A 113816-nucleotide genomic window follows, 5' to 3' on the forward strand; every position below is an offset into this window, starting at 1 on the left:
CTGGCCTCGGTGACGACGTCGAAGACGATCGCCTCCTACGCCCTGCAGGGCTCGGCGTTCCGCTATGTCGCCTATCAGGAGCTGCTCCAGGCTGAATCGGGCATCACCTACAACGAGCCCGACCAGATCGCCCTGCAGCAGGCGATCGAGAAGGCCGTGTACGCCCTCGTCATGGAGGGCGTGGAATTGAAGCTGTGGGACTTCGCCGATCCGATCGGCGGCCTCATCCAGCTCGACCGCTATCGCAAGGAACGCGCAGGCGTCCTGACCGCCGAACAGGTGGAGAAGCTCAACAAGAAGGATCGCCGCGAGCGTCCTCAGGGCCAACCCCAGTCGTCGCGATCGGCCTCCAAGAGCCTTGCGAGCACACGCTCCGGAGCGCCGCAGGGGGCGGCCGCCTATGGAGCTGAACAGGCCCGCGACACGACGTTGCGAGGTCAACCTGCCAACTCGGCAACGCCGAACGCGCAATCTGGGAGAACACGGGGATGAAGCGCAGCATCCTGGCGGGGGCTTCGGCCCTTGCATTGCTGAGCGCCGCTAGCGGCGCGTGGGCCGGCAACACGTCGACCATCACGCAGAACAGCGCCGACTCGTCGGCGGTGGTGATGCAGGCCGCCGGCGTCAACGAGACGTCCGACATCACGCAGGACGGTCACACCAACTCCGCGGACGTCACCCAATCTGGAAACGGCAACAAGGCGAACGTTTACCAGAAGGGCGACAACGTTCCGGCCTCGAACAACCTGGTCTCCAGCCAGGCGGGCGTGGACGGCGTGCTCAACGTCGACCAGCGCGGCGACAATGACGCCGACCTGACGCAAACGGGCGCGGCCGACCAGGAAACGGTCAACCTCACCCAAAAGGGCAAGAACAGCGCCACGACGCTGCAGTCCGGCCTGCTCGACATCGCCAACATCGACCAACACGGCGACGGCAACGACGCCTCGGCGACCCAGTCCGGCTCGGCCAACCTGGCGAACATCGACCAGACCGGCGAGAACAACAGCGCCACCACCAGCCAGGCGGCGAACAACGGCCGGATCGACATCCAGCAGGGCCCGTCGCTGTTCACGTCGGAAGGCAACACCGCCAGCGCCACGCAGACGGCTACCGCCGACAACGCCAAGTCGCGCATCCGCCAGTTCGGCGACAACAACGACGCCACGACCAAGCAGTCGGGGGCGAATGCGATTTCCGACATCCTGCAGATCGGTGACGACAACAGCGCCGATGTGAAGCAGGCGGCGGCCGCCACGTCCGACATCACCCAGACCGGCGCGCACAACATCGCCACGGTCAACCAGAAGGCGGGCGCGGACGGGGCCAAGTCGCTGATCATCCAGACCGGCGACGCCAACGACGCGGCCGTGGTCCAGAAGGGCACGGGCGACGATTCCAAGATCTTCCAGACCGGGGCGAACAACTCCGGCGACGTGAAGCAGGACGGCTCGAACAGCTCGCTGCTGACCCAGCTCGGCGACCATAACAGCGCCAAGGTCCGCCAGACCGGCGACGGCAACTCGTCCGACATCACCCAAGGCGGCGCGCCGCCCCTCTGGGATCCGGGCGATTCCTACAACACCGCCAACGTCAAGCAGAACGGGACCGACAACGTCTCGACGATCAAGCAGGTCGCCGACAACGGCAAGGCCAAGGTCGACCAGGACGGCACGTCCAACAGCTCGACGATCAACCAGGGCTGGGCCAAGACGCCGTCGATCCCGGTCATCGGCGACGAATGGGCCGACTACGCCACGGCGTCGGTCACCCAGAAGGGCCTGCAGAACACCTCGCAGGTGGACCAGCACGCCGACTACGGCAAGGCCAAGGTCTATCAGGACGGCGAACTGAACGACTCCACCATCCTGCAGAACCCGCAGGCCTCGAGCCCGGGCGCGCCCGGCGCGGTGGCGGACGTCTCGCAGGTCGGCGGCAGCAACCTGTCGACGGTGACCCAGTCGTCGGCGTCGCGCGCCTACGTCGACCAGATCGGCGACGACAACAACTCCGACGTCGTGCAGCTCGCCTTCGCCGGAGACTCGGTCGCCAACGTCCTGCAGCAGGGCAACACCAACCTGTCCACCGTCTCGCAAGGCGGCTCTGGCGGCCACAAGGCCGACATCAACCAGACGAGCGACGACAACATCTCCCACCTGATCCAGACCGGCTCGGACAACACGGCCATCCTGAACCAGGTCTCGGGGAACAACCTGTCCAACATCAATCAGAGCGGCGCGGGCAACGTCGCCAACATCACCCAGTAGGCCTCGAAGGCTTCATCGCTTGATGGTGGCGGAGCCAATCCAGTTCAAGAAGGGAAAGTCTCGATGAAAAAGCTCATCCTCGCCTCGGTCTCGGCGGCCGCCATGCTGGCGGCGGGCGCGGCCTTCGCGGCCGACAACACGTCCACGCTGAACCAGCCCGGCAACAGCAACAGCGCCACGGTGGACCAGTCGGGCGGCAGCTACGGCGACTCGCTGATCAACCAGAACGGCGACGACAACAAGGCCAACGTCACCCAGTCCGGCAACGACGGTAAGTCGACGGTCACGCAGGACGGGACGAACGGCAAGGTGACGGTCATCCAGAACCGTAACCAGGACCTGTTCTTCCCGGCCGCCGGCACCGGCGACAGCAACGTCTCGACGGTCACGCAGGCGGTCGGCACGGACGGCGCCAAGGCTAGCGTCAGCCAGCTCGGCGAACTGAACACGTCCGACGTTCAACAAAACGCCAGCAACGTGAAGGCCAGCGTCGACCAGACGGGCATCTACAACCACTCCTACGTCAACCAGGACGCCACCGGCGGCACGGTCGACGTGACCCAGGTCGGCGACCCGGCCACGGGCGGCCCCGGCGTGGGTGAAGGCGACAACCTGTCGACCGTCAACCAATACTCCGGCGCCGACGGCTCCAAGGCCACGGTGATGCAGACGTCGACCGGGACGAACGGCTATCCGTCGAACACCTCGCTGATCGACCAGTACGCGCCGGATTCCGTCGCCGACGTCACCCAATCGGGCGACGAAAACGTCTCCAACGTGCTGCAACAAGGCTCGAACGGCGGCAAGGCGGTGGTCGACCAGGACGGCTACAACAACCTGTCCAACATCACCCAAACGGGCAATGGCGCTTCCCAGAACAAGGCGAACGTGAAGCAGTCCGGCCAGAACCAGGACTCCGAAGTCGTCCAGACCGGCAGCGGCCTGACCGCCAAGGTCGACCAGCAGAACGACACCAACTACTCGAACGTCCTGCAGACGGCGACGGACTCGTCCGCCTACGTCACGCAGATCGGCGTCACCAACGACTCGTATGTGACGCAGACCGGCGCCGGCAACAGCGCCAAGGTCACCCAGGGCAACGCGACTGACCCCAACTCGACGGTCAGCAACCTGTCGACGGTCGACCAGAACGGCTACAACGGCAAGGTGGTCGTCGCCCAAGGCACTGACGGCGCCTATTCGGAGAACTGGGGCAACACCTCCGACGTCAACCAGGACGGCGACGGCAACTCCGCCAAGGTGACCCAGAAGAACCACGAGAACGTCTCGACGGTGAATCAAAACGTCGGCTACACCGCTGGCGTCACCAACAACAAGGCGACCGTGGCGCAATCGGGCGACTACAACACGTCGCTGGTCAACCAGGGCAGCGTCGAACTCGCGGCTGCGAACAACACCGCCAGCGTCGACCAACAAGCCAGCTACAGCTACTCCGAGATCAACCAGGAAGGCGACGGCAACACCGCCAGCGTGGTCCAGATCGGGTCGCTGCAAAACTCGACGATCAACCAGCTGGGCGACAGCAACATCGCCAGCGTGTCGCAGTCCGGCAGCGGCAACGTCTCGCTGGTCAACCAACTGGGCAACGGCAACGTCGCCTCGGTGACCCAGTAAACTGCGTAGGGCCGGCGCTCCGCGCCGGCCCGCCGTCTCGCCTCAAGCCCGGCGCGCCGGGCTTGGGCGCGGGGCTCCTGTCACCGAGCGGTCCGTCGACCGCAGCTTTTTCCAGCAGCCGGCGCGCGTCATATGCGTTTTAGGCTCTGGTCAGGATGAAGCGAATGAAGCCGCTGACCTCCGTTTCGACCGCCGCGCTGCTGCTCAGCGCCAGTCTGGCCGCGACCGCGGCCCAGGCTCAGTCGGTCTACATCAAACAGGTGGGAGCCGATAACGTGGCCAAGGTCGAACAATCCGGTCCCGGCAACGGGGAAGGTCCGCTGGGCGGCCAGATCCGCCAGTCCGCCGACAACGCGATGGCGTCGATCAGCCAGGCCGGCTCGGACAACGACTTCAACATCGACCAGTCGGGCGACGGCGCGCACGAGGCGACGATCGACCAGACCGGCGAAGCCAACCTCGCCAGCATCTCGCAGGACGGCGCCGGCGCGAACGTCGCCGAGATCGTCCAGGGCGGCTACGGCAACCACGCCAGCATCACCCAGTCGAGCCTGCTCCTGGGGCACACCGCCTCGATCATGCAGAACGGCTCGGAGAACGGTGCCTCCATCACCCAGACCGGCGACGGCAATTCCGCCACTCTGACGCAGGACGGCGACGGCAATACCGCCAACTTCGTGCAGAACGGCAACGGCAACAACATGGCCGGCGTGCAGACCGGCTCCAACAACAACCTGTCGCTGACCCAGAACGGCGACAATCTCGGCACGCCGACGGTGACCCAGACGGGCGGATCGACGCTGTCGGTCACCCAGACCGGGCTCGCCCCGCTCTTCCCCGGAACATGAGCGCCACGCTGCTGCCGCTGATCCTGGCGCTCGCCGCCGGCCCGACCGACGTCGATCAGGTCGGCTTGGAGCAGATCGGCACACCCGATACGCCCGGAGCGGCGGTGCGCGAGGTCGACGCGCTGCAGCTTGGCGAACGCAAGGCGGTGATCGCGCCGGCGCCGCCGTCCTCGCCGCCCACGCCCTTCGACCAGGTCAACAAGGAGGCGCGCACCGCCGCCGCGCCCGCCGGCCAGCCGGACTCGATTCCCTATCGCAGCCCCGAACAGCTCAACACCTCGCCCAAGACCGCCGAGGCGCCGAGCGGACCGGCCGTGCCCTGGCCGCGCAGCACGACCATGGAGCCGGTGTTCGGCCAGGACGCCTGCGACCCGCAGGATCCGAAGTCGCGCGACAATCCGGCCTGCGCCCGGACCCTGGAGATGCGCGCGAGCGAGTTCGCCCAGCCGGCCGCCCCGACGACCTCGGCCGAGGAGCGGCTGATGAGCGACACCCACGAGCGCGGGCAGGACGCGGACGCCTCCGCCCGGCGCCTGGCCACGGGCGACGTGCAAAACAGCAGCGCGGCCCAGGCCTATGTGTTCACCCAGGACACGGCGGCGGCCGCGGCGCAAAGCACGGCCACGACGGCCGTTTCGGCCGAGACGCAAAAGGCGATCGACGCGGCCACCCAGTTGCTCGGCAGCCTGCCCGCCAACGCGGTGATCACGCCGCACTGAGCTGGAGCGGCCGCGACAAGGCCGGCCGGCCGGGCCCTGCGCGCCCCTAGTGGGCGGCCTGCCTGACGAAGCAGTCCTGCGAGCCCGCCTTCAGGGTCTGGCAAAACGCCTTGGCGCTGTCGACCGAGGCGAACCCGCCCAGACGCGCGCGATAGAAGCGCTTGCCGTCGAGATCCACCGTCTGGACGTCGTCGGTCAGGCCCATCCCCTCGCCGAACCGGGCCTTGACCCGGCTCAGCGCGGCCAGCGCCTGGTCCCGGCTGGGCGCGGCGGCGACCTGCACGACGACCCCGCTCGCCGGGGCGGACCTGGCCGCCGGCGCGATCGCCGAGGCCGGTTCGGCCTTCTCCGCGACGGTGACCGCGGCGGCCGGCCGCGGCGGCGGAGAGGCGGCAGCCACCTTGAGGCCGGCGAACGGGCGCACATAGTCCGCGTCGCACGCCGCGCGGGTGAGATTGTAGAGCTGGCTGCCCGCCGGGGGCGTCAGCCAGTCGTCGGTGACGGCCGCCGGGCGGCTCTGGCCCCTGAGGTTGCGCTCGGAATAGTTCGTCACCTCGACGACCTTGACCGCGGGCTTGGCGCAATTGACGTCGATGACGGCGGTCCAGGACCGGTAGCCCTCGTCCTGGGCGATCTTGGCGCTCAGCACCTCCGAGCGGAAGGTCACCCGCAGCACCCCGTCGGTCAGGGTCTGCGGCCGCTCGACGGACGACAGCGCGATCACGTCGGTGGCGCCCACCGAGACCACGTCGCGCAGGGACATGTTGGTCTCCGCCTGCACCCAGGCGGCCAGCGCGGGACGGTCGAAATTCGTGGGGAACGGCTCCTGCGCCGCCATGGCCGGCGCGCAGGCGAGCGCGGCGACCGCAATCGCCGGCGCAATGGTTCGGATGGACGTTCGGCTTGGTTTAACCATGAACAGCTCTTGCGTCCGTGCTAGCGCAACAAAGTCAATCGAACCAGTGTGATTCCCTCCTCGGGAGAGCTGGCGCGCGCCTTCACCCGACTGGCACGCGATCAGGCTGTCCCACGTGCCTCAGTCGTTCAGCTCGGGTTCACACGCCCTTGATTAGACGCGGTTTCCCTGGCGCAGGTCGAGGCGGCGCCCTTCTTGCTTCGACCAGGCCGTCACGCCAAAATCGCCCCGTCGGGGGACGTGTCCGAAATCAAGTCATCAGTCGTGGGCCGGCTGAATGTCGATTGGAGGTAGCCAATGTCGTCCCGCCTTGCGCGCCGTTTCGCAGCTTCGCTCGGGTTCATCGCGCTGCTGGTCTGCACGTCGACCGCCATGGCCCAGAGCGCCGCGGCGCCGGTCGCGGCGATCGCGCCGGCCAGCCAGGCCCAGCCGGTCTCGTCCCAATCCGACACATCGAACCTGCCGACCTACGCCGGCTCGGAGTACCGGCTTGGTCCAGGCGACAAGGTTCGCGTGATCGTCTTCGGCGAGGAATCGCTGACGGGCGAGTTCGTGGTCGCCGGCAACGGCAAGGTCGCCTTCCCGCTGGTGGGCGACGTCCAGGCCGCCAACCTGACCATCCCGCAATTCCAGGACAACCTCGTCGCGGCCCTGCGCAACGGCTACCTGAAGGAGCCCCGCGTCAGCGCCGAGGTGCTGACCTATCGGCCCTACTACATCCTGGGCGAGGTCAATAAGCCCGGCGAATACCCCTATTCCAACGGCCTCACGGTGCTGAACGCGGTGGCCACCGCGGGCGGATTCACCTACCGCGCCCAGACCAAGCGCGTGTTCATCCGCCGACTCAACGAGACCAGCGAGACCGCCTACGAGCTGCGAAGCGAGACCCCCGTGGCGCCTGGCGACACGATCCGCATCGGAGAGCGCTTCTTTTGACCTGCAGGCGCCCGACGCCTGGGGGATTTGTGAAGTTTTATCGCGTCCTGCGTGCAGGCTCTGACACTTGGCGCCTGGCTTGATGTAAAGTGATTTTAATATTCTAGCCCGAAGGATCGCTCAAATGCGCGCTTCACACCTGATCGCCTCCGTCTCGGCTCTCGCCGGCGCCCTGGTCGTCTGCACGGCGGCCAACGCCGCCGAAATTTCGCCGCTCGGCCACAGCGTCGCCGCGACGGCGACGAGCGCCGAAACCACCGCCGACAAGCCGATGGCCGTGCGGGTGGCCGTGCGCGGCGCGGTCAAGCAACTGCTCGTCACCACCGGCCCGAAGCCGGATGAAGTGGTCAAGGCCATCGACGCCGTGTTCAAGGCCTGCAAGCCGGCCGACGGGTCGCCGAAGGCCGAGGGCTGGAGCTGCCCGGCGAAGGAAGACACCTATTCGGCTCTGCTGGACGTGCGGGGCGTCATCGTCGCGCTTCTGGAGAGCCCCGAGCCCGCCGAGACCGGCACGGGCACCGCGGCCATCAGCTCTTTCCCGGTGACGACCTCCGGTGGTTCCTACTATACAAACCTCGATAACTAACAGCGCCTCACTCCCCGGTTGCGTGGTGAGGCGAAACAAACAGCCGCAAGGGGGCCTTCTTGCGTAACCGTCTTTTCTGCCTCTCACTCCTCGCCGGTGTGGCGAGCGCCGCCGTCGCTCACGCTCAATCGCTTGAAAGCAACAGCTCTTTCTCGCGCGATAAGAACGTGAGCGTCACGCAGCGCCCGCGCCCCGGCTACCAGGCGCTCGGCATCCATGCCGGCAGCTTCTTCATCTATCCGAAGCTCACCGCGGACGTGGCTCACGAAGACAACATCTTCTACGAGAACACGAACGAGAAATCGGACACGATCTACAGTCTCCGCCCGTCGGTCGAGCTGCAGTCGAACTGGTCGCGCCACATGGTGCACGCGTTCGCCCAGGCCGACATCTACAAGTTCGACAAGTACTCCGACCAGGACAACACGACGTGGGAGGTCGGCGCCAGCAGCCGGATCGACGTCGTGCGCGGCGCCTACATCCGCCTGTCCGGCGGCTACCAGGATCTCGTCGAGGCCCGCTACTCGCCGACGGTGCAGCAGTATTCCTCCAATCCGCTGGAATATAAGCGCACCTACGGCACGATCGGCGGCTCGCGCGAGGTCAACCGCCTGCGGATGAGCGGCGAGCTCACCTACAGCGACTACAACTACAACGACACCAGCGTCGGCCTCACCCAGATCGACCTGGGCTACCGCGACCGGCAGACCACCGACGTCAACATGCGCGTCGACTACGCGGTCAGCCCGGCGCTCGCCGTCTACGTCTACGGCGCCTACAACAAGCGCGACTACGCCCACACCACGCTGATCAACGACGTGGACCGCACCTCGGACGGCTGGGAAGGCGCGGTCGGCGCCGACTTCGAGGTCACCGACCTCACCCGCGGCCAGCTGCAGGTCGGCTATCTCAGCGAGAAGTACGACGACCCGCGCGTCAACGACGTCACCGGCCTGGCCCTGCGCGGCCGCCTGGAGTGGTTCCCCACCCAGCTCACGACGGTCACGTTCACCGCGGAGCGCTCGATCGAAGACACCGGCGTGCTCGGCGCGGCCGGCACCTTGACCTCCAAGGCGTCGGCGCAGATCGACCACGAGCTCCTGCGCAACCTGATCCTGACCGGCCGGTTGAACTGGCAGCGGGACGAGTATCGGGGGCTGGACCGCGACGACGATTATTCAGCGGCCATGCTTGGCGTTAACTATTTGCTCAACCGCAAAGTCGGCGTATTCGCGCAATACAACTACCAAACACGCGATTCCTCCGGCCTGCAGCGCGGTGTTGAGTACAACGCCAATCGCATTCAGGTCGGGGTCGTCCTGCAGTACTGATTGATGGCTCAGAGCGCCCGGGCGTATGAAAGACGCCCGGCGCTATAAGGGTTCCCCCATGACTGACCAACGGGATGGCGCGCTCCCCCCGCCGACCGAGGCGAGCTTTGACCTGCGCGCACTGTACGTGCGCTTCCGCCGACGCCTGCCGATCTTCCTCGGCGTGGTCGGCGCGATCATGGCCGCCGTGCTGGTCTACACCTTCACTCAGCCGAAGGGCTACACGGCCACGGCCAACGTGCTGATCGAGCCGCGGCAGCTCAACGTCCTGTCGCAGGCCGACGTGGTCGCCGGCCTTCCCACCGATTCGGCCTCGATCGACACCCAGGTGCAGGTCATCAGCTCGCGCGCCATCGCCGAGCACGTCGTCGAACGCCTGGAGCTGGACAAGGACCGCCATTTCAGTTGGGCGCTCGATACGGCGGCCAACAAGTCCGGCGGGGTGAAGGGCTTCCTGAAGTCGCTCTTCCGGGCGGCCGCCCCGCAGACCAGCGCCGGTTCGAGCACGCTGGACGCGAAGGCCAAGCGCCTGGAGCCGATCATCGACGTCGTCCAGGGCCAGACCCGCGTGCGGCGCTCGGGCCTGACCTATGTGATCGAGGTCTCCTACACGGCCGGCGATCCCGTGTTCGCCGCCAAGATGGCCAACGCCGTGGCCGAGCAATACCTGATCGACCAGGTGGAGGCGAAGCTCAACGCCACCCGCGGCGCCAACGACTGGCTCACCAGCCGCCTGAACACGCTGCAGGTCCAGGTCGAGAGGGACGAGGCCGCGGTCCAGCGCTACAAGATCGCGCACAACCTGCTCAGCTCCAACGGCGCGACCATGGCCGAGCAGGAAGTCTCCACCCTCAACCAGCAGATCGCCAGCGCCAAGGCCGACCTGGCCGAGAAGGAAGCGCGTCTGAGCGCGGCCCAGAGCCAGCTCAGCCAGGGCGGCGGCGGCGGCGACATCGCCGCCGTGCTCGGCTCGGACGTCATTCGCGACCTGCGCTCGCAGAAGGCCGCCGTCACGCGGCGCCAGGCCGAACTGCTGACGCGCTACGGCCCGCGCCACCCCGACGTTCAGAAGGTGCAGCAGGAACTGGCCGACCTGGACCAGAGCATCAACCAGGAGATCGCCCGCCAGATCTCCAACCTCAAGGCCGAGGTCGACATCGCCCGTCAGCGGACCTCCTCGCTGGAAGCGAGCCGCTCGCACGCGCAGGGCGCGCTGGCGTCCAACAATTCCTCCGAAGTCGACCTGATGGAGCTGGAGCGCAAGGCCGAAGCCAGCCGCGCGGTGTATGAGGCCTTCCTCAACCGGTCCAAGGAGACGTCGGCGGCCGAGGGCACCCAGACGCCCGACGCCCAGCTCTCCTCGCCCGCCACGCCGCCGGACGCGCCGAGCAAGCCGAACATCAAGATCAACCTGGCCCTGGGCCTGGTGCTCTCGCTGGTGGCCGGCCTGGGCGTGGTCATCCTGGTCGAGAACCTGGACTCGGGCCTGCGCACCTCCAGCGAGGTCGAGACCCTTCTCAACGTGCCGAGCGTCGGCGCGGTGCCGCTGATCCCGGCCAACGAGAAGGTGGCCAACAAGTTCGACTACATCCTGAACAAGCCCTTCTCGGCGTTCTCCGAGGCGTTCCGCAACCTCAAGGCCTCGCTGCTGTTCTCGCGCAGCGACCGGCCGATCCGGGTGATCTCGATCTCGTCGGCCCTGCCGGGCGAAGGCAAGACGCTGACCACCCTGTCGCTTGGCCGGTCGATGGCCTCGAGCGGCTCCAAGGTGGTGATCATCGACGGCGACCTTCGCCGCCACATGCTCACCGCGGCGATGAACGTGGCCCCGCCCAAGGGCTTCGTCGAGCTGCTCCAAGGCGAGGCCAGCCTCGACGAGGTGCTGTTCCTCGACGAGGCCAGCGGCGCGTCCTTCATCTTCTGCAGCAGCGCCGACACCCCGATCGCCGACGTCATCGGCGGCGGGCGCCTGGCCGAGGTCTTCGAGGAGCTGAAGTCGCGGTTCGACTACGTGCTGGTGGACACCGCCCCGGTGCTGGCCGTGGCCGACACGCGCGTGCTGGCCGCGAACTCGGACGTCGTCCTGTTCCTGACCAAGTGGGCCAAGACGCCGCGGCAGGCGGTGATGGCCTCGATCGACCTGCTGCTGAACGCCGGCGCCTATCTGGGCGGGGTCTGCCTGACGCAGATCGACCTGGCCCAGCAATCCCGGCTCGGCTACGGCGACAAGCTCTACTACTATCAGGCGTACAAGAAGTACTACAGCGAATAGAAGAGGTAGGGCTTGGATCAGGGCCTCGCATCGCCGCGACGACGCAAAGAGGCTGATCTTGGGCTGAGGCTGGCGCGCATCAGGATGATGGGGGGCGGCCTCACCGCCATCGCCATCGTCACGCTGGTCTTCATCGAACTGGCCCTGTTCGGCGGCGATCGACTGCAGATCGCCCTGTTCATCGCCGGCGTGGAGCTCATCGCCCTCGGCCTTCTGATCGCGGGCAGCGCCTGGTTCCGCAGCGCCCTCACCCGCAGCTCGTACCTGGCCGCGCCGGCGCTTTTGCTGCTGCTGGTCATGCTCTGGGGCTATCTGCAGGCGCTGGCCCTGCCCTGGCCCGAGGCCATGCGCACCTGGCCCGCGCAGAGCTGGGCCTACACGCCGGGCCGGCTGCCGATCTCCATCGACACGTACCGCACCATCACCGAGGTGGTGAAGCTGGGCGGGATCGCGAGCCTGGCGCTGATCGGCGCCGCGATCGGCAAGGACGACGACCGCGCCCACCTGACCTGGAACACGATCGGCGTGCTGGGCGGAATCTACGTGGCCTTCGCGCTGATCGCCTACGCCCATCCGATCGAGGGCGTCGGCCGCGTGGACGGGCGGCTGAGCGCCACCCTCGGCGGCCCCAACCCGGCGGCCACCGTCCTTTCGATCTTCGTGGTCATGTCGTGGACCGCGCTGCTGCGGGCCGCGGCCTCGCTGACCCACCAGGACTTCTCGGGCCAGCGGCTCGGCGTGCTGCTCTGGAACGCCGCGCCCTGGGTGCTGCTCTTGGTGCTGTCCTTCGGCGCGCTGTCGCTGACGGGCTCACGCGGCGGCGCCGGGGCGTGCTTCGTCGGCCTCCTGGCCAGCACCATCGTCATGACCTGGGGCGAGATGCGCAATCGCCGGGCGCTCGGCGTCATCGCCATCTCCAGCCTGGTCGTCCTGGCCTGCTTCACGGTGCTGGTCATGTCGTCCGGCTCGCTGGCGGTGCGCCTGTCGATGGTGGACGACGCCCTGGCCAACCGCCGCGAGATCATCTCCGTCTACCTGGCCGAACTGGCGCACACGCCCTGGACCGGCATGGGCCTGGGCACGTTCCACCGCTTCAACCAACTGCTGATCGGGCCCGGCCACAACGAGGTGCTCTGGAACCTCGGCGCCCTGCACAACGTGTTCCTGCAATGGATCTTCGAGGCTGGCTTCCTCGGCGCGGCGGCCATGTTCAGCGCGGTCGGGATCCTCTTCGTCCTCACGCTCGGCGGGCTCAGGCGCCGCCGCTTCGGACGCACCTGGATCGCCGGATCCACCGCCATCTCCACGGTGGTCCTATCGCATGGGCTGATCGACTTCGGCCTTCAGGTGCCGGCGATCGCCGCGCTCTGGGCGCTGGTGCTGGGCGTGGGCGTCTCGGTCTCGCGGCCGTCCTCGTCGTCGCGGGACTGAATGAGCAGCCAATAGGCGAAGGCGCCTTCGTCGCTCCGGATGCGGCGCGCCAGGGCCTTCAGACGCGGCCGGTTCTCCCAGGCGCCCAACAGCACCTCGACCTCGCCGCTCGCCGCTGCGCGCGTCTGGGGCGGAAGCTCCGCCCAATGATCGAACGCCAGCGGGATACGCCACTGGGCGACGGTCGCGTCGACGGGAGCGGCCTTGTAGGACTGGGCGAGAGCCTCCTGCGCCGAAGGCGTCATGCGCCCGCCGCCGACCTTGATCTCCAGCAGCACGACGCGCAGCCAGGCCGAGGCGTCAAAGGGGCTGTAGTCGAGCTGGCGCATGGCGGCCTGGCGGGCCGGGCGATACTTGGCGAACGCCTCGTCGCCCTCGGCCAGCAGCGCGTCCTGGATCGTGGCGTCGTAGCAGGACGGCCCGCACAGCGGCGAACGCGTCAGGCCGATCAGGTCGCTCCACATCAGCAGGCTCAGCGCGCCCAGCTCCAGGCTCAGGCCGGCCGCCAGCAGGACCCACAGGGGCACGCGGACCCTCGGAATCCAGCGGCTGGCGCTGCGGATGCGGCCCGTACTCACTTCAGGATGCCCATCACCGGCTGGGTCGCGAAGTAGACGACGCCCCAGCTCGCGCCGACCAGGAGGGCGATGAGAATGGCGATCTCGAACCAGAACCGCACCCGCTCGCTCTTGGCCCGGCGGTCGAGATTGCGCCAGTAGGCGGCCTCCTTGGCGTAGCGGCCCTGCGGGCGCTTGCCGTTCGACGTCCCGCCGACGGCTTCGGCCAGGAGTTGCACGGAAGAGACGGTGTTGGCGGCGTCGTCAGGCTTGTCCGCGGCAGCGGGCGCCGCCTCCGCTTCCGCTTTTGGCGGACCCGCGTGCGTCACCTCGCTCAGCGCCGCCCGCTCCGGCTGCGGCTTCGGCGTCGCCGCCGGGGGCTCGGGTTCCGGGGCCGGCTGCATGACGGCGACGTCGGCTTGCAGCGTCAGGGCCTCGTCTGCGGCGGCGGCCTGCTCCGCCGCGGGCTCGGGCGCCGCGGGCTGATCCGGCTCCTTCGGCGCGAACAGGTCTTCGCTGTCGGCCGGATCGATCCAGAAGAACGGGCGCCGTGGACCTTGGTCCGGTTCGCCGGCGCCGGCCGGCGCCGAAGGATCGCCGGCGGCGGGCGCAGGCGGTGCGTCGCTCTCGGCCGACGAGGCGTCGTCCTTCGCCGCGCCGCCGTCGGAGTCACCAAGAGCCGCCTTCAGCGCCGACCATTGGCCGCCCGCCCCGCGCGCGCCGCGGCGCGAAATCTGTAACTCCTTGAGTCCGTGGCCGAATAGCCCGCCGCCGACCCACGCAAGAGCCACGAGAACAAGAACCTGCCAAAGCGTCATATGTCTATTTGGCTCATCCGATGGCCACGTTACGGAAGACGACACCCGACCCAGCCACGGCCGACTATAGCATCGGGCGCCTATTTCCCCATTTTAGTAAGACCAGATTGTGCCCTCAAAGAATGGACATTGGGCAAACGCGTGGCGTTCACGCTCTGCACTGGCGCCGGCGCTCGTCCACGGCCGAATTAGACAATCGTCCGACTAGTGAGCGGCATCCGCATCTCCGACGCGCCGCAGCCGCCGCCGGGCTCCCTCGACAGCGCCGTCGAGCTTGTCGCGCAAGACATTCACCACGATGGCGGGCGCGTCGGCCGGACGCCGGGCCAGCCATGTCAGGGCCCGCAGCCGTCCGTCGCTGGCCTTGACGTCGAGCACGCGCCGAAGCGCGAGCTTGCGCTGCACGTTGACCGCCTGCGCCTTGAGCGCGCTCTTCTCTTCCGGCGACAGGCCGGGCAAGGACCTGAGGGCCGCGCACGCCGCGCTGAAATCGGCGAGCACCTCGGTCTTGTGCGTTCCGCTCAGGGAGTCGGCCTTCCGTACGGCGATATAACCCTTGGCGGGCGTGATGATGAACTCCGCGCCCAGGGCCAGGGCGGTGGCGTAGAACACGTAGTCCTCGCCCAGGCGCAGCTCCTTCGGGTAGCGCAACCCGTGGCGCTCGAGGAAGCTGCGGCGGATGAGCGGCTTCAGGAAGCCGAGCTCCCGCCGCTGGCGCGAGCGCCGCGACACGTTCCCCCGAGCGAAACGTTCCAGACTGAGACGGCTGGTCTGCGACCAGCCGGCCAGGCGGCCCTGCACCTGCAAGGGCGCGCTTTCAAGCGTGAAGGCCAGGTCGTCGGCGACGAAGTCGGCGCCGCCAAGCTCGTGCAGCAGAGCGCCAAGGCGGCCGGGCAGCATCAGGTCGTCGGCGTCGAGAATGGCGATGAAGCCGCCGCGCGCCTCGTCGAGCGCGCGGTTGCGCGCCGCGGCCGGACCTTCGTTGACGGCCAGCGGAATGACGCGGACCTTGGCCGGATCGCGCGCCACGGCGATCGCCGCGGTCTGGTCGCTCGAAGCGTCGCTGACGACGATCACTTCCAGCGTCTCGGGCTGGGCCAGGGCGGAATCGACGGCCCGCGCGATGGTTTCCTCGGCGTTGTAGGCGGCGATGACCACCGACACCTGGGGCAGAGGCGTGGGCGCGGGAAGCTGCGCGGCGGCGGGAGCGCCCGCGTCAGCGGCCTCCTCGGAACTCGCCAGGGATTGGGTCATCGACCAGTGGGCCCCTGCAAGGCGGCGCGCGGCGGCTGGCTTTTCGACCTTGGCGAACGCACGTCCTCATACCTCCAACAGGGCGCCGACGCCCCGCAGGCCGTCAGCCGCCGACGATGCATCCCAGGGGCCGGCGGCGCGGGGCATATCATCGTTCGTGCAAACTTGGCGCCATGGGTCGGCTACAATCCAAGTCCTACACCTAAGAGGCGGATATTTCCTGACTCTCACCCAGGATTCTCCTTTCAGGAGAATCCGCGTCGCGTCTTCGGCGCGCCTATCATCAAGCGACGGAAAGCGGCGAGGTAGAACTGGTCTGTTTTCGGCAAGGCGGGCAATCATAGCCGGATGCTTCGCCAGTCCAATCTTCTACGCGTGACGGCCCGCCAGGCTCTCGTCCTTTGCCTGGCCGTGGCGGGGGCGCTGTCCGCCGCGCCGGCCGCGCTCGCGGCGGCGAAGGACGAAGACCCGCGGGCCGGCAGGACGCTGACCTTCTCCGACGACTTCAACAGCCTCAGCCTCTTCAAGGACGGCCGGGGCGTCTGGACGCCGCGCTTCCGGTACGCCGGGCCCAACGAGCTGGGCAGCCGCACCCTGCCCGCCAACGGCGAAAAGCAGGTCTACGTGGACCCCGACCTGGCCGGCCAGGCCAAGGCCCCGCTGGGGCTCAACCCTTTCCGGATCGAGGACGGAAAGCTCATCATCCGCGCCCAGAAGACCCCTCGCGGCATGGCGCGCTACCTCTGGCGGTTCCGCTACACCTCCGGGCTGCTGACCAGCCTGGACAGCTTTCACCAGAAGTACGGCTACTTCGAGATCAGGGCGCGCCTGCCGAAGGGCGCCGGGCTCTGGCCCGCCTTCTGGCTCCTGCCGGTCAGCGGCGCCTGGCCGCCGGAAATCGACGTCTTCGAGGTGCTCGGCCAGGACCCGACGACGGTCCACCAGACGGTGCACTGGACGCAGGACCAGGAGCACAAGAGCCAACACGCCGCCGTGCAGGTCGCCGACACGTCCGACGGCTTCCACACCTTCGGCGTCGATTGGAACAGCCGCACCATCCGCTGGTACGTGGACGGCCATCAGACCGCCGAAGCCCCGACCCCGAGCGACCTGGACGAGCCGGTCTACCTGCTGATCAACCTCGCCGTCGGCGGCTATTGGCCGGGCAAGGTCGCGCGGGGCGCGCTGCCGGCCGAAATGGCGATCGACTATGTGCGGGTCTACAGCCCCAAGAACTAGGACGCCGGAAGACCTAGGACGCCAGACGCCCTAGGCGGCCGGTCCCGCGTCGAGGCCCGCGCGCCAGCTCATCGGATCGCCCATGCGTTCGCGGGAGATGATCTTGTAGGAGGTGCGCGACAGCTTCAGCACCCGCGAGTCCAGGTTGTCGAGCACCAGGACGCCGTGATCGGTGTTCAAGAGCAGGACCGCGTGGGTCTGGCGCCGGGGCGTCTCGACCAGAGCGATCGACATCATCTTCAGGCTGAAGCCCGACTTCCGCAGCTCGCTGCGCTTTTGCAGGACGAAGTCCTCGCAGTCGCCCTCGCCGCCGCCGCCCGGCGCCAGGGGCAGCGTCCAGCGATCGGGAACGCCGAACGCCTCCAGGTCGGTGGCCGGCCGAATCCGCCAGTTGACGTCGCGGTTGACGCGCTTGATTTCCTGGAAGGCCGAGGAGCTGAGCTGCGTCGGCGCGGCTTCAGCCTCGATGGCTTCCTCTTCGCGAAGGTTCCGCGCCGAGCGGGCCATGTCGGGCCGCTGCAGGGCGCTCGGCGCCCGCAGGCTGGCCGACGGCCGCGAGAAGACCCCTTCCCAATAGGCCGCGAGCACCGGCCGCTGGAGGATGCGCCCGTAGCCGACCCGCAGCGGCTGGTCGCCGCACTCTTCCGGATAGTCGACGCAGAAGCCGAGGAAACCGGGCGGCGCGGGCGCCTCCTCGGCGTCCAGCGGCCCCAGCAGCTCCACCTGCGGCGCATGCGTCAGCGCCTCCTGCGGATCGGGAACGACCACGCTGGAGCTCGCGACAATCAGCTGAAGGGCTGCGAGGAGGGCTGACATCGATTCAGACCCTGCCGCTCGGATGTTTCACTATGTTTAATGCGGTGCGGCGGACGCCCGCCAAAGCCCAAGATTGCGCCGACGCGCCCTCGCGCGCCGCCGACGCCCCGGCCCCACGGCGCAACTCAGACCTCTGTTCCGCCCAGGGCGAACACATCTGCGATCAACCATGACACCAGGTGGCCTGACCGTCCCGCACGGCTGGCTCTGTGAATCACTCTAGCGGCGATATGCGACGTGGTTAATTCAAAATGCCGACGTCGCTGAAAAGCCTGGCCGGCGCCTGACTTTTGCTCGCTCCCGACGCCGGCGCCGAGGCGCGGGCGAGCGGCGGGCGCGGCGGGCCGGGCTGGCAGCGTTCTTGCTGCCTTCACCGCGACGCCCTATCGCCTGTGTCGAACAGACGCCCAGGCCAACCCGCGTCTGCAGCTCAAGGACGCCGGCCAGCGCGATGAAGGACATGACCGTTTCCGCTTCAGCCAAGCGCCCGGCCCTGTCGGTGATCATGGCCAACTACAACGGCGCCGCCTATCTGGCGGCGGCCGCGCGCTCGGTGCTCGCCCAGACGATGGCCGACCTGGAGCTGATCATCTCCGACGACGCGTCCGGCGACGACAGCCTGAAGATCGCCGGGGAACTGGCCAGGCGGGACCCTCGCGTGCGGGTGATCTCGACGGCGGTCAACCGGGGCCCGGCCGGCGCGCGCAACGCCGCCCTGCAGGTCGCGACCGGCGAATGGATCGCCATCGTCGACAGCGACGACCTGATCCATCCCGAGCGCTTCGAGCGCCTGATCGCGCTCGCCGAATCCGCTGAGGCGGAGATCGTCGCCGACGACCTGCTGATCTTCCAGGACGACGGCCTGAAGCCGCCAACGACGCTGCTGAACGGCGCGTGGGCCGAGCGCGACCGCTGGACGCCGCTGGAGACCTACATCGAGCAGAACAGGCTCTATGGCCGCGGGCCGACCCTGGGCTACCTCAAGCCGGTCATCCGACGCCGGGCCATCGAGCACGCCGGGGCGGCCTACAACCCCGACCTGCGCATCGCCGAGGACTACGACTTCATCCTGCGCCTGATGCTTGGCGGCGCGCGGATGCTGCTGACGCCGCAACTTCTCTATCACTATCGGAAGTACCCCTCGTCGATCTCGCACCGCCTGTCCGAGGCGATCCTGCAGCAGATGCTGCAGGCCGACGACGCGCTCGCCGACAAGACGCGCAAGCTCGGGCCGGGGCCGCAGCGGGCCGTCGCGCGCCGGCGCGCCAGCATCGTCCGGGCGCTGGAGTTCGAGCGGCTGGTCGCCGCCATCAAGGGCCGGTCGCCAGCGAAGGCCGCCCGCGCGGTCGCGGCGCGGCCGAGCATCCTGGCGCTCCTGGCGCGCGCCGCCAGCGAGCGGATGATGCGCGGCTTCGCGCGCAAACGCGCGGCGAGCGCGGATCCGGCGCAGGTGGTCTTCCTGTCGCGCCAACGGATCACCGACGCGGCGTCGGGCAGCTCGGCCTATCTCCTGGCCGCCGCCCAGGCCTTCAAGAGCCAGGGCAAGACCCTGAAGTTCGTGGGCGTCTCTTCGGCCGCCTTCGGCCGCACGCCCTGGATGCGCCTCGGTCCGGCCACGGACGTCTTCGATTCCGTCGCGGTGAACGGCTCCGTCGCCCTTGGCCGCTGGCGGATCACCACCAGGGCGCAGGTCTATCTGGGCGCGGCGATCGGCATGATCGACCGCGTCGCCCGGCGAACGGGGCTGATCAAGCGGTCATTCGCCAAGCCCGCGCCCTACTCCGTGTCGGCGCCCTTCACGCGGAACGACCAGCTCTTCGTCGCCAGGCGGACGGGCGGCGCGGAGGTCCTGGTCGCCGACTACTGCTACCTGACCGAAACCTTGCCGTTCGCGCTCAGCCCCGGCGCCCGGTCGGCCGTGCTGGTCCACGACGTCTTTTCCACGCGCACCGCGCAGTTCGAGAAGCTCAAGACGTCGGATTCCGTCGACGCCCTCTCGGCGGCCGAGGAAGATCGGATGCTGGCCCGCGCCGACGTCGTCGCCGCCATCCAGAAGGACGAAGCCGCGCTCCTGAAGTCACGCCTCGGCGACAAGCCGGTCGTGACGGCGCCCTTCCCCGCCGCCCTGGTCGCCGAAGCCCAGCCCGGCGAGGACGGCGCGCTGCTCTTCATCGGCTCGGCCGCGGCCCCGAACGTCGACGGTCTGAAGTGGTTCCTCGACGAATGCTGGCCGGACCTGATCGCATCGCGGCCCGGACTGAAGCTCGACGTGGTCGGCGCGGTCTGCGACCAGATCCAGTCGCCGCCGCAGGGCGTGATCCTGCACGGCCGCGCGCCGGACCTGGCCGGCTACTACGCCCGCGCCGGGGTCGTGATCTCGCCGCTGCGGGCGGGATCGGGCCTGAAGATCAAGCTGATCGAGGCGATGGGCCGCGGCAAGGCGATGGTCTGCACCTCGACCACGCGGCAGGGCGTCGCCGACGAGACCGCCGGCTGCGTCGTCGAAGCCGACGCGGCCGGGGACTTCAGCAAGGCGGTGCTGCGACTGGCCGATGCGCGCGAGGCGCGGCGGGATCTCGGCGCCAAGGCCCTCGAAGCGGCTCGCGATCATTTCTCGGCCGAGGCCTGCTTCGGCGACATGGCGGCCGCGCTGGGCGTCGCCCCCGGGGCCGAGCGACGGCGGGCGGGCGAGGCGGCCGTGCTCGCCGGCTAGGCCGGAACACTTTTCTCCCCTCTCCTCAGGCGAACCCGCTTCCTGCGCCGTTAACGATTGTTATGGTCCGCCCGGCTGGTGATTTTCCGGGGGCGCCGACGTGCGCAGCGTCGCCATTGTGATGAGCATCCTCCCGGGCCAGCCAGGCACCGGCAAGGACGTCGTCTTTGACGCCGTGATCAGCGATCTTTCGGCCGCCCTGGGCCTGACGGACGGCGTGCTGATCGTGCTCGGCCAGACCAAGCCGAAGCCGGAATGGGTCTTCCAGCGCGGGGCGCGATGGCGGGTGATCGAGCTGAAGGCGCCCTCGCCCCTAGCCGCCTTCGGATTCGTCCTGTGGCGGCTGCTGACCGGCAAGCCGGCGACGCTCTCCCAGACGCTGTTCCTGTCGCCGGGCGTCGTGCGCCGCATCAACCGGATCCTGAGCGACGCCGCCGTCGAACTGACTGTCTTCGACACGATCCGCACCTTCGACGAGGCGATAGCCCCCGACCGCCGCCGGGTGGTGTTCCTGGACGATCTCTTCAGCGAGCGCTTCGCCGAGCGCGCCGGCCAGCCGCGGCTCCGCGGCGAGAAGGTGCTGGGCAGGTACGCGGACGCGGCGCGGTTCTGGAGCCGGCTGCTTTCGCCGGCCTGGGCGGCCCGGACGGCCATGCGCGTGGAAGCCAGGCTCTGCCGCCTGAAGGAGCGCGCCGTCGCCAAGGTCGCCTCGGCCTGCGTTCTGCTCAATGAAAACGAACAGGCCGAACTGGCCCGCCGGGCGGGCGTGTCGGTCCACAGCTACATCCCGCGGCTGTCCGCCTACGCCGGCGGCTCCGCCAGCGCCGGCGTCGACGGCAAGTGGCTGTTCGTCGGCGCGCTGGACTATGCGCCCAACGCCGAGGCGATGATCTGGTTCATCGACAACGTCCTGCCGCACTACCGGCGGGCGGGGGGCCTGCGGCCCCTGCGCGTGATCGGCCGCAACTGCGCGCCGGAGCTGGCCAGCCGCCTGGCGGTGGCGGGGGTGGAGCACGTGGGCTTCGTCGAGGACCTGGCCAAGGAGTACGCCGGCGCCGCGGGCGTGCTCATCCCGATCCAGAGCGGCTCGGGCGTGAAGATCAAGGCGCTGGAGGCGATGTCGACCGGCCGTTGGACCGTCGGCACGCCGCGCGCCTACGACGGCCTGGGCGCCCTGCCGCCGAACGCGCTGTCGGCGGAGGAGCCCGCCGCGTTCGCCAGGGCGATGCTGGACGTGGAGACCCTGGATCCCGCCGCCGAAGCGGAGACCTCCAGCGGCTGGTTCGAGGCCCGGTTCGGCCCCGAGCGGCTGGACAGGCTGCGCACGATCGTGGCCGACGACGGCCAGGTCGGCGCCTAGGCCGCCGCCCTAGACCTCGGTGCGCACCGGCTGGCCGGCGGGGTCCGGCGCCAGCCCCTTCAGGACGTCAGGCCGCCGGGTCAGGACCTGGACCTGGAAGCCCAGTCCCCAGGCCAGGTGCATCACCACCAGCGCCGCCGCCGAGGACATCGCGCAGACGCTGCGCCGGCGAACGCCGATCGAAAGCCCGATCAGGGCGCAGGCGGTCAGCCACACCGCCGCGGGCAAGGCGGCCAGCGGGAACCACGGCGCGGCCAGGGCCATCAGCACCGCCACCGGCACCAGCAGCGGCAGCATCTGGCGCACGCGCAGCGGGGCCCGGTGACGCATCACCGTGCGCGCGCGTCCCCGCCCATAGGCGAAATACTGCTTGAACAGAGCCCCCAGGTCCCTGCGCGGGATGTAGCTGATCTGCAGGTCGCCCTGGAGCCAGATCTTCGCGCCCGCCTTGACCAGCCGATGATCGAGCTCGGCGTCTTCGTTGTGGGTGTAGGTGGCGTCATAGCCGCCGACCTGGCGGAACTTGGTCAGGTCGAACAGGGCGTGGTGGCCGTGCTCGACCCAGCGGCTGCGGCCGGGGTGGCGGTGCGCCGCCCCGCCCGTGCCGAAGCGGGAATTCTGCGCCGCGGCGATGCCGAGCTGCAGGCAGCCCGAGCCGACCGTCGCCATGGGCACCACCACGCTGTCGGCGCCGCGCTCCAGCGCCGCGCGGATGAGGCGGGAGATGTAGTTCTTCGGATAGACCGAGTGGGCGTCGAGCCGCACCAGCCAGCGGAAGTCCTCGCCGAAGCGCTCGACGGCGATGTTCGTCGCCGCGCTCTGGTAGCGGCCGGGATTGTCCAGCAGGGCGACGCGTCCGGGCCATTGCTCCTCGTAGCGGCGCACGATCGGTCGGGTCAGGTCGGCGCTGCCGCCGTCGGAGACCACGACGAAGCAGCGCTCCTCCTGGTCGTCGCTGAGGAGCCTGTCCAACACGCCGGCGATCGTGCGCTCCTCATTGAGGCACGGAATGACCACCAGGACGTCTTTTCCTTCAAATCTCATGGCGTCTCGCATCCTGCATTGATCTGGCCGAGCGCTTCAACAAGTCCGTCGGCGTCGGCCTGGCCGGCGACCAGTTGATCGCGCGGAATGGCCTGAAGCGCCGCCGTCTGACGCACGTATGCATCCGGCGTGAGCTCGGCGAAAAAGGTCTTCAGGGCGGGCAGGACATCATCGGGAAGAAGCACGCCCGCCCCCCGCTTTTCAAGCCAGCGCCCGGTCTCGACCGAGGCCAGCGCCAGCGGCGGCGCGCCGAAGGCGCCGCCCTCGTAGAGCCTGTTCGGCAACAGCCAGGAAGAGTTCAGCCCTTCCTCGAAGAAGTCGATCGCCCAGGTGAAATGGACCTGGCCGTAGAGCCGGCCGAGGTCCTCCGGCCCATAGGGCCCGACGAATGTGACGCCCGGGTGCGCGGCGAGCACGCCCTGCATGTCCGCGATCTCGGTCTCGGCGACGCGGCCGGCGATGAGCACCTCGACCCGCGGGCCGAGCGCGTCGGCAAGCTCGCACAGAATCCGAAGGCTCCTGGCGCAGCGGATCATGCCGAACCAGCCGATCCGCCAAGGGGGCCCGGCGGGCGGGCGCGGCGGCGGCGGCTCCGCGGGCGCGAGCGGCTTGTTCTCGACGAGCAGGTGCGGCGCGCTCAGGCCCTGGCGCGCGGCGAGGTATTGGCTGACGAAGGCCGGCGAAGTGGTGATGACCAGGTCGCTGCGCTTCAGCAAGAAGCGCTCCCAGGCGCGCAGGACGCGTCCGGCCAGCCCGTCCGAGAGCAGCAGCCGGTGAATGTCCACGCACTCGTAGACGAGCGCCCGGCGGCCGCCCAGGGCGACCTTGGCCGCCCAGGCGAGGGTGAGCAGCTCCAGGCTGCGGGCGACGAAGACCTCGTCGTTCTTGAAGCGCCTGGCCCAGATCGGCGCCGTCAGCGCGCGCCAGACCACCAGGCCGGCGCGCTTGGCCAGGGCCGCGTCGGCCGTGCGCCCAAGATCCAGCACCGGCGCTCCGTCTACCTGGCCGCGGACCTGCGCGCGCCGGCGGAACCCCGCCACGTCGACCCGCGCGCCGCCAGCGAGGAGCATGTGCACGCGCTTGGCGACGGAGGCGTCCCAGACATCATGCACGAAATAGGCGACGGACAGGGGCGACATTGAACGTTCGGCTCCGGGACGCACGATGCTGGCGCATGCAACGGGCGGGCCAGCGGCCGCCGATCCTGCCGGAGCCGCCACGCCGATGTCTCGCCTTAAGGCAGGCGCCCCGTGCCGTCGCGGCGGCGCACCCCGCCGCAACGCAAGGGCCACGCCTAGGCCAGAACTCTACCGCAGCGCAGCATTGCAGCCCCTATAAGGTGCAAACATACACCCAGACACGCATATCGTGCATTCGACGCTCATACGCGTCCCAGACCGGGCCTTCGCGGCGGCGACCACCCTGGGTCGCCCGCGATGCATGCGCTCGCCTGCGTAGCGATCGACCGAGACCGCGAATCAGCGTTATGCCACACTATGTTGATTCCATGCGCCTTTGGCCCTCAGCAATGCTTCAGCTTGCATCGCCGCCCGTTCGGTCAATGCGACTTTTTGCTCGCCGATGACGCGAAAATGGTGGCTGGCCCGAAACTCGCAGGGTAAACCAAGCGCTAACGAACGGGGCTGAATCGTGTACTTATACGACACGAAGAACATCATCAGCGATGGTGCTGCAACGCAGCACGCCAAGCTCGAAAATGTGACAGCTTCGACGGCCCGCCTGTCCCAGCCGCCCTTCTCGGTTTCGCGGGTTCTCGACATCGTAATCGCCCTGGTCGTGCTGGTGTTCATGGCCCCGGCGATGCTGCTGATCGCGCTTCTGGTGAAGATCCAGGACGGCGGCCCGGCGGTGTTTCGCCAGACCCGCATCGGCTACGGCGGCCGCAGCTTCAAGTGCCTGAAGTTCCGCACCATGGTGGTCGACGCCGAGGCCAGACTGCAGGCGCTGCTCGAGAGCGACCCCAGGGCCCGGCGCGAATGGGCCTGCGACCAGAAGCTGCGCAGCGATCCGCGCATCACCGCGCTCGGCAGCTTCCTGCGCAAGTCGAGCCTGGACGAGCTGCCGCAGTTGTTCAACGTGCTGCGCGGCGAAATGAGCCTGGTCGGCCCCCGTCCGATCGTGACGGACGAGGCGGCCAAGTACGGACGCTGGTTCGGCCGCTACTGCGCGGTCCGGCCGGGCGTGACCGGCCTTTGGCAGATCAGCGGCCGCAATGATGTCAGCTATCGCCAGCGCGTGGCCTATGACGTGGCCTTCACGCGCCTGCAGTCGACACAGCTCTATCTGCGCATCCTCGTCGCCACGATCCCGGCGGTCTTTGTGAGACACGGCTCCTACTAGGCACCGGGTCGAGCGATGCAGAGCTTGACCACGCCAGGGCTGAAGGGCGGTTCGCCGCGGGCCCGTTCCTGACCGCCCTTGCTCGATCTGGGCGTTGATCGCCACGCCGCCCGGTGTCGGAGCGCGCCCCGCGTTAGTCGCGAACCGGGCCCCGGGCTCGCTCCACGACGCCGTAAGTTCTTGCTTTTACTCGTTTCCAAGCGGGGCTATGACCCGCCCTGAGCCAATGAAGCGATCTGAACACTCTTCCAAGCGCCACCGGCTGCTGGGCGGCGAGGTCGACGCGGTCACGCCCGCCGAAGTGCTGAGCTTCACCGCCCGGCGGATCGAAGGCGCCCAGGGCGCGATCGTCGCCAATCACAACCTCCACAGCCTGGCGCTGATGAAGCTCAATCCGCGCATGCGGGACTTCTACGCGCGCGCGGATCTGATCGAGATCGACTCGCGCCCGTTGATCGCCTGGGGGCGCCTGTTGGGACGCGACCTCGGCGCCCGGCACCGCTGCACCTATCTGGACTGGCGCGACGCCTTCTGGACAATGGCGCAGGACCGCGGGTGGCGGGTCTTCTACCTGGGCGGCGAGCCCGGCGTCGCCGAGCGGGCCGCAGAGAAGATCCAGGCGCGAAGCCCCGGCCTCGCGCTGGCGACCCACCACGGCTATTTCGACCACCGGCCGGGCTCGGCCGGGACCGCGCGGGTGCTGCAGGCGATCCGGGCGTTCGCGCCGGACGTCATCTTCGTCGGCATGGGCATGCCGATCCAGGAACAGTGGATCGAGGAGAACCAGGCGTCGCTCCGGGGCGTGATCTTCCCGGTCGGCGCGGCGTTCGACTATGAGGCCGGGGCGCAGAGCGCGTGCCCGCGCTGGCTGGGCCGGGCGGGGCTCGAATGGCTGTATCGTTTCGCGACCCAGCCGAGGCGCCTGTTCCACCGCTACTTCGTCGAGCCCTGGAGCCTGGCGCCCGAGGCGTTGGGGGACCTGCGCGATCGCCTGATCGGCGCGGAACGGCCGCGCGAGCTGTGGCGCCGGCGCGGCCGGCACGCGGCGCTGCTGGCGCGCCGGGTGCTGCACTAGCCTCCGCCCCGGCTAGACGAACTTGCCGTCGCTCTCGGCGGCCCAGGCGCGGAGCGCCGTCTCGAGATTGGACGAGAACCTGTAGTTCCGGCTCAGGAGCCATTGCGGGACGATGCGGGTCGACTGGACCAGCTTGATCACCCGGTCCCGATGGATGGGATTGGAGAGCCCCAGGGCGTTGGCCGCCTCGAACATCATGGCCGCGGCGTAGAGCAGCGGGGCCGGCACCGTGGCCGGCTGCGCCGGCGTGCCGCTGACCCGGGCGAAGGTTCTGACGATCTCCTCGGTCGTCGCCTCGTCCGGATAGGCGAAGTTGTAGAGCACGAAGGTTTCGGGATCGGCCAGGGCGAAGGCGATCGTATCGAGCAGTTCGTCGACGTAGCCGCCGCTCTTCACCGTGTCTCGCCGGCCGGGATAGAGGAACAGGCCCCTGCGCAGGGCCCGCGCCAGGTGGGTGTAGTTGCCGCGCTCGCCCGGCCCGAACACCACGCCGGGACGCACCACGACGAGCTTTCGGCCGTCGCGCTCCTCCAGCCATCGCTGGTGGACCAGCTCGGCCATGTGCTTGGAGCGCCCATAGTCGGAGATCGGCCTGAGCGGCGAGGCCTCGGTGATGCGCTTTTCGCAGGGGCCGTAGACGGAAATCGAGCTGGTGAACACGATCGTGCCCACCCCGGCCTCGTCGGCGAGCCTGGCCGCATGCAGCGCGCCGGGGACGTTGGTGTCGTAATATTCGTGAGGCTCGTGGCCCGGCGTGCGGTGCACGGCCGCCAGGTTGTAGATGACCGACGCGCCGGCCGCGTCGATCCCGTCCAGCGGCTCGCGCACGTCGGCCTCGACATAATCCACGCCCGCCACCCGGTCGCGCGGAGGGACGACGTCGACGGCGACGACCCGCCGTCCCGCCTGGGACAGGCGCGCGACCAGACGGGTGCCGATAAACCCGCTCGCCCCCAACACGACATCCTTGGGCGTCGTCGGCATGGCCGATCGCCCGGATGCGCCCGCCGTCAAACAAGCCGTCATGCTCTCCAGCCTGGATTGGACGCAATCGCGACTCGCGCCCGCGCGAAACAGCAACGCCACACGCGCCAAACGAAAAATGCACGCAAAAAATGAATATTGATGCTCAGAACGTCACTTACCCGCGCGGCGAAGCCGGCGCGTGTTCAAGCATAACTTCACTGCCACAGTATAGTCTCTATTCGTATATTTGACTATCAGGGCGTGTCGGTGGGCCGCCGCTGCCGAGCCGGCCGGGGCTTGCTTTGACGAAGATTCCGCCGCGGGCGCGCCGAGGGGCCGACGCCCTGCTGGGTGAGGCCGGCTTCCGGGCGGAACTGGACGAAGTCCTTTCGCCGCTCCTCGGCCGTCGCCGCCGGAGTCACGCGCTGCTGCACCAGTCCGCGGCTCACCCTCTGGCGCGTCAGGCCCGCCTTTGTCCGCGCGGACGCCCGAGCCAGCACCGGCCCGGTCTCGTTGCCGTAGAGCGCGCCGCACACGGTCAGGAACAACAGGGTCGCCAGGATGCTGAACTGGGTCAGCATCACGCTTTCCACCGGCGTTCGCACGAGCAGGGCCATGTAGACGCCCGCGATGAAGGGCAGTTCGCTGCTCTGGGTGCGCAGCAGCCTGACGCCCAGGGCCGCGAGCGTGGCCAGGTTCATCAGCACGAACGTGATGATGCCCGCATAGCCGAGATCGACGCCGGCCTCGAGATACTGGTTGTGGAAGTTGAAGCCGGAGCGGCCGGGAATGCCGTACATCCGCCAAAGCCCTTCGGCCTCGAGCGAACCCTGCCGCCAGAAGGCGCCGTACCCATGCCCGGCGATCGGCTTCTCGGCGATGTACTGGCCGGCGCGCTGCCACAGATAGGTCCGGCCGGTCAGGGTGGAGTCCTTGCCCAGCACGTCCTCGCTGAACTCGCTGGCCTCGGAGGCCAGGATCGACTGGGCCATCAGCCCGACGGGAACCAGGAGAAGCGCGCCAGCGAGCACCACCACCCGCACGGACCGCGGCGCGCTCTGGTAGAAGCGCACGGCGATCATCGCGATCCCGCCCAGGAACGTGCCGATATAGGCGCCCGCCGATTGGGCGAGGAACAGGACCAGGACGCCGAACGCGATGCCGCCGATCGCGGCCGGCTTGAAGATCCGCGGGAAGGCGCTGTCGAGGGTGATCGCAAGGCTCGACAGGACAAGAACGCTGGCGATGAAGGCCATCATGTTCTTGCTTTCCGCCACCCCGGCCAGGGCGTGGCCGGCGGCGATGCCCTGGGCGCCCAGGATCACGCCGACGCCGCAGGCCATGAACGCGGCGGCGAACAGCGCGCTGATGAACGTGCGAAGCGGGACGGTTCTATAGATCACGACGGCGAGGCCGGCCGTCAGCAGGAACTGCAGGGAAAGCCTGAAGGTGATGGCCGGAGCCTCGGACCAGAGCGTCGAGGCCAGGGCCAGGATCGGATAGGCGAGCACGGGCGTCGCCTTGGCCACCCGCAGCATCAGCGATTGCGGCAGCGACAAGAAATAAGCCGCGCCGGCCGCCAGCATGATCAAGGCGCCGATCGTCTGCAGCATCGCGATGAACAGCAGCGACGTGCAGATGGCGAACATGATCAGCCACTGCGCCTGGCGCGTGCGCATGAAGCTGAAGCCGCTCCAGTGCAGGGACTCGTCGGGAGTGTGGGTCATGAACCGCTTGGGGCGTTGCTAGGCCGGGCTTGAGGGCACAATAGGACCGGCGTTCGGGCTTCACCAGCGCCCGCCGTCCGGCGTCCGCCGATCAATAGGCGCCGTGGCGCAGGAAGACCGCCGGGATCGTCTTCCAGATGATCTTCAGGTCCAGGCGGATGCAGCGGTAGCGCACATAGGCCACGTCCATGACCACGCGCTCGCGATAGGTGACCGCGTTGCGCCCGCCGACCTGCCAGAGGCCGGTCAGGCCCGGCCGGGCCTCGCAGTAGCGTTTGAAGTGGCGGCCGTAGCGCACGATCTCGGCTTCGACGATCGGGCGCGGACCGACCAGGGCCATCTCGCCCTTGATGATGTTGATGAGTTGCGGCAGTTCGTCGAGGCTCGACTTGCGCAGGAAGCGGCCGATGGCGGTGATGCGCGGGTCCTCGCGCAGCTTGTGGTCGCGCTCCCACTCGGCCCTGGCCACCGGATCGCGGGCCAGGAGCTTGCGAAGCTGCTCTTCGGCGTCCACGGCCATGGTGCGGAACTTCAGGCACTTGAACGGCCGCCCGCCCTGCCCCACGCGCGTCTGCGCGAAGAACACGGGGCCGCCGTCGGACAGCTTCACCAAGAGGGCGATCAGGATGAAGACCGGCGCAAAGAAGATCAGCCCGCCCACCGATGCGGCGAGGTCGATCGCCCGGGTCACCCGGTCCTGAAGTGCACTCGCTGGCCGTCTCATAACGCCTCCATCCCACGGCCGCCCCAATTCTGGACGGCTGGCCGATCGTGGAAGCGTCAATGCAGGTTGCGCGCCACGCGGGCGCGGAGCGGTCGCGGCGCTGGCTGGAGGAGATCGAACCTAGAAGACGGCGCGGCCGACCGAGACGATCGCGGCCCAGGTGGCGGCGCTGGCGCCGATGGCCGCCAGCAGGCCCCAGTTGAAGCTGACCGGCTGGCGCTGAGCCTTGCGCCTGGATCGGCTGCGGATCTGGAGGTCGGCGTAGGCCACGAAGGATTCTCCTGGGACTTGCGAATTCGCCGCCGGGACGGCGATCGCCCGGTCAGTCTCGCGCTCGCAGTGGAAAGGAACCCTTGCCAAACATGCTTAACGGCGCCCGGCGCCGCGCGGCGGCCCCTGGACGGGACAGCCGGCCGATCAGCAAAGGTGGTGAGGCCGCGCCCGGTTCAGGCGACCAACAGCCAGTCGCCCGTGAGGCTGGACATGGACACGCCGGCCAGCACCACTTCGGACGCGCCGCCGGCCAGGTAGATGATGGTGTCCGAGCCGCTCTGCTCGACGCTGTAGGAGACGCCCGCGTCGATCACCACGCGGTCGCCTTCGGCGCGGGAGAAGTCGGTGATGTAGTCGATGCCCGAGTCAGCGGAGGCGTGGAAGGTGTCCGCGCCCGCCCCGCCGGAAATGGTGTCGTTCCCACGGTCGCCGGACAGCCAGTCGTCGCCGCGATCGCCGGAGATGCTGTCGTTGTCCTTGCCGCCGCGGATCGTGTCGTTCCCGCTGCCGCCGCCCAAGGTGTCCGCGCCGAGGTTGCCGAGCACCACGTCGGAGCCGCTGTCGCCGTAGAGCAGGTCGTTGTCCTTGCCCCCGACGACCCAGTCGTCGCCGGCCTCGCCGTGCACGGTGTCGGCGCCGGCGTTGCCGTTGATGTCGTCGAAGCCGTCGCCGCCGTTGATCACGTCGGCGCCGTCTCCGCCGCGCAGATGGTCGTTCATCGACCCGCCGGTGATGGTGTCGTCGCCCCCGGCGCCGTCGATGCTGTTGGCCGCCACGCTCGCGCCGGTCAGGACGTCGTCGCCCTCGGTTCCCGCCTCGGGCGAGGCCGAGCCGGTTCCGCCCGTGGAGCCGGAGCTGGAGCTGGAGCCGGACGATCCTCCGCCGGCGTAGACGTGGACGTAGTCCACCTGCAGCGTGGCGGGAAACTGGGTCGAGGCGTTCGGGCTTCCCGGCCAGTAGCCGCCGACGGCCAGGTTGATGATCATGTACATCGGCGAATGCATGTCCGCCGGCGTGGCGATCTGCCCGATCTTCGAGCCGTCGAAGTAGAAGGTGATGTAGTCGGATTCCCAGTCCACGCCGTAGGTGTGGAAGCTGGTCGACAGGTTCGAAGTCTGGACCGGGATCGTCTCGGAGGTGTGCGAGCCGGTCTCTTCAGTGTGGACGCTGGCGTAGTACTTGGTGACGTCCTGGCCCAGGTTCTCCATGACGTCGATTTCCGGCGGCCAGGAACCGTCCTCGGGCAGCAGCCAGAACGCCGGCCACAGGCCCTGCCCCGCCGGCAGCTTCGCGCTGATCTCGAAATAGCCGTAGAGCTGCGAGAAGCTGTGCCAAGTGTTGAGCATACCAGAGGTGTACTGGTAGCCATTGATGATCGACGAGATATCGCTGGAGGCGTGATCCGCCTGGATCGACAGGATGCCGTTGTTGACCGACCAGGGATTTACCGAAGAGGTCGGGGCGTAGTTGTCATTGATGTACCATTCCTGCTCGCCGTTGCTGTCCAGCGTGCCGCCCTTGCTGGTCGGATAAAGACCCCACTCGTCGTTGTACCACCAGTTGGTGGACCAGGTTCCCGACGAGCCGTTCCAGATGCTGAGCTGGTTGAACTCGTCGCTGAAGGTGAGTTGTGCAGTTCCCGCAAGGTTGTTTGGATCAATCGCCACGTCGCAGCTCCGGCCAAGCGCCCCCGAGGCCCGCGCGCCGCGCCCTCCCGCCGAGGCCGCCGACACATGCGTTAATATTGCAGAAACCATGTCTTCAGCGACATGATCACCGCAACACCGACCCTCATGAAATACTGTGGTCGAAAGATGTCCCAAATATGATCAATAAAGTACTACGAATCGCGGCCAACCTGGACCGTAGCGGCGTCTTCGCGGGTCTCGAATGCAGCAAAATTATGGTTTATGGCGCATTAATACATTGAGCCGGGTAGAGTCATAAGGTCGCAACCGCCGCCCGCGCACACGGCGGCCAAGCGCCAGGCGGCCGGAACAGGCCGGGCTCGGCAAGAACAAACATGCGAACGCACATGCGATTTACATGCAAATTAAAGCATAGGAGGAGACTACTTCTCCAGTTCGCGCGGCTGAACTAGAACTATTCCGCTCGCGCTGGGCGGTCTGGGAACAAAGCATGCGCAATCAAGGCTCCGCATCGCCGGGCCCCGTTTACCATTACCCGCTCGACGCCATACGTCTTGCTTCGGCCCTCTTGGTCGCGGGGTTCCACCTCGGCTTCTATTCCTGGGCGAGCGAATATTCTTCGACGGCCCGGGCGTTGCGAGGCGCCGCGGCCTTTCCCTGGGCCCTGCCCTGGACATGGTTCGGCTTCGTCGGCGTGGAGATCTTCTTCGTGATCTCGGGCTTCGTCATCGCCAACTCTGCACGCGGGGCCAGCCCTGGCCGTTTCGTCGAGGGACGGGCGCTGCGGCTTCTGCCGGCCGCCTGGATCTGCGCGACGATCACCCTGCTTGCGCGCGCCGGCCTGGGCGGCGACGCCCTGGGCGGCCTCGCCGCGCCCTACGCCCGGTCGATGACGCTCTGGCTGAGCGGGCCATGGATCGACGGCGTCTATTGGTCGCTCGCCGTGGAGATCGTCTTCTACGCGCTGGTCGCGCTGCTCCTGATCCTGGGGCGCTTCGCGCTGCTGCCGAAGGTGGCCTGGGCCCTGACGGGCGCCGCCGGCGCGTTCATTCTTCTGGACCGCGCGCCGCAGCTCCACGCCCATGCGGTCTGGCGCGCGATCGAAGCGCACGCCGATGTTCTGCTGCTGGAGCACGGCGCCTTCTTCGCGATCGGCATATGGCTCTGGCTCTAGAGCGAGCGGCGGCTGAAGCCCAGGGACGGCTTGGGACTGGCGCTCGCGCTCTGCATCGGCGCGCGTGAGATCCTGAACCGCGGCGGGGATCTGGTGCGCCTCGAGGCGCCCGCCGCCGCCGGGCAGCCGATATGGGCGCCGCTGCTGATCTGGCTGGCCGTCGTGGCGGCCCTGTTCCTCTTCACCCGGCGCCCGGCCGCCTTCACCCCCGGCGCGCCCTGGGTGCGCACGACCCTTCGCCGGCTGGGGATGGCCACCTATCCGCTCTACCTCGTGCACGACATCGTCGGCGCGCTGACCATTCGCCGGCTCGTCGAGGCGGGCGTGGCGCCTTGGCTGGCGCTGAGCCTGGCGCTCGCCCTCGTCGTCGGCCTGAGCTTCGTGGTGGCGCTGCTCGTCGAGCCGGCCGTGCGGCGCGGCCTCAGGTTCGCCCTGGAGCGCGCGGCCAGGGCGGTGTCGAAGGCGGGCGTCCGGCGCCTGGACCGCAGCGGGCCGACCTAGCGCCCGATCAGCAGGGCCCGTCCGAGCACCGCGCGCCTCGATGCAGGCTGGCTTCGCGCCGTTCCTGCATGATCCGCTCGCGCTCGAGCGGCGAAGACCGCGCGTAGGTGTCCTCGTCCTCGGGCGTCACCTGCAGCGCCATCACCCGGAGGTTGGCGTCGCCGAGGCTCGGCGAGGGCGCCGGCGACGTCAGCTCCAGGCGAACGCCGGAGACCATCGAAATGGACACCAGGGTGAGAATCGCGAAGCTTGTGGTCATCACCACGATGACGATGCCCTGGCGGTGATGGTGCAGCCAACGTCGTGTCTGGCGCCAACTGAGAATCATCATCCGTCCCGCAACCTGAGCCATGACGGCTCGCCCCCCGCCGCGCACCGCGCGGCGATGATTATGGTTAACAACACGTAACGATTATGACGGGCGATTCATGCGCAATCGCCCCGCGGGCGATCAACCTAAAGCAGCGGTTGCGCGACCCACAATCAGCCGGCGCGGTTCGGCGGCCGCCGTCCGGGGCGTTCAGCCCCGTGTCTGGCCGCGGGGATCACTGGCGCTGCAACTGCGCCCACGCCGCGACGATGTGATAGAGCGAGCTGGCCGGCGCGCTCTCCTGGGTGAAGGCGCCGTCGGCGGTCAGGGTGTCGTACCAGGCGCCCAGGGCCGGCGTATCCAGGTAGCGGTGCAGCGCCTGGGCCGCGGCCACCACGTGCATTTCGCCCGCGCCGAGCAGCAGCGTGGCCTTCAGATACTCCGTCTGCGGCCAGAGGCGCGCATTGGGGTCGCGCACGCTGAAATCGTCCCACAGCGCGTTCACCGCCACGCCGAGATCCGGGTCGACGCCACGCAGGCCGGCGGCCAGCAGCCGCCGCGCGGCGGCCGCGGCTCGCGGCACGCCCAGCCGGCCGCATCGCTCCAGGAGCCAGGCCCACTCGAACTGATGGCCCGGCTCGATGAAGCGGCCCTCGTCGCCGCCGGCGGGCGTCCAGTCCTCATTGAAGGCCTCGCGGATGAAGCCGGCCTTGCGGTCGATGAACCGGTCGAGCGCGAGTTCGACGATCTCGGCGGCGAGGGTCTCCCACTCCCGGCCGCCGCCTGCCTCGATCCAGGCCAGCGAGGCTTCCAGCAGATGCATGTGCGCGTTGGCCTGGAAGGGCCTGGCGCCGGTTTCGCGGAAGCCGCCGGCCGGATGGCGCAGCGCCTCGAGCGCCTTGCGCAGCGCCTCGGCCTCGCCCGCCAGGTCGCGCCCTTCCGGATCGGCGCGCTTGAGCGTGGCCATCGCCAGCAGGGCGAAGGCCTGGTCGTAGAGCGCCGCGGTCTCGTCCAGCGGCTCACCGCCGGCCGACACCAGGGTGCGGAAGAGCCCGTCCGGCCGGCGATAGCGCTCCAGGAAATAGTCCATCCCGTGCCAGGCGGCCTGCCGCCAGGGGCCGACCCAGCCCATCATCCCCGCGGTGGCGAAGACGAAGGCCTGGCGGGTCTGCACCCGCGCGCGCCGCGGCGCCGACACCGGCTCGCCGCTCAGGGTCAGGGCCTCGCGGAATCCGCCGTGTTCGTGGTCGGCGCCCAGGCTCCACCACAGCGGCAGGGCGTTGGTCTTGATCCAGTGATCGAACCAGCCGGCCGCGCCGGCCACGTCCTTGAAGGGCGAGCGGGGCGCCAGGGTTTCGCGCCGCTCGGCCCGCAGGCGGTCGACGAGCGTCTTCACGCTCTGACTGGAGGCCATGTCGCAGACCAGCACATGCTCGCCCTCGGCGATCACGGCGATGTCGCGCGCCCCGACGACCTCGATCTGCAGCCCCTCGGGCGCGCGGGCCAGACAGTTGCGGGCCTCGACGAAGACGGCCTCGCCGCGCGCGGCGTTGCCCTGCATGTCCTTCAGGCTGGCGGCCCAGACCGCGTCCCAGGCGCCCAGGTCCGACCAGGCGAAGCCGGCCCGCAGCACCGCGGCCCGGTCGGTCTTTTCCATGACCGCGTAGTCGATGGAGATCTTCGGCGCCGCCCTGAAGGCTTCGCCCAGGATCAGCGAGCCGTTGGCGTGGGCCTCGGCGACGCCGGCGCAGGCGGCCCGCGCGACGTCGGGCGCCAGCCGCTCGAGCTCTTCGAGCAGCGTCGCCGCGCGCACGACGAAGTTGCCGCTGTTCCACAGGTAGCCCTCGGCGATGTAGCGCTGGGCGGTGACCGCGTCCGGCTTCTCGACGAAGGCCTTCACCTTGGAGACCGCGCCCAGCGCCTCGCCCGGCGCGATGTAGCCGTAGGCGGTCGAGGGTTCGCGCGGCGCCACGCCCAGGGTGACGATCAGGCCGTCGCGCGCACTCTCGGCGGCCAGTTCGACCGCCGAGCGGAACGCCCGCGCGTCGGGCACATGGTGGTCGGCCGAGACGACGACGGCGACGCCCTGCGGGTCGCGCGCGGCTATGAAGGCGCAGGCCGCCGCCATCGCCGGCGCCGAATCCCGCGGCTCCGGCTCCAGCAGGATATCGGCCTTCACGCCGATCTCGGCGAGCTGGCTGGCGATCACCTCGCCGTGGGCGACGCCGGCCACGACGACGATGCGCGCCGCGTCCTTCAGGTCGCGGATGCGAAGCACGGTTTCCTGGAAGGTCGAGCGTTCGCCGGCCAGGGGGATGAACTGCTTGGGCTTGGCCGCTCGCGACGCGGGCCAAAGGCGCGTGCCCGATCCGCCGCACATGATCACCGGGAAGACCGCCATGCCCAACTCTTCTCCCCTTCCGCGCCTGCATCGCCCGACAGCGGGCGCGCCAACGGCGAAAATGCAGCCCTACGCGCGCCATGCTAGCTGCGCCAGAGCAGGATCGCCCAGGCGCCGTTCGCCTCGGCCTGCAAGTTTCGGCCCAACGCCGCACTCAGGCCGCCCGCGCCCGCCCCGTGAATAGCAGACCGGTTGCGACCCTTCTTTAGCGCCGGACGCAGGTCCGTCGCCGCCCGCGTTCCGGCGGCCCGCCGGCGAAGCCGCGACCGCTCCCGCGCGGATGACTCCATCCCCCCGAGCCCCTAGAAGCGGTGCGGGCGCACCGAGCGCCGGGGCCGCGATCAGGTGCGCTGGGAGATGGACGAGGTCGATTGCGTGGTCATCGGCGCCGGGGTGGTGGGCCTGGCCGTCGCCCGAGCGCTCAGCCTGATGGGCTACGAGACCATCGTCGCCGAGGCCGAGGAGCAGTTCGGAACCGGGATCAGCGCGCGCAACAGCGAGGTGATCCACGCCGGCATCTATTATCCGCAGGGCTCGCTGAAAGCGCGCTACTGCGTGGCCGGGCGCGCGGCGCTCTACGCCTTCTGCGAAAGCCGGGGGGTGGCGCACCGGCGCTGCGGCAAGCTGATCGTCGCCACCGGCGAGGAGCAGGTTCCGGCGCTCGAGGCCCTGGCCGAGGCCGGCCGCCGCAACGGCGTGGACGACCTGCGCCCGCTCACCGCCGCCGAGGCCCGCGCCCTGGAGCCGGAGCTGGCCTGCGTGGCCGCCGTTCTCTCGCCGTCCACGGGGCTGATCGATTCCCACGGCCTGATGTCCGCCCTGCTGGGCGAGGCCGAGGACCATGGCGCGGTGCTGGCCCGCGGCGCGGCCTTCACCGGCGGCGAGGCGATGGCCGGCGGCGGCCTTTCCCTGCGCTTCGCCCAAGAGGACTTCGCGCTGCGCGCGCGGCTGGTGGTCAACGCCGCGGGGCTCGGGGCGCCGGACGTGGCCCGCCGGATCGACGGCCTTGCGCCGGAACACGCGCCGAAGGCGTACTACGCCAAGGGCTCCTACTTCTCGCTGGCCAGCCGCTCGCCGTTCTCGCGCCTGGTCTATCCCATTCCCGAGCCCGGGGGCCTGGGCGTGCACCTGACCCTGGACCTGGGCGGCGCGGCCCGGTTCGGCCCGGACGTGCAGTGGATCGAGGCGCCCGACTATGCGGTCGAGCCGCGCAGGGCCGACCACTTCTACGGCGAGATCCGCCGCTACTGGCCGGGCCTGGCCGACGGCGCCCTGGTTCCCGCCTACGCCGGCGTCAGGCCCAAGATCACCGGACCGGGCGAGCCCGCCGCCGATTTCCGCATCGATGGGCCGCAGGCGCACGGGGTGGCCGGCCTGATCAACCTGTTCGGCATCGAATCCCCCGGCCTGACCTCGAGCCTGGCCATCGCCGGAGCGGTCGCCGGCCTGGCCCGCGACGCCCTGGGCTGACGCCCCGGAGCGCCTACTTCGTCCGGCTGCGCGCCAAGGTCGTCGTCACGCGCCTCACCGGACCAAGGCCGCGCCAACGCGCCGACAGGGCGTAGCCCCGATCCCGCCCAGGCTCCTCGATGAAGGCGTAGGTCAGCGCGGCGACGATGATGATCAAGCCGAGCATGCAGACCAGGTAGAGGTCTCCCTGGACGACGTCGGCGCCCCAGAAGCGGGCGTCCGGCGCCGCGCCGACGCGCGGGCCCGTCAGCGCCCAGCCCGTCCTGGCCTGCAGCGACAGGACGCAGCGGTCCACCAGGAAGATCAGCACCACGTGGACCATGTAGATCGAGTAGGACAGCTTGCCCAAGGCCAGGAACGGCCGCGCCCGCAGGAGGCGGGAGACGAGCCCGGCCTCCAGGGCGAAGACGTAGACGATCAGGGCGAAGAGGATCGAGGCGACCCAGCGCGCCTCGTGCGCCGTCCAGATGAAGGCCGCGCAGGCGAGGACCGCGCCGATCTCCAGCGCCGTCGCCGAGGCCGGGTTTCGCGCAAGGCGCTGGCGCAGCGCGCCCGCGCCGGCGAAGGCCTGGCGGACCAGCACGCCGATCCCGAAGCCGAAGACGCAGCGCAGGAACATGAACACCGGCGGCGAGTTCGCCGACATCGCGAAGATCGCGCCGATCGCCACGACAAGGGCCAGGGTGACGACCAGCGCCCGCCGGGCGGCGAAGGCCCAGATCAGCGCGAACAGCAGGTAGGTGTAGAACTCCGCGCTGATCGACCAGCTCGGGAAGTTCCAGGTGAAGTGGTCCTCGAAGCCGATCCCCTGCAGCAGCAGCAGGTTGGTGAAGATCGCCGAGAAATCGTAGATGTCGCCGTCGAACACGGCCCGCGGATCGAACTGCGAAAGCGGCAGGAGCACGCGGCTCACCGCCAGCGCCATCATCGCGGCCAGCGTCGCCAGGTGCAGCGGATAGATCCGGAACAGCCGGCGGATCGCGAACTTGACGACGCTGAAGCCCGCCGTCAGCCGGTCCTCATAGACCGTGGCGATGACGAAGCCGCTCAGGACGAAGAAGAAGTCCACGAACAGGTCAAAATTCAACACAGCCCTGGCGTCGGCCAGGCTCCAGTTCAGCGTCTGGTTCAGGTGGAAGACGGCCACCAGCAGCGCGCAAACGCCGCGCCACGAGTCCAGAACCTCGAACCGCTGGCCCACGACCGGATGCGCGGGCGCCCCAGGATGGGACGATCTGTGAAGCATGGCTGCTCCGTTTCTGGTTTGCGGCGCGCCCTGATCCGCCAAGCGTTGCGGGGCCTTTCGCCGTGCGATGCGACCGATTTCGCTCCTCGCACGTGCAATCGCCGTGCCTGGACTCCCCCAGCGCGAGCCCGCGACGGCTGCGGCCATCGCCGGGCGAGCGGTCGGACGCCGATCAGCCCCTGGGCGGCGGCATGGCCTGAGGCTTGCAGGAACCCGCCCGTTCCACGGCGCTTCGCATCTCGGCGAAGGCGGGCCATGCTTAGGAGGGGTGATGGCCAAAGACATTTCTGCGCGCCTGCGCCCGGCGTCCTGGGCGGCGCTCGTGATCGGCCTGCTCGCCGCGGCCGTCGGCGTGTGGCGCGTGTGGCGTCAGCTCAGCGGCGACGCGGCCTGGCCCGAAAACCATGACTTCGGCCTCTATCTGAAGGCCGCCCAGGCGCTATGGCAGGGACAGAACCCCTACGCCGCCGGGCTCTACGGGCTCGATCCCTACGCCTATCCGCCGCTGATCGCCGACATCGTCGCGGCGCTGGCCAAGGTCTTCGGCGCCGGCGCCCTGAAGGTCGTCTGGACCGCGCTGTGCGGCGGCGCGCTGGCCGCCTCGATCGCCCTGCTCCTGCGCGGCTTCGGCGCGCGCCTGGACTGGCGCTGGGTGATCCTGGCGCTGGGCGTGGCCCTGCTCGGCCGCACCGCGCGCAGCGACCTCTACCACGGCCAGGTCAACTTCTTCATTCTGCTCTTCCTCGTCTCGGGCCTGTGGCTGAGGGACAAGGGCCTGTGGCTCGCCGCCGCGCTGAGCTGGGCCGTGATGGCCGACTTCAAGCCCTTCATGGGCGTCGTCGTGCTGCTCAGCCTGGGCCGCAGGGAATGGAAGCTGGCCGCCGCCACCTTCGTCCTCAGCGGCCTGATCTTCGCCGCGTCCTTCCTGCCCGCGATCGCGGTGCTGAAGGAGACCTTCCTGGGCTGGATGGCGTCGTCCCGCTACTACACGGCCTTCGACTTCTCGGTGCAGCCGAACCACCAGTCGCTCTGGTCGCTGTTCCTGCGCATGTTCAATGAGAACCGCTACGGCGGCCACTGGCTCGACGCCGCGTGGCTGACGCCCGCGCTCATCGTCCCGATCACCGCCCTCCTGGTCTGGCTGCTGGCGCAGGCCCTGCCGCGCCGCGCGCCGACGGCCTCCGCCGCCGAGGCCGGCGGCCTGTCGCTGCTGGAGGCGGGCATGGTGCTGGCTGCCTGGATGTGCGTCGCCCCGACCACCGAAGGCGACCACATCCTGCTCGTCGTCCCCGGGCTGGTGGGCGCCGCCATGCTCGCCAAGAGCCGCCTCGCCGACCGCACGCCCAGCGCGCCGCTCTGGGCCGCCGCCCTGGCGAGCTGGGCCCTGGTGACGATGAAGCTCGCCCTGCCGTTCCAGTCGCCCACGGCGTTTCTCACCGAAAGCTCCTGGGCCCTGCTCAAGGGGCCTGGCGTCCTGCTGAGCGGCTATGACGGCTTCTGCCTGTTCGCGGCCGTCCTGTTCGCGGCCCTGGCCCTGCGCGCCGAGCGCAGGAGCCTGCCCGCCGCAGCCGGCCAATCAACGACGCCCGCCGCCATCCCGGCCGACAGCGCCGGCGCGGCGAAGCAAACAGGCGAACGCGCATGACATACGCTGCTGACCCGCGAAACGACGCGCCGGCCAAGCCCCCGCTCGCGGTCGACCTGGACGGGACCCTGTTCAAGGGCGACCTCTTCACCGAGGCGCTGGCGCGCTTCCTGGCGTCCGAACCGCTCGGCGTGTTCCGGCTCGTCGGCTGGCTCATGCGCGGGCGGGCCTACGCCAAGGCCAAGCTCGCCGAACATGCGCCCTGCGATCCCGAGCACCTGCCCTACAACGCCGAGTTCCTGGACTGGCTCACGGCCGAGCGCGCCGCGGGCCGGCGCGTGAGCCTGGCCACGGCCGCCGACCGCAAGGAGGCCGAGGCCGTCGCGACGCACCTGGGCCTGTTCGAAGAGGTCTTCGCCTCGGACGGACAGCGCAATCTGAAGGCCCGGAGCAAGGCCGAGCGCCTGCGCGAAGCCTATCCGGAAGGCTTCGCCTACGCGGGCAACGAGGCGGCGGATTTCCACGTGTGGCGGGCGGCGGTCAGCGCCGTCGTCGTCAACGCGCCAGCCGACGTCGCCCGCCGCGCCCAGCGCCAGTTCGACGTCGAGCAGGTCCACCCCCGGACCGGCCGCCAGGGCCTCTCCGCGCTGATCAAGGCGATCAGGCCGCACCAATGGGCCAAGAACGCGCTGGTGTTCGTGCCGATGGTGGTGGGCCAGGGCTGGCTGCAGATGGACGCCTGGATCCACGCGGGTCTGGCGTTCTTCGCGATCAGCTGCGTCGCCTCGAGCGTCTATCTGATCAACGACGCCTCCGACATCGACGCCGACCGCCGCCACCACCGCAAGCGCACGCGCCCGTTCGCCAGCGGCGCGCTCTCGCTGTGGGCGGGCGCGCCGGCGAGCCTCCTGCTGGCCGGCGCCGGCTTCGCGCTCGGCGTCGCCGCCGGCGCCTGGCCGCTGGTCGCCCTCTATCTGGCGATGAACCTGCTCTACACCTTCTGGCTGAAGACCAAGCGCATCGCCGACGTCTTCATGCTCACGGGCATGTACATCCTGCGCGTCATCCTGGGCGGCGTCGCCACCGGCTTCCTGGCCTCGTCGTGGCTGCTGGCGTTCTGCGGCTTCTTCTTCAGCCTGGCCGTGTGCAAGCGCGTGATCGAGGTGGAGACGGCCGCCGCCGGCGGCGGAGACGGGCTCGAACGGCGGGGCTACATCGCCTCCGACGGCCTGATCCTGAAGATGCTGGGCGTCGGCGCCGGACTGGTCTCGTGCCTCGTCCTGGCCCTCTACATCCAGAGCGACATCGCCACGTCCGGACACTATCGCTGGCCCCTGGCGCTGTGGGTTCTGCCCGCGAGCGTCATGTTCTGGTTCTGCCACGTCTGGATGAAGGCCGAGCGCGGCGACCTGCACGACGACCCGCTGGTCTTCGCCTTCCGCGACCGTGTCTCCTGGATGGTGGCGCTGATCGCCGCGATCGGCCTCGGCGCGGCGATGCTCGTGCCCGCGCCGGGTCTCGCCCTCTAGGACATAACCGCAAGCTCACGCCCCAGGGCGCGCCGCGCCTGGCCGGCCGGGATCCCCGCCCGGCCGTGCGGTCATGCGGCTCCACCGCCCGTCAAAGGCGGGGCGGCGGCGGTTCTGTGCGCCCCACGCGCGCCAAGCCGCAAGATCCTGGACGGGCTCGGCGGGCGCGCCGCGGGGTGCGCAAGGCCGAGGCGACGCGGGTGCGCTGCGGCCCCTCGGCCGGGCGATGTCGCCGCCCCCCGCCGGCGCCGCAGCGGCATCCGCTCAAGATATGGATATACGTCGACGACAGCGGCGAACGGCCAGCTCGGCGTGCGCCGCCCGTGGCGATCGGCGGCTAGCGATCGGCGGCTGGGGCGCGGACTATTCCGCGGGTTCCGGCGAGAGCCTGCTCAGCCGCGACCGGGCGAAGTCGACCCCGGCCTTCAGCCGCAGGCGCGCGGCAGGTTCGAGATAGCGGGCGATGAGCCAGCCCAGCACGATCACGGCGAGCATCGGCGCGAGCGGGTTGATCCAATGGACCCAGGCCGCGTGGACGTGGCCGAGCTTCACGATCAGGGCGATCATGATGTTCTCGTGGATCAGGTAGAGCGGATAGCTGGCGAAGCCGAGCATCAGCAGCGGCCGGATCGACAGCGCGTTCTGCAGCGGACGCCAGGCGAGCGTGGCGAAGAAGAACAGGACGAGCGCGACGGCCGTACCCTCGGCGTGTTTGACGAAGCCGGAGATGGAGGCCGTGGTGAGATAGACGGTGAAGGCGGCGATCACGCCGACCGCCAGGCCCAGCGCCGCCCACTGCGCCTTCCTCGTCGTGAAGTAGAGGTAGCCGAACACGCCGGCGGCGAACCAGCCGTAGTAGAGCGCGCCCGTGAGATCGAGCGCCTTGACGGCGAGGGCCGCGCCATGAGCGCCGATGAGGCCCGCCAGCCAGCTGTTGTCGAGATTGAGCGCGACGGCCAGGGCGAACATCGCCAGCAGCACGCCGATCGATTTCAGGCGCCCGAGGTAGAGGTACGCCAGGCCGATCACCGCATAGAACGCCACCTCGACATAGAGGCTCCAGAAGACGCCCTCCAACGGCCTGACGTGCAGGCCCAGGGCGTCGTAGACCTCGGGACTGATGAAGGTGAGCCCGGGCAGCAGCGATGCGAGGGTGGGCGCCCCGTGCGGCCGCTCAGGGAAAAGCGGCGCGGTCGCGAAGATGATGACCGAGCAGACCAGCATCGCCGGGAACAGGCGCAGCCATCGCTTGATCGCGAAATCCTTGAGGCTGTCCGCCTTTTCCAGGCTCATGAAGATCACGAAGCCCGAGATCAGGAAGAACAGCTCCACCGAGAGCCAGCCGTTCTTGATCACGAAGATGTCGGCGTAGGCGCGCCCATACGGGACCAGATGCGGCCAGCCGTCGAACGCGTGGTGGATCACGACCGTCAGAATCGACAGGCCGCGCAACGCGTCCAGGAATTGAATTCGACGTCCGCCGCCCATGAGCCCCACCCTTCAGCTTTGAAACATTCGCGGCCTTGTTCGACGGGGGCAGCAACAAAGGCGCCACGGCGCGCGGCTTCAACTGACGGGTGTAAAATCAACAACATGCCGGGCGCCCCCTGCGCACGAGTCGGGCGCAGCGAAGCCGGCCAGGCCGTCGCGCGGGGTGGATCGGCGATGCCGTCCTCAGGCGCTCAGGTCACCAGCGAGGGCTGCGAACGTCCCGTGCGCGCCTCGATCTCGGCGATCTCGAGCGCCAGGGCGGCGAGGCCGGCCAGGACCTCGGCCGTGGGCAGGGCGTGACGCGCCGGATCGGGCTCGTAGCGCTCCAGATAGACCCGAAGCGTCGCCCCCTCCGTGCCCGTGCCGGACAGGCGGTAGACGATGCGGGCCCGCTCGCCGAAGACGATGCGCACGCCCTGGCGGCGGGTGACGCCGCCGTCGACGGGATCGGTATAGGCGAAGTCGTCGCTCTCGCTCACGGTCAGGCCGCCGAACGTCTGGCCGGCCAGCCCCGCCGTCTTGGCGCGCAGGGCGTCCATCAGCGCCTCGGCCGCGGCGGTCTCCAGCCCTTCGTAGTCGTGACGCGAATAGTAGTGGCGGCCGAAGCGCGCCCAGTGGGCGGTGACCACCTCCTCCACGCGCTTGCCGCTGGCGGCGACGATGTTGAGCCAGAAGAGCACGGCCCACAGGCCGTCCTTCTCGCGCACGTGGTTGGAGCCCGCGCCGAAGCTTTCCTCGCCGCAGAAGGTGATGCGGCCGTCGTCCAGGAGGTTGCCGAAGAACTTCCAGCCCGTCGGCGTCTCGTAGCAGGAAAAGCCCAGCTCGGCGGCCACCTTGTCGGCCGCACGGCTGGTGGGCATGGAGCGCGCCACCCCCGCCACGCCTCCGGCGTAGCCGGGCGCCAGCGCCGCGTTGGCCGCCATCACCGCCAGGCTGTCGCCGGGGGAGACGAAGAAGCCCGCGCCGAGCACCATGTTGCGGTCGCCGTCGCCGTCGGAAGCCGCGCCCATGTCCGGCGCGTTCGGCCCGTAGAGCTCCTCGACCAGCTCGTGGGCGTAGACCAGGTTCGGGTCCGGGTGGCCGCCGCCAAAGTCCGGCAGCGGCGTGCCGTTGATCACCGTGCCCTTGGGCGCGCCGAGCCGGCCTTCCAGGATCTCGTGGGCGTAGGGGCCGGTCACCGCGTGCATGGCGTCGAAGCGCATGCGGAAGCTCCCCGAGGCGAACAGCCTTTCGATCGCGGGGAAGTCGAAGAGGCTCTCCATCAGCTCCGCGTAATCGGCGACCGGGTCGATCACCTCGACCGTCATGGCGCCCAGCCGGCGCTCGCCCAGGCTGTCGAGGTCCACGTCCGCCGCGTCGAGGATCAGGTAGCGGTCGATCGCCTTGGAGAGGGCGAAGATTGTCTCGGTCAGGGCCTCCGGCGCCGGCCCGCCGTTGGCGGCGTTGAACTTGATCCCGAAGTCGCCGTCCGGTCCGCCGGGATTGTGGCTAGCCGACAAGACGATCCCGCCGCAGGCGCCGGACTTGCGGATCACGCAGGAAGCCGCCGGGGTCGACAGGATGGCGCCCCGCCCCACCCGCACGCGGGCAAAGCCGTTGGCTGCGGCCATCTTCAGGATCGTCTGCACCGCCGCGCGGTTGTGGAAGCGGCCGTCGCCGCCGACGATCAGGATCTGGCCCTCGCAAGCCTCCAGGCTGTCGAAGATCGCCTGGACGAAGTTCTCCAGATAGTTCGGGGTCTGGAAGACCTTCACCTTCTTGCGCAGGCCCGAGGTGCCCGGCCGCTGGTCCTGGAAGGGCGTCGTCGCAATGGTTCTGATCGTGTCGCCGCTCATGGCTCCCCGCTGAAGACGATTGTCGCTAGTCCCCTGACGGGTCAGCAGATACGCGGCAGTTGCTCGCCGCTCAACATGTCGATGGCCCGCGCCACGCCCAGCGGTCCGCGGCAGGACACCTTGCCCGCCGGACTTTCGGCCACGGCGCCGACCACGCCCGCGCCCGCGCTCACCTCGCACCCGCGCAGCACCTGCAGCGCCCGCCCGGCGTCCTGCCGCGCCACGAAGGCGATGAAGCGGCCCTCGTTGGCCACGTGCAGCGGGTCCAGGCCCAGGAGCTCGCAGGCGGCGGCCACGTCGCGCCGCACCGGGATCGCGGGCTCCTCCAGGGCAATGGAGAGGCCGGAGGCCTCGGCGATCTCCACCGCCGCGCTCGCCAGGCCGCCTCTCGTCAGGTCGCGCAGGCAATGGACCTCGATCCCGGCCTCCAGCAGCGCCAGCACGGGCTCGGCGAGCGGCGCGCAATCGCTCTGAACCGCCATCTCCAGGCCCAGGTTCTCGCGCGCGGCCATCACCGCGATGCCGTGGCGGCCGATGTCGCCGCTGATCAGCACCGCGTCGCCGGGACGCACGGCCGCCGGCCCGATCGGCGCGGCCGAGACCACCTGGCCCACCCCGGCGGTGTTGATGAAGATCCCGTCGGCCTTGCCCCGGTCCACCACCTTGGTGTCGCCGGTCACCAGCCTCACGCCGGCGGCGTCGGCCGCCGCGCGCATGGAGCCGAGCACGCGCTTCAGGAGGTCGAAGGACAGCCCCTCTTCCAGGATCAGGCCGACGCTCATGTAGAGGGGCCTGGCCCCGCACATGGCCAGGTCGTTGACCGTGCCGTTGACCGCCAGGGCGCCGATGTCGCCGCCCGGAAACTCCAGCGGCCGGATCACGTAGGAATCGGTGGTGAAGGCCGCCTGACCCTCAAGCTCGAAGAGCGCGCCGTCGTGGCCGCGGGCGAGTTCGGCATCGCCGAAGATCGGCAAGATCACCTCGGCGATCAGGCGAGCCATGGCCCGGCCGCCGCCGCCATGGGCCATCTGCACGGTCTCGCCTGACCTCACGCCGCGCCCCGGTAGCGGTGGTAGGCCGCGCAGGCGCCCTCGGAGGAGACCATGGTCACGCCCAGCGGATGCTCCGGCGTGCAGCGCGTCCCGAAGGCCGGGCAGTCCGTCGGCCGCTTCTCGCCGCGCAGCACAAGGCCGGCGATGCATTCGCCCGCCGCTTCTTCACAGGCGATCACCGCCCCGAAGCGGCGCTCGGCGTCGAAGGCGGCGTAGGCGGGCGCCAGGCCAAGGCCGCTGTCGGCGATCTCGCCCAGCCCCCGCCAGCGGCGCGGGATCACTTCGAACACCTCGGCCATCAGCGCCTGGGCCGCGCGGTTGCCCTCGGCGCGCACCGAGCGGCTGTACTGGTTCTCCACCTCGGCGCGGCCGGCCTCGAGTTGGCGCACGCACCAGAGAACGCCCTCCAGGATGTCCAGCGGCTCGAAGCCGGTGGCGACGATCGGCACGCCGAAGCGGCGGGCGATCGGCGCGTACTCGGAAAGGCCCATGATGGTGCAGACGTGGCCGGCCGCCAGGAAGCCGTCGATGCGCCCGCCCGGCCCCTCCAGCACCGCGCGCATGGCCGGCGGGACCAGCACGTGGGAGACCAGCATGGAGAAGTTGGAGAGCCCCTCGGCCCTGGCGGCGTAGGCGGCCATGGCGTTGGCCGGGACGGTGGTCTCGAAGCCGACGGCGAAGAACACCACCTGCCGGTCCGGCTCGGCCCGGGCGATCGCCACCGCGTCCATCGGCGAATAGACCACCCGCACGTCCGCCCCGCGCGACTTGGCCGCCAGAAGATCGCCGTCCGTGCCCGGCGTGCGCAGCATGTCGCCGAACGAGCAGAGGATCACCCCCGGCCGCCCGGCGATGGCGATGGCCGCGTCCACATATTCCACCGGGGTCACGCAGACCGGACAGCCCGGCCCGTGCACCAGGGTGATCTCGTCCGGCAAGAGGGCGTCGATGCCGAAGCGGACGATGGCGTGGGTCTGGCCGCCGCAGACCTCCATCAGGGTCCAGGGCCGGGTGACCGTACGCGCGACGGCGTCGGCCAGGCGCCGCGCGGCGGCGGCGTCGCGGTATTCGTCGCGATGCTTCACGGGGCGGCGGCCTCGTCGTCCAGCTCGCCGATCCGATCCAGATGCTCGAAGATGCGCCGGGCCTCGGCCTCGTCGATCACGGCGATGGCGAAGCCGACGTGGACCAGCACGTAGTCGCCGACGCCCGCTTCCGGCGCGAAGGCCAGGTTGATCTCCTTGACCACCCCGCCGAAGTCCACCCGGCCGGTGCGCATCAAGGGATCGCCCTCGCCGATCTCCAGCACCTTTCCCGGCACGGCTAGGCACATGGCTCGCCCTCCGCCGGATGCGTCCAGGCGGCCCACACCGCCTGGCCGAGGGCCAGCCCCCCGTCGTTGGGCGGAACCTGGCGATGCCACAGCGGCTCGATCCCCGCCGCGCGCAGGGCGTCCACGGTCAGCCGGGTCAGACGCGCGTTCTGGAAGCAGCCGCCGGTCAGCGCGACCCGCGGCGCGGCGAGCCGGCGGGCGACCTCGACGACGGCGCCCGCCAGGCCGGCGTGCAGCTTCGCCGAAACCTCGCCCGGCTCGGCGCCGGCGCGCACGTCGGCGATGATCGCCGCCAGCGCCGGAGCCCAGTCGAGCACCAGCGCGCCGCCGTCGCCGGCGTCCCGCACCGGGAAGTCATAGCCGTCGTCTACCTCGCGCTCGCCGGCCGCCTCTTCCAGCCGGGTCGCCGCCTGGCCCTCGAAGCTCGTGCGCTGGGCGAGGCCGGCCAGGGCGGCGACGGCGTCGAACAGACGTCCCGCCGAGGTGCAGGCGAAGGTGTTCACCCCGCGCGCCAGCATCACCGCCAGGGTGCGCCGCTCGGCCGGCGTGAAGCTCGCCACCGGCGCAAGGTCGTCCATCGAGAGCGCCGCCTCGCCGAACGCCGCGTAGAGCAGGCCAAGCGCCGCGCGCCGGGGCTCGCGCACGGCCGCGTCGCCGCCGGGCAGCGGGAAAGCCTGCAGGTGCGCCGCGCGCCGCCAACTCCCGCGCGCCACCGCCAGGAACTCGCCGCCCCAGATCGTCCCGTCGGGGCCATAGCCGACCCCGTCCCAGGCGACGCCCAGCACCGGCTCGGCCAGGCCGTTGTCGGCCATGCAGGCGGCCACGTGCGCCAGGTGGTGCTGCACCTGGACGACGGGCGCGGCGAAGCCGTTCGCCTCGCGGCTCGTGGCGTAGTCCGGATGCAGGTCGCAGGCGATCAGCCGCGGCGCGACGTCGTGCAGCCGGGCGATGTCGTGCGCCGCCCGCTCGTGCGCCGCCCGCGCCTCCAGCGTCTCCAGGTCGCCGATGTGCGGCCAGACGACGGCTTCCCCCGCCCGGCTCAGCGCGACCGTCGTCTTCAGGTGGCCGCCGAGGGCCAGCACGCCCTGCGCCAGGCCCTCGGCCGCCACTGCCGCCGGCGCGTAGCCCCGCGCGCGGCGCAGGATCAGCGGCCGGTCGCAGACGATGCGCGCCACCGAATCCTCCACCGGCCGCACGATCGGCCGATCATGCGCGAGGAAGAGGTCGGCGACGCCCTCCAGCCGTTCCAGGGCCTCGGCCTCGCCGGTGGCGATCGGCTCGTCGGAGAGGTTGGCGCTGGTCGCCACGACCGGAAAGCCGAGATCGGCCGCGATCAGGTGGTGCTGCGGCGAATAGGGCAGGATCGCTCCCAGCAGCGCCGAGCCGGGCGCGACGGCCGGAGCGATCTCGCCGCCGCCCCGCCGCAGAAGCACGATCGGCCGCTCAGGCGAGATGAGCAGCGCAGCCTCCTCGGCGGAAACGCGGCACGCGCGCCTCACCGCGTCCAGGTCGGGGAACATCACCGCGAAGGGCTTGTCAGGCCGGCGCTTGCCCGCCCGCAGGCGGCGCACGGCCGCCTCGCCGCGCGCATCGGCCATCAGGTGGTAGCCGCCGATCCCCTTGACCGCGACGATCCCGCCGCGGGCGATCGCCCTCTCCGCCAGCGACAGAGCCTCGTCGCGCGCGGCGATCCGGCGGCCGGCGGCGTCCAACAGCGACAGGGACGGCCCGCAGTCCGGGCAGGCGATCGGCTCGGCGTGGAAGCGCCGGCTCGCCGGGTCCTCATAATCTGCGCGGCACGCCTCGCACATGGGAAAGCCGCGCATGGAGGTGCGCGAGCGGTCGTAGGGCATATCCTCGATCAGGCTGAGGCGCGGCCCGCAGTCGGTGCAGCTGATGAACGGATGGCGATGGCGCCGGTCGGCCGGATCGAACAGCTCGGCGAGGCACGCCTCGCACACCGCCACGTCCGGCGGCGTCTGGGCGGTGCGCGCGCCCTCAAGGGCGCTCGGGCGGATGGCGAAGGCCGTCTCGCCCAGGAGGGCCGCCTCGGCCACCTCCACTTCGCCCACGGACGCCAGCGGCGGCGGCGAGGCGTGGATCGCGGCCAGCAGGGCGTCCAGGCCCTCGCGCGCGCCCTCGGCCTCGATCACCACTCCGTCGGCGGCGTTGGCCACCCAGCCGGCCAGGCCCAGCCGGCTCGCCTGGCGATGGACGAACGGGCGAAAGCCCACGCCCTGCACGCGGCCGTGCACGCGGATCACCCGGCGCACGCGCCCGGCGGTCTCCAAGGTCGGCGTGGCCAGCGGCGCGCTCATCGGCCTTTCAGGTCTCCACCTCGATGCTCCGGAGCATCACGTCCTGGGCGTTGGGATCGGAGATGTCGTCGGAGAGGGTGGCCTCGAGCCGCGCGCCCTCGGCGATGGTGCCGGCCGACGCCTCCTCGAAGTGCTCGGCGAAGTGGTCCACCGAAAAGTGGCTGAGCGCCCCCAGCCAGACCGACACGCCGGTCACCCGCCGCGCATCCTGGGCGGCGGCGATTTCCTCGATGCGACGCATCAGGCCCTTCATCAGGCTCGCCTCATGCATGACCCGGCTCCCTAACGCTCCATCCGCCCGCAAGCTCCGCGCGCACCCGCAGCGCGACCTCCTCGGCCGCGGCCGCCACCGCTTCGGACAGGGGCGCGCCCGTCTCGAAGCGCTCGCCCTCGATGGCGTAGACCACGCACCGGCGCGGCAGGCATCCCAGCGCGCGGCCGAGCTCGATGGCCTCGTGCAGGCCGAAGCCATGGGTGGAGACGCCGAACACGCCGGAGGGCAGGCCCTCCACGCTCACGTCGAAGCGATGGACCGTCCCGGCCGCGCCGCCGGTGGCGCAGGCGTCGATGAGGATCGCCGACGCCGCGTCCTCCAGGTGCTCCAGGATGTCGGTGGCCTCGCCCCCGCTTTCGGCCACCTCCACATGCGCCGGCGCGTCGGCCGCCAACAGGCGCGCGGCCATGCGCCCGACGCCGTCGTCGCCCCGATCGGGATTGCCGATCCCCAGCACCAAGACCTCGCCCGGCTCAGCCACGATCCAACTCCAGCCGCAGGAAGTGGGTCGCGCAGGAGATGCAGGGATCGTAGTTGCGGATCGACTGCTCGCAGCGATGGCGCACGTCCTCGTCCGGCAGGTCCAGCCAGCCGCCGACGAAGCTCGCCAGGTCCGCCTCGATGCTCGCCTGGTTCTGCGAGGTGGGCGGCGTGATGCGCGCCTCGGCGATCGCCCCGTCCGGCTCCAGGCGGTAGCGGTGATAGAGCAGCCCCCGCGGCGCCTCGGTGGCCGCGCAGCCGACCCCGGCGCGGGCCTGAACGGGCTCGGCCGGCCGCTCCGGCGGGCGGTAGGCTTCGATGATCCGCAGCGCCTCGTCGCAGGCGTAGAGCACCTCGACCGCGCGCACGATGATGCTGCGGTGCGGGCTCAGGCACAGGCGTCCAAGGCCCGCCTCCAGCGCCGCCTCCTTGGCCAGCGGGCTCAGCCGCTCGAAGTTCAGGCCATAGCGGGCGAGCGGGCCGACCAGATAGGCGCCCCGCGCCTTCAGCCGCGCCTGCAGGGCGGTGGAGCGCTCGACGTGGATCTCCTCGAAGTGCTCGTCGTAGTCGGCCGCGTCGATGTCGAGCCCGCGATTGGAGACGATGCGTCCTTCGTTCAGGGCGTACTCGTCCGGATGGCTGAGAGCGACCAGCTCATAGTCGCGCTCGCCGTCGGGGAAGTCGAAGCCGGCCGCCCAGCGCACGGTCTCGAGCGCTGCGTCCCTGGCCCACTTCAGGCGCTCGGCGAGCGGCTCGAACTCGCGCCGCGTGGGCGTGCGGTAGAAGCCGCCGACACGCACGTTGATCGGATGGATTTCGCGCCCGCCGAGGAGTTGCAGGATCTCGTTGCCGACCTTCTTCAGCTCCAGGCCGCGGCGCACGATGTCGCCGTGATCCTTGGCCATCTCGATGGCGCTGGCGTAGCCCAGGAAATCGGGGGCGTGCAGCATGTAGACGTGCAGGGTGTGGCTCTCGATCCACTCGCCGCAATAGAGCAGCCGGCGCAGCTCGCGCAGCGGCCCGTCCACCGTCACGCCCAGGGCCCGCTCCATCGCGTGCACCGCGCTCATCTGGTAGGCCACCGGGCAGATGCCGCAAATCCGCGCGGTGATGTCCGGCGCCTCGGAATAGTCGCGCCCGCGCAGGAACGCCTCGAAGAAGCGCGGCGGCTCGAAGATGGACAGCTCGGCGTGCTGCACCGCGCCGTCGCGCACGACCACCTTGAAGGCGCCCTCGCCCTCCACCCGGGCCAGGTAGTCGACCTTGATGGTCTTAGTCGCCATGGCGCCTGCTCTCCTTGGCGAAGGCGGGGGCCGCGGCGTTGAAGGTGCGGTAGAGCCGGACGATGGCCCGCGCGTCCAGGCCGAGCTCGGCCAGGCGCGCGCTCAGGGCCGGGGCGTTGGGCCCCTCCATCGGCCCGTAGCAGCCGTAGCAGCCACGATTGTAGGACGGACAGATCGCCCCGCAGCCGGCGTGGGTGGCCGGCCCCAGGCAGGGCGTTCCGTGCGCCACCATCACGCAAACATTGCCCTTCATCTTGCAGTCGATGCAGACGCTGTGCGGCGGCGTCACGGGCTTGCGGCCGGCGAGGAAGGCCGAGATCACCTCCACGAGCTGATGCTTGCTGATCGGACAACCGCGCAGTTCGAAGTCCACCGGCACATGTTCGGAGATCGGCGTGGAGGTCGCCAGGGTGCGGATGTAGTCGGGGCGCGCATAGACGACGGATGCGAACTCGCGCACGTCGGCGAAATTGCGCAGGGCCTGCACCCCGCCGGTGGTGGCGCAGGCGCCGATGGTGACCAGGAAGCGCGAGCGGCGGCGGATGTCCTGGATGCGCTCGGCGTCGTGCGGCGTGGTGATCGAGCCCTCCACCAGCGACAGGTCGTAGCGGCCCCTGTCCTGGCTGCGCCGCGCCTCGGGGAAGTAGGCGATCTCCAGCGCCTCGGCCACGGCCAGCAGCTCGTCCTCGCAGTCCAGAAGGGTGAGCTGGCAGCCGTCGCAGGAGGCGAACTTCCACACCGCCAGCCTTGGTCTGCGCGCGGCGGCCACCTCAGATCTCCTTGTGCTTCAGCATGGCCGCCACCCGGTCGTAGCCGAACACCGGCCCGTCGCGGCAGACGAACACTGGCCCGAACTGGCAGTGGCCGCAAAGGCCGACCGCGCACTTCATGTTGCGCTCCATGGAGAGCCGGATCGCCGCGTCCGCCACGCCGGCGTCGCGCAAGGCGCCGACGGCGAAGCGCATCATCACCTCGGGCCCGCAGACGAAGGCGCTGGTCTTTTCCGGATCGAAGGAGGCCTGGCGGAGGAGGCCCGTCACCACGCCCACGTGGCCGCGCCAGTCCGCCTCGGCGTGGTCGACGCTCACCTCCAGCTCGACGTCGAGCCGCCGGCGCCAGGCCTGCAACTGGCGGCGGAAGAGGATGTCGCGGGGATGGCGGGCTCCATAGAGCACCGACACCTGGCTGTAGCGCTCGCGCTCGGCCAGGAGCTGCAGGATCAGCGGACGCAGGGGAGCCAGGCCCAGGCCGCCGGCGATCACCACCACGTCGCGGCCCGCCGCGCCCTCGAGGCCCCAACCCTCGCCGAACGGTCCGCGCAGGCCGACCGGCTCTCCGGGCTTGAGGGCCGCCAGCGCGCGCGAGACCGCGCCCACGCTGCGGATCGTGTGGATCAGCCTGCCGCCGTTCGCCGGATCGCCGCTCAGGCTGATCGGCGCCTCGCCGACGCCGAAGGCGGTCAGCATGTTGAATTGACCAGGCCGCGCCGGCGCCAGCCCCTCGACCTCGATCTCCAGCGTCCAGACGCCCGGCGCCTCGCGCCGGCGCGCGGCCACGCGGCCGACCCTCGGCGCCATCGCCTCGGCGCCGGATGAATGCGGGGCGCTAGGCGTGCTCGCCATACACATCGAGGATCTGCATGCGGGTGGCCTGCAGCCGCTGGATCAGCACAGGCATGAAACGGGTCATCAGCTCGTAGCCAAGGTCGTGGTCGGCGTCGCACTTGCCGCGCAGGCAGGCCGCGTCCATGGCGATCACGCGGGTGTAGTCGGCCGCCTTGGCGTCGTAGCTCCAGCGATAGGGCGCCACCAGCCAGGAGACGCCGACGATCTCGCCCGGGCCCAGGGTCTGGAAGGTGGTCGCGCCGCGGCCGGGCGCGCGCACCTCCAGGCTCACCCGCCCCTCGCGGATCAGGAAGAACTGGTCGGCCGGATCGCCCTCGTGGAACAGGTATTCGCCCGCCTGGAAGTGGGCGTTGCGCGCGCAGCCGCTCACCAGCCGGCCGAACGCCGGATCGAGATCGGCGAAGAACGGGTGCGCGCGCACCGTCGCCTCGATGTCCTTCACCGCGCCGGTCATGACCCGGCCTCCACGGCGTCGGCGCGGCTCGCGCGAATGGCGGCCGCCTCCTCGGTGATGTCGATGCCGACCGGACACCAGCTTATGCAGCGCCCGCAACCGACACAGCCGGACGAGCCGAACTGGTCGACCCAGGTGGCCAGCTTGTGGGTCATCCACTGGCGATAGCGCGAGCGGGCGCTGGCCCGCACCGAGCCACCGCCCATGTGGCTGAAGTCCAGGGTGAAGCAGGAGTCCCAGCGCTGCGTGCGCGAGGACTCCGCGCCGGCCAGGTCGCTGGCGTCCTCCGCCGAGGTGCAGAAGCAGGTGGGGCAGACCATGGTGCAGTTGGCGCAAGTCAGGCAGCGGTCGGCCACCTCGTCCCAGCGCGGATGCTCCAGGTTGCCGAGCAACAGGTCGTGCAGGTCGTCAGAGCGCATCTGGCGGCCCATGGACGCGGCGGTGCGCGCGATCACCGTCTCGGCCGCGGCCACGTCGGCTTCGGCGGCCGGACGGGTCGACAGCCCGGCCAGCACCTCGCGCCCCGCCGCGCTGCCCGCCTCCACGAGGAAGCGGTGCTCGCCGTCCAGGAGCTCGGTGAGCGCCAGGTCGAAGCCCGCCTCGACCCTCGGCCCGGCGTCCATGGACACGCAGAAGCACGTCCCGCCGGCCTGGCCGCAGTTGACCGCGACGATGAAGGCGCCCTCGCGCCGCGCCTGGTAGTAGGGGTCCACATGGGCCCCGCCCAGGAACACCCGGTCCTGGATGGCGATGGCCTTCAGCTCGCAGGCCCTCACGCCGATGAAGGCGAAGCGCTCGGCGGCGGGCGGCTCGGCCTCCACGGTGACGGCGTCGCCTCGCCTGCGCGCGGTCCACAGGCGCTGCACGGACGGGTGCAGATGCGCCTTCCACGATTGCGGCCCCACCGCATAGCCGAACAGGGCCTCGTCGTCGCGGCGCGCCAGTCGGTAGCGCCCGGCCTCCTGCACATCGCCCCAGCCGCGCGGCAGCTCGTCCGCGCCGTCGATGTCGCCGTAGACGATGGCCTGGTCGCGCACGGTGGGCGCCACCACGCGATAGCCGCGCCCCTTGAGGGCCTCGACCAAGCCCTCGAAAGCTGCCGCGGGGAGGATGGATCGCTGAGGAAGGTCCATTGAAGGCGGTCTCCGTCAGCCGGCCTCGGCGCGGCGAGCTTGGGCCCCGACGCCGCGCAAGTCCACCTGCGCGGCGCGGGCCTCGCCTATTTTCCGCCGACCCAGGTGTCGATGCGAAGCTTCAGGTTGAACCAGTCTTCCTTCAGCCACTGCATCAGGGTCTCGGCCTGTTCCGGATGAGCGTCGATCTCTTTCAGGCGCTCCTCCAGCATCTCCTTCTGGTGACGCAGGAAGGCCAGTTCGCCGGCCGCGTTCACCTTCTGCGTGAGAGCGCCTTTCTCGTGCTTCTTCTCGGCGTCGGCGATCTTCTCGTCCACCTCTTGCAGGAACGAGGCGACCTCTTGCCGGATGAAGGGCATGGACATGGACGTGCGGCCTTTCGAGCTTACGGAACACTGGATGGGCGCCGACGGCCGCGCCGATCGCGCAAGCCTCCGGACGACTCCCGTCGGGAGATGTAGGGGCCATACATAACAGAAAGGCGTTGAGGCAGATCAAGCCGCCTTCGCCGTCCGCCTTGACGGTGGTCAAGGCGCGCCCTTCCGCCCTCGTCGATGTTCGCCCCGCATCGGGAACGCAGGCAGTAGGAAGGAAGCTGGCATGAGCCGGGTTGCGGTGGTTACGGGCGGGACGCGAGGGATCGGCCACGCCATATCGGCGCGGTTGAAGGCTGACGGCATGCGCGTGGCCGCGCTCTACAGCGGCAACGACGAGGCCGCCATGCACACCCGCGAGGAGCTGGAGATCATCGTCCTGAAGTGCGACGTCGCCGAGAGCCTGGAGTGCCGCTCCGTCCTCGCCGAGATCGAGAGCCTGCTCGGCCCAGTGGACGTGCTGGTCAACAACGCCGGCATCACCCGCGACGCCACCCTGCACAAGATGAACGACAACGACTGGGACCGGGTGATCCGCGTCGACCTGAACGGCCTCTACAACATGACCCGCCCGGTGATCGAAGGCATGCGCGCCCGCGGCTTCGGCCGGATCATCAACATCTCCTCGATCAACGGCCAGAAGGGTCAGTTCGGCCAAACCAACTATTCGGCGGCCAAGGCCGGGGTGATCGGCTTCACCAAGGCGCTGGCCCTGGAGAACGCGCGCAAGGGGATCACGGTCAACGCCATCGCCCCCGGCTACATCGACACCGACATGGTCGCCCACGTGCCGCACGACGTGCTCGAGCAGATCAAGGCGGGCATTCCGGTGGGCCGCCTGGGCCGCCCCGAGGAGGTCGCCGCCTGCGTCTCGTTCCTGGCGGCCGAGGAGCAGGCCTTCATCACCGGCTCCACGCTCACCGTGAACGGCGGCCAGTACCTGGCCTGAGGCCCGTACCGGACGAAGTCACGCCCGAGGGGGCTCGCGCCGGCGCGAGCTCCCGAAGAACCAGCGCTTGCCAAGCTCGGTCGCCGCCACATAGCCCAGGGTGATCAGGCCGAGCGCGCCGAGGTCGCCAAGCCCCAGCGGCGCGAACCCGAACGCCGCCGACAAGTCCCCAAGGTACGGCGCGGCAAGGCCGGCGACGGCCACCACGGCCGTGGCCGCGAGCAGCGTGCGGCTCGGCCGACTTCGCCACGCCGGCCCCTGGGTGCGCAGGATCAGCACCACCATGAGCTCGGTCATGAGCGAGAGCACGAACCAGGAAGTCTGGAAAATCGGCTTGGACGCGCCCAGCACGCGCAGCAGCACGACGAAGGTCAACAGGTCGAACAGGCTGCTGATCAGGCCGAAAGCGACCATGAACCGCTCGATGTCCTTCACGCCCAGCCGCTGCGGCGTGGCGATCCGCTCCGGGTCGACGCGGTCCGAAGCGAGCGCGATCGCCGGCAGGTCCGACAGGAAGTTGTTCAGGAGCACCTGCTTGGCCGCCATGGGCAGGAACGGCAGCAGCGGCGCGGCCAGCGCCATGCTGACCATATTGCCGAAATTGGCGCTGATGGTGATCGAGATGTACTTGAGCGTATTGGCGAAGGTGCGCCGCCCGCCCTCGATGCCCAACCGCAGCACGTCCAGGTCGCGCCGCAGCAGCACCACGTCGGCGCTCTCGCGGGCCACGTCCACCGCCTGGTCCACGGAGACGCCCACGTCGGCGGCGTAGAGCGCCGGCGCGTCGTTGATCCCGTCGCCCAGGAAGCCCACCGCGTGGCCGGCCCGCTGCAGGGCGCGCACGATGCGTTCCTTCTGTTGGGGGTCGACCTCGGCGAACAGGGTGGTGCGCGGCGCGAGGTTCCACAGCGCCTCGTCCTTCAGCTTGGCCAACTCCTCACCGGTCAGCATGGCGCCGGCGTCCAGGCCGAGCGCCGCGGCCACGTGGCCCACCACGTGGCGGTTGTCACCGCTGACGATCTTCACCTCCACGCCCAGCTCGGCCAGGCTGCGGATCGTTTCGGCCGCCTCGGCCTTCGGCGGGTCGACGAACACCAGGAAGCCTTCCAGGCGCATGGCGGTCTCGTCACTGGCGCCGTAGTCGGGCTTGGGCGGCGGGCGGCTCGAGGCGAGCGCAAGCACGCGCAGGCCGGCCTCGCCCTGGCTTCGGCAATAGGCCTCGATCCGCTCGCGCGCCGCCGCGTCGATCACCGCCTCGCCGTCCATGACGCGTGCGGTAGCGCAGGCTTCCAGGACATTGGCGACGGCGCCCTTGGTGACCATCAGCCGCCCGCCGCCCGGTTCGTCGAGCACGACGGTCAGCCGCTTGCGCGTGAAGTCGTAAGGGATTTCGTCGACCTTGACGTACCCGGCCGCGCTCAGCCCGCGCTTGCGCCCGGAAGCCAGGATCGCCTGGTCGAGCGGGTTCTCGATGCCCGTCTCGAAGCCGGCGTTGAGGAAGCCAAGGCGGGCGGCCTCCTCGCTCGCCCGACCGAACGGATCCACCGCCGCCTCCAGTTCGATGGCGGCCTCGGTCAGGGTGCCGGTCTTGTCGGTGCAAAACACGGTCATCGCGCCGAGGTTCTCGATCGCCTCAAGCTGGCGCACCACCACGCCGCGCGCCGCCATGCGTCGGGCTCCGGCGGCGAGCGTGATGCTGATGATCGCCGGCAGGAGCTCCGGCGACATGCCCACGCCCAGCGCCACGGCGAACAGCAGGGAGTCGATGAACGGCCGGCCCAGGAGCTGGTTGACCGTGAGTACGAAGAGCACCACGCCGGTCATCACCCGGATCAGCATGGCGCCGAAGCGGCGCATCCCCCGGGCGAATTCGGTTTCGGTGGGCCGCGACTTCAGCCGCTCGGCCACCGCGCCGAACTGCGTCCGCCGCCCCGTCGCCACCACCACGGCTTCAGCCGTCCCGCTACGCACCGAGGCGCCCATGAAGACCGTGTTGATCCGCCCGACGGGCGAGGTGTCCGCGGCGAGCGGACCCGGCCGCTTCTCAACCGGGAAGGACTCGCCCGTCAGCACCGCTTGGCTGACCATCAGGTCCTGGGCCTGAACGACCACGGCGTCGGCGGGAACCACCGCGCCGGCAGCCAGGATCACCACGTCGCCCTCGACGAGCTCCCGAACGGGAATCGCGCGCACCGCGCCCTCGCGGCGGACCTTCGTCGTCAGCTCCAGTCGACGCCGCAGCTCGGCCAGGGCGGCCGAGGCGCGATACTCCTGCGAGAAGCCAAGCAGGGTGCTGCCGAGCACGATGGCCAGGATGATCGAGGCCTCCACCCACTCGCCCAGTCCAGCCGCGATCAGCGCGGCGAAGATCAGGATCAGCACCAGCGGGCTTCGCACCTGGCGCAGCAGGAGGATCGGGATCGAGGCCGAGCGCTCTTCCCGGATCTGGTTGGGGCCCTTGCGGCGCAGACGCTCAGCCGCCACCGGCTCCGCGAGGCCGTCGCGCGTGGAGCCCAGCCGGGCGAACAGCTCGTCGATGGGAAGCGCCCAATAGGGCGGCGCACGGCTGGCGGGCGCCGCCCGCGGCCGTTCTATGGCGTCGAGTCCGGCCTCAGGCATCGGCGGGTGAATCCGTGGCGACCCAATCATCTGGACGCACCCGCGCCGGAAGGAAAGAGGGGCCGCGCGAACGCCGCCGCTGAACGCCTTCGCTGTTGATGAAGGTCAACGCGGCGCGCGCGCGATCTCGGTCAACTGACGCCACCAGCCGCCGAGATTTCTCATGCCCGCCAGATCAGACCGCAAGCCCCGCGCCGCCGCCCTCGCCCTTGGCCTCATGCTCGCCGCCGCGCCGGCGCTGGCGCAGGAGAGCGCGGCCACCGTCGAGATGCCGCTGGACCAGCCCACGACCATCGACGGGATCGAGGCGGCCTGCACCGGCATCGGCCAGACCCGCGAGGACCCGGCCTGGAAGAGCTATGGGGTGCGCATCGAGTTCTCCAACGCCAAGAACGAGTATCTCGGCGCGGGCGCGATCCGGCTGAAGGACCGCGCGGGCAAGGTGCTGCTCGACGCGAGCTGCGACGCGCCCTGGATCCTGCTGCGCCTGCCGCCCGGCGCCTACAGCGTCGAAGGCTGGCTTCCGGGGGCGTCGCTGCCCGCCCGCAGCGCGCCGATCAGCCCGCCCAAGGAAGGCCAGACCCGCTTCGTCCTGCAATTCCCGGATGCGCCATGATGCGCAACGGTTGCAGCCCGGCGCATTCAAGCTGAGCCATTGCGGCGAATTTGATCCAGGTCAAAGACGCCCGCCCTGACACGCCTGCATCGAACCCCTTCGCGAGCCGAGATCGCGCAGGGAGGCGGCGCTGCTCAAGACCTACATCTTGCAAGGACACCGCGCGAGCGACGGCGAGGCGGTGATCGAACCGCTGCTGTGCTCGAGCGACGCCCAGGCCCTGTCCAAGGCGCGCGAATGGCTGGCGGCGCATCCGGAATGCGACGCCGTGGGCGTGCTCTTCGGGGCTGACGAACTGTTCCACGTCGCCCAGCCGGCCTAGGCCGCGGGCGCGGTCCTACCGAACGGGCCGGCCCGTCACTTCGACTCCGGAACCTCCCAACCGATCGCCTGCAGGGCGTCGCGCGCCAGGTCCACGGCCTGCATGTCCTCGATCGTCGGCGGAATCTTGGGCTCCTCGCCCGCGGTGATCGAGCGGATCACGTTGCGCAGGATCTTGCCCGAGCGGGTCTTGGGCAGCTTCTCGGTGACCGCGACCACCTTGAACGCCGCCACCGGGCCGAGCTCGTCGCGCACCATCTGCACGAGCTCCTTCGAGAGCTCGGCGCCGGCCAGTTGCTGGCCGGCCTTGGGCACCACCAGGGCCACCGGCGCCTGGCCCTTCAGGGCGTCGGGCGCACCGACCACGGCGCACTCGGCGATCGCCGGGTGGGCGGCGATGATCTGCTCGATCCCGCCGGTCGACAGCCGGTGCCCGGCCACGTTGATGATGTCGTCGATCCGGGACATCACGTGCACGAAGCCGTCGTCGTCGATGAACCCGGCGTCGCCGGCCGTGTAGTAGCCGGGATGGCGCGACAGGTAGGCCCGGTCGTAGCCGGCCTGGTCGTTCCACAGCGTCGTGGCGCAGCCGGGCGGCAGCGGCAGGTTGATGACGAGATCGCCCATCTCCCCGGCCGGCAGCACCTCGTGGTCTTCGTGCAGCACGGCGAAGCGGTAGCCGGGCGTCGGCCGGCCGGCCGCGCCGATGCGCACGTCGGCGTCGCCGAGGCCGAAGCAGACCGCCAGCGCCGGCCAGCCCAGCTCGGTCTGCCACCAGTGGTCGATGACGGGGCGGTCCAGATTCCTCTGCGACCAGGTGACGGTCTCCGGATCGGCGCGCTCGCCGGCCAGGAACAGGGCGCGCAGGTCGCCGACGCCGCCGTCCTTGATGTAGAGGGCGTCCGGGTCCTCCCGGCGGATCGCCCGGATGGCCGTCGGCGCGGTGAAGAACACCGAGACCTTCTCCTTGCGGATGATCCGCCAGAAGGCGCCCGCGTCCGGCGTGCCCACCGGCTTGCCCTCGTAGAGGATGGTCGTGCAGCCGTGCAGCAGCGGGCCGTAGACGATGTAGCTGTGTCCCACGACCCAGCCGATGTCCGAGGCGGCCCAGAACACCTCGCCGGGCTCCACGCCATAGATGTTGCGCATCGACCAGGCGAGCGCCACCGCATGGCCGCCGTTGTCGCGCACCACGCCCTTGGGCAGGCCCGTGGTGCCGGAGGTGTAGAGCACGTAGAGCGGATCGTTCGCGCCGACGGGCACGCAGGCGTGCGGGCTCGCCCCGGCGAGGGCCTCGCTCCAGTCGCGGTCGCGCGCCGGGTCCATCTCGGCCGCAAGCTGCGGACGTTGCAGGATCAGGCAGCGGTCCACCTTGTGCGCGGAGAGCTCCAGGGCGTGATCCAGGAGCGGCTTGTAGGCGACGAGGCGCTGCGGCTCGATCCCGCACGAGGCCGAGAGCACCATCTTGGGCTTGGCGTCGTCGATGCGCTTGGCGAGCTCGGCGGCGGCGAACCCGCCGAACACCACCGAATGTACCGCCCCCAGCCGCGCGCAGGCGAGCATGCCGATCACCGCCTCGGGCACCATCGGCATGTAGATCACCACGCGGTCGCCGACGCCCACGCCCTCGGCCGCCAGCACGCCGGCCAGCCGCGCGGTCTCGGCCTGCAGCTCGGCGAAGGTGAAGCGGCGCGAGGAGCCGGTGACCGGGCTTTCCCAGATGAGCGCGGCCCGCTCGCCCGCGCCCGCCGCCACGTGGCGGTCCACGGCGTTGAAGCAGGTGTTGAGCTTGCCGTCGGCGAACCAGGCCTCGCCGTTCCAGGCCTTGGTCGGGGCGCGATCCCAGTCGATGGCCGCCGCGGCCGCCATCCAGAACGCCTCGGGATGCTCCACGCTCTCCCGATAGACCTTGTCCGCCTCAGCTCGCGCCACGTTTCCTCACCCTTGTCCGGCCGCCAGTTCGTCGATCATGACGTCATCGAGGACCGAGGAGACCGAACCGGCGTCCGGGCACGTCGTCGTCTCGCGGGCGTCCCCGAGCGGCCCATATCCGTAGCACCTCGCAAGCGCCGCGCCCATCCGATACTCCGTCCGCCCCACGCGACGCGGCGCGGATTGGCGCCTAGCTGTAGCGGGCTTCCAGGAGGTCGATCTCGCGCACGAGGCGGCGGGCTTCCTCGTCCTCGAGTTCGCGCGCCCTGGCCCTGCGGAAGATCTCAGCGCGCTCGGCGGCCAGGCCCGCCAGGCGCAGCTTCCGTTCGATCTGGTCGATCTGCTGATCGAGGGCGAGCGCTTCGGGGCCGCGCGCCCGCGCGTCGATGCGCTGGCGATAGAGTTGCATCACCCGCGCCGCGGCGCCGGCGTAGAGGTCGGCGTCGGCTCGCCCCTCGGCCAGGGCGTGCTGGGCGCCCTCGATCGCCTGGATCGCCGCCTGGGCGGCGGCCACGCGAGCCTCGTCGATCTCCACCTGCCGCGACGGTTCCGGCGGGATCTTGAGCCCTTCAAGCACCCTCGGGAGACCGACGCTGGCGACGACGAGCGACACCAGGATCACGCCGCCAGCCAGGAAGATCGCCAGGTTCCTTGCGGGAAAGGCCGTTCCATCGTGCAGATGAAGCGGCAAAGTGAGCACGCCCGCCAAGGTGATGGCGCCGCGTACGCCCGCGAGCGTCATGGCCGCGATAAGTCGCCAGTCGGCCGTTTGGGAAACCGCGTCGCGCCGGCGCGCGCGGAACAGCGTCCAGCGAAACGACATCCAGACCCAGGCGAACCGCATGGCGCCCAGCGCCGCGACGATGGCCAGCACGTAGATCGCCAGCCACCAGGCTTCGGCGTGGCCGGTCGTCTTGACGGTCTTGGCCGCCTTCGACAGCAGCGCCGGCATCTGTTCGCCGAGCAGCACGAAGATGACGCCGTTGGCCGTGAACTGGACGGTGTCCCAGACCGCGGTGCGGCGCACCCGGGTCGCCGCCAGCGCGAGGCCCGTCTGTTCGGTGAAGCTCATGGTGACGCCGGCCGCCACCGCCGCCAGGATCGCCGAACAGTGCAAGCGCTCGGCCGCCAGATAGGCGGCGAACGGCATGAGCAGGCTGACCAGCACCTGCGCGCCGGTGTCCTCGCCCAGACGGTCGCTGACCCACTGCTTGGCCCGCGAAACGCCCAGGGTGACGCCCACGCCCACCGCGACGCCGCCCAACGCCAGCCAGAGGAACGACAGCACCGCCTGCTGGACCGAAAAGCCGCCGGTGAGCATGGCCGCGACGGCCAGGCGCATGCAGACGAGCCCGGAGGCGTCGTTGAGCAGCGCCTCGCCCTCGAGGATGTGCATCATCCGCTTGGGGATCGGCGCGCGCGCGGAGATCGCCGAAACGGCGATGGGGTCGGTGGGCGAGATGATCGCCGCCAGGGCGAAGGCCACCGCCAGCGGCACGGCGGGGATCATCCAGTGGATGAACCAGCCCAGCCCGAGGACCGTCAGCACGACCAGGCCGATGGCGAGCGCCAGCACGGCGGCCCGGTCGCGCAGCAGGTCCCCCTTGGGGATGCGCCAGCCGTCCAGGAACAGGAGCGGCGGCAGGAACAGGAGGAAGAAGAGCTCCGGGCGCAGCTCGACGGCCTGGATCTCCAGCAGGGCGATCGCCGCGCCCAGCCCGATCTGCACCAACGGCAGCGGCAGGCGCGTCACCCTGGCGAGAATGCCGCTGATCACCACCGCCAGCAGGAAGAACAGGCTGGTGATGACCGGGTCCAGGGGCGCCATCGCGTCGAAGTCCTCTCGCGCCCCCTCCAGGTCAGCTGCTTGGGGACTTGGGCGCGTTCTCACGCCTTAGCTGAAAAGAAGCCAGAGCATAGTGCGCTATCGCCCAGGCGAGGATCAGCACGGTCGACAACAGCCCGATGCGCGTGGCCGACGTGAGCGTCGCATGGCAAGCCGCGACCATCGACTGCGGCGCCCCGTCCAGCGCCTCGCCGCCGGGACAGGCCACGGCGAAATCGCCCAGTCCCAAGCTGGTGAAGAGCCCGCGCCCCGCCGCGTCGATCACCAGCCCGGCCACATATGGACCGGCGCCCAGCCCCAGGAAGTTCTGGAACAGCAGCACCAGGGCCATGCCCGTGGCCACCATCCGCAAGCCCAGGAGCTTATGCAGCGCGCTGAGCGTGGGAATGATGAACCAGTTCATGAAGAAGCTGGCGAGGAAGGTGCAGGCGACGGCCATGCGCCAGTCGCCGACCGTGTAGGCCGCCAGCGTCGCCGGCATCGCGCACCCCAAGCCGATGATCGGCAGCCACGCGTGCCAGCGGTCGTTGCGCGCCGTGACCATGTCGGTCAGGCGGCCGCTGACGATCAGGCACGCCGCGCTCGCCAAGCCGCCCGACAGGCCGAATATCAGCCCGATCTGCGCATAGCTCAGGCCGAAGGCCCGGATGAAGTAGGGTTGGGTGAAGGCGCTGATCGCGCCGAAGGCGAACGAGGCCAGGGTGAAGCCGAGGACCAGGTTGACGAGAGCCGCGGAGGTCACGAGCCGCCTGAGCACTTCGCCCATCCTGGCCGCCGGCCTTTGCGCCGCGCCGCCCGGCCGCCCGTGCCCCGGATCCTTCATGGTCAGCTTCATCGCGAGCGCGACCAAGATCCCCGGAGCGCCGACCACCAGGAAGGCGATCCGCCATCCGTAGCGCTCGGCCACGACGCCGGCCGACATCGCCCCGACCATCGTCCCCACCGTCGCGCCCAATTGGTAGATCGACAGGGCGCGCGAACGTTCGCCGGGCTCGAACGCGTCGGCGATCATGGAGTGGGAGCACGGATTGCAGCCGGCTTCGCCCACGCCGACGCCCACTCGAAACAGGGCGAGTTGCACGAAGTTCTGGGCGAGACCGCAAGCCATCGTCATGCCGGACCAGACGACCAGGCAGACGGATATGATGTTGATCCGGTTGCGCCGGTCGGCCAGCCAGGCGAGCGGCAGGCCGGCCAGGCAGTAGAGCACCACGAAGGCGAAGCCCTGCAGGAGGCCCAACTGCGTGTCGCTCAGGCGCAGGTCGATCTTGATCGCCTGGGCCAGCGTGCCGATCACGCTGCGGTCCATGAAGTTGCAGGCGTAGGCCAGCGAGAGCATCCAGAGCAGCGGCCGTCCGTAGACGGCCGCCCTCTCCTCTCCGGACGCTCCTGCGGCCGCTGAAGCGGAACGCACGCCGAGGGCTTCCGACTAGAAGCCTCCGAACTTCTTCCAGATCTGGATCCCGAACATCCGCGGCGCCGCATAGTTGGCGACGGAGAAGCCGAGGGTCTGCAACTGCGGCGTCTTGCCCGCGGCGTAGAGTTCGTCGGTCGCGTTGTTGACGAACGCGGCCACGTTCCAGCCGGACTGGTTCACGTCGGTCCATTCGGCCCGCAGGTTGAGGGTCACGTAGCCCTTCTGCGAAATGCCGTCGAGGCCGCTGGGCAGGAGCTGTAGGTCGCGCGCCGCGGTCGCCTCGAAGTACTCCCGCGACTGGGCGTAAGCCGTCGCCATCAGGGCCACCGTGCCGCGCTTGGCGTCGACCGGCGGATAGTAGGTCACCGTCACGTGCCCCTGGTCCGCGGGCATGTAGGGGAAGGGGTTGTTGGTCAGGTCCAGGTAGCAGAGGCCGGCGGGCGAGTCCGCGACGCAGATCGCGTCTCCGGGCTTGGCGATGTTGAACGGGTCCGAGCCGGTCCACGTCGTGTACTTGGCGTCGTTGTGCGCGTAAGTGAACCCGATGTTCCATTGCGGGCTCGGGATGACCGTCCCCGCCATCTCGAAGCCGCGGAGCTTCGCGCCGGCGATGTTGGCCAGATATCGCACGCTGGTCGTGCCGATGAGGCCGGTCAGCTGCTCGGTGATGTTCTCGAAGTCGTTGTTGTAGATGTCGGCGTTGATGCGGGCGACGACGCCGCCGATCTCGAAGTCCGCCTTCATGCCGATTTCCTGGGCCTTCACCGTTTCGGCGTCGTAGGTCGGCTTGAAGTTCGGCAGCGACTCCGCGGCCTGGCCGAGCGCGTTCACGCCGCCGGGGACGTAGGCGCGGGAGGCGGTCACGTAGACCATGAACCGGTCGGTGAACTGCTCCGACGCCGAGAAGGTGTAGTTGTAGCCCTTGCTCTTGATGCCGGTCCTGGAAGGCGTCGTGCCGGGCGTATAGACGCCGGAGGGATTGTTGATCACGGCGGGCAGCGTCGTCTGGCTGGTGTCGTCCCAGCTATAGCGGTAGCCCGCGGTGAGGCTCAGGCCATGGACGCCCCACTTGGAGACGTCCAGCGTGCCTTGGCCATAGACGGCCTTTTCCTCGCTCGTGGACTTCACGATGAAGCCCACGGCGTTGTTGTAGCCGAGGTTCGGGTTCAGGACGCCGCTGAACAGCTTGTAGACGTTGGTCGTGCCTTCGAAGTTGTTCTCCGGCGCCTTCTGATATTGGTAGAAGCCGCCGACGGTCGCCTTGAGGAGGCCGTCCGCCACGTCGGCGTGAATCTGGAACTCCTCGGTGTAGGTCTTCAGAGGACGGCCCAGCTTGGGCGTCAGTCTGTTGCCCTGCTCGTTGTTCACGCCGAAGTTGCTGTAGAAGGCGTTGGCGAAGGCGCCCTCCTCCGCCGCCCCGCCGATCCCGTCGTAGGTGCCGCTCACGTCGGAGACGAAGGCGTCGTAGGAGAAGATGTTCTTCAGGTCGATCCGCACGGGACCGGCGTTGTCGAGGTGGTATTCGCTGACGTTGACCGCGCTGGCGTGGCGCAGCTTGCTGAAGTCGATCTGGCTGTCGTAGCTGCCCGGCGTCGAACGCGCGGCGGAGTCGCCGGAGTCCTGGCGCGCCTGTTCGTCGATCAGTTGCTGCTTGATGCTCTGCACCGTGCTGACGCGCTGGGCGACGCAGGTGTTGACGTCGGTGGCGTAGCCCTGGGCGACCGCCGTCGCGCACACGCCGCCGAACACGGCCTGACCGCTCGCCGCGGTGACGTTGTAGATGCCGATGTTCGGGTTGTAGGCGGCCAGCACGAGGCTCGTCGCCGCCTGGTCGACGCTCAGGTAGTTCACCGCGAGATAGTTCTCGAAGTTGCCCGCCTTGAACTCCACGCCCAGCCTGTACTGCTGGTTCTGCACGTCGTCGTACTTGTGCGAGGTGTTGAGGACCTTCGTGTAGCCGTCGACGTGGTTGCTGTTGACGGCGAAACGGACCGCCAGATGGTCTTCGATGAGCGGAACGTTGACGACCCCGGTGAACTGCGCACGGCCATAGTTGCCGACGGTCACGTCGATGGAGCCGCCGTATTCGTTGAGCACCGGCCTTTGCGGATAGATCAGGACCGCGCCGGCGGCGCTCGAACGGCCGAAGAGCGTGCCTTGCGGGCCGTTGAGCACCTGGGTGGACGCGATATCCATGAAGGGGGAGCTGGCGATGCCGCCGCAACAGGGCGCATCGGAGAAATAGGTGGTCACCCCTGCGGTCAGGCCGCGAACGGCGAAGCGCGCGTTCATCGAGTTGAAGTAGGAGGCGATGCTGAGGGACGGGGTGACCGTCGCCAGATCCGACACCGCGACGATGTTCTGCTTGCGAAGCTGGTCGGCGCTCACGGCGGTCACGGTCGCCGGCACGGACTGCAGGTTCTCCTCGACCCTGCGCGCGGTCACCACGACCGTCTCCAGCGTGGGGCCGTCCTTGGCGGCTTCAGCCTCGTCGCTGGCGTCCGCGGCCATCGCGGAGCCCGCCGACGCCATCAGCACGGTGGCGACAGACGACAATAGAAGCGTCCTGGAAAGCATCGTTCTCCCCCTTGCGCGGTGGCTTGCTCGGGGCAGCCTTCCGACGCTGTGTTTGTTTCGTTTTTGGGCTCGACCGACCTGGTCCGGAAGCGCTTGGAAGCCGCCTCAGGGCCCGCTCGATCGATTTTGGTAACCTGCTACCAATGAATTGGATAACTGGTTACTGGACAATGTCAACCGCCGTTCGGATGGCGGATCGGGCCCAGTCCAGCGCAGCGAGGCCAGCGCATCGAGGCCAGCGCATCGAGGCCAGCGCATCGAGGCCGGCGGGCCGGACCGCCTAGTAGCCCTGCGGGCCGTGCACTAGGCGATAGGTGTTCTGCAGGCGCACGGGATCGACGCCGCCGCTGTGCTCGGTGGTGCTGCCGAACAAAAGGCGCCGGCCAAGCAGATCGGCCATCTGCGGCGGCTGGTCCGCCAGCCAGGCGTCGTCCAGATGGCGGTAGTCTTCGACCGGCTCGAAGCCGATCCGGGTGTAGGTCATGTGCAGCACGACGCGCTCGCCGGGGATCTGGCGCGAATAATTGCCGTGCCATACCGAGCCGTCCCAAAGGCAGAGCGAGCCCTTCGGCGCGATGATCGGCTGGGCGTTGGGAAGGTTCTTGCGCACGTCGCGGGGCGGATGACGCCGCTCCTTGTGCGTGCCGGGCGCGATCAGGGTCGCGCCGGATTCGGCGGTGAATTCGTCGGTCACCCAGCACGCCGTGCACATGATGTTCCAGGCGGGGAACGGCTCGGGAAACCAGCTGTTGTCGGCGTGCAGCGCCAGCGGCGCGCCGTCCTGGCGGCGGACCGAGCCGACAAGCTGGCTGAGGCGAAAGCCCCGCCCCAGAAGGTATTCCGCCATGGCCATGAGGCGCGGCACGCGGACCGCCTCGGCGAACACCGGGTCGCGGCCCAGGAGCAGGCCCGCGCCGCGCGCCTGCAGCGGCCCGGCCTCCGTCGCCTCGGACAGTCGAAGGATCGCCTCGCGCACCCGGTCGGTGAGCGCGTGCGCCGCCGGGTCCTGCAGGATCGTGAAGCCGTTGTCGACCATCTCGCGGACGTTGGCGCGAAGGTCCAGTTCGTCGATCCGCGCGGCGAGATCGTCCGGGACGGCGTAGGGGTCAACTTGGGCGTCTGGGGCCATGGTCGCGGTTCCATCCTGCATCGGGTTGAACGGATCACGCCCGGACGGTCGGCCCGCCGCGCGCGCGATCCCCGTGTCGCGGCCGCTGGCGGTCGAAGGTTCCGCCGCGGGCGCTAAATCATTTGCGGCAAACTGGTAACTTGTTATCATTCGCCTCGCAAGACCCGCGCTTTCGGTCGGGATCTGCGTTGCAGCGGAGCGAAAGTCTCCGCGCGAGGGAGGAGCCGTGACAAACCAAACCGCATCCAACGCCTCGCCTCTGGCGGGCCTTCGCGTCGTCGAGGCCGCATCGGATCCAGGCGCGCGCTACTGCGGCCGACTGTTCAGCGTGCTCGGCGCCCGCGTCGTGCGCGTGACGGGGAGTTCCCGTCCGGTCGCTGGCGCGGCGGCCTTCGAAGCCTGGCTGGACCAGGGCAAGGACGAAGCGGCCAGCCTTGAAGCGGCGCTTGAGGCCGTCGGCGCCCCGGACGTCGTCATCGCCGGCCAGGACCGGGCGCTGATCGCCGATGTCGACGCCGTCATCGCGCGCAGGGGCCTGGATACGCTCCGGCTCGGCCTCACGTGGTTCGGCGAGACCGGACCCTACGCCGACTGGCAGGGCGACGACGCGCTGATCCACGCCCTGACGGGAATCGCCGGCGGCTTCGGGAGCGCCGACGGCCTGCCGATGATGCCGCAGGGGCGCGCGCCCCAGATCACGGCCGGCGCGACGCTCTTCTCGACCGGCCTGGCCGTGCTTTGGGGGCGGCGGCGCGGCCGCGCCGATCGGCGGGTCGACATCAACGTGCTGGAGGCGGCCGTCGCCTTCACCGAAACCTCGCCGCCAATGTTCGAGAACAGCGGGGTCGCCGCGCCGCGCACCGGCGTCAACCGCTTCCCGGCCAACCACCCCACCACGGTCTACCCGACCCGCGACGGCTGGCTGGGCGTGACCACCCTGACGCCCGCCCAGTGGTCCAGCCTGGCCGTCCTCGTCGGCAGGCCGGAATGGGCCGAAGACCCCCGCTTCTCCACGTCCGCGGCCCGGGTGCTCAACGCCGACATCGTCGATGCGGAGCTGAGCCGGGTGCTGCCGTCGCGCACCACGGCCGAGTGGCTGATCGCGGGGCAGAAGGCGCGAATCCCGCTGGCGCCGGTCCCCAGTCCGGCGGAGTTGATCGAGACGGACCATTGGGTCGAGCGCGGCGCCTTTGAGGCGCTCCCGGGGGTCGCCGGCGTCAAGGCGCCTCGCCTGCCCTTCCGCATGGCGTTCGACGGCCGCCCCAGGCCCGTGCCGAAGCGACCGGGCGATGCGCCCCTGGCGGGCTTGCGCGTGGTCGATTTCTCCATGGGCTGGGCCGGGCCGCTCTGCACCCGCCAACTGGCCGATCTCGGCGCCGACATCATCAAGATCGAATCCGACACGCACTACGACTGGTGGCGCGGGTGGGAGCCGCCCGGCGCGTCCGACCCGCCGCAGTACGAGTTGTCAGCGGTCTTCAACATCATGAACCGCGGCAAGCGGGGAATCTGCCTCGACCTGACGACGCCGCAGGGCGCGGCTCGGGCCCTGGAGCTCGTCGCCGAGGCCGATATGGTGATCGAGAACTACGCGCCGGGCGTGATGGCCAAGCTGGGCCTGGACGCGGCGACGCTGCAGGCGACCCGACCGGGCCTGGTCATGGTGTCCATGGGCGCCTTCGGCGCGACCGGCCCCTGGAGCTTCTTCCGCGCCTACGGCTCGACCGTCGAGCACGCCTCGGGCATGCCTCACATCAATGGCCAAGCCGACTGGCCGCCGTGCTTGCAGCACGGCGCCTACGGCGATCCCGTCGCGGGCCTCTACGCCGCCGTCGCCGCGCTCGCCTGCCTCCACGGACGCGATCGTCTTGGCGGCGCCTGGGTGGACCTGGCTCAGGTGGAATGCCTGTTCCAGCTCGCCGCCGACGGGATCATCGCCGCGCAGGTCGACGGCCCGCCGCCGCGGCTGGGCAACCGAAACCTGCATCTGGCGCCGCGGACGGTCGTGCGCACGGCCGATCCGGAGCAGGCGCTGGCGATCGTGGTGACGACCCCGGCGGCCTGGACCGCGCTCTGCGACGTGCTCGGACGCGGCGATTGGGCCGCGGACGCGACGATGGCGACGGCGGCCGGCCGCAACGCGAGGGCCCAGGAGATCGACGAGGCCATCGCCGCCTGGGCGCTGACGCGTCCCGCCGGCGCCGCGGCCCACGTGCTCCAGGCCGCCGGCGTTCCCGCCGCGCCGGTCGTCGCCGCCCACCACCTGCCCGAGGAGCCGCATCTGGCCGCCACCGGCGCGTGGATGCGCATCGACCGGCGCCACGTCGGCGCCCATTTGATGGCCTCGCCGCCGTACCACGTTGACGGCGCGCGCCCGAAAATCACCCGCCCGGCGCCGTTGCTGGGCGAACACACCGCCGAACTGCTCGGCGCCTCGCCGTCCGCATAAGGGAGCTTCGACATGGCAGCTGACAGTGGATTCGACGTCACGGCCCAAGACCGCGCCATCGGCGCGACGCCCGACGTCAGCCTGATCAAGACCCTCATCGAACGGGCCGCGAGCCAGCCGGACGACGTCTATGTCGTCGACATCGAGGACCGCAGCCTGACCTACGCCGAGACGCTCGAGCAGATCCGCATCTGGGCGCAGGCCTACCGGCGTCTCGGGGTCCGGCCCGGCGACCACGTCGTGACGATGCAGCACAACTCCATCGAAGCGCTCGTGGCCTGGCTTGGCCTGGCCTGGCTCGGCGCGATCGAGGCGCCGATCAACAACGACTATCGCGGCCCGCTCCTCAGCCACGCGCTCAACCTGACCCGCGCCGAGGTCATGCTGGTCAAGGCGCAGTTCCTGGATCGCGTCGTCGAGGCGGCGGCGGACCTCGAACACCTGAAGACGATCATCGTCCTCGACGACGGCCCGGCGCCGGCCGGCGCGCCCTTCCGCCTGGTTCCGGCGGCCGAATTCCTGGCCGGCGCCGCTCCGGCCCAGGACCTCGAAACGCCGAAGCCCTGGGACATCATGGCGGTGCTCTTCACCTCCGGCACGACCGGCCCGTCCAAGGCCGTGCGCCTGCCGTGGGCGCAGATCCACGCCATGACCACCGGCAGCTTCCCGGTGGACGACCTGGGCCCGCAGGACGTGATCTACGCGCCCGGGCCGACCTACCACGTGGGCGGCAAGACGTTTCCCTATCTGGCCGCGCTCTGCGGCGGCCGCCATGTCGTGCGCCCTTTCATCAGCCGCACGGCCATGTCCGAGGAGTACAAGCGGTTCGGCGTCACCACCGGCACGGTCGTGCCCGAGTGGATGGACGAGCCGGAGCGGCCGGACGACGCCGAAAGGCCGCTGCGGAACCTCCTGACCCCCTATCGCGACCCGATCGCCCAGGCGTTCGCCAAGCGGTTCGGCGCGCGCACCTTCGGCTGCTTCAACATGACGGAGGTGAGCTGTCCCATCACCTTCGCCGGCTGGGACGACATGATCCACGACGAGGCCGGCCGCATGAGCTGCGGCGTGCTGCGCGAAGGCTACGAAGCCCGCATCGTCGACGCCGACGACCAGCCGGCGCCCGACGGCCAGGCGGGCGAGCTGATCCTGCGGGCCGACACGCCCTGGGTGCTCAACGCCGGCTACTTGAACAATCCCGCGGCGACGACCGAGGCCTGGCGCAACGGATGGTTCCACACCGGCGACGCCATGATGCGCGACGCCAACGGGCGCTACTTCTTCCTCGACCGGATCAAGGACTGCATCCGCCGGCGCGGGGAGAACATCTCGAGCTTCGAGGTCGAGGCCTATGTCATGGCGCATCCGGCCGTCGCCCTGGCCGCCGCCGTGGCGGTGAAGCGCTCCGAGCAGGCCGGCGCCGACGAGGAGATCAAGATCGTGGTCCAGCTCGCTCCCGGCGAAACCCTGGAGCCGGAGGAGCTCATCCAGTGGCTCATCCCGCGCACGCCCCGCTTCATGATCCCGCGATATGTCGAGTTCATGGACGCCCTGCCGCTGACGCCGACGCAGAAGGTGCAGAAGCGCCTGCTGCGCGCGAGCGGCGCCGGCGAGCAGGTTTGGGACAGGGAGGCCGCCGGCGTCGCCCTGCCCCGCTAGGGCTCACCAGGTGTCGATGAACGGCCGCTTCTTGCCGGTCCTGGGCTTCGCCGGCGCGCTCTCCAGGCCGGCGACGATCCAGCGGCGGGTTTCGGCCGGATCGATCACCTCGTCGAAGTCGAACCCCATGGCGGTGTGGATGGCCTTTCCGTTCTCGTAGGCCTTGGCCACCATGGCCTCGAACATCGCCTGACGCTCGGCTGGATCGGAGACGGCCTCCAGCTCCTTCCGGTAGCCGAGCGTCACCGAGCCCTCCAGGCCCATGCCGCCGAACTCGCCGCTGGGCCAGGACACCGTGAAGAACGAGGCCTGGGAGCTCCCGCCCGCCATGGCCATGATCCCCAGGCCGTAGCCCTTGCGCAGCACCACGGTGAAAACGGGGACCGTCAGGTTCGGGCCCGTCACGAACATGCGGCAGCAGTGGCGGACCAGGCCGGTCTTCTCGTGTTCCGGACCGATCATGTTTCCCGGCGTGTCCGCCAGAACCACGATCGGGATGTCGTAGGCGTCGCAGAGCTGCATGAACCTCGACGCCTTGTCGGCGGCGGCGGAGTCCACGGCGCCGCCCAGGTGCCCCGGATTGTTGGCGATGATCCCGACGGGCCTGCCCTCGACCCTGGCCAGGCAGGTGACGACGCCCAGGCCGAACGCCCGGCGAAGCTCCAGCACCGAGCCCTCGTCGGCCAGGACGTCGATGACCTTGCGCACGTCGTAGACGCGCAGCCGGTTCTCCGGGATCAGATGGCGCAGGAGGCGCTGGTCGGCGCAGGTCCAGGCCGGCAGCGCGCCCTGGAAATAGGCCAGGTACTGCTTGGCCGCGGCGACCGCCTCGGCCTCGTCCTTCACCACGATGTCGACCACGCCGCTCGGCGCCTGGATGGAGATCGGGCCGACCTCCTCGGGCGTGTAGACGCCCATGCCCGCGGCTTCGATCAGCGCCGGCCCGCCGACGCCTATGGTCGATCCCTCCGTGGCGATGATCACGTCGCAACACCCCAGCAGCACCGCCGCCCCGGCGAAGCAGCGGCCGTTGGCGATGCCGATCTGAGGCACCAGCGCGCTCAGGCGGCCCTGCAGGGCGAAGGCGCGGGTGTTGAACACCCCGCCGCCGGCCACCCGGTCGGTGTCGCCCGGCCGGCCGCCGCCGCTCTCGGCGAAATAGATCACCGGCAGGCGCCACTTCTCGGCCAGCTCGAAAAGACGATCCGTCTTTTCGTGGTTCTTCATCCCCTGGGTGCCGGCCAGCACGGTGTAGTCGTAGGACAGCACGACACATCGCGACGCCTCGGCGCCGAACACCTCGCCGTTCACCCGCCCGACGCCGGTGATCATGCCGTCGGCCGGCGTGGTCCGGATCAGCTCGTCCAGCGGATTGCGCAGGCGCCGCCCGGCGATGACGAGCGAGCCGTACTCGACGAAGGACCCCGGATCGCAAAGGTCGGCGACGTTCTCCCGCGCCGTGCGGTAGCCGAGCTTGTGGCGCTTGGCGACGGCCTGCGGCCGCGCATCGTCCTGCGTGAGGGCGATGCGCGCCTGCAGTTCGGCCAGGTCGGGACGGATCTGGTCGAGATCGACGTCCTCGCTCTCGGAGCGGTCCTGATCGTCGACCTCGGCGGGCTCGATGAAGAAGAGGGGCTGGGCCTCCATCACCATGTCGCCCGGAGCGACCGCCATCGCCCGCAGGCGCCCGCCCACGCCAGCGGTGATCACGTGCTCCATCTTCATGGCCTCGATGACCAACACCGCCTGGCCCGCGCTCACCATCGTCTCGGCGTCGACGAGCAGGGAGACGATCGTGCCCTGAAGCGGCGCCGGCACCGGCGTCGTTCCGGGCGGGGCGGATGCGCCCGCATCCCGAGCGCCGGGACTTTCCGGGCCCGCCTCGATCGTCCGCGGCTCCAGGTCCTCGGCGGCGCGCGCCAGTTCGGCGCCATGGCTCTCGATGAAGGTCGTGTCGAACCGGCCTTCGATCACCGACGGATGGCGCACGATCGCCCGCAGGAAGCCGATGTTCGTGGCCGGCCCCTCTATCCGGAACTCCGCCAGCGCGCGGTCGGCGGCGCGAAGCGCGGCCTCCAGCCCGGCGGCGGGGGCATGGACGATCACCTTGGCCAGGAGGGAATCGAAGCGCACGTTCGTCGCGTAGCCCGCATAGCCGAACCCATCCACGCGGACGCCGGGCCCGGCGGGAGGCTCATAGACACTCAGCACGCCGCCTGTCGGCCGCGCCTCGCCGTCCGCCGGCATGCGCTCCAGATTCACCCGCGTCTGGATCGCCACGCCCTGCGGGGCGTGCGCGCGGTCCAGGTCCAGCTCGGCGAGGCGGCGGCCGCTGGCGATGTCGAGCTGCAGCCGCACGAGGTCCAGCCCCGTCAGGGCTTCGGTCACGGTGTGCTCGACCTGAAGGCGGGCGTTCGCCTCGATGAAGGCGAAGCTTTCGCCCGCCACCAGGAACTCCACGGTGCCCACGCCCCGGTAGCCGACCGCCGAGGCCATTCTCACCGCCGCTTGCGCAAGCTGGGCGCGAACGTCTGCGGCGACGCCGACGGCCGGCGCGATCTCGACCACCTTCTGGCGCCGCCGCTGGAGGCTGCATTCGCGATCCCACAGGTGCGTCGCGTTCCCCTCGCCGTCGCCGACCACCTGGACCTCGACGTGGCGCGCGCCGACGAGGAGCTCCTCGGCGTAGAGGTCGCCGCATCCGAACGACTGCAGGGCCTCGGACCGGCACCGTTCGTAGGCCTCGGCCAGGGCGGCGCGATCCGTCACCGGGCGCATGCCGCGTCCCCCGCCGCCGGCGACCGCCTTCAACATTACCCCCGCGCCGGGCTCGAGGCTGTCGAAGAACGCCTCGACCTCGGCCAGGCTGGCCGGCCCCGAGGCGCCCCGCAGGACGGGCACGCCGCAGGCCGCGGCCAGCTCGCGCGCGCGCGCCTTGTCGCCAAAGGCCGACAGGGTGGCCGGCGTCGGCCCGACGAAGGTGATGCCGGCCTCTTCGCACCGCGCGGCGAAATCCGCCGACTCGCTCAGAAAGCCGTAGCCCGGGTGCAGGGCGTCGCAGCCGCTGGCGAGGGCCGCCGCGACCAGCGCCTCGGCGTTCAGGTAGGCGGCGGCGCCCACACCCGGCAGCTCCACCGCCTCGTCGCACCGGCGCAGATGCAGGGAGGCGGCGTCGTCGGCGGAATGGACGGCCACCGTCGTCAGTCCGTAGAGCGCGGCGGTATGGGCGATCCGGACCGCGATCTCACCGCGGTTGGCGATCAGCAGCTTCTTCATCAACTTCAGACCGTCTGGCGGGCGAGCACGTCGTGCATGGTCTGCAGCATCCGGCGCACCGAACGGGGCGCCGCCGCGATGTCGCCGGTGGTGCGAAGCCTGCCGGCCTCGGTCATCGCCTTTCGGTGAGCCGCCTGGGCGGCCAGCTCGGCGTCGGTCACGCCTTCGTAGATGAGCTTGGCGCCGGGCAGGACGGCCTCGTAGTCGCCGACCACCTCGTAGTCGGCGCGGACGGCCCCTTCGAGGAACTCGATGCGGTCGGGCAGGATGCGGGCCGCCCAGACGCAGGTGGAGCCGTCCGGCGGCACCTGGGTGAACTCCTCGCGGATCGAGAAGTCCACGCCGCCCAGGAACGGCCTGGCCTGAGCGTGCAGCTCCCTCAGCGTGACGCGCAGCAACGCCACCCACTCGGGGCTTGCGAACTGCACGGAGATCGCGGGTCTCGGCGCGTTCATCTGGCGCGCCCCTGGCTGCGCGAGGCTTCGGCGCGTCGTGTCCGGGTCAGTTCATAGGTCCACATCGTACTCATCGCGATAGAGCTGAAAATCGGCGCAGCCCCGGCGGGGCCGCGGCCAGGTTTGGCGAGGGTGGAGAGCCTTCCGCCGGAGGCTTCGACGACCGGCCTCGATGCGTCGGAACGCCCGCTCATGACGGTCTCGGCCGCCATGAGCGGCGCCGGTCTGGGACCACGTGCGGCCGCATGCCTCTTCCCCCGAATCTCGCCCGCCCGCGCGCTGCCGCAGCGCGGTCGGTAATTTGTTACCGACTATGAACTCGCAGTTGCCGCCTCCGGTCAAGGACCAATCGGCGAAGCTGGGCGATTTGATTTTCGGAGCCGCGCGGCTAGTTTGGCGCCGCAAATTTCGAGGGCGCCGCGGCTGAGCTGCAATCTGGACGATGCGCCGGGGATACGGGTTGAGATGACCACGAAAGCCAAGCGGGCGGAGGACAAGTCTGCGCTTCTTGTCTCGGTGGCGCGCGACATCATCCGCGAAACCGGAGACTTCGACCTACCGATGCGCCAGCTCGCGGCGCGCGCCCAGGTCAGCCTCCGCACGCCCTATGAGCTGTTCGGTTCCAAGACCGGCGTCATTCGCGCCATCCTGAAGCTCGACCAGGCGATCTTCAGGGAACTGGCCAAGGAGCTCACGTCGGCGGACTGGCTCGACAACATTCTCGATCGCGTAAGCCTTGGCGTGAGGTTCTACGCCGAGAACCAACCCTTCTACCGCGCGCTCTTCCGCGCCACCCAGGCCTATTCCGGCGGCGACGAAACCGAGCCGGCCCGGGAAAATCTCAGCGCGTTCCGCACCCTGACGAGACGCGCCCAGTTGAGCGGGCTCATCCGCGAGGAAATCGACACCTCGATCCTGGGCGAGACCCTGACCGATCTGTTCGCGGCGAATTTCCGCACGTGGGCGAGCAGCAGTTTCGACATCAGCCTGGTGGACGCCAAGATCGGCTTCGGCTTCGCGATGGTGCTGGCCTCCGCCGCCGCGGAGCCCCATGCCTCGCGCATGCGCGAGCGCGCCATGCGCTACCAACTGGCGGTGCAATCGTTTGTCGATCCGACGACCGGCGCCGCGGCGACCGCCTCGGAGAACACCGCGGCCTAGGCTTCAGGCGCGAAAGCCGGGCCCATGCACCTGGTCGTAGGTCTCCTTCAGCAGCTCGCGATCGTTCTGCTTCCATCCATGCCGCCGGCCCAGGAAGTTGTGGCGGCCGAGCAGGGTGGGCAGCGCCTCGTCCTTGCCGGCGAACCAGTCGGCGTCGAGATGGTCGTAGGTCTCGATCGGCTGGATGCCGAGACGCGTGTAGGTCATGTGCAGGACGATGCGCTCGCCCGGATCCGTTCGCGGATAGTTGCCGTGCCAGAGCGATCCGTCCCAAAGGCAGATCGAGCCCTTGGGGGCGACGATCGGCACGGCCCCCTCCAGATTCTCGCGTACGTCCCTGGGCGGATGACGCTTCAGCTTGTGGGTGCCCGGGATGACGAGCGTGGCGCCGGATTCGCGCGTGAATTCATCGGTGACGAAGCAGGCCGTGCACATCAGCTCCCACGCGGGGAAGGGCTCGGGAAACCAGCTATTGTCCGCGTGAAGGCCGAGCGAGGTCGGGCCCTGGCGGCGGCGTGACCCCGAGAGCTGCGAGAACAGCGCGCCGCGCCCGAGCAGGAACTCCACCAGCACAAGCAGCTTCGGCGTCGTGATCGCCTTGGCGAAGGCCGGGTCCTGATCAAGCAGGGTGAACCTGGTCGGCGCCTTGGCTTCCGGCGGCGCCGGCACGCAGCGGATGATCGCCTCGCGCACCTCGTCGGCGATCGCGTGCGCGTGGGGGTCCTGGATGATCGTGTAGCCGTCGTCGATCAGGTCCTTGACGTTCTGCTCCAGACCGAGCGCGGCGATCTTCGCCGCCAATGCTTCCGAGATCGCAGGAGCTGCGCTGTTGTCCGACCGCATACGACTTTTCCTCCCGAGCCGCGCCTGACCGGCGCTGTGTCGGCCAGACTGGTAACACATTACCGATTCGTCGACAACCATCTGCCCGTCGGCGACGCCGGAGGCGGGGAACCTGCGTCCCTTCGAGGCTCGGATGTCTTTGGTGCGGGCGGCCGGGGTCGAACCGGCATGGGCCTCAGGCCCGACGGATTTTAAGTCCGTTGCGTCTACCAATTTCGCCACGCCCGCGGCGCTTTCGCGGTATAGCCAGCGCCGCGCTCCGGGGCGAGGCCCTCGCCTGGCCGCGCGTCGTCGCCATCCAGCCCGCGTGGACGCCATGACAGAGACCCCGCTCTCCCTGCCCCTGGACATCGACACGGTCAAAGGCTTCCTCGATCCGGCCGAGGGCCGCGCCCTGCACGACGCGGCGCTGGCCGCCGCCCCGCTCGGCCCGGCGCTGGAGATCGGCGCCTATTGCGGCAAGTCGGCGGTCTACATCGGCACGGCCTGCCGCGACGCCAAGACCCTGCTGTTCTCCGTCGACCACCATCGCGGCTCCGAGGAGAACCAGCCCGGCTGGGAGTACCACGACCCGGAGCTGTGGGACCCGGAGGCCGGCGCGCTGGACACCCTGCCCCACCTGCGCCGCACCCTGCGCCGCGCCGGACTGGAGGGGACGGTCGTCACCGTGGTCGGCCGCTCTGTGGAGCTGGCGCGGGCGTGGGGAACGCGGCTGGGCTTTCTGTTCATCGACGGCGGCCACACGATGGAGGCGGCGCTCGGCGACTATCGCGGATGGATTCCGCACCTGATGAGCGGCGGAACCCTGGCGATCCACGACGTCTTCCCCGATCCGGCCGACGGCGGCCGGCCGCCCTTCGAGGTCTACCAGCGGGCGCTGGCCAGCGATCTTTTCGAGGAGATCGGCGCGGTGAAAAGCCTGCGCCTGCTGCGCCGGCTCTGACGCGGTTCAGTCGGACGAGGCCAGCACGTCCCAGGCCGGCGTGATCTCGAAGATCGCATCGTGCGCCAGGATCGCCGCGGCCTGGGTCCAGGTGGGGCGCTCCTCAGGCCAGAAGATCTCCTCGTCGTACTGGTAGCCCATCCAGAAGGCGCCGTCGGCGCCGCGGTGGGGAAGCTGCCAATCGAGCACGGCCGCGGCGGCCCGGCGTGAGCCCAGGGCCTTCAGCGCCATGGCCAGCTCGCAGCTCTCGGCCACCGTCACCCAGGGCTGGTCGTCGACGCAGCGGCAGCCCAGCCCCGGCCGGACGAACACCCGCCAGCGCGTCTCCAGCCGCGCCAGCCCCGCGGCGGGCGAGAACACGCCGCCCAGCATCGGGTAGTACCAGTCCATGGCGAAGGCCGAACCGCCCTCGCGCGCGCGGCCGAAGCGCTCGGGATCGCACAGGATGGCGCGGCGCAGCCGGCGCTGGGCGCTCTCCCACCCCGGCTGCGGATCGCCCACCAGTTCGGCCAGCTTCAGGGCGCAGTCCAGGCTCTTGTAGATCGAGCTGTTGGCCGCCATCAGCGCGTCGTCCACCTCGGTGCGGTGGCTTTCCGCCGACCAGGAGACGTCGCCCTGCGGATGCTGCAGGCCGAGCACGAAGTCCACCGCCGCGCGCACCATCGGCCAGTAGCGCCGGGCCGCGGACGTATCGCCCGCCAGGCGCACGGCGTGCCACAGGGCGGTGGCCGGATAGGCGGCGAAGTTGGTGTCCTTGAACGCCGGGGCCGGCTCGCGCGCCAGACGCATCCGGTCGGCCATCGGCAGGGCGTTGCCGTACTCCCCCAGCCACGAGCCGTCGGGGTGCTGGCTCTCGGCCAGGTGTTCGAAGCCGCGCTCGACCGCCTCGTCCTCGCCCATCAGCGCCAGCGCCATCAGGCACTCGGCGTGGTTCCAGGGATCCCAGGGGCCGTGCTCGAACCAGGGGATCGCCCCGTCGGCGCGTTGGGCGGCGAGCATCACGTCGGCCGCGCCGCGCAGCGGCTTCAGATCCGCCGCGCGGCCCTGGCGCTGGGTGAGGACGCTCACGCCGCGCCCTGCCCGGCTTCGCTCTTCTCGAAGTAAAAGGCCACGCTCTTGCCCATGAAGGGATCGCACACGGCCTCGAGCGCGCGCGTCAACCACGGGCGCTGCAGAAGGTCCCAAACCAGCATCCGGTGATAGAGCCTGACCAGCGGATGATCGTCGCGGCGGCGCCAGAAGGCGCACTTCAGCCACCAGTAGGGCGAATGCAGCGCGTGGGCGTAGTGCTTGCCGTGGTAGCGGAAGCCCAGCGTGGAGATCTCGTCCACCAGCGGCGCCTCGCTGAAGATGCGCACGTGCCCGCCCGGCTGGTCGGCGTAGCCGCCGGGCCCGTCGGCCAGGTTCCAGCAGATCCGTTCGGGCCAGGCCCGCGGCACGGTGGGCACGAAGCGCCCGCCGGGCGCCAGCACGCGGCGGATCTCCGCCAGCGCGTCCCCGTAGCGGTCCAGGTGCTCCAAGACCTCCGAGCAGATCACCGCCTCGAAGGTCCCGTCCGCGAACGGCAGCCGATAGGCGTCGCCCTTCAGGAAGGCGGTGGCCGCCCCGTCGTCGGGCCTGGTCAGCATGGAAAGGCCGGCTCTGGCCTTGGCCAGCGAGGGCTCGTCCAGGTCGAGCCCGACCACGTTGATCCCGCCGATCACGTGCACGCCGTGGCAGTGGCGGCCCTCGCCGCAGCCCAGGTCCAGCACCCAGTCGCCAGGCTTCAGGCCCAGGCGTTCGAGCCTGGCCGTCAGCATGAGGCCCGCGCGATCGCCCGGCGCAGGACGACCTCGTAGGCGGCGGCGGCGCGGTCCCAGTCGAACGCTTCGCGGGCGCGGCGGCGCGCGGCCTCGGCCAGCTCGGTGCGGCGCTGACGGTCGGCCAGGAGCTGGGCGATGGCGTCGGCCAGGGCGTCGACGTCGCCCTTCTTCACGACCACGCCCGCCTCGCCCACCACCTCGGGCAAGGCGCCGCCGTCGGTCACCACCACCGGCGAGGCGCAGCACATGGCCTCCGCCGCCGGCAGGCCGAATCCTTCGTAGAGCGAGGGCGTCACGCAGATGGTGGCCTTGGCGTATTCCTCGACCACCTGCTGGCGGGTCAGGTCGCTGATGAACCGCACCCGGTCGGTCAGGTCGAGCACGCGCAAGAGGTCGGCGGTCGGGCCCTCGCGCAGCTTGCCGATCACCACCAGCTCCAGGTCCGGCCGCTGGATCAGGAGGCGCGAATAGGCCTGCACCAGCACCGACAGCCCCTTCAGCGGCACGTCGGCGCTGGCGGTGGTGAGCAAGCGGTTCTCCCGCCGCCGGATGTCGGGCTGCGGCTTGAAGACGGTCTGGTCGATCCCGAGCGGAATGACGTTGAGCGCCTCCTGGCCCACGCCCAGGCACTCGGCCACATCGCGGCCGCTGGACTGGGAGACCACGATCACGTCCTTCAGCCGGGGCGCGACCTTCTCCTGCATCTTCAGGAAGCCGTACCAGCGCCGCACCAGGGCGCGCATGCCCCACTTCGGCTCGGCCTTCAGCGCCAGCTCCAGGTCGCGGCGGATCGGATGGTGCACCACCTCCACCACCGGCAGGCCGGCGCGCTCGATCTCCAGGAGGCCGTCGGCCAGCGACTGGTTGTCGAGCACCACGTCGTAGTCGCCCAGGTGATCCTTCAGGTATCGCGCCGCCCGCCGCCCGAAGCTCCACGGCTCCATGAACTTGCCCGACAGGTGGCCGAAGAACTCGGCGGTGTCGGTCAGGCTGAGCAGGTGGCGCCAGCGCAGGGCGGTGTGGCCGTTGCGCGGCTGGGCGTAGAGGTCGAGCGAGGGGATCTGGATCAGCCGCACCCGGTGCGACAGCTCCGGATAGGGCGGGCCCGACAGCACGTCGACCGTGTGGCCGCGCCGCGCCAGGGCGTCGGCCGCCTGCGCCAGGTAGACGCCCTGGCCGCCCACCTTGGGATCGGACCGGTAGGACAGGAAGGCGATGCGCAGCGGCCGCTCGCCGGCCCGCTCGGGCGGCGGCTGCGGGCGCGGCTGATCCTTCACGCGGGTGTCGAGCATCCGGCGTCCTTCACTGTCGCCCACTGACGCACAGGGGCGACAGCGCAGCGTTGTAGGGGCGTGTCGACCTACGGCATAGGCGAACCAATTTGGCGCATGCAACGCCAAAATATGGTTTCCCGGCCAGAGCCGCCTGACGTTTCGGGCTCAATATCCAGCCGCTGCGCCGTCAAAGCGCATCTCGGTGCCTGCGCGATAGACGCCTTCGGCCCGGTCCCAGAGGATCGCCTGATAGCCGCCGTAGCCCTTCAGCGGCGGGCTGGGGATCACCCTGTGGCCGCGGCGCTCGAGCTCGGCGATCGTCTCGGGCGCGATCCCGCTCTCGAAAGACACCGCCCCGCCCGGCGCGGTCAGCGGATCGTCCTGGGTGCCCGAGCCGTGGTGCTGCCAGCGCGCGGCGTCGCCGGCCGCCTGCACGTTCATGCCGAAGTCGATGATGTTGGTCAGGATCTGCACGTGGCCCTGGGGCTGGACCGCCCCGCCCATCACGCCGAACGACAGGAAGGGCTCGCCGTCCTTGGTCACGAACCCGGGGATGATGGTGTGGAACGGCCGCTTGCCCGGCGCGAAGACGTTGGCCGCGCCCTCCTCCACCGAGAACAGCGCGCCCCGGTTCTGCAGCATGAAGCCCAGGCCGTCGGGAACCAGGCCCGAGCCCATGGCGAAGTAGTTCGACTGGATCAGCGAGACCATCATGCCGTCGCGGTCGGCGACGGTGAGGTAGACCGTGTCGGCCCGCCCGCGCGGCGCGCCCGGCTCCATCGCCTCGTCGGCCCGGTCCATGCGGATGCGGGCCCGCTGGGCCTCGGCGTAGGCCTTGGACATCAGCGCCTCGACCGGCGTGTCGGCGAACCGCAAGTCGGCGTAGAACTTGGCGCGGTCGGCGTAGGCCAGTTTCTTGGCCTCGATCATCACGTGCAGGGCGTCGGCGCCGCCCGCGCCCATGGCCTTCAGGTCGAAGCCCTCCAGCACGTTGAGCATCTCGATCGCGGCCAGGCCCTGGGTGTTGGGCGGCAGCTCCCACACGTCGTATCCGCGATAGCTGGCGCTGATCGGCTCCACCCACTCGCCGCGATGGGCGGCCAGGTCCTGGAGGCTCAGCCAGCCGCCGATGCGCTTCATGTAGCCGTCGATCGCCCGGGCGATCGGCCCGTCGTAGAACGCCTCGCGCCCGCCCTCGGCCAGGGCCTGATAGGTGTCGGCCAGGTCCGGATTGCGCCAGAGCTGGCCGGCCCTGGGCGGGCGGCCATCCACCAGGAAGGTCTTCTCGGCGTTCGCCACCTCCTCCAGCCGCCCCCTGGCGTGCAGCTCATGCGCGCCGCGCATGAACTCAGCCCAATAGACCGCGATCAGCGGCGTGATCGGCGCGCCCTCGCGGGCGTAGGCGATGGCCGGCGCGAGGTTCTGCGCCATCGTTCGGCGGCCGAAGCGCTCGTGCAGGGCGAACCAGCCGTCGACGGCCCCCGGCGTGGAGACCGAGACCGCGCCGAACTGCGGGATGAAGCCGTTGCGGGTGCGGCCGCGCACGGTCGCCAGGTCCAGGCCCAGCGGCGAGGCGCCCGAGCCGTTGTAGCCGTGCAGCGAGCGGGTGCGCGGGTCCCAGACGATGGCGAAGAGATCGCCGCCCAGGCCCGCGCCGGTGGGCTCCACCAGCCCGAGCACCGCGTTGGCCGTGATCGCCGCGTCCATGGCGCTGGCGCCGGCCTTCAGCGCCTCGATGGCGGCCTGCGTCGCCAGCGGCTGGCTGGTGGCCGCCGCCCCGTTCCTGGCGATGATCTCCGGGCGGACCTGGACCGGCGAGGCCAGGATGCGGTCGCCCGATCCGAGCTGCCCGGCGGGCGCGCTCATCCCTCGACCGCCCTGACGTTCTCCACGCCGGCGCCGCGCAGGGCGACGATCAGCTCGTCGACCGTGGCGTTCACCTCGGCGGGGTCGCGGCCCCGCAGCACCAGGTTGGAGCCGTAGCCGCCGGCCTCGAAGAAGGGATAGCTGCCCAGCGACATGGCCGGGTGGGCCTTGGCCACGCCCTCCAGGGTGGCGGCGATGGCGCTCTCGCCGGAGCCTTCCACCCGCACCGTGCGGGCCACCACCACCGCGCCGTGGCGCAGCCGGTGGCCCACGTCCTCCAGCATGCCGCGCATGATCTGCGGCACGCCGGCCAGCACGAAGACGTTGCCGATGGTGAAGCCGGGCGGTCCCTGCACCGGGTTCTTCACCAGCTCGCCGCCGACCGGCACGCGGGCCATGCGCCGGCGGGCGGGGTTGATGTCGTCGCCCCAGCGGGCGGTCATCATCGCCAGGATGTCCGGGTGTTCATAGAGCTCGGTGTCGAACGCGGCGGCCACCGCGTCGGCGGTGATGTCGTCGTGGGTGGGGCCGATGCCGCCGGTGGTGATCACATAGTCGTAGCGGCCGCGCAGCGCGTTCAGCGCCGCCACGATCTCCTCCTGCACGTCCGGCACCGTGCGCGCCTCGGCCAGGTCCACCCCGTGGGCGCCCAGGTAGAGGGCGATGTCGCGCAGGTTGGTGTCCTGGGTGCGGCCCGACAGGATCTCGTCGCCGATGATCAGCACCGCGGCCCTGACCGCGCCTTCCGCCCTATCCATCCGCGAACGCCTTCCCTACATCGTGCAGCTTTCGCCAGACGGACTACCTCGCCCCATGGACTTCCCGCAACCGCTCGTGCGCGGCCGCCTGATCCAACGCTACAAGCGCTTCCTGGCCGACGTGGTTCTGGACGACGGCAGCGAGCTTACCGCGCACTGCCCGAACCCGGGCGCGATGCTGGGCCTGAACACGCCCGGCCTGACCTGCTGGTTGTCGAAGTCGCCCGATCCCAAGCGCAAGCTCGCCTACACCCTGGAACTAGTGGAGGCCGACGGCGGCCTCGTCGGGATCAACACGATGCACCCCAACCGCCTGGCCGCCGAGGCGCTGGCCGCCGGCGCCATCCCCGAGCTCACGGGCTACGCCTCGATCCGCCGCGAGGTGAAGTACGGCCAGGCCAGCCGCGTCGACTTTCTCTTGCAGGACGAGGCCAGGGCGCCCTGCTGGCTGGAGATCAAGAATGTCCACCTGATGCGCACGCCGGGGCTGGCCGAATTCCCCGACTGCGTGGCCGCGCGCTCGCTCAAGCACCTGAGAGAGCTGACGGCCGAGGTCGAGAAGGGCGCGCGGGCGGTGATGCTTTATGTGGTCCAGCGCACTGATTGCGACCTGTTCGACGCCTGCGCCGACCTGGATCCGGCCTATGCGGCGGGGCTGAAGGTCGCAGCCGCGCAGGGCGTTGAAGTTCTGTGCTATGGTTGCGACATAAGCGAGACATCGATCCGCATCGCTCGCCGCATCCCGTGGCGCGGCGCGAACGCGGGTCCGGAGTAGAGCATGAACGACGCCCTGACGCTGGAAGTCGAAGGCCGCACCGGCCAGATCAAGATCCACGGCCCCGAGGATTTCGAGGGCATGCGCCGCGCCGGCAAGCTGGCCGCCGAGTGCCTGGACATGCTCGTGCCGCACGTGGTTCCCGGCGTCGTCACCGACGAGCTCGACCGGCTGGCCCGCGAATTCATCCTCGACCACGGCGCGCTGCCGTCCTGCCTGGGCTATCGCGGCTACACCAAGACCGTCTGCATCTCGCCGAACCACATCGTCTGCCACGGCATCCCTGGCGACCGGGTGCTGCGCGAGGGCGACATCGCCAACATCGACGTGACCGTCACCCTCGACGGCTGGCACGGCGACACCTCGCGCATGTACGGCGTGGGCCCGGTGGCGCCCCGCGCGCGCCGGCTGATCGACGTGACCTATGAGGCGCTGGAGCGGGGCCTGGCGGTGGTGAAGCCCGGCGCGACCACCGGCGACATCGGCTTCGCCATCCAATCCTATGTGGAAAGCCAGCGCTGCTCGGTGGTGCGCGACTTCTGCGGCCACGGCCTGGGCAAGGTGTTCCACGACGCGCCCAACATCCTGCACTTCGGCCAGAAGGGAACCGGCGAGGTGCTGCGCGAAGGCATGTTCTTCACCATCGAGCCGATGGTGAACCTGGGCAAGTACGCCGTGAAGGTGCTCTCCGACGGCTGGACCGCGGTCACCCGCGACAAGTCGCTGTCGGCCCAGTGCGAGCACTCCATCGGCGTCACCGCGACCGGCGCCGAGATCTTCACCGCCTCGCCCGCGGGCCTCTTCAAGCCGCCGGTCATCGCCGGCTAGGCGCCCCGCCCTCCCGCGCGAACCAGGCCGCCGCGGCGTCGACGAACACGCGCACCGGCGGCGACAGGAGCTTGGCGTTGGCGAACACCGCATGGATCGGCGTCGGCGCCGAGGCCAGGCGCGACGCCAGGTGCACCAGCCGGCCCGCCGCCAGGTCGTCGCGCACCTGCCACTCCGGCGCCAGGATGATCCCCGCCCCCGCCAGCGCCGCTCCATAGAGGCTGTCGGCGTTGTCGCCGCGCAGCCGGCCGGCCGCATCGATCACCACCTCGCCGCCGTCGGCGTCCTGCAGCCGCCAGCGGCCCTGGCTGGCGATGCGCGTGAACACCAGGCACTGGCGCGGGTCGATCTCGGCGGCGCTGTCGATCGGCCCGTTGGCCGCCAGGAACCCCGGCGAACAGCATAGGATCCGGCGGAACTCGCCCAGCTTGCGCGCGATCAGGCTGGACGGCTCCAGCTCGCCCGTGCGCACGGCCACGTCGAACCCCTCGGCGACCAGGTCGACGAACCGGTCGGACAGCGACAGCTCCACCTCCAGCAGCGGATGCTCGGCCAGGAGACGGCCCGCCAGCCCCGACACGGCCATGCGTCCCAGGATCGCCGGCGCGGTGACCCGCAGCACGCCGGCCACCTCGCCGGAGTCGCGGCGCAGCGCGGCCTCGGCCTCGGCCACCTCGGCGAGCACGCGCCGGCAATGCTCCAGATAGGCGCCCCCGGCGGCGGTCAACGACAGCCCCCGCGTGTTGCGGTTCAAGAGCCGGGTCGAAAGCTGCGCCTCCAGGGCGGCCACCTTGCGGCTGATCGAGGAGACCGGCGTGTCCACGCGCCGGGCCGCGGCCGTGAAGCCGCCGCTCTCCACCACCGCCACGAACGCCGCCATCGCCTCCAGGCGATCCATTCGTTCACCACAATTCTGACAACACCGACAAACTTTATGCGCCCATTATCGCCCATCTTTGCCGAATTTGAAACAGTGCTTTCCGGTCGGTCGGCTTGTCGCCGCGTCACCAGCCTCGATAGTGGGCCGCGAGCGGGCCGCCGCGCGCCTATGGCGGACGGCCCCCGACAGGGAACGAGGACGCCAAGGATGAAACTGACTCCAACGCTCAAAAACATGGTCATGTCCGCCGACGAGGCGGCGACCCTGGTGGCCGACGGCGCTCGCGTGGGCATGAGCGGCTTCACCCGGGCCGGCGACGCCAAGGCCCTGCCCGAGGCCCTGGCCCGGCGGGCCGAAGCCGAACCCTTCTCCATCAGCCTGGGCACGGGCGCCTCGCTGGGCTACGGCGCCGACGGGGTGCTGGCCGACGCCGGCGTGCTCGAGCGCCGCTATCCCTTCCAGGCCGACCCGCAGCTTCGCGGCGCGATCAATCGCGGCGACGTGCTCTATCTCGACCAGCATCTGTCCGAGACCGCGGAGGCTATCCGCGCCGGCCACCTGCCCGCGCCGAACGTGGCCATCGTCGAGGCCCTGGCCGTCACCGAGGAGGGCGTGACGCCCACCACCTCGGTCGGCAACACCCCGCTGTTCCTCGACCGCGCCGAGACGGTGATCATCGAACTCAACCGCGCCCAGCCCGACGCGCTGATCGGCGTGCACGACATCTACGATCCCGGCCCCTGGGGGAGCCGCGCGCCGATCGGCGTGCACGCCCCGGCCGACCGCATCGGCAAGACCGCCATCCCGCTCGACCTTTCCAAGGTGAAGGCCGTGGTCGTCACCGACCGGCCCGACGCCCCCGCGCCGGTCGCCGGCGCCGAGGGCGAGACCGGCCAGATCGCCGGCCTGCTCCTGGAATTCCTGGCCAGCGAGATCGCCAAGGGCCGGCTGGACGAGAGCCTGGCGCCGGTGCAGGCCGGCATCGGCGCGGTGGCCAACGCCGTGCTCGGCGGCTTCGCCGACGGGCCCTTCGACAACCTGACCATGTACAGCGAGGTGCTGCAGGACAGCACTTTCGACCTGTTCGATTCCGGCCGGCTACGCTGCGCTTCGGGCTCGTCGATCACCCTGGGCTCGCGGCGCGACGCCCTGGAGAATTTCGAGCGCTACCGCGACCGCGTGGTGCTGCGCCCGCAGGAGATCTCCAACCACCCGGAGATCATCCGTCGCCTCGGCGTGATCGCCATCAACACCGCCCTGGAGGCGGACATCTACGGCGCGGTCAACTCCACGCACGTGAACGGCTCGATGATGTTCAACGGCGTCGGCGGCTCCGGCGACTTCGCGCGCAACGCGCGCCTGTCGGTGTTCGTCTGCCGCGCGGCGGCCAAGGGCGGGGCGCTGTCGGCCATCGTGCCCATGGCCAGCCACGTGGACCATCCCACCCAGGACGTGGACGTGCTGGTCACCGAATTCGGCCTGGCGGACCTGCGCGGGCGCGCCCCGCGCGAGCGCGCGCCGCTGATCATCGAGAACTGCGTCCACCCGCGCTTCCGCGACATGGCGCGCGACTACTACCGCCGGGCCGTGCGCCGCGGCGGCCACACGCCCCACCTGCTGGACGAGGCCTTCGCCTGGCACGAGCGGGCCGCCCGCCTGGGCGACATGGCGCCCGAGCAGGAAGCGCTCTGCGCCTGAGGCCGGTCAGCCGCCCAGCATCGCCATCAGCTTCAGGACGGTGTTCCAGTTGCGGGCGGTGCCGGGTGCGCCGAGCCGGGCCTCGATCAGGCGCGGGGTGAGCTTCGAGGTCCCCGCGCCCTGCGGAAAGTGGATGTAGGCCGAGCGGCCGGTCGCGGCCACGCGCTCGCCCGCCTGGCCCGCGGCCTCCAGCGCCGCCGGCCCGGCCGGATCGGCCGGCGCCTTCAGCGGCATGACCATCAGCCGGCTGGGCTCGTCCCGCGCGGCCTCGGCGAACGGGTTGGCCGCGATTACCGCCCGCCACTCCTCGGGCCCGCGCACGAAGACCGCGCTCTTCAGGCCAAGCCGGGCGGCGGCCTCGGCCTCCAGCCGCGCCTCCAGGTCGGCCTCCTCGCCCTGGCCGTGGAACACCACGCTGCCGGCCGCCTGCAGCGTCGCCGCCGGGCCGAGCCCCAGGTCATCGAACAGCGCCTTCAGGTCGCTCATCGCCACCTTGCCGCTTCCGCCGACATTGACCGCCCGGAACAGGGCGATGCGCGCGCTCATCGGGATTTCCACCTTGCCAAACCGGAACACATGGGGAACATCTATGCCATCCCCGGATCGCGCGAGGCAAGGCCGTGACCGACATCGGCGAAGTTTCCGACCTTTCGGCCCTGTGGGGCGCGCCCGCGGCCCGGCCGAAGCGGCGGGATAAGCCGCACTATCTGGGCCACCGCGATCGCCTGCGCCAGCGGGCGGCCGAGGGCGGCCTTTCCGCCCTGCCCGACTATGAACTCCTGGAGCTCTACCTGTTCCGCGCCATTCCGCGCGGCGACGTCAAGCCGCTGGCCAAGGCGCTGCTCGCCCGCTTCGGCTCGGTGGGCGCGGTGCTGGGCGCCTCGCCGGCGGAGCTGAAATCGGTGAAGGGCGTGGGCGAGGCCGCGGCGCTGGACCTGAAGCTGGCGCATGAGGCGGCCTTGCGTGTCGGCCGCGAGGCCGTGGGCAAGCGTGCGGTGATCACCTCCTGGTCCCAGCTCCTGGCCTATGTGAAGACCGCCATGGCGCACGAGCCGCGCGAACAATTCCGCGTGCTCTTCCTCGACAAGAAGAACCAGCTCATCGCCGACGAGGTGATGAACCACGGCACCGTCGACCATGCGCCGGTCTATCCGCGCGAGGTGATGCGCCGGGCGCTGGAGCTGTCGGCCAGCGCGATCATCCTGGTCCATAACCATCCCAGCGGCGATCCGACGCCATCGTCGGCCGACGTGGACATGACCCGCCAGATCGTCGAGGCCGGCCGGCCGCTGCGCATCGCCGTGCACGACCACCTGGTGGTCGGCCGCGACGGAACCGCCAGCTTCAAGGCGCTGGGGCTGATGTAGCGGCCTATCCGCCGGACTGGAAACGGCGGTGCAGGCGCTCGCGGCTTTCCGGGCAGCCCTGCCGCGCCACGTCCACCTTCGGCCCGGAGACGAGGTAGGCCGCGTAGCGCGCCGCCGGCCCCGACGGCAGGCCCCGGTCGAACGCCGCCACATAGGTCACGCTGGCGAAGCAGCTCTCCAGCCGGTCGGGCTTTAGCCGCCGCGCCAGGTCGACCACCAGCCCGGGCCGATCGAGCCCGGCCGGGGGCTTGGGTTCGAAGGCGTAGCGCTCGCGCTCGAAGATCTGCGCCACCGGCGCGTCGATCAGCCGTTCGCTCTGCAGCTCGGCGAGCGTGCCGTAGCTGACCGTGCCGACCCATTCGGCGCCCGTCTTGCGCCGCTCGGCCTCGACCTGGAGGCTGAACTCGCGCCAGCCGCGCAGCGCCAGGATCGGATCGAACGCGCCGAACGCCGGCGAATGCATCTGGGTCATGTACCAGAGCACCGCGACCGACAGCAGCAGGCCCAGCCACGCGCCCGCCAGCCGCCACAGCCGCGCGCCGGCGCCGCCAGGCCATTCCTCCGCGGCGAAGGCCGCGCAGACCACCAGCGGGCCGAACATCGGCGCGGGCCAGTGGCCCTGGACCGACGCATGCAGCCCGTGCAGCAACAGATAGCCGGCGAACGGCGCGATCATCAGCACCGGCAGCGCCAGGTCCGCGCGCCGTGCGGCGGTGGAGGCGCGCCAGGGCATGGCGAGCCCGCGCGCCGCATAGCTCGCCACCATCGGGTTCAGGAGGAAGGTCTGGGCCACCAGGAGCTCGGCCACGTGGCCCGGCGAGAAATGGCCGCTGGTCACCCGCCCGAACTGCTTGGCGAGCGTCACCCAGTGATGGCCCGCGTTCCAGATCACGTTCGGAGCCACGACCGCCGCGGCCGCGGCCAGGGCCAGCCAGGGCCAGCGCGTCTTCAACAGCGCCCGGCGCTCGGCGTCGGCGACCAGCCAGAGGAACACGCCCGCGCCGAGGAAGAGGCCGGAGTACTTGGACAGCACCGCAAGCCCCGCCGCCGCCCCGGCCGCCAGCCACCAGGCCGGCGCGCCGAGCTGGGCGCGGCGCAGCGCCCACAGGGTGACGAGCCAGAAGAGCACGCCCGGCGCGTCCGGCACGGCCAGCATGCCGCCGACGCCCACGGTGATCGTCGCGTTGAGCCAGACCGCCGCGCGCAGCCCCGCCTGATCGCTCCCGCCGAACGCCTTGACGATGTCGGCGATCAGCAGCCCCTCGAGCGCCGTGGCCAGGATCGGCGCCAGGCGCACGCCCAGCGGATTGTCGCCCGCCAGCCCGATCCCCGCGCGGATCCACCAGGCGATCATCGGCGGATGGTCGTAGTAGCCGAACGCCAGATGCTGGGCCCAGAGCCGGTAGTAGGCCTCGTCCTCGGTCAGGTGGGTCCAGCGGGCGGCCAGAACCCGCACGAGCGTCGCCAGGGCGACGAACAGCCAGAGCCTCGCCCTCGGAGACGAAGTCCAGGCCATCACCAGACGGCGATCGAGGTGGTCAGATAGTTCCAGGCCGCGCCGACCACCGCCCCGCTGGCGCCGGCGAACCACCAGGCCACGGCGGTCTGGTGCATCACGTCGGCCACCGCCACGTTCGCCGCCAGGCCCATGGAGCACAGCAGGCAGAACCGCAGGTAGCCGGTCAGGAGCCGCCAGCCGCGCTTGCGGCGGTCGCGATAGGTCACCGCGTTGTTGATCAGGTAGTTCGAGGTCATCGCCCCCGCCGCCCCGCCGAACTGGGCCAGGGCGAAGGCGGCGTTCAGGCCCAGCAGGGTCTTGAGCAGCGTCAGGTGGATCGCCACGCCGCTGGCGCCGACCAGGCCGAACATCAGCATCCGCGGCGAGATCAGGTCGTGGCTGAGCTTGGAGGCGATCAGGCCGAGGTATTGGGCCACGACCCCGCTGTCGAGCTTGCTGACGCCGGCGGTGCGGGCGCGGAACTCATAGGGCAGCTCCAGGCACCTGGGCGGCGTGTCCTGGCTGGCGACGATGTCCAGCAGCACCTTGAAGCCGTCGGTCGACAGGCGCTTGGCCACCCCGTCCACCAGCTCGCGGCGCAGCATGAAAAAGCCGCTCATCGGGTCGGAAAGCTCCACCGACAGCGCCCGCCTTCCGAGCCAGACGGCCAGGCGGCTTCCCCACTGGCGGCGGCGCCCGTCCAGGCCCACGATCACCGCGCTGGCGCCGCCCACGTAGCGGCTGCCCACCACCACGTCGGTGCGGCCCTCGCGCAGGATGCCCAGCATCAGCGGCAGGAGCGCCTCGTCGTGCTGCAGGTCCCCGTCCATCACGGCGACGAAGGGGGCCGAGCTGGCCAGGGCGCCCTCGATCACCGCGCCGGCCAGACCGCGCCGCGACACCCGGCGCAGGCACTGGATGCGCACGTCCTCGGCGGCGATCGCCTTGACCGCCTCGGCGGTTCCGTCGGGGGAATCGTCGTCGACGAAGATGAGCTGCCACTCGACGCCGGCCAGCACCGTGCGCAGCCGATCCACCAGAGTCTCGACGTTGCCGCGCTCGTTGAAGGTGGGGACGACGATGGTCAGTTCGGGCCCTGGCCGCGCCGCGCTCCAGGCTTGGACTTGGTCTTCTGTTCTTTCACCAGCAGGCGTCGACATGCGGCTCTCCGGGCCGCACGCCGGCCCTTCAGAGCAATGACGACGCGGCCCGTCGGGCCCCTCAAAAGAAAATTGCGGAGCCCGCGGAAAGGCGTCAGCCGACGAAGGGCGGCAGGTTCAGGCTGAGCGCCCAGACCGCGCCCGCGCCGCCGAGGCTGATGGCGACGCCGTAGGGGATGCCCTGCTCGGAGCTAAGCCGCGCGCCGGACAGGAGCGCCATCAGGGTCCAGCGCGGACGCATGATCAGGGAGACCACCGCCATCACGCCGCCGACCAGCACCGTCGCCAGGGCGAAGGCGCCCAGGTGGGTGATGCCGGCGAAGAGCGCCACGGCGGCGAAGAGCTTGGCGTCCCCGGCGCCGACGACGCCGAAGGCGTAAAGCCCGAAGCCGACGGCGAAGGCCAGCGCACCCGCGCCGAGCGCGCCCGGCAGGCTGACCGCGCCGCCAGCGATGGCCCACAGCGGAAATAGCGCCAGCACCAGGATCACGGCCAAGTTCGGGATGCGCCGCGTGCGCACGTCGCTCAGCGCCGCCCATCCGAGCACGCCGGTCAGCAGCGCGGCGGTGACGACCTGGGCGGCCTCAGGGAACGACATGGCCGTCGTCCCCGGCCCGCGCGGCGAGGGCGCGGACGATCTCCAGGTTGGCCGAAGCGCGGTCGTAGTACTCGCCCTTGGTCGCCATCGCCTGCTCGAGCAGATCCTCGGCGGCCGCGTAGTCGCCACGCATGCCCGCGGCGAAGCCGGCGTTGTTCAGGTTGGCGGCGGTCTCGGCGTTCACCCCGCCGGCCGTCGCGCGCCTGTAGTCGCCGCCCATGGCGAGCGCCAGGCGCAGGTTCGTGCGCGCCTCGGCCAGGTCGGGCCGCTTGGCGAGCGCGGCGACGAAATCGGCCACCGCCGCGTCGCGCTGGTGGCGCAGCAGCCGCGAATAGCCGCGGTTGTTGAGCGCCTGGGCCGCGCCGCCCGACGCGTCGATGGCGTGGGCGTAGGCGTCGTCCGCCTCGTCCCACTTGGCCAGGCCGTCGTATTCCGCGCCCAGGGCGTTCCAGGCGCGCCAGGCGTTCGGGTCCTCGGCCACGGCGCGCTGCAGCACCGGCACGGCCTCGCCGGAGCGGCCGGCCAGCGCTAGCGCCAGCCCCTGCCCCTCCAGCGCCTGGGCGTGGGTCGAAGCGGTCTGCTCGGCGGCCTGGTAGTCGGCCAGCGCGGCGTTGTAGCGGCCCCGCGCGAGGTTGAGCTCGCCGCCCAGCAGGTTCAGGCGGGGATCCTTCATGCCGCCGAGGCTCGCCTCGTCGAGCATCCGGGCGGCGTCGAGCAGCCGCTCCTCGTTGATCGCCCGCCGGATTTCGACGACCGCCCGCTCGGCCATGTCGGGCGCGGGCGCGCGCGCCGCGGCCCATTGCGGAGCGGCGGCGAGGGTCAGGACAAGCAACAGAGCTCCCAGGCGTTTCATGACGAGCCTCCCTTGGCGGCGGCCGGCGACCACGGCGCGGCGCGCCAGCTCAATGCATCGCGCCCCAAGGTCAGGCGGACGCCGGCGCAGGGCGCGGCGCACTCGACCATCGCCACCTTCGACGGAAGCGTCCGCGCGAGGGCCTGGGCCGTGCCCTGGTCTTGCGATGCAAAGGTGATTGTCGAGGCCTCGGCGGGCGAGGCCTTGGTCAGGGCGGCCTTCTGCGCCGACCACCCCAGCCGGGCGAGTTCGGCGCGGACGGGCTCGCCCGCCCCCGCGCGGCCGGTCGCGTCGGCGATGCGCAGCGGATGGCCGGTCAGCAGCGGCAGCCGCCGCACGGCCTGCTGCGGCGAGGCGTAGGCGAGCCGGATGACGCCCGGCGCGGCCGTCTGCGCCGGCGCGGCCCTGGCGGGCGCGACCTCGGCTGGACTGGCCGGCGAAGCCTTCGGCGGCGAGGCGGCGGCCAGCAGCACCGGCGCCTGGGCGCGCTGCCGCAACTCGGCCGAATATGTCCGGTTCGCCTCGATCACCGGCGAGTCCGGCTGCAGCGCCGCAGCCATCCGGTAGTAGCGGGCGCTGAGGTCGAACCGGCCGAGCTTGTCGTAGACCACGCCGAAGGCGTTGAGCACGCGAACGTCGTCGGGCGCCTGGCCGCGGGCCAGTTGCAGGGCTTCGAGCGCCCGGGCGTAGTCGCGCCGTTCGATCGCGGCGGCCGCGTCGGCGTAGTAGCCGTCGACCGTCCCGGCCTTGGCGTCGTCGGCCGCGTGCACGGGCGTCACGCGCGCCCAATGCGCGACCTTCGGCAGGAAGGCGCACCCGCCAAGGCCGACGGTCAGGACGAGGCCGGCCGTCGCGGTCAGCATCATGGAGCGGCTGTTCATCGCGCTTCCCCCTAGCGCCCCACCAGGGCCGGCATCAGGATGCGGATCACGTCGATCGCGGCCGGAAGCAGCAGCGCCACGACGATCACCGGCATGAAGCAGGCCACCAGCGGCAAGGTCATGAGGACGGGGATGCGCATCGCCTTCTCCTCGGCCTTCATGAAGCGCGTCTCGCGCATCTCGGCGGCGTAGGTGCGAAGGCTCTGGCCGATGCTGACGCCCAGCGCGTCGGTCTGGATCAGCAGGGCGACAAACGACTTCACCGCGTCGACGTCGACACGGTCGGCCAGGGCGCGCAGGGCGTCGCTGCGTCCGCGTCCGGCGCCGATCTCCTCGGAGAGACGGCGGAATTCCTCGGAGACCCGCGGATGGGATTCGCGCACCTCCTCGCCGACGCGCACGAACGCGCCCTCCAGGCCGAGGCCCGCCTCGACGCAGACGACCAGCAGGTCCAGCGCGTCAGGGAACTCATGCTCCAGGTCGGACCGGCGGTCAGAGGCGCGCCGGTCGATGACGGCGCGCGGGACCACCAGGCCCAAGCCGCACAGCATGAGCGGCAGGACGACCGCGCCCAGTCCGGTCAGGGGCCGGCCGGCCAGCGCCGAGCCGAAGATCAGCAGGATGGGCAGACCGATCGCCAGGGAGAAGCGGATGATCACGTACCAGACCGGCGCGGCGGCCTGGTTGAAGCCGGCCAGCGACAGGTCGCGCTTGAGCTTGGAGGCGTCGTCGCCCTGGTTGAGCGAGGTCGCCTCCTGCACCCACCGCAGGAAGCGGTTGTCCACCGTCTCGCGCTTGAGCACCGAGGCGGAGGCCGGCGTCCTGGCGACCGCCGAGCCGTCGCCCAGGCGGCGGCGCACGGCGAGGTAGGAGCCGAACGCCCGCGTGGCCATGAGCGTGGCGGTGAAGACGATGAAGAAGGTCAGCACCTGGATCAGCGCGTTGATCGTCGAGGTCATCCGCGCCCCCTAGTACTTGAAGTTGATGATGCGGTAGATCATCACCCAGCCGACGCCGTAGATGAGCAGCGTCAGGACGACGACCGGCCAGAAGATCGGATCCGAGAACTTGTCCGAGTAGACGCTCGGATGGATCAGAAGCTGAAACCCGACCATCAGGACCGGCAGTACGCTGAGCAGGATGGCCGAGGCCCTTCCCTCGCTCGAGACCGAGCGCACGCGCTTGGCCAAGGTCGCGCGGCCGCGCATGACGCCGGCCAGCCCCTCGAGGATCTCCGCCAGGTTGCCGCCCGTCTCCGACTGGACGCTCACGCCCACGGCGAAGAAGTGCGCGTCGCCCGAGCCCGTGCGGCGGGCGAAGTTGGCCAGCGCCTCCTTGAACTCGATCCCATAGGTCGTTTCGTCGACGATCAGCCCGAACTCCGAGCCCAGGGGATCGCCCAGCTCGTCGGAGGCGAGCTGCACCGCCGAGACCACGGGATGGCCGGCGCGCAGGGCGCGGTTGATGATGTCCAGCGCTAGCGGCAGTTGCTCCTCGACCTTGCGGATCCGCGCATTGCGCAGCCGGCGCAGCCAGAGCCACGTCGCCACCGCGGAGATCGAGCAGGCGCCGATCGCCGACATCAGGCCGTTCAGGATCACGCCGTGCGTGGCGCCGGCCTGGGCCATGGTGAGGCCGAGCAGCCAGAGCGCCACCGCCCCGGCGGCGGCCACGCCCGCGAGCTGGGCCGGCGTCATGGCCAGCCCGGCCTGGCCCAGATAGGCCGCGACCGAGTCGTGCAGGGCCACGAGCCGGTCGCCGCCGAACCTCGGCTTCACCGGCTGGCGGACGAGCGAGGCGTAGACCTGCTCGCGGCTGATCCCCGCCTCGAGCATCGTCAGCCGGCGATTGACCCGCCGGCCGCGGTCCCGCGCGCGGAAGAGCACGCCGGCGGCGGCCTGGGCGAGCACCACCACCGCGACGAACGCCAGCACATAGACGATGGGGGCGAGCGAGGTCGGCATGGCTACCCCAACCGGCGTCCCGCCGCGAAGGTCATCTGCGGAAGCTCGATGCCGCGGGCGGCCAAGACCTCCAGGAAGCGCGGGCGCACGCCCGTCGTCTCGAATTCGCCCATCACCCCGCCCTGGGCCGTGCGCCCGTGGCGGCGGAAGCGGAACACCTCCTGCAGGGAGATGACGTCCTCCTCCATGCCGACGACCTCGGAGATGGAGACCACCCGGCGTCGGCCGTCGTCCATGCGCTCGACCTGCACCACGATGTTGATGGCCGAGGCGATCTGCTGGCGGATCGAGCGGGGGGCGATGTCCAGGCCCGCCATGCCGATCATCTGTTCCACCCGCGCGATGGCGTCGCGCGGGGAGTTGGCGTGGACGGTGGTCATCGAGCCTTCGTGGCCCGTGTTCATCGCCTGCAGCATGTCGAACGCCTCGCCGGCGCGCACTTCGCCCACGATGATGCGGTCGGGCCGCATGCGCAGGGCGTTGCGCACCAGGTCGCGCTGGGTGACCTCGCCCTTGCCCTCGATGTTGGCGGGACGCGTCTCCAGGCGGCCCACGTGGCTCTGCTGAAGCTGCAGTTCGGCGGAGTCCTCGATCGTGACGATCCGCTCGTGATCGTCGATGTAGGCCGACAGCGCGTTCAGCAGGGTGGTCTTGCCAGACCCGGTGCCGCCGGAGATCAGGATGTTGCGCTTGGCACGGACCATGCCGCGCATCAGGTCGGCCATCTCGGCGGTGATGCTGCCCAGCTCGACCAGGCGGCTCATGTGGATCGGCGTGCGGGCGAACTTGCGGATCGAGACCAGCGGGCCGTCCACCGCCAGCGGCGGGATGATGGCGTTGACGCGGCTGCCGTCCGCCAGGCGCGCGTCGACCATCGGCTGGGATTCGTCCACCCGCCGCCCCACCGCCGCGACGATCTTGTTGATGATGCGGATCAGGTGGCGGGCGTCCTGGAACTGCACGTCGGTGTGCTCGAGGATGCCGTCGCGCTCCACATAGACCGTGGTGTGGGTGTTGATGAGGATGTCGTTGATCGACTCGTCCTTGAGCAGCGGCTCAAGCGGGCCGAGGCCGAGCAGTTCGTCCAGCACGTCCTCGATCAGCCGGTCGGTTTGGCTGAGGCTCAGGATCCGCTTCTCGTCGGCCAGCAGGGCGCTGACCGCGCCACGGATCTCCAGGCGAAGCTGCTCGCGCGGGGTCTTGTCCAGCAGGCTGAGGTTCAGCAGCTCGATCAGCCGCTGGTGGATGCGCACCTTCAGGGCCGTGGCGCCCTCGATCGGGGTCGCGCCGGCCGGCGCGGCGGTGGGCGGCGGGGTCTCGGCCGGGCGCCACAACATCGGCCCTATCTCCACAGCCGCAGTGCGGACGCGGGCGCGGCGGCGGGCGCGGCGGACGTGGCCGCCAGGCGGTCGGCCAGCTCGCCGATCGCCTTCTCCAGCTTGGTGCCGCGCCGGACCTGGCTCAGCTCCAGGCCCTCGTTGATGGCGCCCAGCATCGCGCGCCGATCCTCCGGCAGCACCACGTCGAACGCGCGCCCCAGGGCGCGCTCGGCGGTCTTGACCGGCAGCGTCGCGGTCTGTTCGCCGCTGAGGCCGTTGCAGGCCAGGATCAGCGGCTTCCCGTCCAGTTGCTGGGAGGCCAGGATGCTGAGCTGACGCTTGACGAGCTGGACGTGCGGCACCGTCAGGGTGGTCACCAGGACGATGCGGTCGGCCTGGCTCAGCACCTGGTTGGTCCACGCGGTCCAGACCGACGGAAGGTCGACGAGCGTGAGCGCGAAGTCCCGCCGCAGGCCAGAGATCAGGGCGTCGGCCTGCGCCGGGTCCAGGGTCTCCAGCGGCAGGAGCTCGCGCGGCGCGGCCAGCAGCCGCGCGCCCGACCGATGGGTCGCGAGCGCCGTGGCGAAGGGGGTCTCGGCCAGGCCGGGCCCGGCGCTCAGGCAATCGGCGACGGTGACCGCGTCCTGCAGGTCCAGATAGAGCGCGGCCGCGCCGAACTGCACGTCGAGGTCGGCCACGCAAACCTGGCCGGCCGTCCTTCCCGCGAGCTGCGCGGCGGCTTGCACGGCGAGCGAGGTGGCCCCCACGCCGCCGCCGGCCTTGAGGAAGGCGACGACCTCGCCGCTTCGCCGCCGTTCGACCGGCGCCGGCCCGCTGAGCAGCCGCTCCAGGCACAGGGCGAGCGCGGCCTCGCTGAGCGGCGCGGGCAGCACGTCGGCCGCCCCCTCGCGCACCAGGAGGCGGGTGGTCATCACGTCGGCGTCCTGCAGGGCGACGACGATCTGCAGGCTGCGCGAGGAGAGCCGCAGCCGCTCGACCAGCGTCTCGATCTGGCCGGACGAGGCCGCCGAGGCCGCGACGATCAGCACGTCCAGCGCCGGCAGCCTCTGCGGCCAGGCCGCGCTGACCGACTTGAACTCCACGTTGGGGAACAGCGCCGCCAGGGAGGCGAAGCGCTCGTCGCCGCCGATGGCGCCTTCCACCACGCCGACGGTCCGGCCCGGCGTGGGGCCCCGCGCGCGCTCGACGTCCGTCGCCGCGCTCTCGAATTTCCTAGGTAGGTCCGTCATTTCCGCTGCCGCCACGTCAGGCGCCCCAAAACCGAAAGGATCGGCCGGACGCGGTCTCGACGTGCAAATCGGCGGCCAAGGACGGGGGGATGGCGGTGGCTCGCATGCTACTTGCTCGTCGTCGATCCGGACTCCAGGCTCACGCCCGACGCGCCGCCGGACGTGGGCGCGACGACCTTGCCCTTGGCGTAGCGGTCCTGCGCCAGCCCCACGCGCGCGCCGTCCGAGCCCGGCGCGGGATCGCCCGTGTAGCGCGCGTCGGGATCGGCGATCTGGGCGGCCAGGTCCTGGCGCAGCGCCACGCCGAAATCGCTGGTGAGGTGCTCGGGCGCGGTCACGCACCCGCTCAGGCCAAGGCCGGCGACGCCGGCGACGAGGAGGGCCGTGCGAATGATCATGGCGGGCTTCCTAGAAGAGGACATGGCCGTGAGGTCCCTCGATCCCGCCCTTGCCGGGCTCGGAGCTCAGCAGCGCGCGGTCCTCGGGGCGCAGCTTCGGCGCGGGGCCCTGCTGGGCGCCCAGGAGGAACAGCTCCAGGTCGGACGGCGGCGTGAAGGTTTCGCCCGGCAGCGCCACCGGCCCGCGGCGCGGGGTGACCAGGTGCGGCGTCACCACGATCACCAGTTCGGTCTCGTCGCGCTGATAGCCGTTGGACTTGAAGAGCGCGCCCAGCACCGGCATGTCGCCCACCCAGGGCAGTTGGCGCACCTCGCTCTGGTAGTCTTCCTTCAGCAGCCCGGCGACGGTGAAGGACTCGCCGTCGCGCAGCTCCACCGTGGTGTTGGCGCGGCGCACCTTGATGCCGGGCACCTTGATCGTGCCGAGGTCCACCGAGACCGTCGGGTCGATGCTCGACACCTCCGGCTTGGCCACGATGTTCATCAGCCCGTCCTTCAGGAGGGTCGGGGTGAAGGCCAGCGAAACGCCGAACTGCTTGTATTCGATGGTGATCGTCGGCGTCTGTCCGTTGGTGTTGGACTGCGCCACGGGGATCGGGAACTCGCCGCCGGCCAGGAACGAGGCGGTGTCGCCCGACATGGCCACCAGGTTCGGCTCGGCCAGGGTCTTGACCAGGCCCTTGGTCTCCAGCGCGTCGAGCAGGATCTCCAGGTTGCCGTTGTAGAGGGCCGAGACCAGGCCGAAGGTGTTGGCCGAGGTGACGTTGCCCAGGTTGGTGTCGCCGGTGAACACCGAGACCTGCGGCTGGTCGCCCGACAGGCTGCGGTTGACGTTCAGCCGCAGGTTCTTGGCCACCGTGCGCTGCATCTCGACGAAGCGCACGGAGAGCATGATCTGCTGGGTGCCCTCGACCCCCAGCATGTTCACCACCTTGGTCGGCGCGTAGGACTCGGCCAGGGCCAGCACCTTGTGCAGGTTGGCCGGGCTCGACACCGATCCGGAGAGCACGATCGACTGGTTGGCCGGGCGCACGGCGATGTCGTGCTCTTCGGGCAGGATCTCGTTCAGCCGCGTCTTCAGTCCCTCGATGTCGGCCGAGACGACCACGTTCGCGGCCGAGATGAGCTGCTTGCCAGGGCCATAGACCGACAATGCGGTCGAGCCGATCTGCTTGCCGACCACATAGATCGAGCGGTTGGTCAGCGGCAGCACGTCGGCCGTGTCGGAGTTGGCGATCATCACGTCGGTGTAGGGCGCGGGAAGCTCGATCACCTGCGACTTGCCGACCGCGACGGCGACCTCGGCGCTCGCCGGGGACGCCGCTTCCGCCTGGGCCAGGACCGGCGCGGCCGCGCCAGAGGCCAGGAAGATGGCTAGCGCCAGGGCCGCTCCGTGTCTGGTCGATCTGGAAACTGCGAACACGTCATTTCCCACGCGCCCTTCCGGCGCGCCTCTGTTTGGTTTGCGCCTATCGCCCGGCGAGCTGGTATCCGGTGGTCTCCACGCCCCGGGTCACGCGCACCTCGATGGCTTGGGGACGGGCGGCGGCCTTGGCGCGGACCCGGCGGCCGGGTTCGGCCCGCGGGACGGTCCCGCTCAGGTCGGCGACGGTGAAGGTCTTGCGCGGCAGGACCGCGTCGTCGGAGATCTGGCGCAGCGCCAGCGAGACGGTGCCCAGCGACAGCGCCAGCGGGATGGCCTGGGCCTGGTCGGGGCTCACCTCGACCGTCACCGCCTTCGACACCACCGGCTTGTCGGCCTCGGTGTCCGCGGTCTGGTCGACCGCCAGCACCAGGGCGTTCTCGGCCAGGACCTCGGTGAGGTTGGTCTCGGTCTCGCCCTGCTTGACCGTGCGGGTCAGAAGGATGTCCACCCGGTCGCCCGGCAGGGCGAACCCGCCCACGGCGGTGACCGCGTCGGAGCGGATGCTCACCGCCCTCATGCCGGGCGTCAGCACGCCGGACAGGTTGAACTTGCCGTTGGCGCCGGTGAGCTTGGCGTTCAGCACCGGCTCGTTCACGTCCATCGGGCGCAGGGCGGTGCGCGAGACGCCCTTGCCGGCAAGCTGGTCGACGGATTGGAAGGCCCCGGCGGGCACGGCCGCCTTGGGATAGTTGACGACCTTCAGCATGGCCGGCTTCAGCTCGGCGCCGCGCGCGATCGCCGTCGCGGCGACCACCACGGGCGTGACGTTGCTCTCGGCCACCGCGGCCGGCTTCTGCGCGCTCAGCATGCCGCGCACCAGCACCACGGCGATGACGCCGAGCAGGATGGCTATTGCGAAGGATGCGATCGTTCGGACTGACATCGCCGGTTGCTCAGGCATGACCCGGCGTTCGCACGGACCGGATGGGTGCCGCGCGCCGGGCGTCGTTGAAGTCGAAGCGCGCCGCGGCCCTCATCGGACCGCGGCCGCGGCCAATTCGCTAGTTCAGTTGGCCGTTGATGATGACCGAGGCGCGATTGAGCGCCGCGGAGATCGCGTTGCCCAGGCCGAGGGCCGAGGCGGCGATCGCGCTGCCGATGATGGCCAGGATGAGGACGTATTCGGCCGCCGAGGCGCCCGACTCGTCTTTGAAGAAGGAAACGAACTTGTTCATGTCGAAGACCCACGTTGCTGTTTGCCGCACCGCATCTGCTTGATGCGATCAAGGTAGGGCCGCCGATCCCCCCGCAAGACCTCCGAACCCTTGAAGCAACGAATCCACAACCTTAGCGATCTGTAAACGCTAATAGATGGTTAACGGCAAGATTTCGCCTTGAAATATTTAAGAAATTCTATCGCCGCGCGATATTCGCCTCAGGTAAGGTTAACATTATTGAATGTTAGAATTTCGAATTCCACCACCAGAACGCGGCCCAGAACATCCAGATCAATTGAGAGTGGCTAGAAGTGCGAGCGCCGCTCCACCCAGAGTCTGAATGACTTAAACGGACGCCTGAGTATTTCGCCCGTCACGCGCATCTATACTTGAGCGCTCGCCCCCTGAGGGAGACGCTCCCTGCGGCCCTAGGCCGACTTGAACCAGGAGCGCGCCGGCGACAGGCGCAGGCCCTTCGTGGCCAGGACCGCGGCGCCGACCGCCGCGAGCGCGAGCAGTGCGAGCGCGAGGGCTTCCTCGGCCGGCGAGTGCTGCGTGGCGAGCAGCATGAACGGAGCGAACGGCGGCGCGTAGATCAGCCAGCCTAGCGCACCGGCCGAATGGTTCGCCGCCAGGGTCGTGAAGAAGACGGCGAGCAGCAGGGCGAACATCGGCCGCGCCAGGTTCTGGGCGTCGGCGTTGTCCCTGGCCCGCGTGCCGGCCGCCACGGTGAGCAGGCCGTAGAAGCCGAACGCCAGCACGTAGATCAGCATGGCGCGGGCCAGCGCCAGCGGATCGGCCAGGCCGTGCAGCAGTTGCGCGATCGCGTCGCTGGCGCCGGGGTTGAGCGCGCCCAGCGCGAGCGCCGAGGCGAACCAGGCGCCCAGGACCACCAGGGAGACCGCGCCGACGCCGATGAGCTTGCCCATGACGATGTCGAACGGCCGGGCCGCGGCCATGAGGCTTTCGAGCGCGCGGTTGGAGCGCTCGCGCACCACCGCCTGCAGCAGCATGCCGAGCGAACCCGTCAGGGTCATCCAGAGCATCATGATCAGGGCGAACCGCGAGGCCGCCGCCGGATCGGTCTTGGCCTTGGCCTCCGCGGCGGCCACCTTGACCGGCTCGCCCACGCCCTCCTCGGCGACAAGCCGGGCCAGCTTGGCGCGCCCTTCGGCGCCCAGCGGAAACGCCTCGCTGAACTGCGCGGTCATCGCCCCGTCGGCGCCGCGCGCCAGCTTCATCGTCGCGGCCGGAGCGATCTCCGAGCCGCCCTGCGCGGCCACGAACGCGCCGCCGGCCAAGAGGAGGGGCGCGACCACCAGGGCCACCCAGAAGCTCACCGTGGTGGTGTAGGTCTTGAACTCGCGCTCGGCGATCAGCAGGGCGGCGCGCATCAGGCGGCCCTGCCGGCCAGCACCGCGCTCGAAGGCGCGGCCAGCTCCCAGAAGGCGGCCTCCAGGTCGGCCTTGATCGGCTCGAAGGCGAGCACCCGCACCGAGCGGGCGGCGAGCGCGCGCAGCAGCGCCGGATGCGTCACCTCCGCCGGCAGGGTCACCCGCCAGCGGCGCGCGGCGCCGACGCCGGTGGACATGGGCCGCGCCTCCCCGCCCACCTCGCGGGCGGCCTCGATCAGGCCCGCCTCGTCCGGCGTGACCAGCACCGCGCCATGGCCGGCCTGCGAGGAGGCCTCGGCGAGCGGGCCTTCGAACACGGTGCGCCCGTCGGCCAGCATGACCACGCGGTCGCAGAGCGCCTCGGCGGCCGACATCGAATGGGTGGAGAACAGGATCGCCCCGCCCGCCCCGCGAAACTCGGCGAACAGCGCCAGGATCTCGCTCTGGGCGATCGGGTCGAGGCCGGACAGCGGCTCGTCCAGGATCAGCAGGTCCGGCTCGTGGGCCAGGGCGCAAAGGATCTGCACGCGCTGGGCGTTGCCCTTGGACAGCTCCTCGATCCGGGCGCCGCGCCGGCCCTCCAGGCCGATCCGTTCCAGCAGCCGGTCGGCCGAGGCCAGCGCCGCGCGCCTGGACAGCCCCTTGAGCCTGGCGCTGAAGGCGATCACGTCGCGCGTGCGCTCGCGCGGGAAGAGGCCGCGTTCTTCGGGAAGGAAGCCGACCCGGCTGCGCGTCGCCGCGCTCGCGGGCTGGCCCATCAGGCGGACCTCGCCGGCGTCGGGCGCGATCAGCCCCATGACGCAGCGGAGCGTGGTGCTCTTGCCCGCGCCGTTCACGCCGATGAAGCCGACCACCTCGCCGGTCCGCACCGTCATCGAAACGGCCTCGATCCCCGCCCCCGTCTGGAAGCGCTTGCGAAGGTCTCGGACCTTCAGGATCTCGGAGGACGGCGGGCGCAGCACGTTGCGAGTAACGCTTTGACGCCCTTAAGCATCTGCTAACGGCGCGGCCCGCGCACGGCTACTTGAGCGGGTAGCAGGCCTCGGCCGAAATCGGCACCGTCCTGGACACCAGGCCGGTGGTGAACACGTAGTTCGCCGTGCCGGTCACCTTATTGCCGCAGCCCGGCCGCGAGAGCGTGAACGTCGGGGTGATTGTCGGCCCCTTGTAGACCGCGGCGGCGTAGGCGGCGACCAGGTCGGGATCGCCCCCGCCGCAGTCGACCTTGACCGTCGCGCACCGCGCCGCGTCCTCCACGGCGAAGTGCAAGGTGGCCATGGTGTAGAGCATCAGGCCCGCGTTGATCACGCCCAGCGTCAGCATCACCAGCAGCGGCAGCACCAGCACGAACTCGGCCGCCGAGGCCCCGCGCTCGTCGCGCAGGCCGCGGATCCAGGCGATCTGACCGAAGCGGCGAAGCATCTAGTTCAGCCTCATCCAAGCCGTCCGCTTCATCGGCGTGGTCAGCATGGAGGCGACCGTCACCCCGCTGAAGACCGGCGTGTAGTCGTAGGAGACGGTCACCTGGATGTAGTCGCCCGGCGCGGTCTTGCTGCCGCTAATCACCGCATCGCAGTTCGCCGGCTTGGCCGTCGGATCGTCCCCGATCGTCCAGGTGTCGCCCACCGCCTGCAGGGTCTGGGCCTCGTCCGTGCAGTACCAGCCCTCGACCGGGGAGCCGGCGTCCAGGCTGATCTGCTCGCCCAGCGAGGTCGACTGGACCGCCGTGGCGACCGCGTTGGAAAGCTCCGGGCAGTTTTCCGTCGCCGGCAGGAAGTCCTTGCTGTTGCAGGTGTACCAGGCCGCCTGGACGCCCGCCTGCGCGGCGAGGTCGAGCTGCATGCGCTGAAAGGCGTAGACGCCGAGATCCACGGCGTTGAGCACGGGAAAGATCAGCAGCGCCAGCCACAGCACGAACTCGGCCGCCGCCGCGCCGCCGGTCTCGCCCAGGAACCGCCGGGCCAGGCCCTTCGCCGATGTCGCTCCAACGCCCACGGTCACTGCACCAGGGCCGGACGGGCCGAGGTCGGCCCGCTCGGCGGCGTCAGGCCCGCCGCGGCGCACTCGCTCTGGTGCTCCAGGATCGTGGCCGTGCCGTTGGACAGGAAGGTGTCGACCACCAGCGCGAAGCAGTCGTGGCCGTTGCTGGCCTTGTTGACGACGCCGCTGAAGGTCACGTCCGCGTTCGGCATGTAGATCAGGCCGGTGATGTCCCAGGTGGGGCTGTTGCCGGCCGCGGACCAGTCGATCCCGCTGGTCAGCGCCGGGTCCTGCACCATGGCGATGCCCGACCAGTCGCCGGTGGTCGGCGCGGCGATGTCGATCGTGCCGCCGCCGACCAGCGTATGCGTCGGGCTCAGGCCCGAGACCGTCGGGCCGGAGAAGATGATGGTCAGTCCCGAACCGGCCGCCGTGCTCAGCGTCATGCCGCTCGGGATGTTCAGGCTGCCGTTCTCGACGACGATCACGCCGCCGTCGGCGGGCGTCGAGACGCTGAGGTTGCCGGTGAGGACCACGTCGCCGCAGTAGATCTTCGGCGTGGAGGTCAGCACCAGCGAGCCGGACAGCTTGTTCGAGGCCGGCGTCGGGCTGTTCTTCTTGCCGGTGTCCTGGGGATAGGTGCTCTTGCTGCCGGCCGGCGAGCAGGTGTTCGCCGGGATCTGGTCGGCCAGGTCGGCGTAGGGATCGGGAATGGGATCGACGCCGGTGGTTCCCGTGCCCCCGGCCGCGCAATCGCTGGTCGTTCCGCCCGCGTCCGAGGCGTCGGCCTTCAGATCGTGGCCCTTGCAGCTCGCATTGCCGTTGGTCGCCACGTTGCAGCCGGTGAAGTCCGCCTTGGGCGAGCCGTGGGTGCTGATGCCGTCGACCGTGGGCCCGCCCGACGCCAGCGCCAGGAGACAGTAGGTGCCCGCCCCGCTCTTGCCGCTGGCGACCGCATAGGCCTGGATCGTCTGGGCCCGCCCGCCGCCCAGCGCGGCGTCGCCGTTGAAGCCGACCAGGCGCACCAGATAGATCGGCGCCAGCCGGGTGATGGTGACGCTGTAGCACTTGGCCGAGCCGTCCGGGCAGGGCGCGGTGTTGCTCGCCGTCACCGTGGTGTTGTCGGCGCCGTCGACGAAGCCGAACTTGGCGGCCACGGACTTGGCCTCGGAATCGTAGGGCTGGCTCAGGCGGACGGTGTGGCAGGAGTCGGCGGCGTCGCAGCCGTTGGTCGCCGCCGCGATGGCCGCGCTGTCGGCCGCGTTCTGCATGGCGCGCTGGGTCAGGAACCAGCTCGACGCCTCGGCGGCCATGCCCAGCACGCCGATCAGCGGCGCCAGCATCAAGGTCAGCAACGGGCTGACGCTGCCGCGCGTGCTGCGGACCATGCCGGCCAGGATTCGGAACACGATCATCGACGTCAGGCCCGTTCAGACGCCCCGGGTCCCGCTCTGGGGCGGCGCGAGGGATCGGACGAACGCAGCAAGAACCACGCCATCCCTCTTGAGCTGGTCGTCGCCAGAACCGCCCTGGGCCGCATGACTAGGTTCGCGCCGGGCCGCGCGATCAAGGCCAGACAAACGCGGCGCGAGGAATTCCTAATTCCCCATAATAGACAAGGCAGTGCTAGTCGGTGTTCAGCCGGTAGCCCTCACCCGCCTCGGCGATCAGGAACCGCGGGTTGGCCGCGTCGGGCTCGATCTTGCGCCGCAGTTGCCAGGCCAGCACCCGCAGGTTCATGGCGTCGGCGTCGGAGCCCGGCCCCCAGACCACCTCGATGATCCGCGAGTGGGAGACGATGACGCCGCGCGCCTCCATCAGAAGCTGCAGCAGCTCGGCCTCCTTCTTGGAAAGCCGCACCGGCTTGCCGTCGACGATCGCGCGGCGGCTGGCCGCGTCCAGTTGCAGCCCCGCGTCCGAACGGCTCTCCAGGGCCGGGCGGATGCGCGGGGGCCGCAGCGCCACGCGGATGCGCGCCAGCAGTTCGCCCATGTCGAAGGGCTTCTGCACGTAGTCGTTGGCCCCGATGTCCAGGGCCGCGATCTTCTCGCGTTCCGAATCCCGGGCGGAGATGACGATCACCGGCGCGCGGGTCACCGCCTTGGCCTGGTTGATCACCTCCTTGCCGTCGGCGTCGGGCAGGCCCAGGTCGAGCAGGATCACGCCGAACTCGTCGCGGATCAGGTGCTTGAGCGCGTCGACGCCCCGGCCGACGGTGGTCACCACGTAGCCGGCCTGCCGGAGCGAAGTATCGAGCATGCGGGCCAAGGGCTCTTCGTCTTCGACGACGAGGATCTTTGCGGCGGACATCACGGCGTCTCCACAAGCGGAAGTGAAATTGAAACGACAAGGCCGGTCTGGCCGTCGCCGCGGTTGGCCGCCTCGACAGAACCGCCCATCATGACCATCAGGCTTCGCGTAATGTAAAGGCCCAGTCCCAGGCCCGGCGCGGAAGCATTGTTGCGATAGAAGCGCTCGAAGATCTGTCCTTGACTGGACTGCGGCACGCCGCAGCCCTGGTCGATGACGTCGATAGTCACCATTCCGGGCGATCGCCGGCCCTTGACTTGGACGACCGTGCCCTCGGCGCTGTACTTGATCGCATTCTCCAGGACATTGCCGAAGACTTGTCCGAGCAGTTTGGCGTCGGCGCGCGCCTGGGTGGGACCGATATCGACCTGCAGGAAGCGCCGCGCGGCGCCGGCCTCGCCCAGTCCTTCCCAGACGTCGTAGATCAGATCGTCGACCTGCACCTCGGTCGGGTTCATCTCGATCGCACCGGCCTCAAGCCGCGCCACGCTCAGGAAGTTCTCGACATAGCGGCCCAGGCGCTGGGTCTGGTCCTTGATGATCAGCAGGAGCTCGCGCCGCGCCGCCGGATCGCCGTCCGGCGGCTGGGCCAGGATGCTCGTCACCGAGCCTAGGACGCCGGCGAGCGGCGAGCGGAAGTGGTGCGAGACCGCGTCGAGCAGGATCGTGCGCAGGTGCTCGGTGCGGGCGCTCGCCTCCACCTGCGCCTTCTCGGCCTCCAGCCGGCGCAGGGCGGCGGCGGCGGCGGCCACCGAAACCAGCGAGCCCGCGCCATCCCCGGCGAGCGCGCCCGCCTCGCGTCCCGTGCGCGGACGCCAGACCACCGCGCCCATCGCCCGGCCGTCCCAGGCGAGTTCGGCCGAGCGCCAGCCGTCGCGCTCGCGCGCCTGGGCGTCGGCGGGAGGAACGTCGCCCGCGGCCCGAGCGAGCACCGCGCCGGACGGGTCGAGAACGGCCAGACCCTCGCGGTCCGGCGCGCGCAGATGCTCCACGAGCTTGGCGGCGATCGCGCGATCGTCGCGCGCGCCCAAGAGGTCGCCGATGGCCTTGGTCATCCGGTCCAGGTCGCCGCGGGCCTGGTGCAGGCGGTCGGCGATCAGCCCGACGCCGAGCCCCGAGGCGCCGAACGCGGCGATCAGCAGCGCCTTGTCCAAGGCGCTAGGGGCGAGCTTGGCGCCGATCTCCGCCGGGGCCAGGCCCATCGCGAGCACGGTCAGCAGGCCCGCCAGCAGGCCAAAACGCGCGCCGGCGACGCCGCCGACCAGCAGGGTCGCGCCCAGCAGCACGAGCAGGCTGGGCGTCGCGCCCAGGGCGCCGTTGAGCAGCCACACGCTCGCCCAGGCGGCGGAAATGACGCTCAGGCTGGCCAGCAGCCGCTCGATCTCCTGGCCGGGCGCCCTGGCGCCGAAGGCGGCCGTGGCGCGATCGGTGCGGATGAGGAAGTCGGAAAGGCTGGCCGCCGCCGGGCCTGGACGGCGCGCCTCGGCGAGCCCGGCCCGCGCCGCGGCGGCCGCGCGCCGGCGCCGCGCGATGTCGGCGCTCATTCCGCAGAGCAGGACTCCCAGGCCCGCCAGCGCCAGGAACGCGCCCTGCGCGCTCAGCGGGCCGCCGGGCAGCAGCACCACGCCCAGCGCCAGGCTGGTCAGGGCCCCCGCCGCGATGGCCAGCAACGCCGGAACCAGGCCGAAGGCGCTGGCGATCAACAGGCCGACCAGCAGGATGGCCGCCGCCGGCCCGATCGCCTGGGCCAGGGCGGCCTGGAACGAGATGGCGACCGCCGACACGCCGGCCACGATTGAGACAGCGCCCGTCAGCAGGCCGCGACCCCAGTCGCGCCCCTGTTTTCCAGCAAATTCAAAGCGTGAAGCCATTCAACGCCCGTGCGCCAACTCCGTTGGACGCGGCTGCCAGCCGCGCCGGAGCGCGCACGGTTCAAGATTCGCGCCAGCCGTGCGGCCGGCGAAGATGCGCCATCCCGGTCGCCCTGCTACGCGTACGACCGGGATGGCGCCGGACGCCGCCGCCTTGCCCGCGTCTGGGTCCGGGGTGGCGGTTGCGACGTCCGATCCTGTGTCAGGGCCGCTCGCGCGGTCCCATCGGCGGCGGGCCGCCGGCGAAGCCCATCATCGTCTGCGGCGGCAGGGCGTCGAACGCCGCCTTCTGGCTGGGCGTCAGCGACGAGTAGAAGGCGCGCGTGGCGGCCTCCACCTTGGCCATGTGCTGTTCGGCTTCCTTGTGCATGGCGTCCATCTGGTCCAAGCGCTCGGGCGTGCTCATGGCCTCCAGCTTCTCGCGGTCGGGCTTGGGCAGGTCTTCCGGATCCGGCGGCGCGGTGGCGACGACGAAGGCGTCGGCGGCCGCGCCTTGCGACGGCGACAGCTGCAGCATGGCCTTCAGCTTGGCCGCGCGCTGCTCGTTGCTGGGCGGCTCGGGACGTTCGGACTTGGGACCGCCGGGGGGCGGCGGCCCGCCGGGGCCGTGCATGGGCTCGGCCGCCAGCGCCGTGGCGGCGCAAGCTGCGGCCAGGACGACACCGGACCAGATCGCTGCGGGACGGGGCATGTGAGAGGCACTCCAGCTTTTCTGCTTGTTGGGCCCCAAGCTCTCCAGGGGGATTTGCCCCTATATTTCCGCGGCGAAACGGCAAGGGGCTCAATTCCAGCGATTTCCGACGGGCTTGTTACAAGCTTGCGGCAGGTCTTCGCCCCGGTCAGGCTTGGCGCCGCTGGGGCCGTTGGCTAGCGTCCGCCGACACCCTTGGAAGCTGACGAAAGGCGCGCCATCGCCGCGCCCAGATGGACCGCCGGCATGAAGACCATCGACACCGTCGCCGCGCTGGAAGCGATCTACGGTCAGACCAATCGCGCCTCCACCGTCAAGGAGACCGACCACGTCACCGACCACTACCGGGCGATGATCGAAGCCTCGCCCTTCGTGGCGCTGGCCACCGTCGGGCCCGAAGGGATCGACTGCTCGCCCCGGGGCGACGCGGGCCAGGCGGTGCGCGTGGACGGGCCGCGCACCCTGGTGATGCCGGACCGGCGCGGCAACAACCGGATCGACAGCCTGCGCAACATCGTGCGCGACCCGCGCTGCGCCTTCCTGTTCCTGATCCCCGGCTCGGGCAACTGCCTGCGGGTCAACGGCAAGGCCAAGGTGGCGGTCGACGAGGCGCTGCTGGACTCCCTGGCCGTGGAGGGCCAGCGCCCGCGCTCGGCCATCGTGCTGACCACCGAGGCGGTCTACTTCCAGTGCGCCCGCGCCATCGTCCGCTCCGACCTGTGGAACCCGGACAAGCACGTCGATCCGGCGAGCCTGCCCACCGCCGGCCAGATCCTGGCCGCGCTCAGCGGCGGCGACCAGGGCGGGCCCGACTACGACCGCGAATGGCCCGAGCGCGCGCGGCGCACCATGTGGTGAGGCCGCCCCTGGCGTTCGGTCCGGGCTGAGTTCACAGTGCCGCCGCCACGTCCGCCGCCGAAGGCCCGCGCCATGACCGTCCAATCCAGCGCCAACGCCGACATGATCGCCTATTGGAACGTCCAGGCGGGCGCGACCTGGGCGGCCCAGCAGGAGAGGCTCGACCGCCAGCTCGAACCCCTGGGGCTCAAGGCCATCGCCGCCCTCGACCCGAAGCCAGGCGAGCGCATCCTCGACGTCGGCTGCGGCTGCGGCCAGAGCAGCCTGGAGCTGGCCGAGCGCGTCGGGCCGGAAGGCAAGGTGATGTCGGTCGACATCTCCCAGCCGATGCTGGCCATCGCCCGGCGCCGTGCCGCCGAGGCCGGCGCGGGGCAGATCCAGTTCGTCGAGGCCGACGCCCAGACCTACGCCTTCGAGCCGCGCAAGCTCGACGCGGCCTTCTCCCGCTTCGGCGTGATGTTCTTCGACGATCCCGTCGCGGCGTTCCGCAACATCGCCTCTGCGCTGACGCCCGGCGGCCGGCTGGCCTTCGTCTGCTGGCGCGAACTGGCGCTGAACGGCTGGATGGCCACGCCGTTCGCCGCGGTCCTGCCGTTGATCCCGCCGCCCGAGCTGCCGCCGCCCCATGCGCCCGGCCCGTTCGCCTTCGCCGACGCCGACCGCTTGCGCGCCGTCCTGCAGGCGGCGGGCTTCGGCGAGATCTCGATCACGCCTCACGACCAGATGGTGGGCGCCAACGACCTGGAAACGACGGTGGAGCTGTCGTTGCGCGTCGGCCCGCTGGGCGCGATCCTGCGCGAGCAGCCGCAGCTTCTGCCCAAGGTCGAGGATGCGATCCGCAAGGCGCTGGAGCCTCACGTGACCAAGCGGGGCGTCTATCTGCCCTCGGCGACCTGGATCGTCACGGCCAGCCGCGCCTAACGGCGGGCGCGCAGCATCCGCGCCGGCACGATCCCGCGTTTGCCGTTCACGAGCGAGACGTCATACTGCATCTCACCGCCGCCGCCGGCCGGGTAGATGCGGGTGACCTTGGCCGCCACCCAGCCGCCCATGTAGAGCGCCTCCACGTCCTGTCCGACCGCGAAGGCCGCCCCGGCGACCGCGCCGCCCGCCGTCGGCGCCCTGGGCGCGGACGAGCCGCCGGAGACCCGAAGCGGGCCGGGGCACAGGAGCTCCCACTGCTGGGAGATGCCGAGCCCGCCCGAGGCGTTGTCGCGGCCGACGATCTGGCCCTTGGCGTCGCGCCAGCGGGTGCGCCCGCCGCCGATGTCGCTGTTGTCCCAGACGCCGGCCAATGTGTAGCTCTGCCCGTCGATCGGCGTGATCTTGCCATGCAGGCAGTCGGCGCTGGCCTTGTAGACCGTGATCATGTCCTCGTTCTTG

Annotated in this window: 101 protein-coding genes and 1 tRNA gene (2 of these 102 cut by a window edge); 34 read left to right on the top strand and 68 right to left on the bottom strand. The window is 70.3% G+C overall.

Features of this window, described 5'->3' with window-relative positions; translation table 11 throughout:
- From ACE3TA_RS17135 to ACE3TA_RS17155, 5 genes are all read left to right on the top strand, one after another.
- Window positions 1-492, top strand: the end of a protein-coding gene (locus ACE3TA_RS17135) for a CsgG/HfaB family protein (protein ID WP_374575524.1). It extends 582 nt beyond the left edge of the window; the window shows 492 of its 1074 coding nt (coding positions 583-1074); its start codon lies beyond the left edge, outside the window; its stop codon occupies window positions 490-492.
- Entirely contained in the window at window positions 489-2267 is a 1779-nt protein-coding gene (locus ACE3TA_RS17140; RefSeq protein ID WP_374575525.1) for a hypothetical protein, read from the top strand. Before ACE3TA_RS17135 ends, ACE3TA_RS17140 begins: the two co-directional genes overlap by 4 nt.
- A gap of 63 nt (window positions 2268-2330) precedes the next feature.
- Window positions 2331-3902 (top strand): beta strand repeat-containing protein, encoded by a 1572-nt coding sequence (locus ACE3TA_RS17145; protein ID WP_374575526.1) that lies wholly within the window; start codon window positions 2331-2333, stop codon window positions 3900-3902.
- 164 nt (window positions 3903-4066) lie between these two features.
- Window positions 4067-4750: a hypothetical protein gene (locus ACE3TA_RS17150; protein WP_374575527.1), complete on the top strand. Its 684-nt coding sequence runs from the start codon at window positions 4067-4069 to the stop codon at window positions 4748-4750.
- Window positions 4747-5469 (top strand): hypothetical protein, encoded by a 723-nt coding sequence (locus tag ACE3TA_RS17155; RefSeq protein WP_374575528.1) that lies wholly within the window; start codon window positions 4747-4749, stop codon window positions 5467-5469. Before ACE3TA_RS17150 ends, ACE3TA_RS17155 begins: the two co-directional genes overlap by 4 nt.
- A gap of 46 nt (window positions 5470-5515) precedes the next feature.
- On the opposite strand, the gene ACE3TA_RS17160 is transcribed toward ACE3TA_RS17155, so the two are convergent.
- Complete coding sequence (locus ACE3TA_RS17160; RefSeq protein WP_374575529.1) at window positions 5516-6307, bottom strand: SPOR domain-containing protein; 792 nt, start codon at window positions 6305-6307, stop codon at window positions 5516-5518.
- Between the two features lie 375 nt (window positions 6308-6682).
- Here ACE3TA_RS17160 and ACE3TA_RS17165 point away from each other — a divergent pair, with 375 nt between their 5' ends.
- The 5 genes from ACE3TA_RS17165 (at window position 6683) to ACE3TA_RS17185 (ending at window position 12941) form a co-directional block, all read left to right on the top strand.
- Entirely contained in the window at window positions 6683-7321 is a 639-nt protein-coding gene (locus tag ACE3TA_RS17165; RefSeq protein ID WP_374575530.1) for a polysaccharide biosynthesis/export family protein, read from the top strand.
- A 124-nt stretch (window positions 7322-7445) separates the two neighbouring features.
- Entirely contained in the window at window positions 7446-7907 is a 462-nt protein-coding gene (locus ACE3TA_RS17170; protein WP_374575531.1) for a hypothetical protein, read from the top strand.
- A 167-nt stretch (window positions 7908-8074) separates the two neighbouring features.
- A complete protein-coding gene (locus tag ACE3TA_RS17175) occupies window positions 8075-9238 on the top strand; it encodes an outer membrane beta-barrel protein (protein WP_374575532.1) in 1164 nt (387 codons plus the stop codon).
- A 58-nt stretch (window positions 9239-9296) separates the two neighbouring features.
- Entirely contained in the window at window positions 9297-11510 is a 2214-nt protein-coding gene (locus ACE3TA_RS17180; protein WP_374575533.1) for a GumC family protein, read from the top strand.
- An 84-nt stretch (window positions 11511-11594) separates the two neighbouring features.
- Entirely contained in the window at window positions 11595-12941 is a 1347-nt protein-coding gene (locus ACE3TA_RS17185; protein ID WP_374575534.1) for an O-antigen ligase family protein, read from the top strand.
- Here the strand turns inward: ACE3TA_RS17185 and ACE3TA_RS17190 are convergent.
- The 3 genes from ACE3TA_RS17190 to ACE3TA_RS17200 form a co-directional block, all read right to left on the bottom strand.
- Entirely contained in the window at window positions 12854-13519 is a 666-nt protein-coding gene (locus ACE3TA_RS17190; RefSeq protein WP_374575535.1) for a hypothetical protein, read from the bottom strand. The genes ACE3TA_RS17185 and ACE3TA_RS17190 overlap by 88 nt on opposite strands.
- Window positions 13516-14316: a hypothetical protein gene (locus ACE3TA_RS17195; protein ID WP_374575536.1), complete on the bottom strand. Its 801-nt coding sequence runs from the start codon at window positions 14314-14316 to the stop codon at window positions 13516-13518. Before ACE3TA_RS17195 ends, ACE3TA_RS17190 begins: the two co-directional genes overlap by 4 nt.
- Before the next feature lie 204 nt (window positions 14317-14520).
- Window positions 14521-15474 (bottom strand): glycosyltransferase family 2 protein, encoded by a 954-nt coding sequence (locus tag ACE3TA_RS17200; protein ID WP_374575537.1) that lies wholly within the window; start codon window positions 15472-15474, stop codon window positions 14521-14523.
- 444 nt (window positions 15475-15918) lie between these two features.
- Here ACE3TA_RS17200 and ACE3TA_RS17205 point away from each other — a divergent pair, with 444 nt between their 5' ends.
- Window positions 15919-16809, top strand: a complete 891-nt coding sequence (locus tag ACE3TA_RS17205; protein WP_374575538.1) for a glycoside hydrolase family 16 protein — start codon at window positions 15919-15921, stop codon at window positions 16807-16809.
- 30 nt (window positions 16810-16839) lie between these two features.
- Here the strand turns inward: ACE3TA_RS17205 and ACE3TA_RS17210 are convergent, their stop codons facing one another.
- Complete coding sequence (locus ACE3TA_RS17210) at window positions 16840-17625, bottom strand: transglutaminase-like cysteine peptidase (RefSeq protein WP_374575539.1); 786 nt, start codon at window positions 17623-17625, stop codon at window positions 16840-16842.
- A 460-nt stretch (window positions 17626-18085) separates the two neighbouring features.
- Between ACE3TA_RS17210 and ACE3TA_RS17215 the strand changes: the two genes are divergently transcribed.
- The gene (locus ACE3TA_RS17215) at window positions 18086-20338 is read left to right on the top strand and encodes a glycosyltransferase (RefSeq protein ID WP_374575540.1); all 2253 of its coding nucleotides are present in this window, start codon (window positions 18086-18088) and stop codon (window positions 20336-20338) included.
- Between the two features lie 121 nt (window positions 20339-20459).
- Complete coding sequence (locus tag ACE3TA_RS17220) at window positions 20460-21698, top strand: glycosyltransferase family 4 protein (protein ID WP_374575541.1); 1239 nt, start codon at window positions 20460-20462, stop codon at window positions 21696-21698.
- A 9-nt stretch (window positions 21699-21707) separates the two neighbouring features.
- Here ACE3TA_RS17220 and ACE3TA_RS17225 read toward each other — a convergent pair whose 3' ends face one another.
- Entirely contained in the window at window positions 21708-22742 is a 1035-nt protein-coding gene (locus tag ACE3TA_RS17225; RefSeq protein ID WP_374575542.1) for a glycosyltransferase family 2 protein, read from the bottom strand.
- Window positions 22739-23881 (bottom strand): glycosyltransferase, encoded by a 1143-nt coding sequence (locus ACE3TA_RS17230; protein WP_374575543.1) that lies wholly within the window; start codon window positions 23879-23881, stop codon window positions 22739-22741. The genes ACE3TA_RS17225 and ACE3TA_RS17230 overlap by 4 nt, the downstream gene beginning before the upstream one ends.
- Window positions 23882-24461: 580 nt before the next feature.
- On the opposite strand from ACE3TA_RS17230, the gene ACE3TA_RS17235 reads away from it, so the two are divergent.
- Together ACE3TA_RS17235 and ACE3TA_RS17240 are read left to right on the top strand one after the other, a co-directional pair.
- Window positions 24462-25103, top strand: coding sequence for a sugar transferase (locus ACE3TA_RS17235; protein WP_374575544.1), 642 nt, complete (start codon window positions 24462-24464; stop codon window positions 25101-25103).
- Between the two features lie 226 nt (window positions 25104-25329).
- Window positions 25330-26178: a WecB/TagA/CpsF family glycosyltransferase gene (locus ACE3TA_RS17240; protein WP_374575545.1), complete on the top strand. Its 849-nt coding sequence runs from the start codon at window positions 25330-25332 to the stop codon at window positions 26176-26178.
- A 12-nt stretch (window positions 26179-26190) separates the two neighbouring features.
- Here the strand turns inward: ACE3TA_RS17240 and ACE3TA_RS17245 are convergent, their stop codons facing one another.
- On the bottom strand, window positions 26191-27162 hold the full coding sequence (locus ACE3TA_RS17245) for an NAD-dependent epimerase/dehydratase family protein (protein WP_374575546.1): 972 nt from the start codon (window positions 27160-27162) through the stop codon (window positions 26191-26193).
- Between ACE3TA_RS17245 and ACE3TA_RS17250 the strand changes: the two genes are divergently transcribed.
- The gene (locus ACE3TA_RS17250) at window positions 27161-27304 is read left to right on the top strand and encodes a hypothetical protein (RefSeq protein WP_374575547.1); all 144 of its coding nucleotides are present in this window, start codon (window positions 27161-27163) and stop codon (window positions 27302-27304) included. The two genes, ACE3TA_RS17245 and ACE3TA_RS17250, sit on opposite strands and share 2 nt — an antisense overlap.
- Before the next feature lie 94 nt (window positions 27305-27398).
- Here the strand turns inward: ACE3TA_RS17250 and ACE3TA_RS17255 are convergent, their stop codons facing one another.
- The 4 genes from ACE3TA_RS17255 to ACE3TA_RS17270 all read right to left on the bottom strand — a co-directional run bounded on the left by ACE3TA_RS17255 (window position 27399) and on the right by ACE3TA_RS17270 (window position 31535).
- Window positions 27399-28871 carry an O-antigen ligase family protein gene (locus ACE3TA_RS17255; protein ID WP_374575548.1) on the bottom strand — a complete coding sequence of 491 codons (1473 nt, stop codon included), beginning with the start codon at window positions 28869-28871 and terminating at the stop codon, window positions 27399-27401.
- A 91-nt stretch (window positions 28872-28962) separates the two neighbouring features.
- Window positions 28963-29595, bottom strand: a complete 633-nt coding sequence (locus tag ACE3TA_RS17260) for a sugar transferase (RefSeq protein WP_374575549.1) — start codon at window positions 29593-29595, stop codon at window positions 28963-28965.
- Window positions 29596-29715: 120 nt separating this feature from the next.
- The gene (locus ACE3TA_RS17265; RefSeq protein ID WP_374575550.1) at window positions 29716-29865 is read right to left on the bottom strand and encodes a hypothetical protein; all 150 of its coding nucleotides are present in this window, start codon (window positions 29863-29865) and stop codon (window positions 29716-29718) included.
- 176 nt (window positions 29866-30041) lie between these two features.
- Window positions 30042-31535, bottom strand: a complete 1494-nt coding sequence (locus tag ACE3TA_RS17270) for a family 16 glycosylhydrolase (RefSeq protein ID WP_374575551.1) — start codon at window positions 31533-31535, stop codon at window positions 30042-30044.
- 472 nt (window positions 31536-32007) lie between these two features.
- On the opposite strand from ACE3TA_RS17270, the gene ACE3TA_RS17275 reads away from it, so the two are divergent.
- Window positions 32008-32691 (top strand): acyltransferase family protein, encoded by a 684-nt coding sequence (locus ACE3TA_RS17275; protein ID WP_374575552.1) that lies wholly within the window; start codon window positions 32008-32010, stop codon window positions 32689-32691.
- Between the two features lie 30 nt (window positions 32692-32721).
- Window positions 32722-33192, top strand: coding sequence for a hypothetical protein (locus ACE3TA_RS17280; protein ID WP_374575553.1), 471 nt, complete (start codon window positions 32722-32724; stop codon window positions 33190-33192).
- A 7-nt stretch (window positions 33193-33199) separates the two neighbouring features.
- Here ACE3TA_RS17280 and ACE3TA_RS17285 read toward each other — a convergent pair whose 3' ends face one another.
- Together ACE3TA_RS17285 and ACE3TA_RS17290 are read right to left on the bottom strand one after the other, a co-directional pair.
- The gene (locus ACE3TA_RS17285; RefSeq protein ID WP_374575554.1) at window positions 33200-33544 is read right to left on the bottom strand and encodes a hypothetical protein; all 345 of its coding nucleotides are present in this window, start codon (window positions 33542-33544) and stop codon (window positions 33200-33202) included.
- A 193-nt stretch (window positions 33545-33737) separates the two neighbouring features.
- On the bottom strand, window positions 33738-35903 hold the full coding sequence (locus tag ACE3TA_RS17290; protein ID WP_374575555.1) for an AGE family epimerase/isomerase: 2166 nt from the start codon (window positions 35901-35903) through the stop codon (window positions 33738-33740).
- A 357-nt stretch (window positions 35904-36260) separates the two neighbouring features.
- Here ACE3TA_RS17290 and ACE3TA_RS17295 point away from each other — a divergent pair, with 357 nt between their 5' ends.
- Window positions 36261-37373: an NAD(P)/FAD-dependent oxidoreductase gene (locus ACE3TA_RS17295; protein WP_374575556.1), complete on the top strand. Its 1113-nt coding sequence runs from the start codon at window positions 36261-36263 to the stop codon at window positions 37371-37373.
- Window positions 37374-37386: 13 nt separating this feature from the next.
- Here the strand turns inward: ACE3TA_RS17295 and ACE3TA_RS17300 are convergent, their stop codons facing one another.
- The gene (locus tag ACE3TA_RS17300; protein WP_374575557.1) at window positions 37387-38619 is read right to left on the bottom strand and encodes an acyltransferase family protein; all 1233 of its coding nucleotides are present in this window, start codon (window positions 38617-38619) and stop codon (window positions 37387-37389) included.
- A 271-nt stretch (window positions 38620-38890) separates the two neighbouring features.
- Here ACE3TA_RS17300 and ACE3TA_RS17305 point away from each other — a divergent pair, with 271 nt between their 5' ends.
- On the top strand, window positions 38891-40264 hold the full coding sequence (locus ACE3TA_RS17305; protein WP_374575558.1) for a glycosyltransferase family 87 protein: 1374 nt from the start codon (window positions 38891-38893) through the stop codon (window positions 40262-40264).
- Entirely contained in the window at window positions 40261-41733 is a 1473-nt protein-coding gene (locus ACE3TA_RS17310; protein ID WP_374575559.1) for a UbiA family prenyltransferase, read from the top strand. The genes ACE3TA_RS17305 and ACE3TA_RS17310 overlap by 4 nt, the downstream gene beginning before the upstream one ends.
- Window positions 41734-42096: 363 nt before the next feature.
- On the opposite strand, the gene ACE3TA_RS17315 is transcribed toward ACE3TA_RS17310, so the two are convergent.
- The 14 genes from ACE3TA_RS17315 to ACE3TA_RS17380 form a co-directional block, all read right to left on the bottom strand.
- Window positions 42097-43221 (bottom strand): acyltransferase family protein, encoded by a 1125-nt coding sequence (locus ACE3TA_RS17315; RefSeq protein WP_374575560.1) that lies wholly within the window; start codon window positions 43219-43221, stop codon window positions 42097-42099.
- 194 nt (window positions 43222-43415) lie between these two features.
- Window positions 43416-45059 (bottom strand): alpha-D-glucose phosphate-specific phosphoglucomutase, encoded by a 1644-nt coding sequence (locus ACE3TA_RS17320; protein WP_374575561.1) that lies wholly within the window; start codon window positions 45057-45059, stop codon window positions 43416-43418.
- 41 nt (window positions 45060-45100) lie between these two features.
- Entirely contained in the window at window positions 45101-46111 is a 1011-nt protein-coding gene (gene hypE / locus ACE3TA_RS17325) for a hydrogenase expression/formation protein HypE (protein WP_374575562.1), read from the bottom strand.
- Window positions 46108-47196 (bottom strand): hydrogenase formation protein HypD, encoded by a 1089-nt coding sequence (gene hypD, locus ACE3TA_RS17330; protein WP_374575563.1) that lies wholly within the window; start codon window positions 47194-47196, stop codon window positions 46108-46110. The genes hypE and hypD overlap by 4 nt, the downstream gene beginning before the upstream one ends.
- Window positions 47193-47444 carry a HypC/HybG/HupF family hydrogenase formation chaperone gene (locus ACE3TA_RS17335; RefSeq protein WP_374575564.1) on the bottom strand — a complete coding sequence of 84 codons (252 nt, stop codon included), beginning with the start codon at window positions 47442-47444 and terminating at the stop codon, window positions 47193-47195. Before ACE3TA_RS17335 ends, hypD begins: the two co-directional genes overlap by 4 nt.
- Entirely contained in the window at window positions 47435-49762 is a 2328-nt protein-coding gene (gene hypF, locus ACE3TA_RS17340; RefSeq protein ID WP_374575565.1) for a carbamoyltransferase HypF, read from the bottom strand. The genes ACE3TA_RS17335 and hypF overlap by 10 nt, the downstream gene beginning before the upstream one ends.
- A gap of 7 nt (window positions 49763-49769) precedes the next feature.
- Entirely contained in the window at window positions 49770-50033 is a 264-nt protein-coding gene (locus ACE3TA_RS17345; protein ID WP_374575566.1) for a hydrogenase maturation nickel metallochaperone HypA, read from the bottom strand.
- Complete coding sequence (locus ACE3TA_RS17350) at window positions 50026-50517, bottom strand: hydrogenase maturation protease (protein WP_374575567.1); 492 nt, start codon at window positions 50515-50517, stop codon at window positions 50026-50028. Before ACE3TA_RS17350 ends, ACE3TA_RS17345 begins: the two co-directional genes overlap by 8 nt.
- The gene (locus tag ACE3TA_RS17355; protein ID WP_374575568.1) at window positions 50510-51799 is read right to left on the bottom strand and encodes a Ni/Fe hydrogenase subunit alpha; all 1290 of its coding nucleotides are present in this window, start codon (window positions 51797-51799) and stop codon (window positions 50510-50512) included. Before ACE3TA_RS17355 ends, ACE3TA_RS17350 begins: the two co-directional genes overlap by 8 nt.
- Entirely contained in the window at window positions 51789-52568 is a 780-nt protein-coding gene (locus tag ACE3TA_RS17360) for a hypothetical protein (RefSeq protein ID WP_374575569.1), read from the bottom strand. The genes ACE3TA_RS17355 and ACE3TA_RS17360 overlap by 11 nt, the downstream gene beginning before the upstream one ends.
- A 1-nt stretch (window position 52569) precedes the next feature.
- Window positions 52570-53376, bottom strand: coding sequence for an FAD/NAD(P)-binding protein (locus tag ACE3TA_RS17365; RefSeq protein WP_374575570.1), 807 nt, complete (start codon window positions 53374-53376; stop codon window positions 52570-52572).
- A 28-nt stretch (window positions 53377-53404) separates the two neighbouring features.
- Window positions 53405-53878, bottom strand: a complete 474-nt coding sequence (locus ACE3TA_RS17370; RefSeq protein ID WP_374575571.1) for a cyclic nucleotide-binding domain-containing protein — start codon at window positions 53876-53878, stop codon at window positions 53405-53407.
- On the bottom strand, window positions 53875-54963 hold the full coding sequence (locus tag ACE3TA_RS17375) for a 4Fe-4S dicluster domain-containing protein (protein WP_374575572.1): 1089 nt from the start codon (window positions 54961-54963) through the stop codon (window positions 53875-53877). The genes ACE3TA_RS17370 and ACE3TA_RS17375 overlap by 4 nt, the downstream gene beginning before the upstream one ends.
- Before the next feature lie 134 nt (window positions 54964-55097).
- Window positions 55098-55376, bottom strand: a complete 279-nt coding sequence (locus ACE3TA_RS17380; protein WP_374575573.1) for a hypothetical protein — start codon at window positions 55374-55376, stop codon at window positions 55098-55100.
- Window positions 55377-55611: 235 nt separating this feature from the next.
- Here ACE3TA_RS17380 and phbB point away from each other — a divergent pair, with 235 nt between their 5' ends.
- Window positions 55612-56334, top strand: a complete 723-nt coding sequence (gene phbB / locus ACE3TA_RS17385; RefSeq protein ID WP_374575574.1) for an acetoacetyl-CoA reductase — start codon at window positions 55612-55614, stop codon at window positions 56332-56334.
- Window positions 56335-56352: 18 nt separating this feature from the next.
- Here the strand turns inward: phbB and mgtA are convergent, their stop codons facing one another.
- Complete coding sequence (mgtA, locus tag ACE3TA_RS17390; protein ID WP_374575575.1) at window positions 56353-58953, bottom strand: magnesium-translocating P-type ATPase; 2601 nt, start codon at window positions 58951-58953, stop codon at window positions 56353-56355.
- A gap of 163 nt (window positions 58954-59116) precedes the next feature.
- On the opposite strand from mgtA, the gene ACE3TA_RS17395 reads away from it, so the two are divergent.
- Both ACE3TA_RS17395 and ACE3TA_RS17400 read left to right on the top strand, forming a co-directional pair.
- Window positions 59117-59569 carry a hypothetical protein gene (locus ACE3TA_RS17395; RefSeq protein ID WP_374575576.1) on the top strand — a complete coding sequence of 151 codons (453 nt, stop codon included), beginning with the start codon at window positions 59117-59119 and terminating at the stop codon, window positions 59567-59569.
- Between the two features lie 148 nt (window positions 59570-59717).
- Complete coding sequence (locus tag ACE3TA_RS17400; protein WP_374575577.1) at window positions 59718-59891, top strand: hypothetical protein; 174 nt, start codon at window positions 59718-59720, stop codon at window positions 59889-59891.
- Window positions 59892-59926: 35 nt separating this feature from the next.
- On the opposite strand, the gene ACE3TA_RS17405 is transcribed toward ACE3TA_RS17400, so the two are convergent.
- The 5 genes from ACE3TA_RS17405 to ACE3TA_RS17425 all read right to left on the bottom strand — a co-directional run bounded on the left by ACE3TA_RS17405 (window position 59927) and on the right by ACE3TA_RS17425 (window position 68791).
- A complete protein-coding gene (locus ACE3TA_RS17405; RefSeq protein ID WP_374575578.1) occupies window positions 59927-61822 on the bottom strand; it encodes an AMP-binding protein in 1896 nt (631 codons plus the stop codon).
- 190 nt (window positions 61823-62012) lie between these two features.
- Complete coding sequence (locus tag ACE3TA_RS17410; RefSeq protein WP_374575579.1) at window positions 62013-63650, bottom strand: Na+/H+ antiporter; 1638 nt, start codon at window positions 63648-63650, stop codon at window positions 62013-62015.
- 31 nt (window positions 63651-63681) lie between these two features.
- On the bottom strand, window positions 63682-65082 hold the full coding sequence (locus tag ACE3TA_RS17415; RefSeq protein ID WP_374575581.1) for a spinster family MFS transporter: 1401 nt from the start codon (window positions 65080-65082) through the stop codon (window positions 63682-63684).
- Window positions 65083-65097: 15 nt separating this feature from the next.
- Window positions 65098-67641 (bottom strand): TonB-dependent receptor, encoded by a 2544-nt coding sequence (locus ACE3TA_RS17420; protein ID WP_374575582.1) that lies wholly within the window; start codon window positions 67639-67641, stop codon window positions 65098-65100.
- A gap of 301 nt (window positions 67642-67942) precedes the next feature.
- Window positions 67943-68791, bottom strand: a complete 849-nt coding sequence (locus ACE3TA_RS17425; RefSeq protein ID WP_374575583.1) for a phytanoyl-CoA dioxygenase family protein — start codon at window positions 68789-68791, stop codon at window positions 67943-67945.
- A 226-nt stretch (window positions 68792-69017) separates the two neighbouring features.
- Between ACE3TA_RS17425 and ACE3TA_RS17430 the strand changes: the two genes are divergently transcribed.
- Window positions 69018-71240: a CoA transferase gene (locus ACE3TA_RS17430; RefSeq protein WP_374575584.1), complete on the top strand. Its 2223-nt coding sequence runs from the start codon at window positions 69018-69020 to the stop codon at window positions 71238-71240.
- Window positions 71241-71252: 12 nt separating this feature from the next.
- The gene (locus ACE3TA_RS17435) at window positions 71253-72899 is read left to right on the top strand and encodes an AMP-binding protein (RefSeq protein WP_374575586.1); all 1647 of its coding nucleotides are present in this window, start codon (window positions 71253-71255) and stop codon (window positions 72897-72899) included.
- Window positions 72900-72902: 3 nt separating this feature from the next.
- Here the strand turns inward: ACE3TA_RS17435 and ACE3TA_RS17440 are convergent, their stop codons facing one another.
- Window positions 72903-76175, bottom strand: a complete 3273-nt coding sequence (locus tag ACE3TA_RS17440) for a carboxyl transferase domain-containing protein (protein WP_374575587.1) — start codon at window positions 76173-76175, stop codon at window positions 72903-72905.
- A gap of 5 nt (window positions 76176-76180) precedes the next feature.
- Complete coding sequence (locus ACE3TA_RS17445; RefSeq protein WP_374575588.1) at window positions 76181-76630, bottom strand: hypothetical protein; 450 nt, start codon at window positions 76628-76630, stop codon at window positions 76181-76183.
- Window positions 76631-77095: 465 nt separating this feature from the next.
- Here ACE3TA_RS17445 and ACE3TA_RS17450 point away from each other — a divergent pair, with 465 nt between their 5' ends.
- Window positions 77096-77791 carry a TetR/AcrR family transcriptional regulator gene (locus ACE3TA_RS17450; RefSeq protein WP_374575589.1) on the top strand — a complete coding sequence of 232 codons (696 nt, stop codon included), beginning with the start codon at window positions 77096-77098 and terminating at the stop codon, window positions 77789-77791.
- A 3-nt stretch (window positions 77792-77794) separates the two neighbouring features.
- Here the strand turns inward: ACE3TA_RS17450 and ACE3TA_RS17455 are convergent, their stop codons facing one another.
- Both ACE3TA_RS17455 and ACE3TA_RS17460 read right to left on the bottom strand, forming a co-directional pair.
- Entirely contained in the window at window positions 77795-78592 is a 798-nt protein-coding gene (locus tag ACE3TA_RS17455) for a phytanoyl-CoA dioxygenase family protein (RefSeq protein WP_374575590.1), read from the bottom strand.
- A 182-nt stretch (window positions 78593-78774) separates the two neighbouring features.
- Window positions 78775-78862 (bottom strand) — tRNA-Leu (locus tag ACE3TA_RS17460).
- Between the two features lie 88 nt (window positions 78863-78950).
- Between ACE3TA_RS17460 and ACE3TA_RS17465 the strand changes: the two genes are divergently transcribed.
- Window positions 78951-79577 carry a class I SAM-dependent methyltransferase gene (locus ACE3TA_RS17465; RefSeq protein WP_374575591.1) on the top strand — a complete coding sequence of 209 codons (627 nt, stop codon included), beginning with the start codon at window positions 78951-78953 and terminating at the stop codon, window positions 79575-79577.
- 6 nt (window positions 79578-79583) lie between these two features.
- Here ACE3TA_RS17465 and ACE3TA_RS17470 read toward each other — a convergent pair whose 3' ends face one another.
- The 5 genes from ACE3TA_RS17470 to ACE3TA_RS17490 all read right to left on the bottom strand — a co-directional run bounded on the left by ACE3TA_RS17470 (window position 79584) and on the right by ACE3TA_RS17490 (window position 85277).
- A complete protein-coding gene (locus tag ACE3TA_RS17470; RefSeq protein WP_374575592.1) occupies window positions 79584-80645 on the bottom strand; it encodes a hypothetical protein in 1062 nt (353 codons plus the stop codon).
- Window positions 80642-81376: a class I SAM-dependent methyltransferase gene (locus tag ACE3TA_RS17475; protein WP_374575593.1), complete on the bottom strand. Its 735-nt coding sequence runs from the start codon at window positions 81374-81376 to the stop codon at window positions 80642-80644. Before ACE3TA_RS17475 ends, ACE3TA_RS17470 begins: the two co-directional genes overlap by 4 nt.
- A complete protein-coding gene (locus ACE3TA_RS17480) occupies window positions 81370-82671 on the bottom strand; it encodes a glycosyltransferase family 4 protein (RefSeq protein WP_374575594.1) in 1302 nt (433 codons plus the stop codon). Before ACE3TA_RS17480 ends, ACE3TA_RS17475 begins: the two co-directional genes overlap by 7 nt.
- A 147-nt stretch (window positions 82672-82818) precedes the next feature.
- Window positions 82819-84519 carry a gamma-glutamyltransferase family protein gene (locus ACE3TA_RS17485; RefSeq protein ID WP_374575595.1) on the bottom strand — a complete coding sequence of 567 codons (1701 nt, stop codon included), beginning with the start codon at window positions 84517-84519 and terminating at the stop codon, window positions 82819-82821.
- On the bottom strand, window positions 84516-85277 hold the full coding sequence (locus tag ACE3TA_RS17490; RefSeq protein ID WP_374575596.1) for a competence/damage-inducible protein A: 762 nt from the start codon (window positions 85275-85277) through the stop codon (window positions 84516-84518). The genes ACE3TA_RS17485 and ACE3TA_RS17490 overlap by 4 nt, the downstream gene beginning before the upstream one ends.
- Window positions 85278-85332: 55 nt before the next feature.
- On the opposite strand from ACE3TA_RS17490, the gene sfsA reads away from it, so the two are divergent.
- Together sfsA and map are read left to right on the top strand one after the other, a co-directional pair.
- Window positions 85333-86052: a DNA/RNA nuclease SfsA gene (gene sfsA / locus ACE3TA_RS17495; protein WP_374575597.1), complete on the top strand. Its 720-nt coding sequence runs from the start codon at window positions 85333-85335 to the stop codon at window positions 86050-86052.
- A gap of 3 nt (window positions 86053-86055) precedes the next feature.
- The gene (gene map / locus ACE3TA_RS17500) at window positions 86056-86880 is read left to right on the top strand and encodes a type I methionyl aminopeptidase (protein ID WP_374575598.1); all 825 of its coding nucleotides are present in this window, start codon (window positions 86056-86058) and stop codon (window positions 86878-86880) included.
- Here map and ACE3TA_RS17505 read toward each other — a convergent pair.
- A complete protein-coding gene (locus tag ACE3TA_RS17505) occupies window positions 86867-87778 on the bottom strand; it encodes a LysR family transcriptional regulator (RefSeq protein WP_374575599.1) in 912 nt (303 codons plus the stop codon). The genes map and ACE3TA_RS17505 overlap by 14 nt on opposite strands.
- Before the next feature lie 189 nt (window positions 87779-87967).
- Between ACE3TA_RS17505 and ACE3TA_RS17510 the strand changes: the two genes are divergently transcribed.
- The gene (locus ACE3TA_RS17510; protein WP_374575600.1) at window positions 87968-89458 is read left to right on the top strand and encodes a succinate CoA transferase; all 1491 of its coding nucleotides are present in this window, start codon (window positions 87968-87970) and stop codon (window positions 89456-89458) included.
- 6 nt (window positions 89459-89464) lie between these two features.
- On the opposite strand, the gene ACE3TA_RS17515 is transcribed toward ACE3TA_RS17510, so the two are convergent.
- Window positions 89465-90004 carry a DUF1697 domain-containing protein gene (locus tag ACE3TA_RS17515; protein WP_374575601.1) on the bottom strand — a complete coding sequence of 180 codons (540 nt, stop codon included), beginning with the start codon at window positions 90002-90004 and terminating at the stop codon, window positions 89465-89467.
- A 110-nt stretch (window positions 90005-90114) separates the two neighbouring features.
- Here ACE3TA_RS17515 and radC point away from each other — a divergent pair, with 110 nt between their 5' ends.
- Window positions 90115-90825: a DNA repair protein RadC gene (gene radC / locus ACE3TA_RS17520; protein ID WP_374575946.1), complete on the top strand. Its 711-nt coding sequence runs from the start codon at window positions 90115-90117 to the stop codon at window positions 90823-90825.
- Window positions 90826-90829: 4 nt separating this feature from the next.
- Here the strand turns inward: radC and ACE3TA_RS17525 are convergent, their stop codons facing one another.
- The 21 genes from ACE3TA_RS17525 to ACE3TA_RS17625 all read right to left on the bottom strand — a co-directional run bounded on the left by ACE3TA_RS17525 (window position 90830) and on the right by ACE3TA_RS17625 (window position 111575).
- Window positions 90830-92341: an ArnT family glycosyltransferase gene (locus tag ACE3TA_RS17525; RefSeq protein ID WP_374575602.1), complete on the bottom strand. Its 1512-nt coding sequence runs from the start codon at window positions 92339-92341 to the stop codon at window positions 90830-90832.
- Window positions 92341-93483, bottom strand: a complete 1143-nt coding sequence (locus ACE3TA_RS17530; RefSeq protein WP_374575603.1) for a glycosyltransferase family 2 protein — start codon at window positions 93481-93483, stop codon at window positions 92341-92343. The genes ACE3TA_RS17525 and ACE3TA_RS17530 overlap by 1 nt, the downstream gene beginning before the upstream one ends.
- A 94-nt stretch (window positions 93484-93577) precedes the next feature.
- Entirely contained in the window at window positions 93578-94081 is a 504-nt protein-coding gene (locus ACE3TA_RS17535; RefSeq protein WP_374575604.1) for a prepilin peptidase, read from the bottom strand.
- On the bottom strand, window positions 94068-94934 hold the full coding sequence (locus tag ACE3TA_RS17540; RefSeq protein WP_374575605.1) for a hypothetical protein: 867 nt from the start codon (window positions 94932-94934) through the stop codon (window positions 94068-94070). Before ACE3TA_RS17540 ends, ACE3TA_RS17535 begins: the two co-directional genes overlap by 14 nt.
- Window positions 94931-95815, bottom strand: a complete 885-nt coding sequence (locus ACE3TA_RS17545) for a LytR C-terminal domain-containing protein (protein ID WP_374575606.1) — start codon at window positions 95813-95815, stop codon at window positions 94931-94933. Before ACE3TA_RS17545 ends, ACE3TA_RS17540 begins: the two co-directional genes overlap by 4 nt.
- Window positions 95816-95826: 11 nt before the next feature.
- Window positions 95827-96774 (bottom strand): type II secretion system F family protein, encoded by a 948-nt coding sequence (locus ACE3TA_RS17550; protein ID WP_374575607.1) that lies wholly within the window; start codon window positions 96772-96774, stop codon window positions 95827-95829.
- A 9-nt stretch (window positions 96775-96783) separates the two neighbouring features.
- Complete coding sequence (locus ACE3TA_RS17555) at window positions 96784-97779, bottom strand: type II secretion system F family protein (RefSeq protein WP_374575608.1); 996 nt, start codon at window positions 97777-97779, stop codon at window positions 96784-96786.
- 2 nt (window positions 97780-97781) lie between these two features.
- Complete coding sequence (locus ACE3TA_RS17560; RefSeq protein WP_374575609.1) at window positions 97782-99116, bottom strand: CpaF family protein; 1335 nt, start codon at window positions 99114-99116, stop codon at window positions 97782-97784.
- A gap of 5 nt (window positions 99117-99121) precedes the next feature.
- Entirely contained in the window at window positions 99122-100348 is a 1227-nt protein-coding gene (locus ACE3TA_RS17565) for a CpaE family protein (RefSeq protein ID WP_374575610.1), read from the bottom strand.
- A 107-nt stretch (window positions 100349-100455) separates the two neighbouring features.
- Window positions 100456-100746 (bottom strand): hypothetical protein, encoded by a 291-nt coding sequence (locus tag ACE3TA_RS17570; protein ID WP_374575611.1) that lies wholly within the window; start codon window positions 100744-100746, stop codon window positions 100456-100458.
- A gap of 10 nt (window positions 100747-100756) precedes the next feature.
- The gene (locus ACE3TA_RS17575) at window positions 100757-102169 is read right to left on the bottom strand and encodes a type II and III secretion system protein family protein (RefSeq protein ID WP_374575612.1); all 1413 of its coding nucleotides are present in this window, start codon (window positions 102167-102169) and stop codon (window positions 100757-100759) included.
- Between the two features lie 46 nt (window positions 102170-102215).
- Entirely contained in the window at window positions 102216-103055 is an 840-nt protein-coding gene (gene cpaB, locus ACE3TA_RS17580) for a Flp pilus assembly protein CpaB (protein WP_374575613.1), read from the bottom strand.
- 118 nt (window positions 103056-103173) lie between these two features.
- Window positions 103174-103347 carry a Flp family type IVb pilin gene (locus tag ACE3TA_RS17585; protein ID WP_374575614.1) on the bottom strand — a complete coding sequence of 58 codons (174 nt, stop codon included), beginning with the start codon at window positions 103345-103347 and terminating at the stop codon, window positions 103174-103176.
- 410 nt (window positions 103348-103757) lie between these two features.
- Window positions 103758-104723 carry an ABC transporter permease gene (locus ACE3TA_RS17590; protein ID WP_374575615.1) on the bottom strand — a complete coding sequence of 322 codons (966 nt, stop codon included), beginning with the start codon at window positions 104721-104723 and terminating at the stop codon, window positions 103758-103760.
- Complete coding sequence (locus ACE3TA_RS17595) at window positions 104723-105685, bottom strand: ABC transporter ATP-binding protein (RefSeq protein ID WP_374575616.1); 963 nt, start codon at window positions 105683-105685, stop codon at window positions 104723-104725. Before ACE3TA_RS17595 ends, ACE3TA_RS17590 begins: the two co-directional genes overlap by 1 nt.
- Before the next feature lie 58 nt (window positions 105686-105743).
- The gene (locus tag ACE3TA_RS17600) at window positions 105744-106145 is read right to left on the bottom strand and encodes a TadE/TadG family type IV pilus assembly protein (RefSeq protein ID WP_374575617.1); all 402 of its coding nucleotides are present in this window, start codon (window positions 106143-106145) and stop codon (window positions 105744-105746) included.
- Window positions 106146-106724, bottom strand: coding sequence for a TadE/TadG family type IV pilus assembly protein (locus ACE3TA_RS17605; protein ID WP_374575618.1), 579 nt, complete (start codon window positions 106722-106724; stop codon window positions 106146-106148). It abuts the gene before it with no gap.
- On the bottom strand, window positions 106721-108118 hold the full coding sequence (locus ACE3TA_RS17610) for a pilus assembly protein TadG-related protein (protein ID WP_374575619.1): 1398 nt from the start codon (window positions 108116-108118) through the stop codon (window positions 106721-106723). The genes ACE3TA_RS17605 and ACE3TA_RS17610 overlap by 4 nt, the downstream gene beginning before the upstream one ends.
- Before the next feature lie 211 nt (window positions 108119-108329).
- Window positions 108330-109013, bottom strand: coding sequence for a response regulator transcription factor (locus ACE3TA_RS17615; protein ID WP_374575620.1), 684 nt, complete (start codon window positions 109011-109013; stop codon window positions 108330-108332).
- A complete protein-coding gene (locus tag ACE3TA_RS17620) occupies window positions 109013-110797 on the bottom strand; it encodes a sensor histidine kinase (RefSeq protein ID WP_374575621.1) in 1785 nt (594 codons plus the stop codon). Before ACE3TA_RS17620 ends, ACE3TA_RS17615 begins: the two co-directional genes overlap by 1 nt.
- A 289-nt stretch (window positions 110798-111086) precedes the next feature.
- A complete protein-coding gene (locus ACE3TA_RS17625; protein ID WP_374575622.1) occupies window positions 111087-111575 on the bottom strand; it encodes a Spy/CpxP family protein refolding chaperone in 489 nt (162 codons plus the stop codon).
- Window positions 111576-111821: 246 nt separating this feature from the next.
- Here ACE3TA_RS17625 and ACE3TA_RS17630 point away from each other — a divergent pair, with 246 nt between their 5' ends.
- Window positions 111822-112433: a pyridoxamine 5'-phosphate oxidase family protein gene (locus tag ACE3TA_RS17630; protein ID WP_374575623.1), complete on the top strand. Its 612-nt coding sequence runs from the start codon at window positions 111822-111824 to the stop codon at window positions 112431-112433.
- A 72-nt stretch (window positions 112434-112505) separates the two neighbouring features.
- Complete coding sequence (locus tag ACE3TA_RS17635) at window positions 112506-113354, top strand: class I SAM-dependent methyltransferase (protein ID WP_374575624.1); 849 nt, start codon at window positions 112506-112508, stop codon at window positions 113352-113354.
- Here ACE3TA_RS17635 and ACE3TA_RS17640 read toward each other — a convergent pair.
- Window positions 113351-113816 carry the 3' portion of a hypothetical protein gene (locus ACE3TA_RS17640; RefSeq protein WP_374575625.1) on the bottom strand. Its footprint extends 260 nt past the window's final position, so the window shows 466 of its 726 coding nt (coding positions 261-726); its start codon lies off the right edge, out of view; its stop codon occupies window positions 113351-113353. The genes ACE3TA_RS17635 and ACE3TA_RS17640 overlap by 4 nt on opposite strands.

The organism is Phenylobacterium sp. (assembly GCF_041916435.1).
Taxonomy (GTDB): domain Bacteria; phylum Pseudomonadota; class Alphaproteobacteria; order Caulobacterales; family Caulobacteraceae; genus Phenylobacterium.

Coding starts and splice junctions, on each gene's coding strand:
- ACE3TA_RS17140 (WP_374575525.1), top strand. CDS start 489: ATGAAGCGCAGCATCCTGGCGGGGGCTTCGGCCCTTGCATTGCTGAGC.
- ACE3TA_RS17145 (WP_374575526.1), top strand. CDS start 2,331: ATGAAAAAGCTCATCCTCGCCTCGGTCTCGGCGGCCGCCATGCTGGCG.
- ACE3TA_RS17150 (WP_374575527.1), top strand. CDS start 4,067: ATGAAGCCGCTGACCTCCGTTTCGACCGCCGCGCTGCTGCTCAGCGCC.
- ACE3TA_RS17155 (WP_374575528.1), top strand. CDS start 4,747: ATGAGCGCCACGCTGCTGCCGCTGATCCTGGCGCTCGCCGCCGGCCCG.
- ACE3TA_RS17160 (WP_374575529.1), bottom strand. CDS start 6,307: ATGGCGGCGCAGGAGCCGTTCCCCACGAATTTCGACCGTCCCGCGCTG.
- ACE3TA_RS17165 (WP_374575530.1), top strand. CDS start 6,683: ATGTCGTCCCGCCTTGCGCGCCGTTTCGCAGCTTCGCTCGGGTTCATC.
- ACE3TA_RS17170 (WP_374575531.1), top strand. CDS start 7,446: ATGCGCGCTTCACACCTGATCGCCTCCGTCTCGGCTCTCGCCGGCGCC.
- ACE3TA_RS17180 (WP_374575533.1), top strand. CDS start 9,297: ATGACTGACCAACGGGATGGCGCGCTCCCCCCGCCGACCGAGGCGAGC.
- ACE3TA_RS17185 (WP_374575534.1), top strand. CDS start 11,595: ATGATGGGGGGCGGCCTCACCGCCATCGCCATCGTCACGCTGGTCTTC.
- ACE3TA_RS17195 (WP_374575536.1), bottom strand. CDS start 14,316: ATGACGCTTTGGCAGGTTCTTGTTCTCGTGGCTCTTGCGTGGGTCGGC.
- ACE3TA_RS17205 (WP_374575538.1), top strand. CDS start 15,919: ATGCTTCGCCAGTCCAATCTTCTACGCGTGACGGCCCGCCAGGCTCTC.
- ACE3TA_RS17210 (WP_374575539.1), bottom strand. CDS start 17,625: ATGTCAGCCCTCCTCGCAGCCCTTCAGCTGATTGTCGCGAGCTCCAGC.
- ACE3TA_RS17215 (WP_374575540.1), top strand. CDS start 18,086: ATGACCGTTTCCGCTTCAGCCAAGCGCCCGGCCCTGTCGGTGATCATG.
- ACE3TA_RS17220 (WP_374575541.1), top strand. CDS start 20,460: ATGAGCATCCTCCCGGGCCAGCCAGGCACCGGCAAGGACGTCGTCTTT.
- ACE3TA_RS17225 (WP_374575542.1), bottom strand. CDS start 22,742: ATGAGATTTGAAGGAAAAGACGTCCTGGTGGTCATTCCGTGCCTCAAT.
- ACE3TA_RS17230 (WP_374575543.1), bottom strand. CDS start 23,881: ATGTCGCCCCTGTCCGTCGCCTATTTCGTGCATGATGTCTGGGACGCC.
- ACE3TA_RS17240 (WP_374575545.1), top strand. CDS start 25,330: ATGAAGCGATCTGAACACTCTTCCAAGCGCCACCGGCTGCTGGGCGGC.
- ACE3TA_RS17250 (WP_374575547.1), top strand. CDS start 27,161: ATGGCCGATCGCCCGGATGCGCCCGCCGTCAAACAAGCCGTCATGCTC.
- ACE3TA_RS17245 (WP_374575546.1), bottom strand. CDS start 27,162: ATGCCGACGACGCCCAAGGATGTCGTGTTGGGGGCGAGCGGGTTTATC.
- ACE3TA_RS17255 (WP_374575548.1), bottom strand. CDS start 28,871: ATGACCCACACTCCCGACGAGTCCCTGCACTGGAGCGGCTTCAGCTTC.
- ACE3TA_RS17260 (WP_374575549.1), bottom strand. CDS start 29,595: ATGAGACGGCCAGCGAGTGCACTTCAGGACCGGGTGACCCGGGCGATC.
- ACE3TA_RS17275 (WP_374575552.1), top strand. CDS start 32,008: ATGCGCAATCAAGGCTCCGCATCGCCGGGCCCCGTTTACCATTACCCG.
- ACE3TA_RS17285 (WP_374575554.1), bottom strand. CDS start 33,544: ATGGCTCAGGTTGCGGGACGGATGATGATTCTCAGTTGGCGCCAGACA.
- ACE3TA_RS17290 (WP_374575555.1), bottom strand. CDS start 35,903: ATGGCGGTCTTCCCGGTGATCATGTGCGGCGGATCGGGCACGCGCCTT.
- ACE3TA_RS17295 (WP_374575556.1), top strand. CDS start 36,261: ATGGACGAGGTCGATTGCGTGGTCATCGGCGCCGGGGTGGTGGGCCTG.
- ACE3TA_RS17300 (WP_374575557.1), bottom strand. CDS start 38,619: ATGCTTCACAGATCGTCCCATCCTGGGGCGCCCGCGCATCCGGTCGTG.
- ACE3TA_RS17305 (WP_374575558.1), top strand. CDS start 38,891: ATGGCCAAAGACATTTCTGCGCGCCTGCGCCCGGCGTCCTGGGCGGCG.
- ACE3TA_RS17310 (WP_374575559.1), top strand. CDS start 40,261: ATGACATACGCTGCTGACCCGCGAAACGACGCGCCGGCCAAGCCCCCG.
- ACE3TA_RS17315 (WP_374575560.1), bottom strand. CDS start 43,221: ATGGGCGGCGGACGTCGAATTCAATTCCTGGACGCGTTGCGCGGCCTG.
- ACE3TA_RS17320 (WP_374575561.1), bottom strand. CDS start 45,059: ATGAGCGGCGACACGATCAGAACCATTGCGACGACGCCCTTCCAGGAC.
- ACE3TA_RS17335 (WP_374575564.1), bottom strand. CDS start 47,444: ATGTGCCTAGCCGTGCCGGGAAAGGTGCTGGAGATCGGCGAGGGCGAT.
- hypF (WP_374575565.1), bottom strand. CDS start 49,762: ATGAGCGCGCCGCTGGCCACGCCGACCTTGGAGACCGCCGGGCGCGTG.
- ACE3TA_RS17345 (WP_374575566.1), bottom strand. CDS start 50,033: ATGCATGAGGCGAGCCTGATGAAGGGCCTGATGCGTCGCATCGAGGAA.
- ACE3TA_RS17355 (WP_374575568.1), bottom strand. CDS start 51,799: ATGGCGACTAAGACCATCAAGGTCGACTACCTGGCCCGGGTGGAGGGC.
- ACE3TA_RS17365 (WP_374575570.1), bottom strand. CDS start 53,376: ATGGCGCCGAGGGTCGGCCGCGTGGCCGCGCGCCGGCGCGAGGCGCCG.
- ACE3TA_RS17370 (WP_374575571.1), bottom strand. CDS start 53,878: ATGACCGGCGCGGTGAAGGACATCGAGGCGACGGTGCGCGCGCACCCG.
- ACE3TA_RS17380 (WP_374575573.1), bottom strand. CDS start 55,376: ATGTCCATGCCCTTCATCCGGCAAGAGGTCGCCTCGTTCCTGCAAGAG.
- phbB (WP_374575574.1), top strand. CDS start 55,612: ATGAGCCGGGTTGCGGTGGTTACGGGCGGGACGCGAGGGATCGGCCAC.
- mgtA (WP_374575575.1), bottom strand. CDS start 58,953: ATGCCTGAGGCCGGACTCGACGCCATAGAACGGCCGCGGGCGGCGCCC.
- ACE3TA_RS17395 (WP_374575576.1), top strand. CDS start 59,117: ATGCCCGCCAGATCAGACCGCAAGCCCCGCGCCGCCGCCCTCGCCCTT.
- ACE3TA_RS17410 (WP_374575579.1), bottom strand. CDS start 63,650: ATGGCGCCCCTGGACCCGGTCATCACCAGCCTGTTCTTCCTGCTGGCG.
- ACE3TA_RS17425 (WP_374575583.1), bottom strand. CDS start 68,791: ATGGCCCCAGACGCCCAAGTTGACCCCTACGCCGTCCCGGACGATCTC.
- ACE3TA_RS17435 (WP_374575586.1), top strand. CDS start 71,253: ATGGCAGCTGACAGTGGATTCGACGTCACGGCCCAAGACCGCGCCATC.
- ACE3TA_RS17440 (WP_374575587.1), bottom strand. CDS start 76,175: ATGAAGAAGCTGCTGATCGCCAACCGCGGTGAGATCGCGGTCCGGATC.
- ACE3TA_RS17445 (WP_374575588.1), bottom strand. CDS start 76,630: ATGAACGCGCCGAGACCCGCGATCTCCGTGCAGTTCGCAAGCCCCGAG.
- ACE3TA_RS17450 (WP_374575589.1), top strand. CDS start 77,096: ATGACCACGAAAGCCAAGCGGGCGGAGGACAAGTCTGCGCTTCTTGTC.
- ACE3TA_RS17465 (WP_374575591.1), top strand. CDS start 78,951: ATGACAGAGACCCCGCTCTCCCTGCCCCTGGACATCGACACGGTCAAA.
- ACE3TA_RS17475 (WP_374575593.1), bottom strand. CDS start 81,376: ATGCTGACGGCCAGGCTCGAACGCCTGGGCCTGAAGCCTGGCGACTGG.
- ACE3TA_RS17480 (WP_374575594.1), bottom strand. CDS start 82,671: ATGCTCGACACCCGCGTGAAGGATCAGCCGCGCCCGCAGCCGCCGCCC.
- ACE3TA_RS17485 (WP_374575595.1), bottom strand. CDS start 84,519: ATGAGCGCGCCCGCCGGGCAGCTCGGATCGGGCGACCGCATCCTGGCC.
- ACE3TA_RS17490 (WP_374575596.1), bottom strand. CDS start 85,277: ATGGATAGGGCGGAAGGCGCGGTCAGGGCCGCGGTGCTGATCATCGGC.
- sfsA (WP_374575597.1), top strand. CDS start 85,333: ATGGACTTCCCGCAACCGCTCGTGCGCGGCCGCCTGATCCAACGCTAC.
- map (WP_374575598.1), top strand. CDS start 86,056: ATGAACGACGCCCTGACGCTGGAAGTCGAAGGCCGCACCGGCCAGATC.
- ACE3TA_RS17505 (WP_374575599.1), bottom strand. CDS start 87,778: ATGGATCGCCTGGAGGCGATGGCGGCGTTCGTGGCGGTGGTGGAGAGC.
- ACE3TA_RS17510 (WP_374575600.1), top strand. CDS start 87,968: ATGAAACTGACTCCAACGCTCAAAAACATGGTCATGTCCGCCGACGAG.
- ACE3TA_RS17515 (WP_374575601.1), bottom strand. CDS start 90,004: ATGAGCGCGCGCATCGCCCTGTTCCGGGCGGTCAATGTCGGCGGAAGC.
- ACE3TA_RS17525 (WP_374575602.1), bottom strand. CDS start 92,341: ATGGCCTGGACTTCGTCTCCGAGGGCGAGGCTCTGGCTGTTCGTCGCC.
- ACE3TA_RS17530 (WP_374575603.1), bottom strand. CDS start 93,483: ATGTCGACGCCTGCTGGTGAAAGAACAGAAGACCAAGTCCAAGCCTGG.
- ACE3TA_RS17535 (WP_374575604.1), bottom strand. CDS start 94,081: ATGTCGTTCCCTGAGGCCGCCCAGGTCGTCACCGCCGCGCTGCTGACC.
- ACE3TA_RS17540 (WP_374575605.1), bottom strand. CDS start 94,934: ATGAAACGCCTGGGAGCTCTGTTGCTTGTCCTGACCCTCGCCGCCGCT.
- ACE3TA_RS17545 (WP_374575606.1), bottom strand. CDS start 95,815: ATGAACAGCCGCTCCATGATGCTGACCGCGACGGCCGGCCTCGTCCTG.
- ACE3TA_RS17550 (WP_374575607.1), bottom strand. CDS start 96,774: ATGACCTCGACGATCAACGCGCTGATCCAGGTGCTGACCTTCTTCATC.
- ACE3TA_RS17555 (WP_374575608.1), bottom strand. CDS start 97,779: ATGCCGACCTCGCTCGCCCCCATCGTCTATGTGCTGGCGTTCGTCGCG.
- ACE3TA_RS17560 (WP_374575609.1), bottom strand. CDS start 99,116: ATGTTGTGGCGCCCGGCCGAGACCCCGCCGCCCACCGCCGCGCCGGCC.
- ACE3TA_RS17565 (WP_374575610.1), bottom strand. CDS start 100,348: ATGACGGACCTACCTAGGAAATTCGAGAGCGCGGCGACGGACGTCGAG.
- ACE3TA_RS17570 (WP_374575611.1), bottom strand. CDS start 100,746: ATGATCATTCGCACGGCCCTCCTCGTCGCCGGCGTCGCCGGCCTTGGC.
- cpaB (WP_374575613.1), bottom strand. CDS start 103,055: ATGTCAGTCCGAACGATCGCATCCTTCGCAATAGCCATCCTGCTCGGC.
- ACE3TA_RS17585 (WP_374575614.1), bottom strand. CDS start 103,347: ATGAACAAGTTCGTTTCCTTCTTCAAAGACGAGTCGGGCGCCTCGGCG.
- ACE3TA_RS17590 (WP_374575615.1), bottom strand. CDS start 104,723: ATGCGCGCCGCCCTGCTGATCGCCGAGCGCGAGTTCAAGACCTACACC.
- ACE3TA_RS17600 (WP_374575617.1), bottom strand. CDS start 106,145: ATGCTTCGCCGCTTCGGTCAGATCGCCTGGATCCGCGGCCTGCGCGAC.
- ACE3TA_RS17610 (WP_374575619.1), bottom strand. CDS start 108,118: ATGATCGTGTTCCGAATCCTGGCCGGCATGGTCCGCAGCACGCGCGGC.
- ACE3TA_RS17615 (WP_374575620.1), bottom strand. CDS start 109,013: ATGTCCGCCGCAAAGATCCTCGTCGTCGAAGACGAAGAGCCCTTGGCC.
- ACE3TA_RS17625 (WP_374575622.1), bottom strand. CDS start 111,575: ATGCCCCGTCCCGCAGCGATCTGGTCCGGTGTCGTCCTGGCCGCAGCT.
- ACE3TA_RS17630 (WP_374575623.1), top strand. CDS start 111,822: ATGAAGACCATCGACACCGTCGCCGCGCTGGAAGCGATCTACGGTCAG.
- ACE3TA_RS17635 (WP_374575624.1), top strand. CDS start 112,506: ATGACCGTCCAATCCAGCGCCAACGCCGACATGATCGCCTATTGGAAC.